The organism is Bacillus sp. NEAU-242-2, from assembly GCF_027853835.1.
Taxonomy (GTDB): domain Bacteria; phylum Bacillota; class Bacilli; order Bacillales; family Bacillaceae; genus Bacillus; species Bacillus velezensis.
The window spans coordinates 228,586-343,928 of the sequence record NZ_JAPNNY010000002.1 but is presented as its reverse complement, the minus strand read 5'-3'; the positions used below and the strand labels follow the sequence as shown (position 1 = coordinate 343,928).

The window sequence follows — 115,343 nt, the reverse complement described above, 5'->3', positions numbered from 1 at the left end:
GGATGCGAAAAAAGCGATGAAGCGGATGATTGCCGCGTTTGAAGAAGCGGAGTACGTCGTCAGCCCGTCAGGTTCCTGTACGACGATGTTCCGTGAATATCCGCATCTGTTTCAGGACGATCCGAAGTGGGCCGCAAAAGCGCAGCAGCTTGCGGACAAAACATATGAGTTAACGGATTTTATCGTCAACGTTCTCGGGGTGGAGGATGTCGGGGCGGTGCTGCATAAAAAAGCGACAGTCCATACATCATGCCACATGACGAGGCTGCTCGGCGTGTCGGCGGAGCCGATGAAGCTTTTGCGCCATGTCAAGGGGCTCGAGCTGACCGCGCTTCCCGGAAAGCACCAATGCTGCGGATTCGGAGGAACATTTTCTGTGAAAATGGCGCAAATCTCTGAACAAATGGTGGATGAGAAGGTCGCCTGCGTGGAAGACACGGAGGCCGAGGTGCTGATCGGGGCGGATTGCGGATGTCTGATGAATATCGGCGGGCGTCTTGACCGTAAGGATAAAAACGTCAGAGTCATGCACATCGCCGAAGTGCTGAACAGCAGATAAGACGAGAAACAACAAGGGGGTAAAATCATGGCGATGAAAATCGGTACCGCCGCTTTTAAAGAGCGGGTATCAGAAGGAATAGATAATGAGTTTATGAGAGGAGCCGTCTCCGGAGCGCAGGAACGGCTCAGGACAAGAAGGCTTCAGGCGGCCGAGGAATTGGGAAACTGGGAGGATTGGCGTTCCCATGCGGAAGAAATCAGACAGCATGTGCTGGACAATCTTGATTTCTATTTGGAACAGCTCGCCGAAAATGTCGCCAACAGAGGCGGACATGTCTTTTTCGCCGAAACGGCGGAAGAAGCGTCCTCCTATATCCGCGATGTCATCCGGCAGAAAAACGCCAAAAAAATCGTAAAATCCAAATCCATGGTGACAGAAGAAATCAATATGAACGAAGTGCTTGAGGAAGAGGGCTGTGAAGTCACAGAAACGGATCTCGGCGAATACATTCTCCAGATTGACGATCATGATCCGCCGTCACATATCGTTGCTCCCGCTCTTCACAAAAACAAAGAGCAGATCCGTGACGTGTTTAAAGAGAGACTCGAATACAAACAGACGGAAAAACCGGAAGAGCTCGTCATGCACGCGCGCAGCGTCCTCCGGAAAAAATTTCTCGAAGCGGATGTCGGCATCACGGGCTGCAACTTTGCAATCGCGGATACCGGATCGGTCAGTCTCGTAACAAACGAAGGAAACGGCCGCCTTGTGTCCGCGCTACCGAAGACGCAGATCACCGTGATGGGAATGGAGCGGATCGTTCCGTCATTTTCTGAGTTTGAAGTGCTTGTCAGCATGCTGACGAGAAGCGCGGTCGGCCAGCGGCTTACAAGTTACATTACGGCGCTGACGGGCCCCCGGCAGCAAGGAGAAGCTGACGGGCCTGAGGAATTCCACCTCGTGGTTGTGGATAACGGGCGTTCCCGCATACTCGGCACGGAATTCCAATCGGTGCTGCAATGTATCCGCTGCGCCGCCTGCATCAACGTCTGTCCCGTGTACCGGCATGTCGGCGGACACTCGTACGGGTCCATCTATTCGGGTCCGATCGGCGCCGTCTTATCGCCTCTTCTCGGCGGATATGACGAATACAAGGAGCTCCCGTACGCATCTTCCTTATGCGCGGCCTGTACGGAAGCGTGTCCGGTTAAAATTCCGCTGCACGAGCTGCTGCTCAAGCATCGGCAGAACATTGTGGAAAAAGAGGGCAAAGCGCCGATCAGCGAAAAACTGGCGATGAAAGCCTTCGGGCTCGGCTCGTCATCCCCGTCCCTTTATAAAATGGGATCGAAATGGGCGCCTGCCGCCATGACGCCGTTTACGGAGGATGACAAAATATCAAAAGGGCCGGGGCCGTTAAAAGAATGGACGGCAATACGGGACTTCCCTGCGCCGCATAAATCGAGATTCAGAGATTGGTTTAAAGACCGGGAAAAACAAAAGGGGGAAGAATGATGATGAAAGGGACGGTTACACATCAGGAATCCTTTCTAAACCGGATCGCCGGAAGTCTGGGCAGAGAGCGCAGGAAATCAGGCGTGTCCCTGCCTGAATGGAAGTATCAGCCTCAATATCAAACGCATGCGGACTGTACGGAAGACGATCTTGTCACGATGCTGAAAGACCACTGCGTCAACATTCATACCGAACTGATCGAAACGGATGCCGCCGGGCTTTACGACGCTTTGCGCGCGCAGGTGAACCGCTTTGAAGGAGGGCCTGTCATCATTCCGAAGGACAGCCGGTTTGAAATGTACGGCTTGCAGACCCTTATGACAGAAGAGTGGCCGGACGAAGGGATTTCCGTTTGGGAATGGGACGCGGAACAAGGAGCGAAAAATATTGAAAAAGCGGAACAAGCGAATGTGGGCATCACATTCAGCGAGATCACGCTTGCGGAATCAGCCACCGTCGTTTTGTATGCGTCAGAGCATGCCGGCCGTTCCGTCAGCCTGCTTCCGACCACCTATATCGCAATCATCCCGAAATCTTCCATTGTGCCGAGGATGACACAGGCCAGCGATATACTGAAACAGCAGATCAGAGACGGCGTCACCATTCCTTCCTGCATCAACTATATTACCGGACCGAGCAACTCGGCCGATATCGAAATGGATTTGGTTGTCGGCGTCCACGGACCCGTTAAAGCCGCTTATATCCTCGTGAATGACCGATAAAAAAACAAACCCCGGTTTACGGCCGGGGTTTGTTTTTATATAAACGCGTTAATGATCATGATAAAACAGATCGCACTGACAGAAATAATCGTTTCCATCGCCGTCCATGTCAGGAACGTTTCTTTTACCGTCATTCCGAAATACTCTTTAATGAGCCAGAAACCGGAGTCATTGACATGTGACAGAATCAAAGAGCCCGCTCCCGTTGCCAAAACGAGAAGCTCGCTGCTGACGCCCGGCATGACAGATGCAATCGGAGCAACAATGCCGGCCGCCGTCATCATGGCGACAGTCGCTGAACCCGTGGCAACACGGATGACCGCCGCGATCGTCCAGCTTAAAAGAACGGGAGAGAAGCTTGAGTGTTTCGCCATGTCAGCGATATACGTGCCGACGCCTGAATCAATCAGGACGTTGTTAAAAGCGCCGCCGGCTCCGATCACAAGCAGAATGGAAGCGATCGGTCCGAGACAGTCATTGCTGAATTTTAAAATGCTTTCTCTGTCAAATCCCTGATAAAAACCAAGGCTGAAAAAGGAGTAAACCGTGGCGATCAAAAGCGCCGTGACAGGGTCGCCGATAAATTTAAAAGTTTCATAGAGCGTGCTTTTTTCCGGAAGCGCAATTTCGGCAAGCGTTGCCATAAGCATCAGGATCACCGGTACCAATATCGTAAACAATGTATTTGCGAATCCCGGAAGCTTGCGTTTTTCATTCCGTTCAATAAATTGTTTTTTCAACAGTTCGGGAACGGGTTTATGAATGCGCTTACCAATCCATTTTCCGTAAAGCGGCCCCGCGATGATGGCAGTCGGGATGCCGACGATTAAAGAAAACAAAATCGTTTTTCCGACATTGGCGTGATAAATGCCGACAGCCGCCATCGCCGCCGGGTGGGGCGGAACCAATCCGTGCACGACGGAAAGTCCCGCAAGGAGCGGAATCCCGATCGTCACTAATGAAACCCCGGTTTCAATCGCAATCGTAAACAAAAGCGGCACGAGCAGGACGAAGCCGACCTGGAAAAAGACCGGGATGCCGACGATAAAAGCGACGGCCATCATCGCCCAATGCACTTTCTTTTTGCCGAAGCGGCCGATCAGGGTGTGGGCGATCCGCTCCGCACCGCCTGATTCAGCCATCATTTTGCCGAGCATCGTACCGAGGGCCAGCACGATCGCAAGCAGCGACAGCGTATTGCCGAGCCCGGTTTTCATCGAAGTGATAATGTCCGGCAGATTCATGCCCGTTGCGAAACCGACAAGGATGGATGTAATCAAAAGACTGATAAACGGATTTAATTTAGCGACCGTAATCAATAAGAGTAAAACGATAATAGCGGCAATGACAATAAACAGTAACATGACCTTTTCACCCTTTCAAAGAAGAATTACCGGCTTTGTTTGAGCTGAAATTCACTGATGACGTCAAATTCATCTTTGAGCTTGTCATACAGCCGCTCGTATAAGTAAAACAGCTCAATATATGTTTCGCTGTTTTTGACGTTCGGTTCATGGCGGTGCGAAATTCTGATCCAGTCCTGAACATCCTCGATCCGTTCCATTTCGCCAAGGCTGTGCAAAGCGAGAACGGCCGCTCCGAGCGCCGAGGCTTCGTAACTTTCCGGAACGAGGACTTCCCGTCCCATCGTATCGGACAAAATCTGCCTCCACAGCGGCGATCTCGCAAATCCTCCCGAAGCCCGCACGTCTTTTGCGGGGCCCGCCAAATCTCTCAGTGCGACACCGATTGAAAAGACGCTCATGATGACGCCTTCCAGCACCGCTCTGATAAAATGCTCCCGTTTATGGCGGAGGCTGATGCCGAAAAACGTTCCGCGGGCATTCGGGTTCCAAAACGGCGCGCGCTCCCCTGATAAAAACGGCAGAAACAGCAATCCCTCAGAGCCTGCGGGCACTTTATCAGCAATATCAATCATTAAATCGTACGGATCAATGCCGAGCCGCTTCGCCGTTTCAACTTCCGGAGAAGCGAATTCGTCTCGAAGCCAGCGCAGCATAATGCCTCCGTTATTCGTCGGGCCTCCGATGACCCAATGCTTGTCAGTCAGCGCGTAACAGAATGTCCGCGCTTTTTCATCCGTAATCGGCGCATCCGTCACCGAACGCACGGCTCCGCTTGTTCCGATCGTAACGGCCACTTCGCCTTTGCCGATCGCGCCGACTCCCAGGTTGGCGAGCACGCCGTCATTTGCGCCGATAATAAACGGTGTATCCGCATGAATGCCCATCCGTGCAGCGATTTCCGGCGCAAGGCCGCGCAGCTGATGAGTGGTCGGCACGATGTCCGACAGCTGATCTTCCCGGATTCCGGCAATCCGGAGCGCTTCTTCATCCCAGGAAAGCGTATCTAATCGGAACAGCCCCGTTGCCGAAGCGATCGAATAATCGACGACATAAGTTCCGAAAAACTCGTGCAGAATATATTCTTTAATACTGATGAATTTGGCGGTTTTCGCGAATGTCTCCTGATCCTGTTCTTTCATCCACACAATTTTGGAAAGCGGAGACATCGGGTGAATCGGCGTACCCGTTCTTTTATAAATATCAAAACCGTTCATCTCTTTTAAAATCCGTTTTGATTGCTCGGCGCTGCGGTTGTCCGCCCAAATGATGCTTTTGGTCAGCAGGCCGCCGTTTTGATCGACAGCTATCAATGAGTGCATGGCGGTGCTGATGCCGATTGCAAGCAGATTGTCAGGACTCAGTCCGGCCTTTGTGACGGCGCCCCTGATGCTTCCGATCACCGCTTCCAAAATGTGCTCAGGATCCTGCTCGGCCCATGCCGGCTTTGGCTGTATTAAATCATAGTGAACCGAATGCTTGGCTAACACTTTGCCTCTTGGTCCGAACAGAACGGCTTTCGTACTGGTCGTGCCGATATCCAGACCGATAACAGCTTGGGTTTCCTTCATAATATATCCCGCCTAATCTGATTGAATAATAAGATAGATTTATAATGTATGCCCTTACAAAGTCAATTATAGGAATAATTTTTTTATAAATCAACGATGAAGAAGAAAATTTTTTTCATAAAATTGCCTCAATTCCCGCTGTATCGGCATTCTCTCTTTTGAAAAATAAATATTACAAACGTTTGTGCGCGATCATTTTTCTGATTTGCTGCAAGTTGGCGAGCGTTTTCTCCTGCCGCAACCGGGCCGTGGCGAAATACAGTGTATCAATGACCGACAGCTGGGCAAGCCTTGCGGACATCGCCTCCGTTCTGAAAGCCGTCTCCCTTGTTGATGTATACAGCACAACGTCGGAAATCTGGGTGAGCGGCGACTTTTGGTAGCTTGTAATGCCGATCGTGCCGGCGCCGAGCGATTTGGCCGTTTTCACCGCGTCGAGCACGTCCTTGTTGCTCCCCGAATGAGAAATGCCGATGACTGCGCTTTCGGGACCGAGAAGACCCGCTGACATCGCCTGAAAGTGAGAATCCGTGTGCGCGATGCAATTTATACCCGTACGCATAAATTTATGATACGCGTCAGTGGCGATCAGCCCGGAACCGCCGTTTCCGTAAAATTCGATTCTGTCTGCGCGGTGGATCATTTCTGCCGCTTTTTCAACGTCGGCCGGATCTAATAATTGAAAGGTATCAGTCAGACCGGAAATGTTTGTGCGGAAAACTTTCCGGATGATGACTTCGATATCGTCGTCGGGGCTCATTTCTTCATGAATGTGCTGCACCGGCTCCTGAACGATCTCTTGAGCAAGCGCGATTTTTAAATCCTGATAGCCGGAAAAACCGAGCCGCTTGCACAGCCTGAAAATCGTCGCTTCAGAGCTTTTCGTTTTTTCGGCCAGCTGAATGATGGAAAGGTGAACCACGTCTTTCGGTTCCTTCACGATATGGTCTGCAATCGCTCTCAATTTTGGCGACAACCCTTTGCTGGCCGCCTGAATCTTTCCGATGCTGCTTGAATTCACAGGGGTCATACTATAACCTCCCTACTCGAATGTAAACGCATACTTTTATGATAAAGCAAGTTCTGTCATAAGGGAATCAGGTTTTGCTTTCTTTACCGCAAATGAAAGAAAAGAGAAAAGTATATCGGGGAAACCGCCTCAATGACACTTCAGACATCCGATTTTACAAAAAGTGATCGTTCTCTGAAAAGCGCCGGTGCCCAAGTCGCCGGCGCTTGAAGTTCCAGATGAATTTCTTCAAATTAGTGTTCGGCCATTAGCAGTCAGTTCATTATTAACTGGATTGATCGAAAGAGAAGGATTATTAAGCAGGAGAACACTTGAGAAGCACAGTCTGATCAGCTTCTCAGAAAAACTTCAAATTAATATAATAATCTAATTGCTCTGAAACGCGTACCATACATTATACTTTCAATGATTTTTAAACTCTGAGGAGGAAATTCACATGAAAGTAATTGCAATTGACTTAGATGGCACGCTGTTATCAGAGAACTTAACTATCCAAGAACAAGATGTAAGAGCTTTAAAGCTCGGACAAAAACAAGGTCATCTTGTAACAATCGCTACAGGGAGAGCTTTATTTGATGCAAAACACATCATCAATAAATATGATTTGGATTTTCCGATCATTGCTTCAAACGGCGCTCAAATTGATGTGGGAAATCAGTTAATATTCGAACATTTTATGGATTCAGATGTAATCCAACCTATCATCACATGGTTAAATAAAGAGGAAATCTATTATCAGCTTTACTTATCTGACAAAATTGCCGTATCAAATCAAGGAATTCAGCTGCTTGAAAAAGAACTTTACAATACAGTAATGGAAGAACCTCATTTTAATCAAGAAGTATTTTGGAATTCTATTAAAGCTCAGATACATCAATACGGGTTAGAGGAAATACCGGGTACAATTGACCCTATCGATTATCGGTATGTCATAAAATGTATGATCGTTTCGCCAAACCAAAGAAAATTAAAAAAAGCAAAAGAATATTTTGGACAACTGAAGGAGTGTGCCGTAACGAGTTCAGGAGCATTCAATCTTGAAATCACAAGTTCAGGAGTAGATAAAGGAGCGTCATTAAATAAACTTTGTGAACATTATGGAACGGATGCGCGGAATGCAATCGCAATAGGTGATAATCTAAATGATCTGCCTATGTTTCGTGCAGCAGGAATAGGGATAGCCATGGGAAATGCAGATAAGAAGCTTATTCAATTGGCTGCTTTTAAAACGTTAACGAATGATGAGTGTGGTGTATCTTATGCTTTTGATCACTACATTCTGACGAAAGAAGAAGACCCTAAACCGCGGAGTATACAGCCATGATCCATTTTGTGAAAAGATGTTTAATCTATATTGTCGGATTGTTTATTTTATCCGTAGGGGTTGTATGTATGATTAAATCTAATACCGGGATTGCCCCCTGGGATGCTCTGAACGTGGCTTTATCAGAACTCATTGGCCTTACAATCGGGTCATGGGTTTTCATCGTCGGAGGAATTCTTATCTTTATAAACAGCCTCATAAAAATGCGGTTTCCTAATTTAGCCGGTTTTATTCCGATTGTTATTATTGGAAGTTTTGTTGACCTTTTAAACTTAAAGGTTCTTTCGTTCTTAAAAACAGATGCTGTAATTCTTCAATGGAGTTTATTTTTGATAGGGTTGTGTATATTGGCTATGGGAATCGCTATTTATTTAAGAGCATCTTTTCCTTCGATACCGAATGATGAATTAATGTTGGCTATTACTGAACGTACAGGTTGGGGTATTCATATTACAAAGACGATAGGGGAAGCTTTAGCTTTTGTGCTTGCAATCATTCTTCAGGGGCCGATTGGGATAGGAACCATCATTGTGCTGCTGTGTCTGGGGATATTAGTAGGTTTATTTGACAAACTATTACACAAGATGGGGAAGCCCCGTTCTATCTATAGTGTGGGACAGGAAGGCGCACATATTCATGCAGGCCATGATAAAACAATGAATTAAATGCTTTTTTCCCTTGTGTTGTTCAGTGTGAAATCCTGATAACGCTGTCTAAAAAGGAGTAGCAGTAATGACAAACATTACAGAGATAGCAAAGAAAGCGAACGTTTCTCGGACAACAGTTTCTAGAGTTCTCAATAATCATCCTTATGTAAAACCTGAGAAGCGGGACGCTGTGTTAAAAGCTATGAAGGAATTAAATTATGTACCGAATTTCAACGCGATTAACCTATCCAGGGGGAAGACAAATGTTTTCGGAGTCATTGTTCCTAAAATCAACCATCCGTTTTTCAGTAAACTGATTGCCGGAATAGGCGAAGAGTGTAATAAACATAATTACAGTTTACTTGTGCACCAATCAAATAACGATCCTGAACAAGAAATGGAGTTTTTTAACAGATTGAAATACAAACTTATTGACGGTCTTATTTTGGGATCCTGTGTAAGCCCCCATCACGTACTCGACGAGATATCTGGGTTTGGTAATATTGTTTCCTGTGAAGCTTCTGCGAGCAAACAGGTTGCACATATATTTATTAATCATGAGTCAGGAATCAAAATGGCAATTGATCATCTGCGAAATCAAGGACATCAATCCATTGGTCTGTGTATAGGAAATCCTAAGAGCGGTGTTGGCATAAGCAGAAAAAAATCATTTTTTCACTTTCAAAATGAATACGGGTTGAAATGGAGTGATAATTGGTACTTTGAGGAACAGTACACTATTGAGAATGGTATAGAAATAGCAAAATTATTACTTAATAAGTCACCTCGTCCTGCGGCAATGGTTGTAGGAAGTGATTATGTTGCGGCGGGGATCATTTATGAAGCGAAAAGACAGGGAATACGAATACCCGAAGAACTGGCGGTTATAGGATTTGATAATCAGCCGATATCTAAGGTAATAGAACTTTCAACGATACATCAACCTATTAAAGAGTTGGGACAAACAGCAGCAAATTTATTATATAACTTAATGAATAACAAAGATGTCCCCAATATAAATAAGTTGGACCTAAAACTTATTAAAAGAAAGTCAACTTAAAAAGACCACTTTATGGTGGTCTTTTTTGCTTAGCGCAGAATCAGCTCTGGGGCAGGCGCTTTGAAATGAGCTCTTTTTTTCGTTTCATCTATAAAACTGAAGGGCTTCATGGATAGGTTTTCAAGTTCATTTAGGAAATGACAAGCTTTTAATGGTACAAATGATGTCATATTCCATACAACTTTCTCACTAAAACCTATAGCACGAATATTATGCATAAGCCGATCAATTGTGTAAGACCCTGCTGCTACATACCCTTTTCCTTGATACCACAGATTATTCCCTTCAATTTTTTCCAATGACTGGCCGCACATGGAATCTGTGTCAATGCGATCTGTCATTGCTATAATACCCTTAGAGCCAACAAGTTCTACAACCCGCCGTGCAACTTCTAAGTCTACATGTTCACTATCAAAATTCATACAAATGGTTAATAAACCTTCTTTCGCGGCTCTCATCAAAGTACCGGGAACTTCTCCGACAAGTGTGTTGATATTATCTATGTTCCATTTATCTAACCGAGCATCTTTTAACCCCTCTAATCTATGTACTCTTTCTTGGGGTGTTCTCCAGGTGTGTTTAAAATTGTTTGGCATATCATTAAACAAATGATCTGTTAAAACGGCATCTGATCCAGTGTATTTGCTGCGTTTTTGCGCTGTATCTATAACTTTCATTATAAGTTCAGAGGTTTCCTCCGGGTATGCTTTTTGGAAGTGACCCAGCGCCGGTTTTACTCCAGCCTCCACAAGTGTATCTACAATCCATTCTAAACTGGGATGTTTTTCGGTGATATATTTCTTTAGATAGGAGTTTTCAGTCATAGCATCTGGAGACAGTACAGTATAAATAAGACCGTATTCTCCACATGAAGCGATCTTTTCCCATTCTTCTTTTAAGGGTGCCCAATTCCCTTTTTCCGGTGTGCCTGCAAAGCTGGCCAATAATGGTCCTTCTAGTGAAATACCTAAAATATTACGGTAACGTCCCTTTCTCTTTTGTGTATGGAACTCTTTCATAAAGGCTGCAAATTGATCTAATTGATTATGAGGAAGAAAGATAGACGGTACACAGAAAATCCCTTCTATTTCAGCTAGTGTATTGATCTTTTCAATATCTAATTGGTCTAAATTGCTAAAATCATAGTCACCGATTCCATGACAATGAAATTCTACTGGAAGAGATGGAACTAAATAAGAACCTGATTTCTTAAAAATCCCTTCTCCTCCAATGTCGAAGTTCAGCCATTCATTATTACTATAGGTTATATCAGCGATTTTCATTACTCCATTTGTTTCAAGGTATGCCGGGCTGTTAAATGATGTGCTGGACTGCATAGGAAACGCCTCCTGGAAATGTTTATTTAGTATTCAGTGAAGACACATCATCATCTTAAAGTATGAAACCCGTACCATATCAACCCTTTATTATCATTCTTTGTAAAAAAATAGGTATTTTATTCAACTTTCTGCACCTGATTTTCTCGTTATTGTTATTTATATCCTGAAAATCTCCTTTAAAAACTCAAAAACACTAGCTGTAACGCCACTAATACATCTATACTGTTTCGTGTTACGCCAACTAGTGTTCTCCACGAGTTTAATTTGTGGAATTGGTTTCATGTCAATAGCTTTAATAAATGGAATATGACTTCCGGGTATAGAACTTTGTGGAGTCATTGGAGTTGAACTATTAGAAATGAAATGTGTACAGTTACTAAGCTGAGATACCGGAATAAGAGTAACCTTTCATATTTCTGCCAACTTTTTGCCGCTCAGTCCATATATGCCGATTACGCCATATTAGGAGCCGTCTCAATCCTCATATGAAGATAAACATGTTCAGTCAAAATGTCTTATATAGGTGATAAGAAAACCAGCGGAAAAAATTAGTATTGACTTTGAAAATAGAAGGCTGTATATTATGTTACTATATTCAGAAAATAAAAACTCAAGAGATTCATTTAACATAAAACACTGTGAACGGGAGCAGTAAAAGAATCCAGTCAGAAAAAGAGAGCCGCGGGTTGGTGAAACGCGGACTGATTGTTCTTTGAACTCGCCCGGAAGTGGCAGGGCGGAACGGAATTGTCGGAATATTCCCTATGTCCTAACGGCTGACCTTCGTTAAAAGGTTTTTAAGCTGGATTCCGGATATTCGGGATCAACAAGAGTGGTACCGCGGCTGCCTGAGGCACGCCGTCTCTTTTCCTAAAGAGGCGGCGTGCTTTTTTATGTGATGAACACTTTTTGCGAGAGGGCGTGTGATAAATGGAAAAGGACAAGCAAACGTTAAAACGGACGATGTCGTCCAGACACATTATGATGATGGCGCTTGGAGGCGCAATCGGGGCCGGGCTCTTTAAAGGCAGCAGCACGGCGATTGATGAAGCGGGGCCGTCCGTGTTACTGGCCTACCTCCTCGGCGGTATCATTCTGCTGTTTATTATGCAGGGGCTGGCCGAAATGGCCGTCAGAAACAAACATGCAAGGACGTTCCGTGATTTGGTTCAGCAGTCTCTCGGTTCGTACGCTGCATACTTTTTAGACTGGATCTATTGGAAAATGTGGGTGCTCAATATTGCCGCGGAGGCGGTCGTAGCCGCCATTTTCATTCAATATTGGCTGCCGGAATGTCCGATATGGATACTGGCTTTGATCATTTCCATCGTGGTGACGGTCGTAAACATGCTTTCTGTGAAACTGTTTGCCGAGACGGAGTACTGGCTCGCGCTCATTAAAATTACGGTGATTGTCATCTTTATATTATGCGGAATTCTGCTATTATTTTTCTCATTCGGCAATCACACGGCGCCGGGGCTGTCTCATTTAACGGATCACGGAGGGTTTTTCCCGCATGGAGCGGGGGGCGTCATTACGGCGATGCTCGTCGTGATCTACTCATACGGCGGAACGGAAATCATCGGCGTCACGCTGGCGGAGACAAAAAACCCCGAAAAGGTGATTCCGAAAGCTGTCCGAAGCACGTTAACGCGGATTGTCGCTTTTTACTTGCTGCCGTTTTTCATCATCGTCAGCCTGATTCCTTGGAATCAAGTCAACAGCGTTCCCGAAAGCCCGTTTGTCATAGTATTTAAGATGATCGGAATTCCGGGTGCCGACCATATTATGAATGCCGTCATTCTTCTTGCGATTATCTCGTCTATGAACTCGGGACTGTACGGATCATCCCGCGTCTTATTTACGCAGGCTTCTGACGGCCGGGTGCCGAAAATCTTTTCAAAACTATCGAAGAAAAAGGTTCCCGTCTATGCGATTCTGACTTGTACGTCATTTTTATATGTAGGCGTCCTGATTTCATTATTTGCGGGAAGCCAGACGTTTAATTATTTGATGGGTTCCCTCGGCTATACCGTGCTGTTCATCTGGCTGATTATTGGATTCGCCCATTTAAAATCAAGAAAACATTCAACAGAACAGCCGGCTTATTACGTCAAATGGTTCCCGTACACGACATGGTTCGCGGTGCTTGCGCTTTTGGCCATCCTGATCGGCGTAATTGCGACGACATCCATCGTCATCACATGCATCACTGCGGCCATCTACCTGCTTATTACGGCTGCGTATCTCGTGAAAGGGAGACGTCAATAAATAAAAAAACTCTTGCCCAGCGGCAAGAGTTTTTTTAATGAACGGCCTTTTTTTCTGCGGCCAGAGCAGGTGTTTTCAGTTTCTTCGGTGTTATATTCACAAAACAAATGCTTGTGACGATCAGAAGCAGTCCGGCTAAAAGGCTGACGGTCAGCGGCTCATGCAGAAATATCGAGCTGACGACAATGGATATGAGCGGGATCAGGAAGGTGTAAGAGGCAACCTTGCTTGCTTCCCCTGAACCGACAAGCGTAAAAAAGGCGAGCCAGCCGAGCGCGATGACAAATACCGAAATGAACAGAAGACTGAGAATGAACGGAGCTTTCCATTGAATCGCTGAAAAGCTTTCTGATAAATGGCCGGAGCTGACAAGCAGCACGCCGCCGATCAGAAGCTGAAGAGCGACCATCCAGATAGAGTCCGCGCGTCCGCCCGTTCTTTTCACATATACCGTGCCGAGCGCCCAGCTGACCGCGGAGCCTAAGGCCAAAAGAATGCCGGCGATGGAAATATGGCCTCCGAAACCGGCTGCGCTGATGACGGCGACACCGGCAAAGCCCAGAATAAGACCGGCTATTTTTAAAGGATACATCGCTTCCCCGAGCCACAGCCAAGAAAAAACGCCCATTAACACCGGCTGGAAAAACACGATAGCTGAAAATAAGCCGGCAGGCAGGTAATTCAAGCCGACCGTTTGCAGGCCGTAAAATAAAGTAATATTTAAAATGGCAGAAATCAGATAGATCGGCCACGTTTCTTTAAAACGCAGCTTTTTAAAACGGGGCAGCGCCACCATTAATAATAGAAGTCCGCCGATCAGCGTGCGGATTCCGGCAAACAGAAGAGGCGGCGAATAGGCAAGCGCGGCCTTTGTCAGCGGCCAGTTAATTCCCCATACCGTGACTAGAAACGCCAGCATAAGAGCCGTCTGTATTTTCGAAAGCTGTTTCACGTCGTTCACTCCTTGTAGAACAATTCCATCATATGATACGGTAATCAGTAAGATAAATAAAATGAATCTTTTTTATGAGGAGCATAAGTAAAACGTTATGACGATTACACAACTGCGGGTTTTTGTTCAAATCGCTGAAACGGGAAGTTTTACAAAAGCGGGGCAGGCGCTGAATATGACGCAGCCCGCCGTCAGCCATGCCATCTCGGCGCTTGAGTCAGAGCTCGGCATCAAGCTGATCATCCGCGAGCGCCGCAACGGCGTAAGGCTCACGGACACGGGCGGAAAAATTCTCGTTCATATCAGAGAGGTGCTCAAAGGCATAGAAAAAGCCGAGCAGCTGGCGGCCGCGGAAAGAGGGCTTGAACAGGGAACGATTCACATCGGCACATTTCCGGCCGCTTCCGCTTATTTCATTCCAAAACTGATCAGCGTGTTTAAAAAACGGTATCCGAAGCTTGAGTTGGTACTTCATGAAGGAACGGTTAACGAAGTAAAGGAATGGCTCCGCTCCCGGGTAATAGATGTGGGTATCACTCTTTTTCCTACGGAAGACATGGAATATCTGCCGCTGAAAAAAGATAAAATGGCCGTCGTGCTTAGAAATGATCATCCGCTTTGCAGCTGTGAGTCAATCACTCTGAAAGATCTTGACCGCCAGCCGATGATCATCTGTGACGGAGGATACGAATCATCGTTTATTGATATGTTTAAGGAGGCAGGATCTGTGCTGACTGCCGCATTCACTGTTTACAACGTCAATACGTCCATCAGCATGATCAAAGAGGGACTGGGAATTGCGATATTATCACAAATGTCTATGTCCGGAATATCGCTGCCGGAAAATGTCGTGACAAGGGAACTCAATCAGGCGGTGTACCGTGATGTTCTGCTTGCCGTTCCGTCTGTAAAAGAGGCTTCATTAGCTGCAAAACTTTTTATTCAAATCGCGCAGGAGCTCACAAAGAATGAATAAAAAGACCCTAAAAATCTTAGGGTCCTGAATCTTATCGGTTAATTTTAAAAGAGTTTGTCGTATTGACAAGTTTTGAACCGCTGAACGTAGCTTTGACACGATAATAACCTGTCTTGCATCCTTTTAAAGAGAATGACTTAGTCACCCTTACTGAGAAAGAAAAGGTTGTTTTTTTGCAAGTCGTCCATTTCTTTCCTGACTTTCGCTGTAAGTATAGGTTTCCTTTAAAAGTTCGATCTGACGGATACGCTGTACTGAGAGTAAAATCGACACTTTTCGCTTTTTTCGTGTAGTAGGAGGCATCGGTAAATCCGCTTACATTTAAATGCTGCTGAGTGCCGGAATAAAAGTCTGCGGCATATGCCTTATCGGTGTTTCCGGTAAAGAAGATTGCTGCCAGTAAAGCTGTGGTGAGTGCCATTAAGATTTTTTTACGCATATAGACTATGACTTCCTTCCTATTCAATATCATACATATCTTAACATTATTGGATATGTTTTTTCAACGAGAGATTTTCACTTTTATAGGATGAAAAGCTCTTCATATCTGAATGTAATAGATTCATTCATACAGAGTTCACTAGTGACGACCGCTGACTGATTGTTCGAAGATCATCGAATCAAATTGTTTAACTCACGGGAAAAGCTGTGGTAAGGTGTGTGGTAGAGACCTTGTTTAAGATCTGCTTACACTAAACCATAAAGGAGAAAACGATGGCTGAACATACATTGAAAGATACTGCGTTTTCCGTATTGAATTTATCGCCGGTCGTACAGGGGGGAACGGTTGCTGAATCGTTCCGCAACAGCATGGATTTAGCGCGCCGCGCCGAGGAGTGGGGCTATAACCGCTATTGGCTTGCGGAGCATCATAATATAGAAGGAGTCGCCAGCTCGGCAACGGCGGTGCTGATCGGCCACATCGCCGGCGGCACGAAAAAAATCCGCGTCGGTTCAGGGGGCATTATGCTGCCGAATCATTCGTCACTTATAATCGCGGAGCAATTCGGAACCCTTGAAACGTTATATCCGGGGAGGATTGACCTGGGGCTCGGACGCGCGCCGGGAACCGACCAATTAACGGCGAGAGCCTTAAGAAGAAACATAAACAGCGGGGAAGATTTTCCGGAGCAGCTTGAAGAATTGAGAAATTACTTCAAACCGACAGGCAATGTGCGCAATCAAGTCCGCGCCATTCCGGGCGAAGGGCTGGACGTGCCGATTTGGCTTTTGGGCTCGAGCGGCTTCAGCGCGCGTCTTGCGGGAGAGCTCGGCCTTCCGTTCGCCTTTGCGGCTCACTTCTCACCGAAAAACACCGTGCCCGCCCTTGAGCTGTACCGAAGCTCCTTCCGTCCGTCAGACGTACTGGATCAACCGTACGCGATGGTCGGCGTCACCGTCATTGCCGCCGATACGGATGAAAAGGCGGAGCATCTGGCGACATCGCATTATCAAAGATTTTTAGACCTCGTCCGCGGCACGCCGAACCAGCTGAAGCCTCCTGTTGAAGACATGGATCAAATCTGGTCGCCGTATGAAAAAGCGATGGTCAATGAACAGCTCAGTTCAACGATCGTCGGAGGACCGGAGCGTGTGAAGGAAAAGCTGGAAAGCTTCATCCGGACAACCCAGGCGGATGAAATCATGGTGAATTCAGAAAGCTTTGAGCATGCCGACAGAATGAGATCATTTGAAATCATTGCCGAATTAAAAAGATGAAAAACAGGCAGCACATATTATATAGTGTGCTGCCTGTTTTTATGTAATAATATGAAATTTCATACTATTATGATATTATTTATTAGAAAAATTTTCTTGAAATATAGGGAGGGAATAAAAATTTGGATGTTTCTTTGAAAGATGTTTTTGGTATATCGCGGAATGTTTTAAAAAGTTATGTTGATAGACAACAAATTGATGAGGATTACCAAGATAAAATTGAACTTACGGATCATCACATCGTAATATATGGCGAAACAAAAGTCGGAAAAACATTATTAAGAAAAAAATATGTAACCAAAGCTGAAAACACTATAGTGATAGACTGTACGAAGGGAGTTGATTTAGCTGATATTTACACACAGATTTTATACAAATCTGGTGTGGAGATATCTGATAACTTCTCCAAAAGTATTGAAAAGTGCTCAAAAATTGATAGTCAAGTAGAGGCAAATCTATTTCAATTTTTAAAAGCGAAAGTGACCGGAGATTCATCTGAAAAAGAGTTATTAAGTGAATCAGGGAAAATGGATCTTCCCAAAACCGTAAGTGTCAGAGTGGCTGAATCACTGAAGGAAAAAGGTATTCAGTTTATCGTACTGGATGACTTTCATTATTTAAATTTAGTCGATCAATATCTGTTGGCTTTTGACCTGAAAATGTTTTATCAAAGCGGCTTAAGATTCATTATAATCGGGACAAAAATTATAAATGGCTATTTTGAAAAATTCAATGGAGAATTATCTCAAAGGATTGATTATATTGATGCTACTAAATGGTCTACTAGAGATTTAATGAATATAAAGAGTAGAGGCTGTAAAGAGCTGAACATAGACATTAGTGAAAATGTAACAAATTATTTTATAGAGGCATCCAGCCAAATAGTTGCTGTATATCAACAACTTCTTTTTGACTTTTGTCGTGAAAGTGGAATAAGAAAGAGAAGTCGGAATTACATTGTTCTTGACAGTCTTGAATTAGCTAAGGAATGTAATGCTCTGTATTATAAAAGAGTAAGCGAGGAATATTTGACAAAAATACAAGACATTGCAGATGGAGAAAGAAAAGCGAAGCTGAAGTTATACTATTATATAATGAAAATTGTGTTAACATCTGATCCAGATATAGCGAGGAGAGGATTTTCTTTTCAGTACTTATATGAGAATATTCACCGAATCCATGAGAAAAAGTCAATAAATCATGGTGCGCTGACCTCTGTACTTAATCACTTCGATGAATTGCAATCCAAAAAGGATATCTTTCCAAAGGTCTTTACATACTATGATAAAAGACTATATATTTCAGATTCGTTATTTTATTATATTTTAAAGCATTTTAATAAAGAAAATATAGATGATGTTCTTCCGCCTCATGATTTTCAGCTTAGTTTTCAATTTAATGACTGATGGGCAGATACTATTGTATCTGCCCATTTTTATTCGCCGATCCGCCTGACGGAATTCCGGATGACGAGTTCCGGTTCATACACGACGTCATCCTTCTTCGGTTTTTTATGCTCTAAGCAGTCGATGACGTATTTTGCCGCCGCTTTCCCCATAATGGATTTCGGATGCTTGACAGAGGTGAGCTTCACCTCGGAAATCTGGGCGAAATGTGAATCATCATAGCCCATGATTGACACGTCATCAGGCACCTTTAATCCGAATTCTCTGAGAAGATTAATCGTCTTCAGCGCAATTTCATCATTATAACAAAGAATGGCCGTCGGGTATGATCCGCTGTTTTGCTCAAGGGTATGCTTAATTTTTTGAAGAAGCACGGTTTCTTTTTCTTCAGTCGTGTAAGTCACGATCATGTCCGGAGACGGGAAAATCCCGCGCTCCCGGTGCGCCTGAAGATAGCCGTTCATCCGTTTGACGCCCTGCGTGTCATCCGCTTTAAAGATACCCATAATGTGCGTGTGGCCGAGGGACATGACGTATTCGCAAGCCATCATGCCGCCTTTGACATCATTGACGGAAAAGCTCGGTGCGGCCAGCTCCGCATAAGAGGCGTTAATCATGGCAAACGGAATGCCGTTTTTCTCCAGGTTGAGATAGTAGCCGATGTTGGGCGTCTGCAGCGCGCTTTTCGTAGGCTCGACAATCAGCCCGTCTATATTTTTGGACAGCAGGTTTTCAAGGCCGCGCCGCTCACTTTCTGTATTGTTGTTGGTGCTCGTCAGCAGCATGGAATAGCCCTGTTCGCTTAAATAAGATTCAATTCCCCTGATGATGCTCGGGAAAATATAGTCTGATATGTACGTTGTAATGACACCGATCGTTTTGTTTGAATGCATGGCTGATTTCGCCGTGCGTGAAGCGACAAAGGTGCCTCCGCCCTGAACGCTGTACAGCAGCCCCTGCGAGACCAAATCTCCGATCGCCTTTCTGATGGTATGGCGGCTGACCCCGAACTGCTGCATCAGCTCATTTTCCGTAGGCAGCTTTTCGTCCGGCTGTATTTTTCCTTGATTCAGCCATGAACAAATTTCTTCTTTTACTTGAGCATATTTCGGTAGCATATCAATTCCTCCAAAATGTATACGGACAAATTCCAGTATAACATAGTAAGCCCTTTCATCAAGCTGTAAAAATAATTGACAGATTATGAAAAACTGCTTATTCTTTATTTGTACGTACTAATTTTCCTTATTTTTAGATAAAATTCTTTATAAGTACGTACAAATGTGGCGGTTCTGAAGAAAACAAAGCAACGTCAAGCGCCGCACTCTGTTTTGTAAGCGTTTTTATTCTATTATTCGCGGGAGGGTAAAATTCATGAAGAATCACCCGGCACCAATTGGCTCAAATGTACCTGTCACTCGGCAGCATTCCAAGTGGTTTGTCATTCTCATCTCATGCGCGGCCGGACTGGGAGGGCTTTTGTACGGTTATGACACGGCGGTGATTTCCGGCGCCATCGGTTTCCTGAAAGATTTGTACCGCTTAAGTCCTTTTATGGAAGGGCTCGTGATTTCAAGCATTATGATCGGCGGTGTTTTCGGCGTCGGAATTTCCGGATTTTTGAGTGACCGTTTCGGACGGAGAAAGATTTTGATGGCAGCGGCTCTGTTGTTTGCGGTGTCAGCGGTTGTCTCTGCGCTTTCTCAAAGTGTGTCTTCCTTAGTGATCGCCAGAGTCATCGGCGGTCTCGGAATCGGCATGGGCTCCTCGCTTTCTGTCACGTATATTACCGAAGCGGCTCCGCCGGCCATACGCGGCAGTCTGTCTTCGCTGTATCAGCTGTTTACGATATTAGGGATATCCGGCACTTATTTTATTAACCTCGCCGTCCAGCAGTCCGGCTCGTATGAATGGGGGGTGCACACCGGCTGGCGGTGGATGCTCGCTTACGGCATGATTCCGTCCGTCATCTTTTTTATCGTGCTGCTTATCGTGCCGGAAAGTCCGCGCTGGCTTGCGAAAGCGGGGCGCCGGAATGAAGCCCTCGCCGTGCTGACGCGAATTAACGGCGAGCAGACCGCGAAAGAAGAAATCAAACAAATCGAAACGTCTTTACAATTAGAAAAAATGGGTTCATTGTCTCAGCTGTTTAAACCGGGGCTGAGAAAAGCGCTTGTGATCGGGATTCTGCTGGCTTTATTCAATCAGGTCATCGGCATGAACGCAATTACGTATTACGGGCCGGAAATTTTCAAAATGATGGGCTTCGGACAGAATGCGGGGTTTATCACGACATGCATCGTCGGTGTCGTTGAAGTGATTTTCACCATTATCGCGGTTCTTTTAGTCGATAAGGTAGGCCGGAAAAAGCTGATGGGGGTCGGATCTGCCTTTATGGCGCTATTCATGATCTTAATCGGGGCATCCTTTTATTTTCAGCTGGCGAGCGGTCCGGCTTTAGTCGTCATCATATTGGGATTCGTCGCCGCTTTCTGCGTATCAGTCGGGCCGATTACGTGGATCATGATTTCGGAAATCTTTCCGAACCACCTCCGCGCACGCGCCGCCGGTATTGCGACGATATTCTTATGGGGGGCCAACTGGGCGATCGGCCAGTTCGTGCCGATGATGATCAGCGGGTTAGGGCTCGCGTACACCTTCTGGATATTCGCCGTCATTAATATTCTCTGTTTCTTGTTTGTCGTGACGATCTGCCCTGAGACGAAAAATAAATCATTAGAAGAAATAGAAAAACTCTGGATAAAATGAAAGCGTTTTACGACAAAAGTCCGCTCCGGCGGGCTTTTGTCTGTCACCTTCATTCCGTTTCTGTATATAATGACTGTATCAAGGAGATACTGGTAAATCCTGCGAAGAATGTCGAGGAATTGACCTTTAACAGTTGAATTAACAATGTCATCCTGTTAAAATAATTAAAGAAAGCAGACATAATTTTTTTTGGCTATGATGGGACGTTTTTTGTCATAGCGGGACATTTTCTGTCCAGTATGAATAGGAAGGAACGTTTGAGTCATGAACCAGTTAATACAAGCTCAAAAAAAATTATTGCCTGATCTTTTGCTTGTGATGCAGAAAAGATTTGAAATCTTGCAGTATATCAGGCTTACAGAACCGATCGGCCGCAGAAGTCTTGCAGCCAGTCTCGGATTGACCGAGCGCGTTCTCAGAAGCGAGGTTCAGTTCTTGAAAGAACAGAATCTCATCGATATTAAAACAAACGGCATGACAATGACGGAAGAGGGCTATTCACTGCTTTCGATTCTGGAAGATACGATGAAGGATGTTTTAGGATTGACGCTTTTGGAAAAGACATTAAAAGAGCGGCTTAATCTGAAAGACGCCATTATTGTTTCCGGAGACAGCGACCAATCTCCTTGGGTCAAAAAAGAATTAGGGAGAGCGGCCGTTGCATGTATGAAAAAGAGATTTTCAGGCAAAAATATCGTCGCTGTAACCGGCGGTACGACAATTGAAGCCGTCGCCGATATGATGACGCCGGATTCAAAAAACCGCGAGCTCCTGTTTGTGCCCGCAAGAGGCGGTTTAGGCGAAGACGTGAAAAACCAGGCGAACACCATATGCGCGCATATGGCGGAAAAGGCTTCAGGCACTTACCGGCTTTTGTTCGTTCCCGGACAGCTGTCACAAGGCGCCTACTCATCTATTATTGAAGAACCTTCCGTAAAAGAGGTGCTTCACACGATTAAATCAGCGAGTATGCTCGTTCACGGAATCGGCGAAGCTAGAACAATGGCGGAGCGAAGAAACACGCCTTTGGAAGATTTGAAGAAAATAGATGACAATCATGCGGTGACAGAGGCATTCGGCTACTACTTTAATGCGGACGGAGAAGTCGTTCACAAGGTGCATTCAGTCGGAATGCAGCTCGATGACCTCGATGCCATTCCCGACATTATTGCGGTAGCGGGCGGATCATCAAAAGCGGAAGCAATCGAAGCTTATTTTAAAAAGCAGCGAAACACGGTTCTCGTCACGGACGAAGGAGCCGCAAAGAAGTTATTAAGGGATAACAGTCCCTCAATATAAATATCTCTCACTTATTTAAAGGAGGAAATAATCATGGCAGTAAAAGTCGGTATTAACGGTTTTGGTCGTATTGGACGTAACGTATTCCGCGCAGCATTAAACAATCCTGAAGTTGAGGTAGTAGCAGTTAACGATTTAACAGACGCTAACATGCTTGCTCATCTTTTACAATATGATTCCGTACACGGAAAATTAGATGCAGAAGTTAAAGTTGACGGCAGCAACCTTGTTGTTAACGGCAAAACAATCGAAGTTTCTGCTGAGCGCGATCCTGCGAAACTCAGCTGGGGCAAACAAGGCGTTGAAATCGTAGTTGAATCTACTGGTTTCTTCACAAAACGCGCAGACGCTGCGAAACACTTAGAAGCAGGCGCGAAAAAAGTTATCATCTCTGCACCTGCTAACGAAGAAGATATCACAATCGTTATGGGTGTTAACGAAGACAAATACGATGCGGCTAACCACCATGTTATCTCTAACGCATCTTGCACAACAAACTGCCTTGCGCCGTTTGCAAAAGTACTTAACGACAAATTCGGCATCAAACGCGGTATGATGACAACTGTTCACTCTTACACAAACGATCAGCAAATTCTTGATCTTCCGCACAAAGACTACCGTCGTGCGCGTGCAGCAGCTGAAAACATCATTCCTACATCAACTGGTGCTGCTAAAGCAGTTTCCCTTGTTCTTCCTGAACTGAAAGGCAAACTGAACGGCGGAGCTATGCGTGTGCCGACTCCAAACGTTTCTCTTGTTGACCTAGTTGCTGAACTTAACAAAGACGTAACGGCTGAAGACGTAAACGCAGCTCTTAAAGAAGCGGCTGAAGGCGATCTTAAAGGAATCCTTGGATACAGCGAAGAGCCATTAGTATCCGGAGACTACAACGGCAATGCTAACTCTTCTACAATCGATGCTCTTTCTACAATGGTTATGGAAGGCAGCATGGTAAAAGTAATCTCTTGGTACGATAACGAAAGCGGCTACTCTAACCGCGTTGTTGACCTTGCAGCTTACATCGCAAAACAAGGTCTTTAATTCATAGCTCCCGGAAAGGGCCGGACTTGGTTCTTTCGGACAGAAACGCTATAATGAAAGCGGACAAGGGAAGGGGACGGACTCCCTTTCCCTTTTTCCATGAGAACCGGCTTTCAGAAAGCGCCGGATTGCTGCAGAACGTCCGCGTTTTGAAGTTTCCGCGGCACTTTCGTTTTCTGAGCCGCCTGCCCTGGCTCAGAAGACGATCTGCCCCGTGCCCGGAAGCTGCAATCTGCCCCGCGGCGGAAGCATCATGAGGCGGTTTCACGTTTCACGTTTTTCGTGCTATGCAAACCATTTTGAAGGAGGATCTCCTAAGGCATGAATAAAAAAACAGTAAAAGACATCGACGTAAAAGGCAAAGTCGTATTCTGCCGCGTTGACTTTAACGTTCCAATGAAAGACGGGGAAGTAACAGACGATACTCGTATCCGAGCTGCGCTTCCAACAATCAAACACCTTGCAGACCAAGGCGCGAAAGTCCTTCTTGCGAGCCACTTAGGCCGCCCGAAAGGCGAAGTGGTTGAGGAGCTTCGTTTAACTCCTGTCGCTGCACGCTTAGGCGAACTGCTCGGAAAAGAAGTGAAAAAAGCGGATGAAGCTTACGGCGATGCTGTAAAAGCACAAATTTCTGATATGAAGGACGGAGACGTTCTTGTATTGGAAAACGTACGTTTCTATCCTGGTGAAGAGAAAAACGATCCTGAGCTTGCTAAAGCATTTGCTGAGCTTGCGGATGTATATGTCAATGACGCATTCGGTGCTGCCCACCGTGCTCACGCATCTACAGCCGGAATTGCCGAGCATCTGCCGGCGGTTGCAGGATTCCTGATGGAAAAAGAGCTTGACGTTCTCGGCAAAGCCGTGACAAATCCTGAGCGCCCGTTTACGGCAATCATCGGCGGCGCGAAAGTAAAAGACAAAATCGGCGTAATCGAAAGTCTGCTTGATAAAGTGGACAACCTGATCATCGGCGGAGGTCTTGCTTACACATTCGTAAAAGCGCTTGGCTATGAAGTCGGTAAATCTCTTCTTGAAGAAGATAAAATCGAACTTGCAAAATCATTCATGGACCGCGCGAAAGAAAAAGGCGTTAAATTCTATATGCCGGAAGACGTTCTCGTTGCTGATGATTTCTCTAACGATGCAAACGTTCAAATCGTGCCGATCTCTGAGATCCCAAGTGATTTAGAAGCGATCGACATCGGAACGAAAACCCGCGAAACGTACGCTGAAGTTATCAAAAACAGCAAACTTGTCGTATGGAACGGACCGATGGGCGTATTCGAAATCGACTTGTTCGCTCAAGGCACAAAAGCAGTGGCTGAAGCATTGGCAGAGGCAAACGATACATACTCTGTCATCGGCGGAGGAGACTCTGCGGCAGCCGTTGAAAAATTCGGCCTTGCTGACAAAATGAGCCATATCTCAACAGGCGGCGGCGCATCCCTTGAATTCATGGAAGGCAAAGAGCTTCCGGGTGTAGCTGCGCTGAACGATAAATAAAAACTGCTATAAGGAAGTGGAACAGATGAGAAAACCAATTATAGCCGGTAACTGGAAAATGAACAAAACACTCGGCGAGGCTGTCAGCTTCGTTGAAGAAGTGAAATCTTCCATTCCAGCAGCAGACAAAGCGGAAGCCGTTGTTTGCGCACCAGCTCTTTTCTTAGAAAAGCTGACTTCTGCTGTTAAAGGAACTGACCTGAAAGTCGGCGCCCAAAACATGCATTTTGAAGAAAACGGTGCGTTCACAGGTGAAATCAGCCCGGTCGCTCTGAAAGACCTTGGCGTGGATTACTGCGTCATCGGCCACTCTGAGCGCCGTGAAATGTTCGCTGAAACTGATGAAACAGTTAACAAAAAAGCGCATGCCGCTTTCAAACACGGCATTGTGCCGATCATTTGCGTAGGTGAAACGCTTGAAGAGCGCGAAGCCGGAAAAACAAATGATCTTGTTGCCGATCAAGTGAAAAAAGGGCTTGCGGGTCTTTCTGAAGAGCAAGTTGCCGCTTCCGTTATTGCGTACGAGCCAATCTGGGCAATCGGAACAGGCAAATCTTCTACAGCGAAAGATGCAAACGACGTCTGCGCGCATATCCGTAAAGTCGTTGCTGAAAGCTTCAGCCAGGAAACTGCTGATAAGCTCCGCATTCAATACGGCGGCAGCGTAAAACCTGCAAATATTAAAGAATATATGGCAGAGTCCGATATTGACGGTGCTTTGGTCGGCGGCGCAAGCCTTGAACCGCAGTCATTCGTTCAATTATTGGAGGAAGGTCAATATGAGTAAAAAACCAGCTGCACTCATCATTCTTGATGGGTTCGGATTACGCAATGAAACAGTCGGAAACGCAGTCGCACAAGCGAAAAAACCGAATTTCGACCGTTATTGGAACCAATACCCTCATCAGACGCTGACGGCATCAGGCGAAGCAGTCGGACTGCCTGAAGGACAAATGGGGAACTCTGAAGTCGGTCATTTAAATATCGGCGCCGGACGTATTGTGTACCAAAGCTTAACACGCGTGAACGTTGCCATCCGCGAAGGCGAATTCGAACGCAATCAAACGTTCCTTGACGCCATCAAAAACGCGAAAGACAACGACAAAGCGCTGCACCTGTTCGGCCTTCTTTCTGACGGAGGCGTACACAGTCACATCAATCATTTATTCGCGCTGCTGAAGCTTGCGAAAAGTGAAGGACTGACGAAGGTGTATATTCACGGTTTCCTCGACGGCCGCGATGTAGGTCCGCAAACGGCGAAAACTTACATTCAGCAGCTGAATGAGCAGATCGAAGAAATCGGTGTCGGCGAAATCGCCAGCATTTCCGGACGCTACTACTCCATGGACCGCGACAAACGCTGGGACCGTGTGGAAAAAGCGTACCGCGCAATGGCTTACGGCGAAGGCCCGTCTTACCGCAGCGCGATGGATGTAGTCGACGATTCTTATGCGAACGGCATTCATGATGAATTCGTCATTCCGTCCGTCATCACAAAAGAAAACGGTGAACCCGTTGCGAAAATTCATGACGGCGATTCTGTGATTTTCTATAATTTCAGACCAGACCGCGCCATCCAGATTTCAAACACGTTTACCAACAAAGATTTCCGCGATTTCGACCGCGGTGAAAATCATCCGAAAAACCTGTATTTCGTCTGCCTGACTCACTTCAGTGAATCTGTTGACGGATATGTGGCTTTTAAACCGGTAAACCTTGACAATACGGTCGGTGAAGTATTAGCACAGCACGGGTTAAAACAGCTTCGCATTGCAGAAACTGAAAAGTATCCGCACGTTACGTTCTTTATGAGCGGCGGCCGCGAAGAAGAATTCCCGGGCGAAGAGCGCATCCTCATTAACTCGCCGAAGGTCGCGACATATGACCTGAAGCCTGAAATGAGCGCGTATGAAGTGAAGGATGCTCTTGTAAAAGAAATCGCGGCTGACAAGCACGACGCGATCATCCTGAACTTTGCAAACCCTGACATGGTCGGCCACTCCGGAATGGTCGAACCGACGATTAAAGCAATTGAAGCAGTGGACGAATGCTTAGGCGAAGTGGTTGACGCTATTATCGCTAAAGGCGGACATGCCATCATTACCGCTGATCACGGTAATGCGGACATTCTGATTACAGAAACAGGCGAACCGCACACTGCCCATACGACAAACCCAGTCCCTGTCATTGTGACGAAAGAAGGCGTGACGCTGCGCGAAGGCGGAATCCTAGGCGACCTCGCACCAACGTTATTAGACCTTCTCGGTGTTGAAAAACCGAAAGAAATGACCGGAACATCTTTAATTCAAAAATAAGCGTAAATCAAAAGGAGAGACAAACTCATGCCATACATTGTTGATGTTTATGCACGCGAAGTCCTTGACTCCCGCGGCAACCCGACAGTTGAAGTTGAAGTATATACAGAAACAGGAGCTTTCGGCCGCGCATTAGTGCCAAGCGGAGCTTCTACAGGTGAATACGAAGCGGTTGAGCTTCGTGACGGCGACAAAGACCGTTACCTTGGAAAAGGCGTGTTAACTGCTGTTAACAACGTAAACGAAATCATTTCTCCAGAGCTTCTCGGCTTTGACGTAACTGAACAAAACGCAATCGATCAGCTTTTAATCGAGCTTGACGGAACTGAAAACAAAGGCAAACTCGGTGCGAACGCAATCCTTGGCGTATCTATGGCTTGTGCGCGCGCAGCTGCTGATTTCTTACAGATTCCTCTTTACCAATACCTTGGAGGATTCAACTCAAAAACGCTTCCTGTACCGATGATGAACATCGTAAACGGCGGAGAGCATGCTGACAACAACGTAGACATTCAAGAATTCATGATTATGCCTGTAGGCGCGCCTAACTTCCGTGAAGCGCTTCGCATGGGCGCTCAAATCTTCCACAGCCTGAAATCAGTTCTTTCTGCTAAAGGAATGAACACAGCTGTAGGTGACGAAGGCGGATTCGCTCCGAACCTTGGTTCTAACGAAGAAGCGCTTCAAACAATCGTTGAAGCAATCGAAAAAGCCGGCTTCAAACCTGGCGAAGAAGTGAAGCTTGCTATGGATGCTGCATCTTCTGAGTTCTACAACAAAGAAGACGGCAAATACCATCTGTCTGGCGAAGGCGTTGTGAAAACATCTGCTGAAATGGTTGACTGGTACGAAGAAATGGTTTCTAAATACCCAATCATCTCTATCGAAGACGGACTTGACGAGAACGACTGGGAAGGCCACAAACTTCTTACAGAGCGTCTTGGCAAAAAAGTTCAGCTTGTCGGTGACGACCTTTTCGTTACAAACACGAAAAAGCTTGCTGAAGGTATCAAAAACGGCGTAGGCAACTCTATCCTGATCAAAGTAAACCAAATCGGTACATTGACTGAAACATTCGATGCGATCGAAATGGCGAAACGCGCAGGCTACACTGCCGTTATCTCTCACCGTTCCGGTGAAACTGAAGACAGCACAATCGCTGACATCGCTGTGGCAACTAATGCAGGACAAATCAAAACAGGTGCTCCGTCCCGTACGGACCGTGTTGCGAAATACAACCAGCTTCTTCGCATCGAAGATCAGTTGGCTGAAACTGCTCAATACCACGGTATCAACTCTTTCTATAACTTGAATAAGTAATGTAATGGACGCCGGGAGAATATCTCCCGGCGTTTTTTTATGGTCCCGGGCTTTTCCCTCCTTTTTCTCCATCTTCATTTGGTCAATAATATTCATTTTTCCCCTTTTTAAAGGAATCAGTGTTCTTCAATCGAAAGGGAAGAGGTGTTAATAAGAGGAGGGATTATGATGAAATTTTCATTTATGTCAGCCGCGGTGGCAGCAAGCGTCATATGGGGCGCATCTGCCGGACCGCTGTCCGAAACCCATGCTTATTCAGCCGTGACCGAGCCGGTTTTTGATGCCGATGAGGCATTGGACACTATGCATGATCTGAGTGAAACCATCGGGCCGCGGGAAACCGGAACCGCGAAAGAAAAGGAAGCGGCTGAATACATATCGAATCGTCTGCGGGCTCAGGGCGCCAGTGTCAAAGTACAGTCATTTCCATTGAAAAAGTACTTTTCAGGTTCAGTCACAGCGGGAGATCATGAATTCCCGCTCCGCTCCGCTGATCAATCCGCTGTTGAAAAAGAGCTCAAAATAGAAGGCGGGATTTTTGACGGCGGCTGCGGATCACGCAATGACGTAACAGGAGCCAAAGGAAAGATTGCAGTGATACGCGAAGGAAAGATCCCCGTTTCTCAAAAGATCAAACATGCCGAACAAGCGGGAGCCAAAGCAGTCATTATTTATAATCAGACAACAAAACCGCTCGCCGTCCGTCCGCAGACCGATAAAGGAATCACGATACCGGCGGCGGGTATGAAAAAAGAAGACGGTGAAGCATTGCTGCAGGAAAAGCAGGCAGTCATTCAATTTAAAAACTATAAAAACCGCACCTCACAAAATATCATAGGAACGCGCAAAGCGGCACAGGCCAACTCTTCTGATGCTGATATTATTTATGTCACAGCGCATTATGACAGCGTAAAAGGCGCGCCCGGAGCGGATGATAACGCCTCAGGCACATCTGCCGTTCTGGAAATCAGCAAGCAATTGACACACATACCGAAAGACAAAGAGATCCGCTTTATCCTGTTCGGTGCAGAAGAATTATGGTCTGCGGGTTCATCTTATTACGTCAGTACACTCACGAACAATGAAAGAAAGCACAGCCAGGCCAATTTTAATGCCGATATGATTGCGACTGACTGGGAAGAAGCGAGTCAAATGTGTGTCACGACTCCTGACGGCAGGGAAAACCCGAGTGTCCGGTACGCTGAAAAAGCCGCTGAAAAATCCCGGTTGGTCAAGCCAAACCTGATTCAGCTCGGTTACTCAGACCATGTCTCTTTTTATGAAGCGGGGATTCCGTCGGCTAACTGGATTTGGCTCAGCCCCGATACACAGGAGCCGGGGCCCTGGTACCACACCGAAAATGATAATATGAAACACATCAGCAAAGAACGGCTAGAGAAAGCTGGAGCACTCGTTTCCGCGGCAGTAACTGAGGCAATGAAAGAATAAAAAAACAGGCTTCGGCCTGTTTTTTTATATTATTTTCTGTATATTCTATCAATTAAGGGAGATTTTCTCACTCGTTACCAGATATATACCATTTAACAGGATTTTATTTTACAAATAAAAGAAAAATAAATAGATAATACCTAATTCACAAAAGGATGTAAAACTCATTTATCAAATTTTAACTTTTGTTATAATTGCGATATCGATCGATATTTGTTTTAAATTGTAAAAAACAATACTCTTTTCTATCTATTAGGGGGCGAAAAATGAATACTGTCACAAAAGAAGCCAGCAACCTTGGTCAAAAACGGCTGTTACATCTGATTGAAACGAAGCAGGCGATAGTAGGCGTGTTAGGCATGGGATATGTGGGATTTCCTCTTGCGCTGGAATGTGTCGATAAAGGATACAATGTGATCGGATTCGACAAAAACAGTGAAAAGGTTTCCTTGTTAGCCGCCGGAAGCAGCCATATTCAAGATATAGAGGACGGCAGACTGAACTCGGCTTTACAAACAAAACGCTTTCAAATCAGCGCCGACATGTCGCTCATCCAAAAATGCGACATCATTGTGATATGTGTGCCGACACCCCTGAACAAAAAAGACAAGATCCCCGATTTAACCTACATCGACAGTGCAGTTGACAGCATGATCGCTTATGGAAGGCAGCATCAGCTTTTAATTTTAGAAAGCACCACCTATCCCGGAACAACGAAAAAAAAGATTGCCGACAGAATGGCATCAAGCCGCGGCATGAAAATAGGAACAGACTTTTTTACGGCTTATTCTCCGGAAAGAATCGATCCGGGCAACAGGCAATATGAAGTTTCAGATATTCCTAAAGTAGTCGGCGGAACCACACAGACTTGCACAGAACTTGCCTCAGCGTTTTACAACACCATTGTTACAAGCATTCACCCGGTCACCTCACCCGAAGTAGCTGAAACAGCTAAACTCCTAGAGAATACTTATCGTTATGTCAATATAGCTCTTATCAATGAAATGGCGCTTAATTGCCGTGAACTCGATATTGATATATGGGAAGTCATCTGCGCGGCGGACACGAAGCCGTTCGGCTTTCAAAAATTTATCCCTGGCCCCGGAGTCGGAGGCCATTGTATCCCGATTGATCCTTTTTACTTCAAATGGATCGCGAATGAAAAAGGACTGCAGACAAAATTAATTGATCTGGCGGACGAAATCAATTCTAACATGCCGATTTCTGTCTCTGACTATGCTTTGAAACTGGCGGGCAAAGACAAATGCAGCATCTTAATAATAGGGGCCGCTTATAAAAAAAATACAAATGACCCGCGTGAATCCTCAGTGTTTACGATAATGGAAGAATTGATGGACAAGGGATGCGCGATTGATTATCATGATCCGTTTATCAGCGAGATCCGCTTGAATGACGGAAGCCGCAAACAATCTGTCCCTTTCACAAAAGAACAAATCAATCAGTACGACGTCATCATCATTCATACAGATCACGATGTAATCGACTACAGTATTTTGAAGGATGCCTCACCGATTATCTTTGACACAAGAAATGTATGCAGGGAAAAATCAGCCGACAATTGCAGAGTTGTCACTTTATAGGAGGGAACGGTCATTAGTAATCGATTTATCTCTTTTCACAGACCTGATATGACAAACGAAGAAATCGCAAGCGTAACCGAAACGATTCAGTCGGGCTGGATTTCGAAAGGCCCGAAGGTAATCGATTTTGAAAAAAAGCTGGGAGAATGTATTGGAGCCGAACACGTCATCAGCTGTAATTCAGGAACCGCTGCATTACACATGGCTTTATTGGCGCTCGGTGTGGGAGAAGGCGATGAAGTCATCGTGCCGAGCTTCACGTTCTGTTCCAGCGTCAATGTCATCCTGCACGCCGGAGCCGTTCCTGTGTTTGCGGATATATGCGAGAAAAGTCTATGTGCCGATCCTGAAGATGTCAGGAAGAAAATAACGCCGCGCACAAAAGCGGTAATTGCGGTTCATTTTGCCGGCTATCCGGCTGATCTGGAAAACTTGCAGTCCATTTGTAAAGAAAACGGATTGTATCTGATTGAAGACGCCGCTCATGCGCTCGGTACAAAATATAACGGAAGCATGATCGGCACTCACGGAGATGCCGTGTGCTTCAGCTTTTATGCCACCAAAAATATTACAACGGGGGAAGGCGGAGCCCTCGTCATGAAAGACGAACAGGCCGCAGAAAGAGCGAGGCTGTACGGCTGGCACGGCATCACAAAAAATGCCTGGAACCGGTACGGTGAAAAAGGCAGCTGGAGATACGACGTGTTACTGCCGGGCTTTAAATATAATATGACGGATATTCAGGCCGCGCTCGGTCTGGTTCAATTGAAGCGCGCAAACGAAATTCAAGAAAAACGGGCACAGATCGCTCAATTTTATGTGCGTGAACTGTCGGGCCAATCTGACAAAGCAGCGCTTCCGCTTTCTGACATTCCAAACGGCATAACGCACTCATGGCATTTATTCATTTTGCGGATCCGAGAGAACGGCGGCATGGACAGAGATCTGTTTATTGAGAAAATGAAAGAAAAACAGATCGGGCTCAGCGTGCACTTTATTCCCGTGCATATGCATCCTTACTATCAAAAACATTTTCCTGCCGAGCTTCCGGTTACTGAACGTGTTTTCCGGGAGATCGTGTCACTGCCTCTTTACAGCCAGTTATCAGATGAGGATTGCAGCTATATTGTCAAGTCTATAAAAGAAGTTTTGACTATCAGCCAGGAGGTAGGATCATGAAACATATTGCGATTATCGGAGGAGCCGGTTTTATCGGAAGCGAATTGGCGGCATTATTACAGGCTAAAGGTTATCACACCATTATTGCAGACCAAAAGGAGCCGGCTTTTGACACTGAATACCGCCAAACGGATATCCTTGACCGGACGTCCCTCCGCGAATCACTGCGGGGAGCGGATGCGGTTGTTCATTTGGCGGCAATGGTCGGTGTAGACAGCTGCCGAAGCAATGAAGAAGACGTCATACGGGTCAATTTTGAAGGAACGAAAAACGTCACCGAGGTATGCGGTGAATTGGGAATCAGAACACTTCTTTTCTCATCGAGCTCAGAAGTATTCGGCGATTCACCGGATTTTCCTTATACCGAGACAAGCCGAAAGCTTCCGAAATCGGCTTACGGAAAAGCCAAACTGCAATCAGAGGAATATTTGAGAGAACAGGCTTCCGACGAACTTCATATTCGGGTCGTCCGGTACTTTAATGTATACGGGCCGAAACAGCGCGAGGATTTTGTCATCAACAAGTTTTTCAGCCTGGCCGAGAATGGCTCTGAGCTGCCTCTTTACGGAGACGGCGGACAAATACGCTGCTTCAGCTACATCAGTGATATCGTCACCGGAACTTATCTCGCGCTCATTCATGAAGGGGCCGTCTTTGAAGACTTCAATATCGGAAACGACCAGCCGATCACGATAAAAGAACTGGCTGAAAAAGTCAATGTGCTCTCAGGCAGAGAGAAGGATAACTATTTGTTTAAAAAGCTGGGCGAAGACGGCGTGAGGGGAAAAGACATCGAGATTTTTAAACGGGCGCCGTCAATCGAGAAGGCGAAACGTTTACTCGGTTACGATCCGAAAGTAAGTCTGAATGAAGGCCTGGAGATCATAAAAGATGAAAGACAAAAGCACAAACTTTCACTTTCCTAAAAACCCGGAAGTAGTCAAATATCCCGTTTATCCCGGACAGCTTTCCGTCAGGGGCCGTCTGCGCGCGGTGAAGCACTTGCTTACTGCCGGACAAAGCGGACTGACTGAAAAGCTGGAAAAACGGTACGGAAAAGGGGTTGTACTGACCTCCAGCGGCAGTGCGGCACTGGTGCTCGCCTTAACTTATTCGGGAGCCGGGCCGGGGAAAGAAGTGATTTTCTCATCCTTCAGCTGCCCGAATGTCATTGATGCCGTAGTGCAATCCGGTGCAACGCCTGTTTTTGCGCAGCTGGATGAGCATCTTTCTTTATCGTTTGAGGATGTCAAAAAAAAAGCGACGCGGCAGACGTGTGCGGTTATCCTCACGCATGTATACGGCCGGAGAGAAAATACCGCCATCATTGACTGGGCGAAGGAACACGGTATTTTTGTCATTGATGATGCCGCTCAAGCTATGTTTACAAAACAAGCGGATACATATGCCGGCGGTCTGGGCGATTTCGGCATTTTAAGCTTTGGCCCGTCAAAACCGCTTGCGAGTATCGGAGGCGGCGCGTTAATCGCGCCGAAAGAATTGCTGAAGCAAAATGCAGCTCCCCCGATGGAACGGCGCGGCCGAGTAGCAAATGACTATCGATCCTATATCAGAAATCAAAGAATACAGGCTGTTATGAAACGGAAACGGCATCATCCCCTTTCATATATTTATAGAAAAGCGGGCGTCATGCCTTCCATGAAAGCCACAAAGCTAGAAGCTCTGCCGGATAAACCGGCTCTTGTACCGGTGCTTCGCATGCATCCGGCAAGGGAAGCCATTATTGAAGATCAGCTTTCACGTATGGGTCAGCTTGTAACAGCCTCACTCCGAAACTTACAAGCGGCGGGAGAAATCTTTATAAAGGCGGAAGAGACGTACGGCATAAAGATGATCCAGCCTCAGGAAGGAGAACATCTGAATTATTTAACGATTGTATTCCCCCGGGATGAAGAGCGGTACGGGTGTTCCGTTTATTTAGCCGAAAGAGGCATCCAAACATGCTGGAACTATCTTCCCCTCGAACGTATTCCGATTTATGAAACATATGCGGCGGAAGAAGGGGAAGATCCGCTTTGGAAAAGAGTTCTTTCTCTGCCGTTTAAACCTCCTCTTCAAAAGGAGCAAGTCAGATATGTAGCCGAATCCGTTTTATCATATTGTGAGCAACAGAATAAGACTGAATAGTGGTGATAACTATGCAAAAAACAGCAGTATGCACGACCCGTCAGGTATGGGATCGGGCCGCTGACATGTATCAGGCGGGATTGTTTCAAAGCTATGATTGGGGAATTCTCATGGAAGAGCTTCCCGGCACGTCATTTCACCCTGTCAGACTGACAACGGACGGAGGACAGGTCATCTATCTTCCGCTTTTTGAACAGAAGGGCGTATTATCCGGCAATATGATCGGATACGGCGGCGTTATTTCAGATCGCCCCATCTCATTTGAATGGCTTCAAAGTGAAATCGAGGCCATATTCGGCCGGAACATATCCCGGATGCTGCTGCCGTACGGTCAGACTTCTTTTACAGAAGAAATCGGGGAAGGGTGGACGGAAAAGGCGACACGGATTCTTACGCTTCCGGACACGTTTGACGAACTTTGGACGGGCATTTCCGGAAAAGCCCGGACGGCAGTCAGATACGCTGAAAAAGAGAATATTGTCACCCGGCTGATTGGGCGACAAGAACTTGGCGCGTTTTATGACCTCTACAAAGAGCATACGTCGGCAATCGGCGCGGCTTATGTGCTGAGCCAGGGATTTTTCCAAAAACTGCTTGACACGTTTGCTGACCGGATGTTTTGGGGCGGAGCATATCAGGATGAGACGCTGATCAGCAGCAGTATTTTTCTCTATGACCGCTCTCATTTCTATTATTGGCAGAATGTAAACAGCCTGGCGGGAAAAAAAGCGCAGGCCTCTTACTTGTTGATGCGTGACGCTTTGCAATTCGCCATCAGCCGCAAGCTTCAATGGGCTGATTTTGGCTATTCACACAGTAAAGAAATCGCAAGACCGAAACGATATTGGGGAGCTGAAGAAAAACAATGCCGACTTTTTACGAAACCGGAATGAAAACAATAAGCGGCCATCAATCCAGTTATCTGCCGTGGTACGGTTTTTTTGAAAAAATGTATAAGTCGGATCTGTTTGCCATTCATGACACGGCTCAATTTGAGAAAAAAGGGTTTCTGAACCGCAACAGAATCAAAACGCCGCAGGGCCCCAGATGGCTGACGGTGCCTTTGCAGATGAAACAATATAAAGACATAGAGCTTCGGCATATGAAAATCGACCAGACGCAGGATTGGCGGAAAAAACATTGGATGGCGATTAAGATGAACTATGCGAAAGCTCCCTATTTTGAGCGGTACCAGCATTTTTTTCAAGATGTCTATCAGCGGGAGTGGGAATATCTCCATGATTTGAATATGCACATCATTGAATTTTTCCGAAAAGAGCTCCGAATTGAAACGCCGCTCTGTTATGTCTCTGAGCTTGAATGCCGGAAGGAGAAAAAAAGCGATTTTGTTTTAGCGCTTTGTCGGGAGCTGGGGGCGGATCGTTATTATTCAGGCAGTCAGGGTTCCGACTATTTAATAGAAAGCGATTTTGAAAGAAACGGAATTGTCATTGAGTATCAGCATATCCGGCATTTTGACTATCCTCAATTATTCGGGGAGCATATCCCTCACCTCTCCATGCTTGATATGCTGATGAACTGCGGAGCGGATACAGCTGAAATGTTAGTTAAAGGAGGGCAATATGATGAAAGTAATGGTATTTGCAGCGCATCCCGACGATGAAATTATCGGCGTCGGCGGCACGCTCGCCAAACATGTCCGCCAAGGTGACAGCGTGTCGGCAGTCATTATGGCGGAAGGCAAGTCATCAAGAAAAACGGATTATGAGAAGCCTGAAGAGTCCGTTATGCAGCATTCTGCTCAAGAAACGGAACAAGCGCTCAGCACTTTGGGCATCCATGATTTTGTCAGGCTGAACCTTCCTGATAACAGAATGGATTCAATGGATTTGCTGGATGTCGTGAAGGAAGCGGAGAAACAAATCAATCGTTTTCAGCCTGACATTGTGTATACCCAGTACGGCGGTGACATTAATATTGACCACTCCGTCGTATTCAGAGCGGTCATGACCGCAACCCGTCCGCTTCCCGGCCATACGGTAAAACGGGTTTTTGCCTATGAAACATTGTCTTCGACGGAATGGAATTACTGTCAGAAGGATCAGTTTCATGCCAACTTCTTCGTTAATATTGAAGCTGAACTTAAAACGAAATTGAAATCGATGGCGTGTTACGGCTCCGAGCTCAGGGACTTCCCTCATCCCCGTTCTTTGCAGGCAATCGAACATAATGCCCGTGTATGGGGAGCAAAATCGGGTTTTTCCGCTGCGGAAGCGTTTATGCTTGTGAGAGGAACATGGTGACTGTCCTATGATTGCTCAAATTCCGTTTTTCGGACTTGATCCGAAGCAAATCGATGAGAAATGGGTGGAAGCGGGATACGGTCTGGAAGCGAATATTTTTGACGGCCGCTCCTTTAGTGAAGCGGATTATCTCAAAACATTCAATCAGACGCTGGAATATGCAAAACAGCTTGATCCTTCATTATTGACGCTGCATTTCCCGACAGATCATGCCGATTATGTGCATGAAGATCACATCAAAAAACAGCTTTATCACTTTGCGGAGCTCGCTGTGAAATACGGCGCCAAAGGCATAACCGTTCATGCGAATCAATTTATGACGGTTGAGGAATTTCAAGTCTATGATCTGGAAGGAAACCGTAAAAAAATCATTGAGTTTTTCGCAGAGTTTGATGAGCAGCTGAAAGGGACGGACATTTGGATCGGTGTGGAAAACCTTCCGATCATCGGGAATCTGGGAGAGGATTTTGATCCGATTTTCATTTATCCTGAGGATTTTACAGAGCTGGTTCAGCTGGATCTGAAACATGTCGGTATTACGTGGGATCTGTGCCATTGGGCGATTACCTATCAGACTCACTTGTCTTCCGCGCTTATGTTCAGAAATGACCAGCTGAGATACCCGGATTTCTTTCAGTTTCTCTCGATAAAAGAGAGCATTAAACATTATCACTTCAGCTCATTTCGCCAGCTTGCGTTCCCGCATGGCGGCGTCCGCTGTTTTGAGGGCCGCCATCCGAGTGAAGGGACGATCGCTGAGGAGCTGCTGAGACGGGCTGCAGATACTTTGCAGGAGCTTTATCGGAATCAAGATACCGGCATTGTATTTGAGGTGATGGAAGAGGATTATACGGAAAGACGGGAATCATGGAGAACGCTGGAATGGTTCGGCGGTGTTTCTGATGCCGAGGATCAAAAAAGGGCCTGATATGACATATCGAACACCGAACTATGCAAAGCTTTGGTGTGCGCAGGTGTTTTCTTCAGCGGCGGACGGGATCTGGCTTATTGCACTGCCGCTGTTAGTGCTGGAATTGACCGGCAGCAAAATTCTTGTCGGCGTTATTTCTTTTATCGAACTTGTGCCGTTGACATTTGGCGTGCTGGCGGGACCGCTGATTGATTTATTCCGAAAAAAGTCGATCTTGTATTTGTGCAATACGGGCCGGGCCGTCATCATGATCCTCTTGGCGGTGCTCAGCGCGAACGATTTATTAACCGTGTGGATAGCCGGGGTGTGCGCTTTTTGTCTATCTCTGCAATCGATGCTGTTTGCGCCGGCGAAAGTTGCGATCATTCCGCTGCTCGTCCGCAAACAGCATCTTGATCAGGCGACATCTCTGATCAATACGAGTGACTTGATCGGACTCATCGTCGGAAAATTGATCAGCGGGATCATGATTGCGGCTATTCCGTTCGGGCTGCTGTTTGCCATAAACGGAACTGCTTTTTTTATCTCCGCGGCATTTATCGCGTTCATTCGTATTTCAGAACAGCCCAATGAAAAAAGCAACGGGGCTGAAGATGTAAAAGCCGGTTACAGAATGCTGAAAGGAAATGCGGCATGGCTGACATCGGTCGGATACTTTTTCGTCGTAAATCTCGTCATTGCCGGTCTTATTTCAGTAATGGGGCCGATTCTTGCTGTGGAGCGTTTTCAGCAGAACTATTCTGTATGGTTTGCCGTCATGTATTCAATGTTTCAGGCGGGGATGCTTTTGGGCAATCTGGCCGTATTTTTCAAATGGAATACAAAACGCTTGAACCGGCTGTACCCGCGGACGTTAACGGCAGCGGGACTGCTCATTTTGGTGCTGTTTTTTCCGCTTCACGGGTTTGAGTGCATCATCTTCCTGGTGCTCGGCATCATCATCTCGTATATTGATGTGCAAACGGTGCTGTATTTCCAAAAGACGGTTCCGGCCGCATATTTCGGAAGGGTCTTTGCACTGATTTTTTCCATTGTCAAAATGGGTGAACCGCTGTCGGCCGCTGTCTACACAGGGCTTCTGCTGTTGATGAATGCGGATTATATTTTTGCGGCGGTCGGACTGACCCTTACGATCGTTTTTGCTGTTTTTTCAGTCAGAGCAGGGAGTCAAAGAAATACAGAGAAACAAGCGGATCAATCCGTCTGAATGTTAAACGAAGGGGCGCCGATGTCAGCCGGCGCCCTTTTATCATAAATCCAAATAAAGCCGTATCATATCCCGGCATTGAATGCCGTTTTCAAAAATGTCTTCATCATAATGTCTGATAAAAAAATCATGGTCGACAGCCTGAATGCGGAATCCGCATTTTTGATAGAGTGACAGCTGATGAATACTGGAATTTCCGGTGCCGATTTCAATCGTGTCAGCTCCCGTTTCTCTCGCTTTTTCAATGGCATCCCGCACCAGCTGTTTTCCGAATCCCCTGTTCTGCAGCGATTCTTTTACCGCGATGTTTACGATTTCTATCGTTTTCGGCCTTGTTTGCAATAAGACGTAAACCCCTGCAAGCTCGTCTGACGTCCAAGCCGTATAGCATTCTCCTCTTACAAGATAATCATCGACAATCTCTTTCGACGGATCGGCCAGCAGCAATAGTTCATACAGCGCTTCATCCCGCTCTGCCGCTTTTCGGATGCTCAGTTTTTGCATGTCCGTTTCTCCTCCTTCATTGTGATCGGCAGCTATTTTTTCAAAATAACTCCAAAATCATTCTACTTTATTATAAAATATGAAACATAGGAAAAGTTATACAAGTTTTGCAGATTGAATAGGAGGAAAGTCATGTTTTTTTGTAAATATTGCGGCCGACAGAATAATGAAGAGGCGCATTTCTGTAAAGAATGCGGAAAGCCGATCGGGAAAGGAAGCCGGCTGGAGCGGCAGGCGGCTGAATCCGCATCACAGCCGAGAAAGCCGATCCCTAAAAAAACGCTCTTCCTATGGGGAGGCATCGCCGCAGCGCTGATCTTATTGATTGCCGCATATAAAACCGGAGCCTGGCTGACATCTGAAAAAAGGCTCACGGATCAATTCGAACAGGCGGTTCATGACGGGGACACGAAAAAGCTCGCAGCCCTGCTCACTCCTTCAGACAAAAAACTGAAGCTGAATGAGACCAATGTCAAACCGCTCCTTGCATACGCAAAGAAACACGATGAACTGCTGGCAACGCTTCGCGGCAATTCATCAGAAAAAGATGCGGTATACGTCAAAAAAGAGGGTAAAACCCTTCTATTGTTTGACCATTACGAACTGAAAGTCGATCCGGTTTATTTCCGCGTCACCAGCAATTATAAAGGCGCCGATCTTTATATCAACAGCGAGAAAACAGGGACGGTCAAAAAAGCCGATGAAACCCAAATCTTCGGCCCGTATGCACCCGGTGTCTACACGGCGGAAGCCAAGCTTAAAAATGACACGGTTGACGTTGTCAAAAAGCAAGAGGCAGAGGCGGCCGGCAGCCGGAATGTTGATTTTGACCTGCCGTTAGACGCCGAGGATGTGACGTTCACTCCGGCAGACAGCTTCAAAAACGCGAAAGGCGATCTGCTGATAAACGGCAAGTCCGTCCATAAAGATCCGTTTAAATCCGTTACATACGGTCCGCTCTTAACTGACGGTTCCATGACAGCCGCCGTGGAGGCTGATTTTCCTTGGGGAAAAATGAAAACTGCCGATGTTCCGATCAACAGTACTGATGTGGACTTAACGCTTATCCCGGATCAAGATACACAACAAACAATCATGGACACGATTGTCAAAACAACGAAGCAGTATACAAAAGCGATGGCAGACGGAAATACCGATCAGATGACCGAGGCTGGTTCCGCCTGGAAAGAGCAGACGAAAGAAGTGGTATCCGGCATGAAGAGTTCCGGCACCTTTTTGAAAGATCAGTATAAAGAGACAAGCTTTGATCTGGATTCATTTGCGATTTCTCAAGAGAACGGCCGCTGGCAAGCAACTGTTACGGGTAAAGAGCTTCATGAGTCTGCTTATTTCGACGGGAATACGAAGCCTGATATGGAAGAGGCTGAGCCGAGCTTTCATTATGTACTCTCATATGATACAAAACATAAAAAATGGGTTTTCGAAAAAGCTGACCCTGCCTCAGATTCTTCTGGGACCAATGTAAAAAAAATAAAAAACGACCAGCCGAAAACCTATACATCCGCATGGGCATCTTCCAAAGGAAATACAGCTTCAGGCAGCGTGACAAACGAGCAAGTCACATCGTTTATGACTGATTACCTGACAAATCAATCAAGCGCCGTCAGCCTTAACAATTTTGCCATCATGGCGGGCAATTTAGAAGAGGGAAGCCCTTTGTATGCTGATCAGCAGAAACTGGTCAAAAAACTGCACAGCGAGGGCACGACCGAAGTATTTAATGAAGTGAATGTCAAAAGCTTTTCACAGAAAGGCTCTCATCTGACGATTCATACGTACGAGGAGTTTTATATTACGAAAGCCGGCGGCAGTCCGAAGCTCAGAACATACAATTGGACGTATGGCGGCGTTGTCAAAGACGGAAGAATTTATTTAACATCCATTCAATAAAAAAACCCCGCGCCAATCAGGCGGCGGGGTTTCCGTTTTTAAAAGAAGAAATAATTCATGAGTTCTTTCATATAATGCTTGATCGTGAATTGAAACGTTACGCAAATGATCAAATAGATGACGATAACAGAATAAATGATATCCGCTTTAGCCGTGAGCTGATGCTGATAGCTCGCCAGCATGAGCGGAGGCACGGCAAACGCCGCTCCTAAAAGACCGACAGCCAGAATGGTAAAGCAAACGGTTGTATGAAGCAGCATAAAAATGAGGGCAAGAAGCAAAATAGCTGTAAACGGAATCAAAAATGCTCCGAATCTGGACAGCGAATCTTTAAATGACACCTGCGCGCCGCCGGCCTTCAAAGCGATAAAAATCAAGAGATACAGGCAGAATACGCATAATGCAAAGGTAAGCGCCGGTTTGATCACAACCGCGGTAAAACTGACATCACGAAAGCCGTCCGATAAGAGAATATAAAACATAATCGGCGTCACCAGGCAGAAAAGCACCATGTTGATGATGCTGCTGACAAGCTGTTCGCCGCCTGTCGTTTTACATGTTTGATACGGTCTCTTTAACACATCAAGCACGAATAAGGCAAATTGCTTTGATGCCTGCTTAGCCGCGGCGCCGGCCTGAGCGGCCTGACCCTGTGTTTGGCCTGCGCCTCCCTGCCCGGGCTGGGGCGCACCGCACTTTTCACAAAATTTTCCGCCATCAGTATGATGGCCGCATTGAGAACAATACATTCTAAAACTCCTTTTACAAGTAATATAGGGATTTTGTTCAATATTTACATTATAAAAGAAAATAGGACGGATGTAACGGAGTTTTCTAAAGATATATAAATCACCTTCTCTATGAATTGATAATAGAGAAAAAGTACCCATTATGGTAGAATTTTATTGGAGCTGACAGATATCATGTCTCTCGGCGCATTGAACCAGAGTGAAAAAGGAAATTAACGCATGCTAAAAAAATTGAAAATGCTTTATCGGCTGTTGAAATTCGGAAAAGGCTTATGGAGATAGCAAACAGAAAAAACCATCCTTACAAGGACGGTTTTTTCTGTTTTCCGGATCGTCCGGCTGAGGTTATAAAAAGCAGACCCCGGGGTAAAAATCATGCATAAGAAACAGCGGAGAACAAAACATAACTCAATAATGGCAAGCCATAAGGAGGTACGCATGTTTTCATTTATCATTCATGTCTTCATTTCCCTGTTTGCAGTGTCCAACCCCATCGGAAACGTGCCGATTTTTCTTTCACTGACAGAGGGCTACCCGGAGAAAGAACGGACAGCGATCGCACGCAAGGCGTCCGTGCTGTCGTTTATCATCTTGGCGGCATTTTTAATCTTCGGCCATCTGATCTTTAAACTGTTCGACATTAATATTCATGCCTTGCGTATCGCAGGCGGTATTTTTATTTTCGGCATCGCTTATAATCTTTTGAACGCGAAACAATCACATGTACAGTCCCTTCATCATGAAGAGAAGGGGGAAAGCAAGGAGAAAGCGGATATTTCCGTGACGCCTTTGTCGATTCCGATTATCGCCGGTCCCGGTACGATCGCGACGGTGATGAGTCTGTCGGCCGGCCATGGCGGCATCATCCATTACATTAGCGTGCTTATCGGCATTGCGGCCGTCATCGCGATGACGTTCATCTTCTTTCACTATTCATCTTTCATCAGCAATAAGCTCGGGAAAACCGAAATGAACGTCATTACCCGACTGATGGGGCTGATCTTGGCGGTGGTGGCGATCGGCATGATCGGCGCCGGTCTGAAAGGCATGTTCCCGATATTGGTTTCCTGACTTAAAAAAGCAGCGCCCGGTTATCTTCGGGTGCTGCTTTTTTCTATTTTCGGCACATGCTGAAACACTTCTTCACTCTCAAAAAATTCTATCAAACGGCTCAGCCAGTCATAATAATGGAGCCAATCCGTCAGTTCATCCAAAAGCTGACGGGCTTTTTCTTCAATATCGGGACTGAGATTTTCCGATTCCAGAAGCTCAGTCAGCTCGCGGTTCAGCTTTTTATAGAGCATTTTGTTTTTGCTGACCGCCCTTGTCCAATTTGCCGTAAACAGGGAGATAAACGTCTGGTAATAATCACGCTCCACGTCGTAAAGGTCTTTGCGAACGCCTTTTTCAAACACTTTTTCCGCCAGATTGGCATCAGTCATTTCACGGACCACCTGGCTCATCCTCGTTTTGCTCATCCCGGTCGCCTCTGACAGCTCATTTAACGTCATCGGCTTGCGGTTCATATAAATAATACCGAGCACACGACCAAGTGTGGCCGGCATTCCGAATGTATGCATATTCTCGGCGATTCTCTCAATGAGATGCTCTTCAGCATGCCCGATGATATCAAGAGCGTTTTTTTCCACGGCTGATCATCCCTTCACTGGCTTTTCATGCTGACAATATATCATATTTTTTACAGTTGATGAAAAAGATGATGCGGCAGGATATGCGAGCTATCGGGAGCGATTGTAAGAACATCCGCATTGTCAGCGGGATAACATGAAAAAATACGTATATTGTATATAATTTCAACACATTGTAAACTTTTTATTTTACAAATTTCATCTTATAATAAAGATTATACTTTTCAGAAAAATAACGGAACCCTTCGGAGGTGCACGGATTGCTGAGATTAGAAAATGTATCGAAAGTCTATAAAGGCGGAAAAAAAGCTGTCAGCAGCATTGATTTAAACATCGAAAAAGGCGAGTTTATTTGTTTTATCGGGCCGAGCGGCTGCGGAAAAACGACGACGATGAAAATGATTAACAGACTGATTGAGCCGTCATCCGGAAAGATTTTTATCGATGGCGAAAACATTATGGAGCAGGACCCGGTGGAGCTGAGACGGAAAATCGGCTACGTCATTCAGCAGATCGGACTTTTCCCTCATATGACCATTCAGCAGAACATTTCCCTCGTGCCGAAACTGCTGAAATGGCCGGAACAAAAGCGGAAGGAACGGGCGCGGGAGCTTTTGAAGCTCGTCGATATGGGCCCGGAATATTTAGACCGCTATCCTCACGAGCTGAGCGGCGGACAGCAGCAGAGAATCGGCGTGCTGCGCGCCCTTGCAGCGGAACCGCCTCTTATTCTTATGGATGAACCGTTCGGAGCGCTTGACCCGATTACACGGGATTCCCTTCAGGAAGAATTCAAAAAACTGCAAAGAACATTGAATAAAACAATTGTGTTTGTAACCCACGATATGGATGAAGCAATAAAGCTGGCTGACCGGATCGTCATTTTAAAAGCGGGAGAGATCGTTCAGGCCGGCACTCCTGATGACATTCTCCGGAATCCGGCTAATGAGTTTGTCGAAGAATTTATCGGCAAAGAACGGTTATTGCAATCAAGACCGGACATTGAGCGCGTCGAGCAGATGATGAACAAAAAGCCTGTCACCGTTACGGCGGACAAAACGCTTTCGCAGGCGATCCAAGTGATGCGGGAGCACCGTGTCGATTCCCTGCTTGTCGTTGATGACCTGAATGTGCTGCAAGGGTATGTCGATGTCGAGATCATTGATCAGAACCGGAAAAAAGCGAGCCTCGTCGGCGACGTGCTCCGCTCTGATCTGTATACGGTCGAGCAGGGGACACTGCTGCGTGATACCGTACGCAAAATTTTAAAGCGCGGAATGAAATATGTACCCGTCGTTGATGAACAAAGGCATTTAGTCGGAATTGTCACGCGAGCGAGCCTTGTCGACATCGTTTACGATTCAATCTGGGGCGAGGAAGACCAGCTGGTGACAGGCTGACAAGGGGAGGAACGCTTACAATGAATGAAATGATCAAGTTTTTGCAGACGAACGGCGGAGAACTGTTATATAAAACGTGGGAGCATTTATACATTTCGATCATCGCCGTCATATTAGGCATTGTCGTCGCCGTTCCGCTCGGAGTGGCGCTGACGAGAATGAAAAAGGGCGCAGGCGCCGTCATCGGCGCCGTCAACATTGTGCAGACCTTGCCGAGTCTCGCGATACTGGCGTTTTTTATCCCGCTGTTAGGCGTGGGAAAGGTGCCCGCGATCGTCGCGCTGTTTTTCTATTCGGTGCTGCCGATTCTCCGAAACACGTATACCGGCATTCAAGGCGTAAACAAAAATCTGCTGGAATCGGGAAAAGGCATCGGGATGACGGTCTGGGAGCAGATCAGGCTTGTGGAACTGCCGCTTGCGGTTCCGGTGATCATGGCGGGCATCCGCACATCCACCATTTATCTGATCGGCTGGGCGACGCTTGCTTCCTTTATCGGGGGCGGCGGGCTCGGAGACTATATTTTTATCGGCCTGAATCTCTATCAGCCTGAATATATTATCGGCGGCGCCGTGCCCGTCACCATTTTAGCCATTATCATTGATTATCTGCTGGCGGCGACGGAACGGAAGGTGACGCCGAAAGGGCTGAAAGGACTGAAGGAAGTATCATAAGGAGTTGGCTGTTTTGAAAAGAAACCAAAAGAGATGGATGTGCGCACTGGCGCTGTCAGCTGCTCTGCTTCTGGGCGGCTGTTCCCTTCCCGGCCTGAGCGGGGCTTCCGATGATACGATTAAAATCGGGGCGCAAAGCATGACGGAATCAGAAATTATCGCCAATATGATTGCACAGATGATTGAGCACAATACAGACTTGAATACGGCATTAATTAAAAACCTCGGATCGAACTATGTCCAGCAGCAGGCGATGCTCGGCGGTGAAATCGATATTGCCGCGACGCGCTACTCGGGAACGGATTTAACGAGCACCCTCGGCATGGAAGCGGAAAAAGACCCGAAAAAAGCATTATCTATCGTCCAGAAGGAATTTGAGAAGCGCTTCCATTACAAATGGTTTGATTCTTACGGATTTGAGAACACATACGCTTTTACCGTCACGAAAGAGCTTGCGGAAAAAGACCATTTAGACAAAGTATCCGATATTAAGAAGTATGCGGATCAATTTAAGCTCGGTGTAGACAATGCGTGGCTGAAAAGAAAAGGCGACGGCTATAAGGGCTTCACCGACACGTACGGCTATGAATTCGGCACAACCTATCCGATGCAGATCGGACTTGTATACGATGCCGTGAAAAACGGGAAAATGGACGCCGTCCTCGCTTATTCAACGGACGGACGGATTAAAGCGTACGATCTGAAAATTTTAAAAGACGACAAGCAGTTTTTCCCGCCGTATGACTGTTCGCCGGTCATTCCCGACAGCGTGCTGAAGCAGCATCCTGAACTGAAGGGCATTGTGAATAAACTGATCGGCAAAATCGATACGGAAACGATGCAGGAATTGAATTACGAGGTGGACGGCAAGCTGAAAGAACCGTCCGTCGTCGCTAAAGAATTTCTGGAGAAACATCATTATTTTGAATAAGAAATGAGGTGGGGCAAATGGAAGTGCTGCAGCAGCTCGGCACTTATTATTCTCAAAACGGCGTCTATGTGCTTCAGGAGTTTTACCGCCATTTTCTCATGTCGGTATACGGCGTTTTATTTGCGGCGATCGTTGGGATTCCGCTCGGCATCTTCATTGCCAGATACAGAACATTAAGCGGCTGGATATTCGCGGTGACAAACGTGATTCAGACCGTGCCGGCGCTTGCGATGCTCGCGGTGCTGATGCTCGTCATGGGGCTCGGCGCCAATACGGTGATTTTGTCGCTGTTTTTATATTCGCTTCTTCCGATCATCCGGAATACGTACACCGGAATCGCCAGCATTGAACATGCTTATCTTGAATCGGGAAAAGCGATGGGCATGACCAAATTTCAGGTGCTCCGCATGGTGGAGCTGCCGCTTGCGCTTTCTGTCATCATGGCGGGGCTGCGGACGGCGCTCGTTATCGCGATCGGCATTACGGCAATCGGTACGTTTGTCGGCGCGGGCGGACTCGGTGACATCATTGTCAGGGGCTCAAACGCCACGAACGGAACCGCGATTATTTTAGCCGGCGCCATCCCGACAGCGCTGATGGCCGTTATTGCAGATCTTGTGATGGCATGGCTGGAGCGGGCGCTGAGTCCGGTGAGAAAGAAAAAACGAACCAAAGCGCCGAATGCGGCATGAAAAAAACGCCTTGCGGGTCAGGGCGTTTTTTTCTTATGGCTTCGGAACATGCTTGAATATTTCTTCGCTTTCAAAAAACTCGATCAGACGGCTGATCCAGTTGTAGTAATCAAGCCAATCCTTTAATTCTTTCAGCAGTTCGTTGATTTTTTCCTCAGCTTCTTCCGGCACGCCGTTTTCAAGGACGGCCGTCAGTTCGCGGTTCAGCTTTTTATGCATCATTTTATTTTTGCTGACGACCTTGCTCCATGTGGCCGTAAACAGCGTAATAAAGGTTTGATAATAATCCTGCTCGACGTCGTATAAATCTTTGCGGACGCCTTTTTCAAACACTTTTTCCGCCAGATTGACGTCAAGCATTTCACGGACCGCCTGGCTCATTCTCGTTTTGCTCATGCCGGTCGCTTCTGATAATTCAGTTAAGGTCATCGGCTTGCGGTTCATATAAATAATGCCTAAAATGCGCCCCACCGTCGCCGGCATTCCGAATGTATGCATATTTTCAGCGATTCGTTCTATCAAATGATCTTCAGCTTGTTCGATTACGTGTAACGGATCTTTCTCCAACAGTTTCAATCCTTTCAGTCAGCAATTCCGATGTCAATATACCACATTTTTAAACCGGCGGAAATGCTCTTCCGAGAGAATTTGGCAGTAATTCGGAGCAATAAGAAGAACTTTGCCGGTCAATACGGGTAAATCAGTGCTTACACAACCTTTATATATAATATGGACAAATTGTAAACTTTTTAATTTACAAAGTTTAATTTATAATGGGAAACGTTCAATTGTCTGAAAAGTTAAATTTGAATTTAACGATTTGAACAAATTTAATATCGGAGGTGTGAGTGTTTGCTGACATTAGAAAATGTCTCGAAAACGTATAAAGGCGGGAAAAAAGCCGTCAACAGCATCAACCTGAATATCGCCAAAGGCGAATTTATTTGTTTTATCGGACCGAGCGGCTGCGGCAAAACGACGACGATGAAAATGATCAACCGCTTAATTGAACCGACAGAAGGCAGAATCCTGATAGAGGGCCGAAACATTATGGAACAAGACCCGGTGGAACTCAGAAGAAGCATCGGCTATGTCATCCAGCAGATCGGGCTGTTTCCGCATATGACCATTCAGCAGAACATTACGCTCGTTCCGAAGCTTTTAAAGCATCCTGCCGAAAAACGGAAGGAACGGGCGCGAGAGCTTTTAAAGCTCGTTGATATGGGGCCTGAATATTTAGACCGTTACCCTCATGAACTGAGCGGAGGACAGCAGCAGCGAATAGGTGTATTACGGGCACTTGCCGCAGAGCCGCCGCTTATCTTAATGGATGAACCGTTCGGGGCGCTTGACCCGATTACGAGAGATTCCCTTCAGGAAGAATTTAAAAAACTGCAAAAAACCTTACATAAAACCATCGTATTTGTTACCCATGATATGGACGAAGCCATCAAGCTTGCGGACAGAATCGTCATTCTGAAAGCGGGAGAAATCGTCCAGGCCGGAACGCCTGATGAGATTCTCAGATTTCCGGCGAATGAATTTGTTGAGGAGTTTATCGGCAAGGAACGGCTGATTCAATCATCCAGCCCTGATATTGAACGGGTGGAGCAGATCATGAATCCCGATCCCGTGACGGTAACACCTGAGAAAACACTGTCAGCCGCCATTCAGCTGATGCGTGCCGAGCGGGTGGATTCGCTGCTCGTCATTGATGAAAAGAACGTTCTCCAAGGTTATGTCGATGTGGAGATGATTGACCGCAAACGAAGACAAGCGGTAACCGTCGCGGAAGTGCTTGAACGGGATCTGTACACGGTCAGAAGCGGCACTCTGCTTCGCGACGCCGTCCATAAGATTTTAAAAAGAGGCATGAAATTTGTGCCGGTCCTTGATGAGGACGGCCGGCTAACGGGAATCGTGACAAGGGCAAGCCTCGTTGACATCGTCTATGACTCCATCTGGGGAGAAGAGAATCAGCTCGCGGTGATGTCATGAGGAGGCTTCCATTGATATGAATCAGACCGTGCAATTTTTACAGGCAAATGGCGGAGAGATGCTTTATAAAACATGGGAGCATCTGTACATCTCATTAATCGCCGTCATGGCGGGCATTCTCGCCGCCGTTCCGCTCGGCGTCCTGCTGACGAGAATGAAAAGAGGAGCCGGCGCCGTCATCGGCATCGTCAACATCATTCAAACCTTGCCGAGTCTTGCCATTCTTGCGTTTTTTATTCCGCTTTTAGGCGTAGGAAAGGTCCCGGCCGTTGCGGCGCTGTTTTTCTATTCCATGCTGCCGATTCTCAGAAACACGTATACGGGGATTCTCGGCGTCAATCGGCATCTTCTGGAATCGGGAAAAGGAATCGGCATGACGGTATGGGAGCAGATCAGGCTTGTAGAGCTTCCGCTTGCCGCTCCGGTCATCATGGCGGGCATCAGAACGTCTTCGATTTATTTAATCGGCTGGGCGACACTCGCCTCCTTTATCGGCGGAGGCGGGCTGGGAGATTACATTTTTATCGGCTTGAACCTTTATCAGCCGGAGTATATTATCGCAGGCGCCGTTCCGGTCACGATGCTGGCGGCCGCCGTCGATTACATGTTGGGGATGACAGAACGGAAAGTCACGCCTGACGGGCTGAAAAGCATAAAGGACGCTTCATAAGGAGGAGGTCTCTCATGGGGAATAGATGCAAAAAACGGCTGCTCGCAATCGCCTGTCTCGGCATGCTGCTCCTTGGCGGATGCTCGCTCCCGGGATTGAGCGCCGCATCGGAGGACACCATTAAAATCGGCGCGCAAAGCATGACCGAATCGGAAATCATCGCAAGCATGCTCGGACAGATGATCGAACATCACAGCGGGTTGAAGACAACGGTTATTAAAAATCTCGGCTCCAATGCCGTACAGCAGCAATCCTTGATAAACGGTGACATTGATATCGCCGCGACGCGCTATACAGGAGACGCGCTGACCGGGACGCTTCGCATGGAGCCGGAAAAAGACCCGGACAAAGCGCTGCGGCTCGTTCAGCGTGAATTTCAAAACAGATATGACATGAAATGGTTTGATTCTTACGGCTTTGATAATACATACGTCTTTACCGTTTCCGGACAGCTTGCCCGCAAGTATCATTTAGAAACGGTATCCGATGTCAAAAAAGAAGCGTCTCATCTGAAATTCGGCGTAGATAACTATTGGATGAAGCTGAGAGGCAACGGGTATCAGGATTTTATGAAAACATACGGAATGTCATTTGAAGGCACGTATCCAATGCAGATCGGCCTCGTATACGACGCGCTGAAAAGCAGAAAGATGGATATCGCGCTCGCTTATTCCACCGACGGAAGAATCATCGCTTACGGACTGAAAACGCTGAAGGATGATAAGCGTTTCTTTCCTCCGTATGACTGTTCACCCGTCGTTCCGGATCATGTATTAAAAGAGCATCCCGAACTGGAGGGCGTGATCAATCAAATGATCGGCGCGATTGATACAAAGATGATGCAGAAAATGAATTACGAAGTTGACGGCCGATTAAAAGAGCCGTCCGTCGTGGCCAAGGAATATTTAGAAAAACATCATTACTTTGAATAACGGAAAGGAGATGTGCGGATGGACACGATGAAAGAGCTGTTTACGTATTACGCTCAAAACGGCAGCTATGTTCTGTATGAGTGCTGGCGGCACTTTCTCATGTCGGCGTACGGCGTCGTTTTCGCCGCCGCTTTCGCCATTCCGGCCGGAATTGTGACAGCCAGGCACGGGCGTCTCGCCGGCTGGGTGTTTGCTGTGGCGAACGTGATTCAAACCGTTCCGGCGCTTGCGATGCTCGCCGTCCTGATGCTTGTCATGGGACTCGGCGCCAATACGGTCATCACGGCTTTGTTTTTGTATTCACTGCTGCCGATTCTCAGAAATACGCACACAGGCATTATCAATATCGAGCACGCTTATTTCGAGTCGGGAAAAGCGATGGGCATGACGAAATACCAAATCCTTCGTATGGTGGAGCTGCCGCTTGCGCTTTCCGTCATTATGGCGGGTCTCCGAACGGCGCTCGTCATTGCCATCGGCATCACGGCGATCGGCACCTTCGTCGGGGCGGGCGGCCTCGGCGATATGATCGTCAGAGGATCGAACGCGACAAACGGAACCGCCATTATTCTGGCGGGCGCCATCCCGACCGCGCTGATGGCGGTGGCCGCAGACCTGCTGATGGCGTGGCTGGAGCGAGCCCTAAGCCCGGTGAAAAAACAAAAAAGAAAGCTGATCGTACGCTCAGCCTCATGAAAAAAAGCATTCTTCCGCGTGAAGGATGCTTTTTTTGATTTCTTGATTAAATTTTGATAACTGCGCTGTAAAGTCTTACATATCAAATAACAAAGCAGAGGGGTAATCATATGAGCAACATCTTAGAAACGAGACGGCTGCAAAAATCATTCGGCAGACAACAGGCAGTGGCTGATGTGTCTCTATCGGTTAAACGCAACAGTATATACGGCCTGCTCGGTCCGAACGGCGCGGGAAAATCGACGACTCTCAAAATATTGACCGGCATGCTGCAGCAAACATCCGGCGAGGTTCTGTTCGACGGACATACATGGAAGCGCGAAGATTTGAAAAGCATCGGTTCCCTGATTGAAGCGCCGCCGCTTTACAGCAACCTGACAGCCGCTGAAAATCTGAAAGTCCGCTGCGTGATGCTCGGACTGCCTGATTCAAGAATTGCGGAAGTGCTGGAAATCACGGGATTAACGGGAACCGGAAAAAAGCGCGCCGGACAATTTTCCATGGGAATGAAACAGCGTCTCGGCATTGCGTTAGCATTATTAAACCGTCCGTCGCTCTTAATTCTTGATGAGCCGACAAACGGATTGGACCCGATGGGGATTCAGGATTTGCGGGAATTTATCCGCTCCCTGCCCGGACAGGGAATGACGGTTATTTTATCAAGCCACCTGTTATCAGAAGTCGAGCAGATCGCAGACCATATCGGAATCATCAGTGACGGCGTTTTAGGATATCAGGGAGAAATCAGCCGGGAAGACGATCTGGAGCGGCTGTTTCTGGAGGTTGTCAAATCAACACGGGAGAAAGCGGGGACTGGGAAATGATTCAGTACATGCAGGCGGAACATCTTACATCTAAAAGAACATTTATCAGAAAGCTGATCATTCTGATCCCGCTTCTGAACACGGCTTTTTCTTTTCTGCTGAATACGGCTTATTTTATGACGGGCACGTTCAATTGGTGGGCGGTTATTTTCATGCCGCTCATGATTGCTCTAATGTGCGGTTTATCTGTTAAAAAAGAGAAAAAATCTGCGAATGACCGCGCGGTGTACTCATTGCCGGCAGATTTAAAAAGCATATGGCTCTCAAAAATAAGCTTGATCGCGCTGTATTCACTCCTGTCGCAAATCGTCTTTTTCATCATCATGTTTTTACTTGGCCTTGTATTTCCGGCAATTGCTGCGCTGCAGCTGAAAGGCGTTGAAGCAGGCTTCCTTTTATGGCTGACGACGCTTTGGGAAATTCCATTGTGCTTATGGATTGCCAGGCAGTTCGGATTTACGGCAGTCATTCTCGTGAATATGATCGCCGCTTTTGTTTTGGGTATTGTGCCGGCGTCCGGTTCATTGTGGTGGCTGAGCCCATGGAGCTGGTCAGTCCGGCTGATGTCACCGATTCTCGGGATCCATCCGAACGGAATTCCGCTTCCCGCAGACAGCGGCTTATTAAACGGAAACGTGATCTTTCCGGCTATTATTCTTTCTATCCTTTCTTTTATCGCAATAAGTTTGATTTCCGCAGTGTCTTTTTCAAAAGGGGGAAACCGGTCATGACCGTGCTTTTACGATATATGTGGGCCGATGTATTAAAAATGAAGCGCACGCCGCTCATATGGATGCATGCTGCGGCCCCGGTTTTATGCGCGGGATTTTTCCTGTTGTATATGTATGGAAGGGTTCAGGAGCCTTATATGCTGTACAGTGTGTTTTTCAGCGCGATTGCTGTTTTATACCCTCTAATCATCAGTATTGTCTGCGGCATGTCTGCCTCCGTCGAGGAACAGGCGGGCCATTTTCAGATGATGCTGGCGGTTCCGCATTCGAAAATCGTCAGTTTTGCGGGCAAGCTGCTTCTTCTGCTGCTCTTGAATGTGTTATCGATAGGTCTTGCCATCTGTCTTTATTTGGCGGGGATGAAATTTGTTCTTCACATCAATGACCTTCCGTATCTTCTCTTTTTAAAAGGAGGGGCGTGGCTGATTGCCGGCAGTATTCCGCTTTATATGATTTCTTTTTTTGTCGGCATACAGTACGGCATGGGACCGTCCGGGCTTTTAGGGGGTGCGGGATTATTAATGGCGGCGCTCATGAATACGGGACTTGGCGATATCATCTGGCGTTTTTTCCCGTGGGCATGGAGCGTGCGGCTTTCAGGCCTTGCAGGACTGCTGCATTTTGACAAAGTCAAAAAAGAGTTCCTCCCTTATGTAAGATACGATATGAGATTCGGAGAAATAATGTTATATTTTTCTATAGTGATATTATGTCTGGCCGGCCTCTATTGGTGCAGAAGATGGGAAGGGCGGCGTTCATATGAATAAAGGCAAGGAGCGATTCGGCCGGTGGCAAACATTTTAGCAATTGATGATGAAAAAGATATTCTCGTTCTGATCAGAAACATTTTACAGCGTGATCAGCATACAGTAACGATTCTGGAAAAAGCGGAAGATCAGTCATTGGATTTTTTTCAAGGCTACGATTTGATTCTTCTTGATGTCATGATGCCCGGAACGGACGGGATTGAACTCTGCCGGCGGATTCGGCCGCTGGTGGACAGCCCGATCCTGTTTTTAACGGCAAAGTCTGACGAAGAATCCATTGTGAAAGGCCTCATGACAGGCGCTGATGATTACATCACAAAGCCGTTCGGCGTACAGGAATTGATGGCAAGGGTAAACGCGCATGTCAGAAGGGAACGGCGGGAAAAGCATCAGACGAAACGGCTGATATCAGGCTTCATGTTTGATTTTGACAGTAAAGAAGTATGGATGGATGACCGGAAACTGCCTCTTACGAAAAACGAATATAAAATCGTTGAATTTCTGGCACAGCATAAAAACAGAACATTCTCACGGGAGCAGATTTACGAGGAAGTGTACGGCTTGGACGGCGATGCGCTCTATTCAACCATTACGGAGTTTATCAGAACCATCCGGAAAAAATGTAAAGAACACGGGGCTGATCCGATCAAAACGGTGTGGGGTGTCGGATACAAATGGGAATAGCAAAAGGAAAATCCAGCATCCGCAAAGAGCTTGTCAAATTTACCATCACTTTGTGTCTGAGCACGATGGGGGTGGCGGCATTATGCGTCGCCTTAAATGCCATTGCCATGAATGCCGGAGCGATCCTGCCCGCAAACTACAGCGAGCATGAGGCGGAACAGATCAAGCCCCGCCTGAAATCGGCGGAAAAGATAACAGAAGACATGATTCCCGACGGTATGACATACGCCGTTTTTGATAAAAAAACAAAGCGGATGACAAAAGGAACGATGACGGAACAAGATGCGGCCAACGCCAGAAAAAAGATTCAGCATCAGCCGTATTTTAATTATGCTCAAAAAGGATTCATGGTGATAAATCGGAAAGATGAATACGGCGTTCTCCAATATTCACTCAGGTCGGAATTTCAGTCGCCGCTGTTAAGGCGCTATCTGCCGAATTATGAATGGACGGGTCTTACGATTCTGATCACTTTGCTTCTTTTGACCGTTTTTATCGTGACGACGCGTTTCGCCAATCAGCTGAGACGGCATTTCAGCACACTCAGCTCCATTACGGCAAGCATTCAAAAACAGAATTTAAATATCAATCCAAAAAGGTCGCGTATAAAGGAATTTGACGATGTCATTGACTCTCTGCTGAAAATGAAAGACGCGCTTCAGGCATCTCTGGCGGCGCAGTGGGAGGCGGAGCGGATAAAGAAAGAACAAATCGGCGCGCTTGCGCATGATATTAAAATTCCGGCAACGATTATTAAAGGAAATGCCGAGCTGCTTCAGTTAACAGAACCTGATGAGGAGCAGGCGGAATATGCGCAGTATATCCTGGATGCCGGAAACAAAATCGAGCATTATGTCGGACAGCTGATCCAGCTTTCCAAAGCGGAGGAGGCAGTTGCCGTTCATGTTGAATATACCGACCTCAAAGAGTGGATTCAAAACATATATCGTGATGCGGCGGCGCTTGCGGGGCCGAAGCAGATTGATCTCGTCCTTAGCGAACGGGGAATTGACCGAATAGAAGCGCCGATCGATCATGAGCTGCTCCACAGGGCGGTCATGAATATCGCGGCAAATGCCGTCGACTATACGCCGGAAGGAGGGGAAATCCGTGTGGACGTCCTGTGCACCGATTCCGCCCTCCATCTTGCCGTATCCGACAGCGGAAGCGGGTTCTCGCCGGAAGCGCTGAAAAGAGCGACACAGCTTTTTTACACGGAGGATAAAAGCAGACATTCGGCGGGACATCACGGCATGGGGCTTACATTCGCCCATCACGTCGTACATCTTCATCACGGCGAATTAATACTTGAAAATCAGGAGTCTGGAGGAGCCCGGGCGGAGATTCGAATTCCGCTGGAAGGCGTCAGACAAAAACAAGCCCTGCACGCCTGAGGGCTTGTTTTTCTGTATAAGAAAAGCAAAAATAAAAACGGCTGTCCGTTTGAGAGATCAGCCGCTTATGCGGAAAAGAGTTTATCAGGAAGGATCAATCCATGTTGAAGACCACTTGGAAATTTCCTCTAAAATAGGGGCTAATGCGCAGCCTTTTTCCGTTAAAGAGTACTCAATGCGGACAGGCGTTTCGGGGATAACATCCCGTTTGATGACACCTTCTGTTTCAAGTTCTTTCAGACGTTCTGACAAGACTCTTCCGCTTAAATTCGGAAGCGCCGCTTCAATTTCGCTAAATCGCTGCTGTCCGTTCAATAACTGAAAGACGATTAGAGCCACCCAGCGTTTACTTAGGATGTCGACCGCTTTTTCGAATCTGGGGCACATTTCTGATTGGTTCATGCTTTTTCACCTCGTCTTCTGCTATTATACCGCAAAATCGGAGGGAACGTACGTCTGGCGCTTGTTAAGTTGAGGAGAGGGTCAAAAAGAGGATGAGGAATCCGGGGAGCGCTTTTTCGCTTCAGCCGCAATAAAATCAAAGTACTTGCTGACGCTTTCAATATCTTCTTTTGTGAAGTGCTGCCACTTTTTGCTGTCAAACAGCGGCAGATGCTCCGCGCCTCTGTCAACGGCGGTCTGATAGATGGCGCAGATGGATTGATAGCTTTCGGAGGTTTCACGGATTTCCTCCTGAAATGCCTTGATGTGTCCGGCCCGCGCCATTAACTCCTCGTACGGGATTTTTAATGTGTCCGCCAATTTTCTGATGGTCGCCGGTTTAGGAATGCCGCGGTGCCCGTTTTCAATTCTGGAAATGGTCGCCGAGCTGACGCCGGAATAGACGGCAAGCTGATTGACGGTAAGCTTCCGGGCGCGGCGCAGCTCTCTTAATTGTTTTCCGAATGTGTTCAATAAGATCGCCTCACATGTGCAAAGTCATGAGTCTTCATTTGTTCTTTTTTTGGCTTCCGCCGCTAAGAACGCAAAGTATTTATCAAGCAGAACCAAGTCTTCTTTCGACAGGTGCCGCCAGTTCTCCCGCTCCAAAAGGGATAAATCATGCAGCTCATACGTTTCGGCTTTTTCCAGCAAGGTGCAGCCCGTGTCGTACGGGGCTCTCGTTTCCTGGACGGTCTCTATATATCCCGCCGTCTGCATCAGTTCCTCATACGGGATTTTTAACGCATCTGCGAGCTTTTTAATGGTTGCTGGTTTCGGCACCCCGCGTTTGCCGTTTTCAATCCGCGAGATTCCCGCGGCGCTGACGCCTGAATACGTTGCCAGCTGATTCACTGTCAGATGCCTTTTTTCCCGTAATGTCCGCAATTGTTTCCCGAAGCTTTCCACAGTCTCTCCCCCTCCCGCGGTCTATTTATATTCTAGTATGTTTATTGACTAAAGGGAATAGCCAGGCTGGAAAAGTATTGACAAAAGTTAACAAAAGCCGTATCTTATGTATAAGAAAGAAAGTATTTGACAGAACGGAAGGTGAAGAAAGTGGTCGAAAAGATACAGATCAGAAGAGATTATGTGCTGCAGTATATGGTCAATAATGACTACTCGTTAAACCAGCTCGCCCTGGAGATCGGAATATCTCCCGCCACACTGAGCCGTGTACTGAATGGAGAGCGGAGGCCGGGCCAGCTGGTCATCGGAAAAATGCTCTATTACTTTGACATGAAATTTGAAGATCTTTTTTACTACGACTTTGTTGACAAAAGTCAATGATGATGGAAGATTCAAACGCATTTCCGTTTTTCTGACATGATGTGCACCGATACGGCGTGACATGCCTTTGTTTTTCATGTAAAATAGAAGCAATGTAGGCCAGTCAGTCTGGAGGTGTATGGGATGCACACATTATTGATTACCTTATTGGTTATCGTCAGTATTGCACTTATTATTGTCGTATTGCTTCAAACCAGCAAAAGCGCCGGTTTATCGGGTGCAATTTCAGGCGGGGCGGAGCAGCTTTTCGGAAAACAGAAAGCAAGGGGCCTTGATCTGATTCTTCACCGCACAACCGTTGTGCTGGCAGTCTTGTTTTTCGTGTTGACGATTTCGCTAGCGTATATCGTATAAGGCAATGTTTGTATAAGGTCTGATTTAATATCAGGCCTTTTTCTTGTTGAGAGACGGCGTTTGTTTCTCGCAAAACTGTGGAAAACTAAATTGAATGTGCAAAAAAGGGGTTATGAGCATGAAAATTGTGACACCAAAACCATTTACATTTAAAGGCGGAGACAAAGCGGTGCTTCTGCTGCACGGATTTACGGGAAATACGGCAGACGTCAGAATGCTCGGCCGCTACTTGAATGAGCGCGGCTACACTTGTCACGCGCCTCAATATAAAGGGCACGGTGTTCCGCCGGAAGAGCTGGTACATACGGGACCTGAAGATTGGTGGAAAGACGTCATGGACGGTTATGAGTATTTACGGTCTGAAGGCTATGAAAACATTGCGGCGTGCGGACTGTCGCTTGGCGGGGTTTTTTCATTGAAATTGGGTTACACTGTACCCATAAAGGGAATTGTTCCTATGTGTGCGCCGATGCACATTAAAAGTGAAGAGGTTATGTACGAAGGAGTTCTCTCCTACGCGCGCAATTATAAAAAATTCGAAGGAAAACAGCCGGAGCAGATTGAAAAGGAAATGAAGGAGTTTGAAAAAACGCCGATGAATACGCTCAAATCGCTCCAGGAGCTGATTGCCGATGTGCGCAAAAACGTCGACATGATCTATTCCCCGACATTTGTGGTTCAGGCACGGCATGACCATATGATTAATACAGAAAGTGCGAACATCATTTTCAACGAGGTGGAAACGGACGACAAACAGCTGAAATGGTATGAAGAATCAGGCCATGTCATTACGCTCGATAAAGAACGGGACCTCGTTCATCAGGATGTGTACGAATTTTTAGAGAAACTCGATTGGTAACAAACAGGAGGTCGAATAATGGAAAAAGAAGCGTTTATGGACCGTCTTCTCGCGTTTATGAAGGAAGAGGCGTACAAGCCCCTTACCATTCAGGAACTCGAGGAGATGCTGAACATCAAGGAAGCCGATGAATTTAAAGAGCTGGTAAAAGCGCTGGTGGCGCTTGAGGAGACGGGACAGATCGTCCGCACCAGAAGCAACCGCTACGGGCTTCCGGAAAAAATGAATTTAGTAAAAGGAAAAATTTCCGCGCATGCGAAGGGCTTCGCGTTTCTGCTGCCGGAGGATACCTCTTTAAGCGACGTGTTTATTCCGCCGAACGAGCTGAATACGGCCATGAACGGCGATATCGTCATGGTGCGGCTCAATTCCCAGTCAAGCGGATCGAGACAGGAAGGCACGGTCATCCGCATCCTGGAAAGAAGCATCGACCGCGTCGTGGGCACATACACAGAAACGAAAAGCTTCGGCTTTGTCATCCCGGATGATAAGAAAATCACGAGTGATATTTTTATTCCGAAACATGCCAATAACGGCGCTGCGGAAGGCCATAAAGTCGTCGTCAAACTGACAAGCTATCCTGAAGGCAGAATGAACGCCGAAGGGGAAATCGTTGAAATACTCGGCCATAAAAATGATCCGGGCATCGATATTTTATCCATCATCCATAAGCACGGCCTGCCGGGAGATTTTCCGGCTGAAGCGATGGAGCAGGCAACAAGCACGCCCGATACCATCGATGAAAAAGACATCAAAGACCGCCGTGATCTCCGCGATCAGGTCATTGTCACCATTGACGGCGCCGATGCGAAGGATCTGGATGACGCCGTCACCGTGACAAAGCTTGATAACGGCAGCTACAAGCTCGGCGTTCATATTGCCGACGTCAGCCATTACGTCACGGAGAATTCCCCGATTGACAAAGAAGCGCTGGAAAGAGGGACAAGCGTGTACTTGGTTGACCGGGTCATTCCGATGATCCCGCACAGACTGTCTAACGGAATCTGTTCTTTAAATCCGAAGGTCGACCGGCTGACGCTTTCCTGCGAAATGACAATCAACCAGCAGGGACAGGTGACGGAACACGAGATCTTCCAAAGCGTCATTAAAACGACGGAACGAATGACCTATTCAGATGTCAACCGGATCCTCACAGAAGACGACGCCGAGCTGAAAGAAAGATATGAGCCGCTCGTCCCGATGTTTAAAGACATGGAACGTCTGGCGGAAATTCTCCGGGCGAAACGGATGGACCGCGGCGCCGTGGATTTTGATTTTAAAGAGGCGAAGGTGCTCGTCGATGAGGAAGGCGCCGTAAGAGACGTCGTCATCAGAGAGCGCTCAGTAGCGGAAAAGCTGATCGAAGAATTCATGCTTGTGGCAAACGAAACGGTGGCCGAACACTTCCATTGGATGAACGTGCCGTTTATTTACCGGATTCACGAAGAGCCGAACGCCGAAAAACTGCAAAAGTTTCTGGAGTTCGTGACGACATTCGGTTATATCGTCAAAGGGAAAGCCGGAGACATTCATCCGCGCGCGCTGCAAAGCATTCTTGATGAAGTGCGGGACCGTCCGGAAGAAACGGTGATTTCAACCGTCATGCTCCGTTCCATGAAGCAGGCGAAATACGACCCGCAAAGCCTGGGCCATTTCGGGCTGGCGACTGAATTTTATACGCACTTCACATCGCCGATCCGCCGATATCCTGACTTAATCGTTCACAGGCTGATCAGAACGTATTTGATCAACGGACAATCGGACGAAGCAACTCAGGAAAAGTGGGCCGAACGCCTTCCGGAAATCGCTGATCATACGTCAACGATGGAACGGCGCGCCGTTGACGCCGAGCGGGAAACGGACGATCTGAAAAAAGCGGAATATATGCTTGATAAAATCGGCGAGGAATTTGACGGCATGATCAGTTCCGTCACGAATTTCGGAATGTTCGTCGAGTTGCCGAATACGATTGAAGGGCTTGTGCACGTCAGCTTTATGACGGATGATTATTACCGTTTTGACGAGCAGCATTTCGCCATGATCGGTGAACGCACGGGCAACGTTTACCGCATCGGAGACGAAATCACGGTCAAAGTCGTCGACGTCAATAAAGATGAGAGAAACATCGACTTTGAAATTGTCGGCATGAAAGGCACCCGCCGTCCGAGAGAAACAACAGGCGACCGCAGAAAACGAGGCAGACCGGCGCGGAAACGCGTGTTAAACAGCAATACCCCGGCTTCACCGCCGAAATCGGAGGAAAAAGGGGAATGGTTTACAAAACCGAAGAAGAAAAAGAAAAAACGCGGTTTCCAAAACGCGCCGAAACAAAAACGCAAAAAGAAGAAGTAAATGCGAAAAGCAAATGGGGCATAATGCTCTGTTTGCTTTCTTTCGCAAGCCGCATTTTCATTGTCGCGGAACGATCCATTTGCTAAAATAAAGCGTATCGCACACATGAACGGTTTTTGCGGAGAGAGGAGGATAAGGCATGCCAAAAGGATCAGGCAAAGTATTATCGCAAAACAAAAAAGCAAACCATGATTACTTTATAGAAGAAACCTATGAAACAGGCATCGTGCTGCAGGGAACGGAGATTAAGTCCATCCGCGCCGGCCGCGTAAACATGAAGGATTCCTTTGCGAAAATCGAGCGCGGCGAAGTGTTCCTCCACAACATGCACATCAGCCCGTACGAGCAGGGAAACCGCTATAACCACGACCCGCTCCGGACGAGAAAGCTTTTGATGCACCGGAAAGAAATCAATAAGCTGATCGGCCTGACGAAAGAGAAAGGCTATTCCCTCGTGCCGCTGAAGCTGTACTTGAAAAATGGCTTCGCCAAAGTGTTAATCGGCCTCGGAAAAGGGAAGAAAACATACGATAAACGTGATGATTTAAAACGAAAAGACGCCAAAAGAGAAATCGAAAGAGCGTTCAGAGACAGACAAAAAGGCTTCTGATGCCTGAGCCTTGATGTGATGACAGCCCTGTGCTATACTGTTCACACATCAGATTCACAGGCTGTTTATTGAAGATATTCCCAATTGAATTTGCCTGTGATCATGGTATAATAACAGTACAGCCAGTTGAGCAAGAGCTTGATAGATCTCCCGTATACCCTTAACAAGGGGACGTTACGGATTCGACAGGGATGGATCGAGCTTGAGCTGCGAGCCGAGAGGCGATCTCGTTAACACGCACCTAAATATAACTGGCAAAACTAAAAGTTTTAACCAAAACTTAGCACTAGCTGCCTAATAAACGCAGCGAGCTCTTCCTGACATTGCCTATGTGTCCGTGAAGAGCACATCCAAGTAGGCTACGCTTGCGTTCCCGTCTGAGAACGTAAGAAGAGACTGACAGACTAGCTCTCGGAAGGCCCGCCCGCAGGCATGAAGACGAGTGAAACACGAAATATGCAGGCTACGCTCGTAGACGCTTAAGTAATCGATGTTTCTGGACGTGGGTTCGACTCCCACCGTCTCCATACATAACGCCGAAACCGCAGTGTTATCAAGGCTTTCAAAGCTTTCGATGGCACTGCGGTAACATTTTGGCAACACTTTTTAAAATTCTTCGTTTTCTCCCTTTGTGCTGAAAGGAAGATGGCTTTCGTGTTAATGCCATACCTCCTCCTATCTAAATTCCTGCCTGTTCATTTTAATTTCTCTTACTACTCATTCAATACTTAAAAAGGATAATCTAAAAGATGTGCTGCTTTTGCTTTATCCTATTATTTTGTATTATCCGTTTGTATAATTTTGGCAAATAAGCTGTCCAGGAAATACAGTAAAGAATAGAGATAAAGCCAACAGAATTACTATGCTCTTTGTTTTAATTGTTTTCAGAATGAAATGAAAGATAGGGATCGAATTGCGGAGTATTTTCTTCAGTCTCGTACATGGACTTCTGTTTAGATTTTAAATGAAATTGTTTAAATTTTTCGGTTTATACTTGAAGTTAGTGAAGAGTATTAGCTATTTCGGGAATTACATACAATATAAACTAGAATTAATTCATGTTATCATTGTTTTATGGGAGGTGACGACATGAGTAAAATGAAGAAGGCTCAATGTACCAACCTAAACGAAAGATTAAGCACTTAACCACCAATAAGTATTTTTGATGAGCATTGAAAAATTTTATAGTAAGGATTGAAAAGATTCAAGAATAGGGAGGGCAGATCATTGTTTTTTAAAACTAGTAGAAATACGGATGAAAAGAGCACTAATATAGCTTTCTATTCTTTATTCATCTATTGGTCAGGTTTTTTATTGATAAATAGTATCCTTGATTTTTTTAACAAGGGTTTAAAGATAAATTCACTTTTGTTATTAATATCAGGCTTAATAGTTTTTTTTGTTAGTGAATTTATATCAAAATGTATCAGAAAAATAAAAAATAAAAAAGTGTGAGCGAAAGCTCACACTTTTTTATTGAGATCTACAACTATATGTATTCGTTGCTCCTGAACCCATTTTTGTAATAATAATGCCTTTACCTTTAGAATTGCAGGCATTTATAGTACCCATACCTAAAAGCGGTACCGCACCTAACATTAATGTAAGTGCAGTTGGGCTTTTAGCAAAAATTTTAGCTATAGCTGTAGCTGTACCCCAAAATCCACTATTAATTCCAACAGCAGCACTCAATTGTTTTATTTGTGAGTTGCTAATTTTATATTCTTTATAGTTTATAACTCCCATTGTTGTTACAATGTGTTCAACAGGTTTAATAACTTCACTTCTATTTAACTCGTCAATATACTCTTTGAATATGATCAACGCGTCAGTGCCTGTCAAAGAAGCAGATGTTTGATTTTCATAATTTACAATAGTATCATACAGCGTTTTTGCTGCTAAACTCAGTTGACTTATATCTTCTGGAGAATTAGATGATAGATTTTTCATATCCAATTTTTCATCTAATTCATTGATAGCATCAACTAATACTGCAGTGTTTTTTACATCTTTTCCAGGTACAGTTATCGTGTCATCTTCTGACGTTTTCACGGTGGCTAAAGTGCTAATAGGAAAAATGCTAAATAAAAGCACTAGCGATAATAGAAAAACAAAAGATTTTTTCATCTATAACCCTCCTCATAAGATTCAATTAAATTCTACCAATAATAAATAATACAGTAAATAACTAGAATATTAATTTCTCCTTAACAAGTGTGAGGTGAGTTATAATAACGGGTCGAAGGTAATGGATCAAGGTGTATCCTGCTAAATATAATTCGAAGAAAAAAGGAGTCCATGTGAATGATAGTCGTCATCATAGACGGAAAAGATGTTACAAGCATAGAAGCATTACACCGAATCTTAAAAGATCAATTAGATTTCCCGGACTTTTATGGTGAAAATCTGAACGCCTTATGGGATTGCCTGACAGGATGGATCGAATATCCGCTGACTTTGGTGTGGAAGAATTTTGAGGCCAGTCAAATGGCATTGGGTTCGGATGCTGATGATGTCTTGGAGCTGTTTCAAGAGGCTCAGGAAGAGTTAGAGAATCGGTTTGTCATTCAAATCGATCAGCCGTCAGCCGGGACAACGGACAGGCACTAAAAAGTGCGTACTTCCCCTCATCCATTTTTCTATCCGATAATAGGGACGGAAGGTTTCAGGCTTTCGATTTCTGTCCATATATAAGAAGAGACTTGCGATAGGGAGGAATGGATGATGGACTTGCAGTTGAAAGGGAAGACGGCGCTTGTGACGGGATCTACGTCAGGCATCGGGAAGGCGATTGCGGCTTCGCTGATTGCAGAAGGTGCGGCCGTGATCATTAACGGCCGCCGTGAAGAAAAGGTGAACGAAACGATCCGGGAACTAGAGAAACAGACGCCGGATGCCCGTCTCTATCCGGCCGCATTTGATTTAGGCACGGCGGAAGGATGCGGCGCGATTTTTCAGCAGTATCCGGATGTGGATATTCTCGTCAACAATTTAGGAATCTTTGAACCTGCGGAATACTTTGATATTCCTGACGAAGAGTGGCTCCGGTTTTTCGAGGTGAATATCATGAGCGGCGTGCGGCTGACACGCCGGTATGCAAAGCGGATGATTGAGCGGAAGGAAGGACGGGTGATCTTTATCGCGAGTGAAGCGGCCGTCATGCCTTCTCAGGAAATGGCTCATTACAGCGCTACGAAAACAACGCAGCTGTCGCTGTCACGCAGTCTGGCCGAGCTCACGGAAGGGACGAATGTGACGGTGAATACGGTCATGCCCGGCTCCACGAAAACAGAGGGCGTCGAAACAATGCTGGAGTCGCTTTATCCCGGTGAAAACCTGACAGTGGCTGAAGCGGAGAGACGATTTATGAAGGAAAATCGTCCGACGTCGATCATTCAGCGATTGATCCGTCCGGAAGAGATCGCTCATTTTGTCGCCTTTTTAAGCAGCCCGCTGTCGTCTGCCATTAACGGATCTGCATTGCGGATCGACGGCGGCTTGGTGCGGAGCATTATATAAGATGAACATACAAAAACCCCCGTAAAGCGGGGGTTTTTTTAATGCGGATCACGCTGAAACCGGCTGATGATCCTGCTGATTAAATCTTTTGTGGCACAGTCAAAATGCTCTTCTTTTTGGTTTGTCAACAGCCCGACCGGCGGTGAAATTGTTAAGTTATGGATCGGAATGACCTTCGTGCCCTCGATCGGCTCTGAATGCGCCGTCGCCGTAAAGATTGAGACGCCGATATTTTCCCTGACATAGTATTGGTGAGCCATGCTGCTGGTCAGCTCCATTTTTCGATAGCTGCTGCCGATGGCCCGCTGCAGGTGCTGTTCAATTTGAATCCGGATCGGGCAATTGGCGGGCGTAAAAATCAGGCATTCATTTTCTAAATCTTCGAGATTAACGCTTGCTTTGGCGGCAAGGGGATGTCTGTTGGACACGATGACATTGAGCGAGTCATGGAAAAACGGATCAAAGTAATTTTCCAGAATCAGCTCCGGCTCGCCGCATACCGCAAAATCAATGGCGCCCTCCAGCAGTTTGCGGCTGCATGTATTGGCATCATCCACGCTGACATTGACCGACATGTCCGGATAATCATTTAAGAAACCCCGCAGCACGGCAGGGAAGATCAGGCTTGCCGTCGGTTCGGATATGCCGATCTGAATAAGGCCGGCCTGGCCCTGTCTGATATCGGCCAGAGTATGGTCAAGCACCTCGTATTGCGCGAGAAGCTGCCCGGCCCGCTCATGAAACAGCCGCCCCGCCCTTGTCAGCTTCAGCTTCTTTCCCCGTTCAAACAGCTGCGCGCCTACATCCTGTTCCAGCTGTTTAATCCGCATTGAAATCGTCGGCTGTGAGTAGTTCAGAATTTCGGCGGCCTTATAAAAGCTGCCTGACTGTACGATGGTATGAAACGTTTTAATGGTGCGTAATTCCAACGAAATCCCCTCCCGGCTGTTCATTAATTTTCTTGAACCTTTCCTTTACTTTTTTTGATTAGTCAAACAAATCAGTTTGCTTTATAGTATAAACAATCAAAGCTTAGTAAACAAATTGGAATTATATATTTTTTTGCGGGGAGAGTGACCGGAATGAGTGAAGACATATTTCGATTGGCTGAGAAAAAGGATACGCCGGAGTTTTTAGAGCTGCTGTACAGCGCGTTTCAGCCGATCCGCAATTTGGAGATTGACTGGCCGTCGGCGCGGGCCGACATCGATATGGTAACGGAAAATATTGAAAATCATTCAGCCGTCGTGCTCGAACGGGACGGACGGCTTCTTTCAACAATTACGATCCGTTTTCCGTGGGAGAGTGACACGCCTCCGTCAAAATATCCGTTTGTCTGGTGGTTTGCGACGCTTCCTGAGCTGAAGGGGCAGGGCATCGGCAGCAAACTTTTGACTTATGTGGAGGAACATGTGCTGCGGGATACGCTGAAGGCCCCGGCCATCACGCTCGGCACTTCGGCGCGCAAGCATCCCTGGCTTGTAGATATGTACAGACGGAGGGGATATGAAGTGTATTTTGAGCAGGAGAAAGACGGAGACATCGGAGTCATGATGAGAAAGGTGCTCATACCGGAGCGGTTTGACGCGTCGCTGTTAGGCACACCGAGCTGGGCGCAATGATAAAAAAACGGATCAGAGCCGGCTGTCTGCTTCTGCTGCTCGGCGTGCTGGCCGGGTGCGGGCAAGGAGAAAGCACGAAAGCGGGGAGCGGCGTGCAGACCGTTATCGTCGGCACGGGAACTGATTTTCCGAACATTGCTTTTATGGATGAAAAAGGCGAGCTGACCGGCTATGACATTGAAGTGATGAAAGCCATTGATGAACAGCTGCCGCAATACAAATTTGTCTTTAAGACGATGGATTTTTCGAATCTGCTTACAAGTCTCGGAAACCGGAAAATTGACGTGATCGCGCACAATATGGCGAAAAACAAGGAACGGGAGAAACGCTTTTTGTATCACAAAATCCCGTATAACTACTCGCCGATGTACATTACGGTGAAGGCGGATAATGACGCGATACACACGCTCCGGGATTTAAAAGGGAAAACCGTCATCGTCGGCGCGACGTCAAATGCGGCGGATTATATGACGGCATACAACAAGTCCCACGGCAGCCCGATACACTTGAAATACGCTGGGCAGGGCGGCAATGATACAGCGAACCAAATGGAGACAGGACGTGCTGACGCCACCGTATCCACGCCGTTTGCCGTCGATTTTCAAAATAAGACGCACGCGTTCAAACAAAAGACGGTCGGTGATGTGCTGCTCGATACCGAGGTGTATTTTATGTTCAATAAAAACAGCCAAACCCTGGCGGACGATACGGATCGGGCGATTCAAAAGCTTGAGAAGGACGGCACATTGAAAAGGCTGAGTGAAAAATGGCTCGGCGCGGATTATTCAAAATCAAGTTTCACGAAATAATTGAAGCAGAAAACGGGGCGATCACATGAAAATAAGACTGGCGGTCATGTCATTAACAATTGCGGCAACGGCGGCGTTATCAGCCTGCGGCGCGGGCGGGGAGGCGGCATCAGGCAATCAGAAAAACGTGAAGAACATTACGGTCGGCACCGGCACTCAATTTCCGAATATTTGCTTTATTGATGATAAAGGCAAATTGACGGGCTATGACGTTGAGCTGGTGAAAGAGCTTGACAGGCGCCTGCCGGACTATCGATTCACCTTTAAAACGATGGATTTCTCCAACCTGCTTGTCAGCCTCGGCCAGCATAAAGTCGATATCGTGGCTCATCAAATGGAGAAAAGCGCCGAACGGGAGAAAAAATTTCTGTTCAATCAAGTCGCGTATAACAACTTCCCGCTGAAAATCACGGTGCTCCAAGATAACGGGGACATTCACGGCATTGATGACTTGAAAGGAAAGCGGGTCATTACAAGTCCGACGTCAAACGGCGCGCTTGTGCTGAAAAAATGGAATGAAAAACACGGCAGTCCGTTTGAAATCGCCTATGCCGGCCAAGGTTCAAACGATGCGGCCAATCAGCTGAAATCCGGCCGCGCCGATGCAACGATTTCAACGCCGTTTGCTGTCGATTTTCAAAACAAAACAAGCGCAATCAAAGAAAAAACGGTCGGCGGGGTGCTGTCAAATGCCAAAGTGTTCTTTATGTTTAACAAAAATGAACAAACGCTGAGCGATGACATTGATAAAGCGCTCAAGGAAATCATTGATGACGGCACGCTTAAAAAGCTGAGTGAAAAGTGGCTCGGCGCGGATTATTCAAAGGAGCAATATTAAGTGAAAAAGAGAGGGACCGGCAATGGAAAAAGCGTTTGATATCAGTATGATCGCGTCCTTTGTGCCGACATTGCTCGGGTATTTGCCCGTCACGCTGTATATATTGGCGGTGTCTTTGCTGTTCGGCTTTCTATTGGGGCTGCTTTTGGCGCTGCCCCGCATCTATCGCATTCCCGTTTTGAATCAGTTTGCGAAGCTGTATATCTCTTTTTTCAGAGGAACGCCCATCATGGTGCAGCTGTTCATTGTATTTTACGGCATTCCGGCGCTCACGGCGCTCGCCGGAATTGATACCTCTAAAATGGACCCTTTGTATGCGGCCATCGCCACGTACGCGCTGAGCAGCGCGGCAAGAGCGGCCGAAATCATCAGGGGAGGTGTGAACAGCGTCGACCGCGGGCAGGCGGAGGCGGCGTTCAGCATCGGGCTGAACGGGGGGCAGACATTCCGGCGCATCATTCTGCCGCAGGCGCTTGTGCAGGCCTTTCCCAACATCGGGAATATGGTGATCGGTTTCTTAAAAGATACATCACTCGCTTTTTCGATCGGGGTGATGGATATGTCGGGCAGAGGACAGACCTTGATTACATCGAGCAATCATTCTCTTGAAGTGTATATCTCGCTGTCTGTTCTGTATTACGCGGCCGCCCTTTTATTTGAATGTGTCTTCAGATGGGCCGAAAAACGAATCAAGAAAGATGAGACGCGCCTTGTGACGGTTTTTGACATGAGTGCGCACGGCTGAAAAGGAGGGAGAACAGTGGAGCTGGACATTCCATTTATCGGCACTGCGATAAAACAAATGTTGAAAACCGTTCCGCTTACATTGGCGATGACGGTCATTCCGATTATTGCCGGATTTTTCATAGCTCTCGGCAATATCACGGTGCGTATATTCCGCATCAAATGGCTGCTGGCCTGCTCAGCGTTTTACGTGTCTTTTTTCCGCAGCACCCCGGCGATTCTCCATATCATGCTGATTTATTTAGGGGTTCCGCTGATTGCCGAACAATTCAGCCGCGCGTTTCATCTCGGCTGGTCGGCCAATCAGATTCCGGTCGCCGTGTTTGTCATCATGGCACTGTCATTAACGGCAGGCGCTTATATGACGGAAATTCTCCGATCCGGGATCATGGCCGTCGATACGGGGCAGGCGGAGGCGGCATATTCAATCGGTCTGACGCGGGGCCAGATGATTCGGCGCGTAATTCTGCCGCAGGCGTTCATGATATCGCTGCCGAACTTCACCAATATAGGCATCGGCTTTTTGCATACCACTTCCATCGCGGCAATTGTTGCAGTGCCTGAAATTACAGGAACGGCGACGATTGCGGCATCCGATAACTATGCGTTTCTGGAAGCATTTATCGGGGCGGCCGTCATTTATTGGGGATTAACGCTGATTCTCGAAGCTGTAAACAGTCTGGCGGAAAAAAGAGCGGCCAGATATCAAGGAGGCGCATTATGATCGAAATCCGAAACATTCAGAAACATTTTGGCAGTCATCACGTGTTAAAGGGGATCAATTTAAGTGTCCGGAAAGGAGAAGTCGTGACCATCATCGGCCCGAGCGGTTCCGGGAAAACCACTTTTCTGCGCTGCCTTAATTTACTTGAGCGGCCGGATGAGGGCGCCATTTCGCTGCACGGTGAAGTCATTAACTGCAAAAAGCCTGCCAAAAAAGACATTCTCAGACTGAGGAAACAGACGGCGATGGTTTTTCAGCAATATCATTTGTTTTCGCATAAAACGGCAATTCAAAATGTCATGGAAGGCCTGACGGTCGCAAGGAAAATGAAAAAATCAGATGCGTACGCCATTGCCGAGCGGGAACTGGCCAAGGTGGGGCTTCAGGATAAATTGCATGCCTATCCGAATCAACTGTCGGGAGGACAAAAGCAGCGGGTCGGGATTGCCCGGGCGCTTGCCATTCATCCTGATGTGATGCTGTTTGATGAACCGACCGCAGCCCTTGATCCGGAGCTTGTCGGCGAGGTGCTTGAGGTGATGCTTAACATTGTGCGGACCGGCGCCACCATGATCATTGTCACACATGAGATGGAATTCGCCAGAAGAGTGTCCGACCAAATTGTGTTTATGGATGAAGGAGCAATCGTGGAACAAGGAACGCCTGAGGAAGTTTTTCACAAGACGAAAAAAGAAAGAACGAAGAAGTTCCTCCGCCGCGTGCTGCCTGATTACGGTTATGACATAAAAGAGCGCATAAAGGAGCCTGTCGTATGATTCGTTTAAGCATTTTAGACCAAAGTGTCACCGCGGAAAACCAAACCGCAGAAGAAGCCTTGCGGCAAACGGTGAGATTGGCTCAGGAGGCCGAACAATACGGATATGACCGTTTCTGGGCGGCGGAGCATCATAACAATGAAGAGATAGCGGGATCAGCGCCGGAAATTGTTCTGGGGTATCTTGCCGCAAGCACGAAAAAAATCCGTCTCGCATCCGGCGGGGTGATGCTGCAGCATTACAGTCCTTATAAAGTGGCGGAGCAGTTCCGGGTTCTGTCCGCCCTTGCTCCCGGCCGTGTGGCGCTCGGTGTCGGCAAAGCGCCCGGCGGATTTCAGCTGTCAACCGATGCGCTGCAGCGGGAGCTTATCCAGCCCGCCCGTTTGTTTGAAGAAAAGCTTGAGGAGCTGACTCATTTCATCCGAAATGATTTTCCGGACTCGCACCGCTACGCGTCATTGCGGCCGACGCCGCATACTGAGTATGCGCCTGACATCTTTTTACTCGGCGGCAGCGCGGAAAGCGCGATATCCGCGGCCAAACTCGGCATTTCCTTCGTTTTCGCCTATTTCATAAACGGTGAAGAGGCTGCGTTAGAAAAAGCGCGCCACGCCTTTGACGAGCATCTGCTGAAAGGATCGAAGGCGGAATTTCACCTTGCGCCGATGGTATTTACCGCACATACAAAAGCAGAAGCGGAAAAACACGTCGTATCGCGTGAGTCGGTCAAAATCATTCTCGAAGACGGCAAAAAGGTGAATGTCGGTTCCCGGGAACAAGCGGAAGCGTTTCTTGAACAAGTCACGCAGCCATATAAGCTGATCACACAAAAGACGGGTGTGATTGCCGGGACAAAAGAAGAGACCGCCGCCGAGCTGCGACGATTATCCGTTCAATACAGCATTACCGATTTTGTGATTTTGTCGCCTATCAAAAACGCTGAGGAAAAACGATTGTCTTACCGGCTGTTAAGCGAAGCGGTGCAGCCGGCCCCACAATTACAGGAGGGATGAACATGAGTCATGAAGTAAACGTAGTGGTCTGGAGCAAGCAGGGCTGCTCCTATTGTGATGAAGTGAAAGGATATTTGCGGGAAAAAGCCGTGGCATACGAAACAATTGATGTGACAGAGCGGGACGAATTGCGTGACGTGCTGCAGACGAAGTACGGCATCTGTCATGTTCCCGTCGTTGAAATCGGCAGCGGTGACAGCCGTGTGTATCAGGCCGTTACTCAAGTCGGCATTGAACATGTAGAACGGGCGCTTGCCGATTACGAGGGGAAAAAGGGGGTGAGAAAATGAGCCGGACGGATCTAATTCAATTCGGAGTCATGATTCACGGTGTCGGCGGCACAACGGACGGCTGGCGTCATCCCGACGCCGATCCGACAGCAAGCACGAATGCGGCGTTTTACAGGCAAAAAGCGCAGACTGCTGAAAGAGGGCTGTTCAGCTTTGCTTTTATTGCGGACGGCTTGTTCATTTCTGAAAAGTCCATCCCGCATTTCTTAAATCGGTTTGAGCCGATCACTATTTTATCGGCGCTTGCCGCCTCTACAACCCATCTTGGTTTAATCGGCACATTTTCCACCTCGTTCACTGAGCCGTTTACCATCGCAAGACAGCTGATGTCTCTTGACCATATCAGCGGCGGCAGGGCGGGCTGGAATCTCGTCACCTCTCCGCAGGCGGGAGCCGCGCGCAATCACAGCAAAGAAAGCCTTCCCGACCACAGCCGGCGCTACGACATCGCCCAGGAACATGTGGACGTGGTGCGCGGTCTGTGGAATTCCTGGGAAGAAGATGCCTTCGTCCGCAACAAAGAAACCGGGCAGTTTTTTGACCCTGACAAACTGCATCGCCTGTATCACAAAGGTGAGTATTTTCAAGTGGAGGGCCCGCTGAATATCGGCCGGTCCAAACAGGGAGAGCCGGTCGTTTTCCAAGCGGGGTCTTCAGAAACCGGCCGGTCGTTTGCCGCGAGGAATGCAGATGCAGTCTTTACGCACTCCAATTCACTTGAGGAAACGAAAGCTTTTTATGATGATGTGAAGAAGCGGGCGGCGGATTACGGCCGGGACGCTTCCAAGCTGCGGATCTTTCCGGGAATCAGTCCGATTATAGCCGGCTCACAAGAAGAAGCGGAAGCGAAATATCAGGAATTCGCCGAGCTGATTCCGATAGAGAACGCCGTTAAATATGTGGCCAGATTTTTTGACGATTATGATCTGAGCCGTTTTCCGCTGGATGAGCCGTTTCCTGATTTGGGCGACGTCGGGAAAAACGCGTTTCAAAGCACGACAGACCGTATCAAAAGAGAGGCGAAAGCCAGGAATCTTACGCTGCGTCAAGTGGCGCGCGAAGCCGCGTTTCCGCGAACCAACTTTATCGGGACACCGGAACGTGTGGCATCATTAATTGAAACATGGTTTCAGCGGGAAGCGGCGGACGGGTTTATCATTCACTCTGACATCCCGGGCATGCTTGAAGCCTTTGTAGATCAAGTCATACCGATCCTTCAGGAAAAGGGGCTGTACCGAAAAAGCTATCCGGCGGATACACTGCGGGGGAATCTCGGGTTGGATATTCCGGTCTGCAAACCAAATCCGATTTTGAGCAGAAACTAAATGTTTCTGCTTTTTCTGCTGCTTGCCATTCCCGTCATTACAGCCTTTTTTAAAAAATATACTGATTTCGAGATATTATTGTTGCGAAAAGAATTTTTTGTAACTATAATTATTACAGAACTGATCAGTATAAAAAAACATTCATATTTCATAATAAATGTGTGTGTAATTTGAAAACGAAAGGGCTGTTTACAATGGCAAAAGTACTTTATATCACTGCTCATCCTCATGATGAAAAGACATCTTACAGCATGGCGACAGGAAAAGCGTTTATCGATTCTTATAAAGAATCAAACCCGAATGATGAGGTTGTACATATCGACCTTTACAAAGAGAACATTCCTCATATCGACGCGGATGTATTCAGCGGCTGGGGAAAACTTCAATCCGGCACAGGATTTGAAGAGCTTTCTGAAAACGAAAAAGCGAAAGTCGGCCGTCTGAACGAGCTGAGCGATCAATTCGCGTCAGCTGACAAATACGTATTCGTCACACCGCTTTGGAACTTCTCATTCCCGCCTGTTATGAAAGCGTACCTTGATTCTGTGGCTGTAGCCGGAAAATCATTCAAATATACAGAGCAAGGCCCGATCGGTCTGTTGACTGACAAAAAAGCGCTCCACATTCAGGCGCGCGGAGGCTATTACTCTGAAGGCCCGGCGGCTGACATGGAAATGGGCCACCGTTACATCGGCATCATGATGAACTTCTTCGGCGTTCCTTCTTTTGACGGTTTAATCGTTGAAGGCCATAATGCTGAACCGAATAAAGCACAGCAAATTAAAGAAGATGCGATTGCCCGCGCGAAAGAAGCCGGAAAATCATTCTGATCTTAAAAAAACCTCCCCGCCGTACGGCTGGGAGGTTTTTCATATTAAAGGGCAATCGTCCGTTTTTGCTCGCTGCTTTTCATCGCCGCTTCAATGACACGGATGACATCGATGCCTTCTTTTGCCGTAACGGGAAGCGGTTTTCCGTTTAAGATGCTGTCCGCCAGCAGTTTGTAGTACGTAAGGTAAGAGCCGTTCTCAGAGGGGATTGTTTCTGTATGCCGTTTTTCATCCGCTGCGATTGTCAGCTCTCCGAAGTTGTCAGGGTCATCGGCGCCCCAGCTCTCGTCAATCGGCTTTTGTCCGGCTGAAAGCGCCTCTTCCTGTCCGTCCTTTCCGTATTTGATAAAGCTTGCATTCCGTCCGTGAATCTGGTAGCGCGGGCCGCTTGCCGCATTCATGGAGCCGGATTGAAGAATGACCTGAAGTTTGCCGTAATGGAGCGCGGCCAGAAAATAATCGACGGTTTCACTGTTGTCCCGCTGTTTCATCACATGTGCCGTGATGGATTCCGGCATTCCGAAAAGCAGGAGCGTCTGGTCAATAATATGTGAACCGAGATCATACAGCGTTCCCGTGGCGGGTCCGCTTTTTTCGCGCCATCTTTCTTGGACAACCGGATTGTACAGATCGTAGTTGACTTGATATGTATGAATGTCTTGAAGCGCCCCGTCCCGAATCAGCTTTTGTATCGTTAAAAAGTCATTGTCCCACCGCCGGTTGTGGTACACGCTCAGTAAGACGCCTTTATTTTCAGCCGTTCTTCTCAGCTCCTCCGCTTCTGCTGAAGTCGCCGTCATCGGTTTTTCCACGACGGTGTGTTTTCCCGCCAGGAGACATTTCATCGCTGATTCATAATGCATTCCGCTCGGTGTCGTAACGATGACGAGATCAATGTCAGGATCACCGGTAATGTCTTCAATCGCGCGCACGGCTTCAGCCCCCGGCAGATCACGTCTGACCTCCTCCGTTCTGGAGGTCATGACTTTTTTGATCTGATAATCATCAAGGACGTCCAAAAGCGGCGCATGAAAGACTTTCCCGGACAAACCATATCCCAATATGCCAACCTGTATCGTTTTCAATGAACTTCCCCCTCATGATATGTGATAACAATATATACCCCGCGGGTGTACTGGTAAAACTTGTGTGTTGAAAATTTTTTACACCGGATTTTCAAGTCTGTATAATGAAGGTAACGAAGAACAAAACCGAGGTGGAAAATGGACAAACATACCGAGCATCAATCGTTAAATCATAAAAGCGCCAAGGAAAAAGACCAGATTCTGAACCGGCTGAAACGGATTGAAGGCCAAGTCAGGGGCATTCAGAATATGGTGGAAAACGAACGATACTGCGTGGATATTCTCGTGCAGATTTCAGCCGTACAGGCGGCCATGCAGAAAGTCGCGTTTCATCTGCTGGAAGATCACGCCCATCACTGCGTAGCCGGCGCCATTGAGAGCGGAAACGGGGAGCAGGCGATTGCCGAGCTGCTTGATGTTGTGAAAAAAATCGCAAAATCGTAAAATAAAATGTTTTGAAATACCCTACAGGGGTATGGTAACATAAAAAAGAAAAAACAAGACGTGGAGGGAATCATCATGGAACAAAAAACACTGCAAGTCGAAGGCATGTCCTGTCAGCACTGCGTAAAAGCAGTAGAGACCGGAGTGGGAGAACTGAACGGAGTGACGGCGGTTCAGGTGAAATTGGAAGCCGGACAGGTGGATGTGACGTTTGATGAGAACAAAGTCTCCGTATCAGATATAAAGGACGCGATTGAAGATCAAGGGTATGACGTCGTATAAGGTTTATCGCGCTTCGGGAACGGGCGCGGTTTTCTTTTATCATAATTATACCCCCATGGGGTTTATGAAGAGAGATGAGGACATTGAGTGAACCGAAAGAGATAACCATTCAAGTGGGGGGCATGACATGCGCCGCCTGCGCTTCAAGAATTGAAAAAGGGCTGAAACGGATGGACGGCGTCATTGACGCTTCCGTCAATCTTGCGCTTGAGACCTCAAATATTTCTTATCAGCCTGACAAAATCGAAGCTGGCGCCATAAAGGATAAAATTGAAAAACTCGGCTATCACGTCGTGACGGAAAAAGCCGATTTTCAGATTGAAGGCATGACGTGCGCCGCTTGCGCCAACCGGATTGAAAAGCGCCTGAACAAAACAGAGGGCGTTGTGAGCGCACCGGTGAATTTCGCCCTGGAAACAGTCACCGTTGAATACAATCCGAAAGAGGTGACACCGAAAGAGCTGAAAGAGACCGTGGCAAAACTCGGCTACAGATTAGACGAGAAGAAAGCGGTTGATGGAGACGGCGGATTATCCCAAAAGGAGAAAGAGCAGCGAAAGCAGCTGATCAGGCTCATATTTTCTGCCGTTCTCTCCTTCCCGCTTTTATGGTCGATGGTCAGCCATTTTTCTTTTACTTCTTTTATCTGGATGCCGGATATCCTGATGAATCCGTGGCTGCAATTCGCGCTTGCCACCCCGGTGCAGCTCGTCATCGGCTGGCCTTTTTATACGGGAGCGTACAAGGCGCTGAGAAACAAAAGCGCCAATATGGATGTTCTCGTTGCGCTCGGAACGACGGCCGCTTACGCATACAGCCTGTACATGACGATTGCGTCTCTCGGACGAGACGGACATGCTGAGGGGCTTTATTATGAAACGAGCGCCATTTTGCTGACTTTGATTTTGCTTGGAAAGCTTTTAGAGATGAAAGCAAAAGGCCGCTCATCAGAAGCGATTAAAAAGTTAATGAAGCTTCAGGCGAAGACGGCGGCGGTTGAGCGGGACGGCAAAGTACAGGTGATTCCGATTGACGAGGTCCGGACGGGGGATATCGTATACGTGAAACCTGGAGAACGCGTTCCTGTCGATGGCGAAGTGATTGAAGGCCATTCCGCGATTGATGAATCGATGATTACGGGAGAGAGCATGCCTGTCGATAAGTCTCCCGGAAGCACCGTCACCGGGGCGACGATCAATGCAAACGGCTTTCTCAAAATCAGAGCGGTGAATGTCGGCAAAGATACCGCGCTTGCACACATTATTAAAATCGTGGAAGAAGCCCAAGGATCAAAAGCCCCCATTCAGCGGCTCGCGGATCACATTTCAGGCATTTTCGTCCCGATTGTGCTGGGGCTGGCCGTGCTGACTTTTCTCATTTGGTATGTATGGGCGGCGCCGGGACAGTTTTCTGAAGCGATCGGCAAATTCATCGCCGTGCTTGTCATTGCCTGTCCGTGCGCACTGGGGCTCGCCACTCCGACGAGCATTATGGCGGGCTCCGGCCGCGCAGCTGAATTCGGCATTCTCTTTAAAGGCGGGGAGCATCTAGAAAAGACCCAGCGTCTGACGACCATCGTACTGGATAAAACCGGAACGGTGACAAACGGCAGACCGGTGCTGACAGACGCCGTACCGGCAGCGGGAATGAACGAAGAGGAGCTCCTGCGGCTGGCGGCGGCCGCCGAAACGGGATCGGAGCACCCGCTTGGAGAAGCCATCGTGTCAGGAGCCGAAAAACGGGGGATTTCCATCCCGAAACTCGCCCGGTTCCAAGCCCGGATCGGTTCCGGAATCTATGCAGAGGCTGACGGCAGAACGATTCTTGCCGGATCAAGACGGCTGATGGAATCAGAGCACATTGAACATGAAGCACTGCTTCCGCACATGGCCCGCTTGGAGGCGGAAGGAAAAACGGTGATGCTTATTGCGGCAGACGGCAAAGCGGCGGGGCTTATCGCAGTCGCCGATACCATCAAAGAAACATCTCCGGCCGCGGTGAAACGCCTGAATGATATGGGGCTTGACGTCATCATGATGACCGGTGACAACAAAAAGACCGCGGAAGCCATTGCAAAAGCCGCGGGCATCGGCAGCGTGATCGCCGAAGTGCTTCCCGAACAAAAGGCGGCGGAAATTTCCCGGCTGCAAAAAGAAGGCCGGCGCGTGGCGATGGTCGGTGACGGCATCAATGATGCTCCGGCGCTGGCTGTGGCCGATATCGGGATGGCCATCGGCACCGGCACCGATATCGCAATGGAAGCAGCGGACATTACGCTGATCCGCGGAGACCTGAACGGCATTGCCGACGCCATCGGCATGAGCAGGCTGACCATGAGAAACATCAAGCAGAATTTAGGATGGGCATTGGGCTACAACAGCATCGGCATTCCGATTGCGGCAGCCGGCTTTCTGGCTCCGTGGGTGGCAGGCGCCGCCATGGCATTCAGCTCGGTATCGGTCGTGCTTAATGCCTTGCGTTTACAGAAGGTGAAAAAAGACAAAATCGGCTGATGCCGGTTTTGTCTTTTTTATTGACACTTTATTCAAAGCCTGCATATAATAGAGAAAACACATATATGAGTATATGTTCATATATATAAATTCGTTTAGCTGTATTGATGTTATGGGAATCCTATTACGGAAAGTAGGGTGAGTCGAAAATGAAAGCAGCCAAAGGTGAATTTGTATTAGACGGACTTGATTGCAGCAACTGTGCAAAAAAAATAGAAAACGGCGTAAAAGCCATTGACGGCATAGACGGCTGTGCTGTCAATTTTGCGGCAAGCACCATCACGGTCTCAGCCGGCGGGAAAAACGAGCAATGGATGAAAGACGAAGTCGCGAAAAAAGTAAAGTCCATTGATCCTCATGTGACCGTTCGTTCGAAGCACGAAGACAAACCCGGCGGGGATGAATACCGCAAAAAGCTGCAGCTGATGTTAGTGAGATTGGCGGCGGGCGCCGTTTTGGCCGTCATCGCTTACTTCGCGCACACGGGCGCCGTCCTTGAGTTTCTGCTCTTTTTTGCTTCATATTTGATCATCGGCGGCGATATCGTAGCCAGAGCGGGAAAAAATATTGTCCGCGGCCAGGTATTTGATGAGCATTTTCTGATGGCGCTTGCCACAATCGGCGCATTTATCATTCATCAATATCCGGAAGGCGTCGCGGTCATGCTGTTCTACCAGATCGGTGAATTGTTTCAGGGAGCGGCCGTCAGCCGATCCAGAAAATCGATCAGCGCGTTATTGGACATCCGTCCTGAGTACGCCAATGTGAAAACGGAAAACGGCATGGCTGCCGTTCCCCCGCAGGACGTCAAAGTCGGACAGGTCATCATCGTGAATCCCGGAGAACGGATTCCGCTGGACGGAAAGGTGCTGAGCGGTTCCTCGATGGTTGATACATCCGCTTTAACGGGCGAATCCGTGCCGAGAAAAGCGGAGCCGGGGCAAGAGGTGATGGCCGGATTTATGAATCAGAACGGCGTGCTTCATATTGAAACCTCTAAAGGATATGAAGACTCTGCCGTGTCAAAAATATTGGATCTGGTCGAAAATGCGGCCGGACGCAAAGCGAAAACGGAAAACTTTATTACGAAGTTTGCCAAGTACTATACACCGGCTGTTGTCATTGTTGCGGTGCTTCTCGCCTTTTTACCGCCGCTTCTCGTGCCTTCAGCCGCGCTATCCGACTGGGTGTACCGCGCGCTGATTTTCCTTGTGATTTCTTGTCCGTGCGCACTCGTCGTCTCCATTCCGCTCGGGTTTTTCGGCGGTATCGGGGCTGCGTCTAAAGCAGGGGTGCTCGTGAAAGGCAGCAACTATTTAGAAGCGCTCAATCAGGTGGCATACGCCGTGTTTGATAAAACGGGAACCTTAACGAAAGGCAATTTCGCCGTTACTGATATCAAACCGGCGGCAGGATTTACGAAAGACAGCCTGCTTCATGCTGCTGCGCTTGCAGAAGTCCATTCCAATCATCCGATTGCTTCTTCCATCCGTGAGGCTTACAATCAACCGCTCGCGGCTGAGGAGATTGAAGAATATGAAGAAATACCCGGACACGGCATTCGGGTGAAAACCGGCGGATCAACGATTTTGGCCGGAAATCAAAAACTGATGGCAAAAGAACAAATCGCTTCCGGCACAGCTGAAAATAACGGAACCGTCGTTTATGTCGCCGTTGATCAGCAGTATGCGGGGGCGATCGTGATCGCAGATGAAATCAAAGAGGACGCCAAACAGGCCATTGCCAAGTTAAAAGCGCTCGGCGTGAAGCGGACAGTGATGCTGACGGGTGATTCAAAGCAGACCGGAGAAGCTGTCGGCCGAGAGCTCGGTATTGATGACGTGTACACAGAGCTTTTGCCTGGTGACAAGGTAGACCGCGTCGAAGAACTTGAAGCCGCGCTTTCACCGAATGAAAAACTGATGTTTGTCGGCGACGGGATTAATGATACGCCTGTGCTTGCCAGAGCTGACATCGGAGCTGCCATGGGGGCTCTCGGTTCTGATGCCGCCGTCGAAGCGGCCGATGTCGTCCTGATGACAGACCAGCCGTCAAAAGCAGCCGAAGCCATCCGGATTGCACGCCGCACACGCCGGATCGTCTGGCAGAACATCGGATTTGCTTTAGGCGTAAAAATCATTTTTCTCTTGCTTGGCGCATTCGGATTCGCCACCATGTGGGAAGCGGTCTTTTCAGATGTAGGCGTCACGCTGATTGCCGTTGCCAATGCGATGCGCGTCATGAGAGTGAAAGCGGAATAATTGTCAAAGATAATTCGTTTTTCAGGGTTTTCTTAAACAAGGTTGTCTTGGTAAAATAGAGAAGCGGGCCATCCGGCATCCGCTTCTTTTTTATTTTAAAAACAATGAGGTGTCTGAGTGAAAAAGAAACAATCGTCTGCGAAATTTGCGGTGATTCTGACGTTAATCGTTGTCGTTTTATTTGCGGCCATCGTAATTATTAACAACCAAACGGAAAAAGCGGGCGAAACAGCCGCCGAACAGCCTTCCATTAAAGGACAGCCCGTGCTCGGCAAAGACAGCGCGCCTGTTACGGTAGTTGAATTCGGAGATTACAAATGTCCGTCATGCAAAGTATTTAACAGCGATATCTTTCCGAAAATCAAAAAAGATTTTATCGATAAAGGCGACGTGAAATTTTCATTTGTGAACGTCATGTACCACGGAAGCGGCTCGCGTCTGGCGGCACTTGCTTCAGAAGAGGTGTGGAAGGAAGACCCGGCATCATTCTGGACTTTCCATGAAAAGCTGTTTGAAGAGCAGCCGTCAAGCGAACAGGAATGGGTCACGCCTGCATTGCTTGAAAAAACGGTCAAAAGCACCGCGAAAAAGGTTGATCCTGACAAGCTGAAGGAAAACCTTGATAAAGAGACATTTGCAAAAGAGCTGAAAGCTGACACTGACCTGAATGATAAATTAAACATTACGGCGACACCGACGATTTACGTAAATGACAAAGTGATTAAAGAATTCTCTAATTATGAGGAAATTTCAAAAACGATTAAGAAAGAGCTGAAAAATGAAAAATAGAATCGTATTTTTATATGCTTCTTGGGTGATAGCTCTTGCTGCCATGCTCGGCAGCCTTTATTTCAGCGAGATCAGAAAATTCATACCGTGCGAGCTGTGCTGGTATCAAAGAATTCTCATGTATCCGCTTGTCCTGATTTTAGGAATCGCCACCTTCCAGGGTGACACGCGCGTGAAAAAATATGTGCTGCCGATGGCCGTCATCGGCGCGTTTATATCGATCATGCATTACCTTGAGCAGAAGGTGCCCGGTTTCAGCGGCATCAAGCCGTGTGTCTACGGCGTGCCTTGCTCATCTGAATATATTAACTGGTTCGGTTTCATTACCATTCCTTTCTTGGCATTGACGGCATTTATTCTCATTATGATCTGCATGTGTTTTGTCAAAACGGAACGCACGGCAAAATAAAGAGCCTGCTCCATGGGGAGCGGCTCTTTTTCTATTATTTGTACCAAGCTTTGTTTGTCGCAATCTGTCTGTTATGGGAGCTGTCCCAGATATCCACGGAATAGGCATAATCATAATTCATGACGCAGCGGATGCCGCTGCCTTGGGCGTCATGCTGAAGTCCGAAGTTATGGGAAAACTCGTGCTGTGCCGCTTTCGCCGTGTTGGCCGTTCCTTGATCAAGGTTCACGCTGAAAGCCGGGCCGCTCGGTTTGCCGTTATATACATACGCGATACCGCCGGCGTCAAAACTTGATTTTGCGGTAAAACCGACGACAAAATGATAATTTTGATTTCTGAAGCTGCTTTGGAGATTCGATAAAATCTGAGAACTGTTTGAGCCGGAGGAATTCCAAGCCTGCACGGCCTGTACGACGAAATCAATGTTGTGATCACGGTTAAAAGCGACATCCGCCTGCTCCACGATCTGGACGATTCGCGTTTGCCAGTCGCTGTATTTGGCGCGGTATTCAGCGTCCGCCACCGCCAGCACTCTGACCTTCTGAGCGCCCGTGCTGGCTTTAGTTGAGGCTTTATCCTGACTGACATTGGCATTGAATCGTTTTGTGCCGACCTGCTTGCCGTTCTCATCCAGAATTTTTGTGTCAACCGTCTGTTCAACTTGGACCGGGCCCTTCAGATCTTTAAAATGATCGGCTTTCGGAAGCGGGTCCGTATACACCGTTTTCGCCGGCTCCGCATGAGTGTGCGAATGCGTATGGCTTTCGGCTGACGGCAGGCCGGGAATTAATCCGGCGGCCAATAAAACAGGAAAAACAAGTGAACTGATTTTCATCTCATACCCCCCCTTTTTGTTAGAGAAAGTATTCAATGAAACTTCCAATAAACCTCCCATTAAAGTATAAAATAGGAAAATATTCTCGCTCTCAGCCGTTGCGGGTGAGGTTGTCCCGGATCAGGAATCAGAATCTTTCAAAAATAAGGTTGATTTTAAGAGAAAGCGATTATAAAATCTAATGGTCGTCAGAAAATTTAACAAATAAAAAGGAGCATATGGAATGGCCTGGGAGCTGCTTAGTGTAATCGGCATCATTGCGTTTGCGGTCAGCGGAGCGATTGTTGCGATGGAAGAGGAGTATGATATTTTAGGCGTGTATATCTTGGGGATTGTAACGGCGTTCGGCGGAGGAGCCATCCGAAATCTGCTGATCGGTGTTCCGGTCTCCGCCTTGTGGGAGCAAGGCGCGTTTTTTCAAATCGCTCTCGCATCAGTTACGATTGTCTTTTTGTTTCCGAAGCTGCTGTTAAGGCATTGGAGTAAATGGGGCAACCTATCCGATGCCATCGGGCTATCGGCGTTTGCCATCCAAGGCGCTTTATATGCCGTGAAAATGGGCCATCCGCTCAGTGCGGTGATTGCGGCAGCGGTCCTGACCGGCAGCGGGGGCGGCATCATACGGGATCTGCTCGCGGGCAGAAAGCCGCTTGTGCTCAAGGCGGAAATATATGCAGTCTGGGCCGCGCTCGGAGGGTTAATCGTGGGCCTCGGCTGGGCCGGGGATGCCGCCGGTTTGTATGTGCTGTTTCTTGTGCTTGTGGCATGCCGCATCTGCAGTTATGTGTTCAGGTGGCGCCTGCCGATTCGTTCCTATCATATAGATCAGTAAAAAAACCGATTTCACAAACGAAATCGGTTTTTTTGCATAACGGCTTCTGATAAAAAAAGACGCCCGATATGATAAGAAAAAGGGTATTTGACCATAATGCTGAATAACATGTTGCATATATGTTTGTATGAGGAAAGCCGGATTTGTCAGCTTGATCTCGGAGGTGCCGCTGATGGCAAAACGTGATAAAGAGTGGAAAGAAGAGCAGGAAAGAATCAATTTTGTCATGAAGGAACTGGAACAGAAACAAACTCATCTTGAAGCCTCATCGGGCGGTTTGAAGCAGGATATTGTCGGCCTGAGAAAAACGTTTTGGGATGATGTCACCGTGAATATGGATGACGCCCATGAAGCGGCTGAGACATTTTCAAGCATTAAACAGCAGGCGGAAATGCTTTCAGAACGTGAACGGACGCATCGGCTTCAATACCGGCAGCTTCAAAAAATCCAAAAGCTGAAAACCTCTCCTTACTTCGGCCGTGTCGATTTTACGGAAAAAGGGGAGTCCTCTTCCGAGCGGATTTATATCGGGCTGACTTCTTTGATGGATGAAAACAACGAGCAATTTCTCATTTATGATTGGCGCGCGCCCATCTCATCTCTTTACTATCAATATTCCCCGGGAAAAGCCCGCTATGAAGTTCCGGAAGAAACGATAGAGGGAGACATCACACTGAAGCGGCAGTTTATCATTAAAAACGGGACGCTTAAAGCGATGTTTAACACGGATATGACGATTGGTGACGAAATGCTGCAAGAGGTGCTGAGCGGCCATTCCGGACAGCATATGAAAAACATCGTGTCGACCATCCAAAAAGAACAGAACGAAATCATCCGGGATGAAAAAAGCAAATATCTCATCGTTCAGGGAGCCGCCGGGAGCGGGAAAACATCCGCGGCGCTTCAGCGGGCCGCTTACTTGCTGTACCGCGGGCGCGGGGTGCTTGATGCCCGTCAGATTGTATTGTTTTCCCCGAACATTTTGTTTAACAGTTATGTTTCCGCCGTATTGCCGGAATTGGGAGAAGAGAATATGGAGCAGGCCACCTTTCAGGAATATATCATCCGCCGGCTCGGACGAAAGTTTGATTGTGAAAGCCCGTACGAGCAGCTTGAATATTGCCTGACTGAACAAAATCAGGACGCACTTTCCGTAAGGCTCGCAGCCATTGCTTACAAAGCGTCGTCAGCTTTCCAGGCCCTGATTGACCGCTATGCCGGGTCGCTTTCGGTCTCCGGCCTGATATGTAAACAGATCAGCTTTCGGGGAGACATCCTGATTTCAAAAGAGCGGATTGAAGCCTATTTTTATTCGCTTGATCAGCAGCTGCCGATTCCGAACAGAGCGGAGCTGACGGCGGAATGGCTTCTCGCGGAAATCAGCGCTCTCGAAAAAAAGGAGCGTAAGAAGGAATGGGTCTTGCAGGAGAGCGATCTGCTTGATAAGGAAGACTATGCTGAGGTTTATCAAACACTCAAGAAGCAGGCGGCAGATGATGAACCTGCATTTGACGACCATCAGCGCGAACAGCGCCTGCTTGGCGCCATTATTGTCGGCAAAGCCTTTAAACCGATTAAGCAGGCCGTCAGACGGCTCGGCTTTCTCGATATAAAACGGATGTATCTCCGGCTGTTTTCAGACTGGGGAGCTGATGAAAAGCCCGATCATTGGGAGAGCATCGGCGCTTTGACCAGAAACGCATTTGCAGAACGGTCGCTTCCGTATGAAGATGCCGCTCCGTATCTTTATTTGCAGGATCTGTTAGAAGGAAAAAGAAAAAACACACAAATGAAGCACGTCTTCATTGATGAAGCGCAGGATTATTCCTCATTTCAGCTCACGTATATTCAAAGCATCTTCCCGGCGGCAAAGATGACGGTGCTCGGTGATGTCAGCCAGTCGATTTATGCTCACACCATTACGGGCCCTTCTTCCCTCGCCGGCTGCTTTCGCAATGGTGCAGAAAAGTATGTCAGCCTGAAGCGGACTTACAGATCGACGCGGCAGATTGTTGAATTTACGAAAGCGCTGCTGGCTGACGGCGATGACATTGAGCCTTTTAACCGGAACGGGGAAAAACCGCGTGTTTTGCGGACGGATACAGAAAATGCGCGGCAGGAACAATTGGCGGATACAATCCGGGAGCTCAGACAAAAAGGCTGGGAGACGGTCGCCGTCATCTGCAAAACGGCCGCGGAAGCCAAAAAAGTGTTTCAGGCAGTCAGCGCCGAGAGCGGTGTCCGCTTGATCAATAAAGAAAACCAGCCTTTTCAAAAAGGGGTATGCGTCATTCCCGTTTATTTGGCAAAAGGCATTGAGTTTGACGCCGTCATTGCCGCTGACGCCTCTGCTGCCCAGTACAATAGCGAACATGACCGTAAGCTGTTATATACGGCCTGTACGCGGGCGATGCATCATCTGACCGTATTGTCCTCGGGAGAACCCTCTCCTTTTATAAAAGAAGTGCCCGCCGGCTTATTCGTATAAGCCCTTTGCCGAGTGCAAAGGGCTTTTTATCATTAGTAATCTTAATCGTTGTCATCATGATTATATATTTTACTTACATACAAACTTTCGGTAAAGTTTCAATTAGAATATTATTTTGACAATTCCTATAGAAATAACGTACGTTACGTTTAATTCCTTGTGAGGTGGATATCGTTGCAACTTCAGGTCATGAACAGTCCGTTTAATCAGGAGCAGGCAGAGCTCCTTAACCGCCTTCTGCCGACCTTGACAGAATCACAGAAAATCTGGCTGAGCGGCTATTTGGCTGCTGCCCGGTCCGAATCCGGTGAAACAGCCGCGCCCGCTGCTCCGTCTCCTGCTGAAAGCCCGGCAGTCTCGAAAGAAGTGACCGTATTATACGGATCGCAAACGGGAAATGCGGAAGGTCTTGCGAAACAGACGGTAAAGACGCTTGAGGAACGGGGATTCCAGGTCACCGTCGCGTCGATGAACGATTTTAAGCCGAATAATCTGAAAAAAGTAAACAATTTACTGATCGTGGTGAGCACGCACGGAGAAGGCGATCCGCCGGATAACGCGCTGGCCTTTCATGAATTTCTTCACGGCAGACGCGCGCCGAAGCTTGAAGCGCTCCGTTACTCCGTTTTGGCGCTCGGGGACAGCTCGTATGAATTTTTCTGCCAGACCGGCAAAGAGTTTGACGAGCGTCTTCAAGAGCTCGGCGGCACCCAGCTTGCGCCGCGGGTTGATTGCGATCTTGATTATGATGAGCCGTTTTCGGAATGGCTTGACGCGGTCATCGGCGGTTTGAACGAAGGAGCGGGAAATCAAACAGCCGAAGCGCCTGCCGAGACGCCCGCTCTCGGTGAATCCGTATATTCCAGAACGAACCCGTTTCGGGCGGAGGTTCTTGAGAACATCAATCTGAACGGACGCGGTTCGAATAAAGAAACACGTCATCTCGAGCTATCGCTTGAAGGATCGGGCCTCGCGTATCAGCCCGGAGACAGCCTCGGCATCTATCCGGAAAATGATCCGGCGCTCGTTGATGAGCTGATCAATGAGCTGAAATGGGACCCAAAACAGGAAGTGGCGGTGAATAAACAAGGAGAGCGCCGTCCGCTGGAAGACGCGCTTACTTCTCATTTTGAAATTACCGTCTTAACAAAGCCGCTTTTGCAAAAGGCCGCACAGTTTACGGCTGATCAAAAGCTGAGTGAACTTCTGGCCGAAGGAAACGAAGAGCAGCTGAAAGCATACACCAACGGCCGTGATCTGCTCGATCTCGTCCGGGATTTCGGTCCGTGGGAAGCTTCCGCGGAAGACTTTCTTTCCATCCTGCGTAAAATGCCGGCCCGGCTCTATTCGATCGCAAGCAGTTTAGAAGCGAATCCGGAAGAGGTGCATCTGACAATCGGAGCGGTCAGATATGACGCGCACGGCAGAGAACGCAAAGGCGTCTGCAGCATTCTTTGTGCGGAAAGACTCCAGCCGGGAGATACGCTTCCGATTTACATTCAGCACAACCAAAACTTCAAGCTGCCGGAAAATCCGGATACACCGATCATTATGGTCGGGCCGGGGACAGGCATCGCACCGTTCCGTTCCTTTATGCAGGAGCGTGAAGAAACCGGAGCTGAAGGGAAAACATGGCTGTTTTTCGGGGATCAGCACTTTGTCACTGATTTTCTGTACCAGACGGAATGGCAAAAATGGCTGCAAAACGGTGTTCTCACAAAAATGGACGTCGCTTTTTCCCGGGATTCGGAGGAAAAAGTATATGTGCAGCACCGCATGAAAGAACAAAGCAAAGAGCTGTATGAATGGCTGCAGCAGGGAGCCGCCGTATACATCTGCGGTGATGAACAGCATATGGCGCATGACGTGCACCAGGCGCTTCTCGATATCATTCAGGAAGAAGGCGGCATGAGCCGTGAAAAAGCGGAAAGCTTCCTGGCAGACATGCAGCAGAAAAAACGCTATCAGCGTGATGTATATTGATTTTGGTTTGAAAGGAGCTTATTCAGCATGGTGAACAACATTTTAAAAGCGCCGGAAGGCCCTCCAAGTGATGTTGAGGAAATTAAAGAAAAAAGCGATTATTTGCGCGGCACATTGAAAGAAGTCATGCTCGACCGGATTTCAGCCGGCATCCCGGACGATGACAACCGGCTGATGAAGCATCACGGAAGCTACTTGCAGGATGACCGCGATCTCCGTAATGAACGTCAAAAACAAAAGCTTGAACCGGCTTATCAGTTCATGCTGCGCGTCCGGATGCCAGGCGGCGTGTCAACTCCGGAACAATGGCTTGTCATGGATGAACTGGCGCAAAAATACGGAAACAATACATTGAAGCTGACAACGCGTGAAACGTTCCAAATGCACGGAATTTTAAAATGGAACATGAAAAAAACGATTCAGAAAATCAATGCGGCGCTGCTTGATACCATTGCGGCCTGCGGAGATGTCAACCGAAACGTCATGTGCGCTTCAAATCCGCACCAGTCTGAAATTCATGCGGAAGTATACGAATGGTCGAAGAAATTGAGCGATGACCTTCTTCCGCGCACGAGAGCCTATCATGAAATCTGGCTTGATGAGGAACGTGTGGCGGGCACTCCTGACACGGAAACGGAACCGATGTACGGGCCGCTGTACCTGCCGCGGAAATTCAAAATCGGAATCGCCGTGCCTCCGTCCAATGATATCGATGTCTTTTCTCAAGATCTCGGCTTCATTGCTATCGTGGAGGAAGGCCGTCTTATCGGGTTCAACGTGGCAATCGGCGGCGGTATGGGAATGACGCACGGCGATACGGCCACTTATCCGCAGCTTTCAAAAGTCATCGGCTTCTGCAAACCGGAGCAGCTGTATGATGTAGCGGAAAAAACCATTACAATTCAGCGCGATTACGGAAACCGTTCCGTCAGAAAGAATGCCAGATTCAAATACACCGTTGACCGTCTCGGGCTGGAAAACGTAAAAGCCGAGCTGGAAAACCGCCTCGGCTGGCAGCTGGATGAAGCGAAACCTTATCATTTTGACCATAACGGCGACCGTTACGGATGGGTGAAGGGCGTAAAAGGGAAATGGCACTTTACGATGTTTATCGAAGGCGGCCGCGTCACGGACTATGAGAATTATAAGCTGATGACGGGATTGCGTGAAATCGCCAAAGTCCATACAGGGGATTTCCGTCTCACTTCTAATCAAAACCTGATTATCGGCAATGTCTCGAGCCAGAAAAAGAAACAAATCAGCGCATTAATCGAACAATACGGTCTGACAGACGGCCGGCAGTATTCCGCCCTCCGCCGCAGTTCAATGGCTTGCGTCGCGCTTCCGACATGCGGGCTCGCCATGGCCGAAGCCGAGCGGTATCTGCCGAAATTGATTGATAAGATTGAAGACATTGTTGACGAAAACGGGCTGCGGGATGAAGAAATCACCATCCGTATGACCGGGTGCCCGAATGGCTGCGCCCGCCATGCACTCGGCGAAATCGGATTTATCGGAAAGGCGCCCGGAAAATATAATATGTATTTAGGAGCGGCGTTTGACGGCAGCCGTTTGAGCAAAATGTACCGGGAAAATATCGGTGAAGAGGAAATTTTGAGTGAGCTTCGCACTATTCTCCCGCGCTACGCGAAAGAGCGTGAGGAAGGCGAACACTTCGGCGATTTCGTCATCCGCGCCGGCATCATTAAAGCGACGACAGACGGCACGAATTTTCACGAATAAGATGAGCTCTTAAAACCAAGGATAGAGACACACTGGCGGTGCGTTCTCTATCCTTTGCTAAGCAGCATAAACGCTGCACCGCGTCATGAAACAGATGACGCAGCTTGCGAAAAAGCCTGTTTTCAGAGAAAACAGGCTTTTTCTTTTTCCGGAAAAAATGTAGCCGAAGGCAAAAAAAGTTCGCCGTGAGCGCGTTATGAGAAATTTTAAATAAAAACGGGTAAAATAAAAGAAGAATGGTTGCGTGCGGAAAATATATTGAATCTGCCCGATCATCGGCTCCGGCCTTTGACAAGGGCAGAGAACAGACAATAATGATATGATGCAGCAGATGAAGGAGGTCAGCTTTGGACATATTTTTAGTCGTACTCGTACTTTTAACCATTATCGCGATCTCAAATATCGTAAATCGGTTTGTCCCCTTTATCCCGGTGCCTTTGATTCAGGTGGCGCTCGGTATCATTGCGGCGTCATTTCCGCAGGGGCTTCATTTTGAACTGAATACTGAATTGTTTTTTGTTTTGTTTATCGCGCCGCTGCTTTTTAACGATGGAAAACGGACGCCGCGTGCGGAACTTTGGAATTTAAGAGCGCCGATTCTGCTGCTTGCGCTCGGGCTCGTGTTTGCCACGGTGATTGTCGGCGGTTACACGATTCATTGGATGATTCCGAGCATTCCGCTGGCCGCCGCGTTCGGGCTGGCGGCGATCCTGTCACCGACTGACGTCGTCGCGGTCAGCGCGCTGTCAGGGCGTGTGAAGATGCCAAAAGGCATTCTGCGTCTCCTTGAAGGAGAAGGACTGATGAATGACGCATCCGGCCTGGTCGCTTTTAAATTTGCGATTGCGGCGGCCGTGACGGGCGCATTTTCGCTGGCGCAGGCCGCCTTCAGTTTCGTTCTGATTTCAGCCGGCGGTTTACTCAGCGGTGTCGTCATTTCTTTTTTGATTATCCGTTTCCGGCTGTTTATGCGGCGCCTCGGCATGCAGGATGTCACGATGCATATGCTGATTCAAATTCTGACGCCGTTCGTCATCTATCTCGCGGCTGAAGAAATCGGCGTTTCCGGCATTTTAGCGGTTGTGGCCGGCGGCATCACGCATGCGGTGGAGCAGGACCGTCTTGAATCAACGATGGTCAAACTGCAAATCGTCTCTTCAAGTACGTGGAATATTATTTTGTTCATTCTGAACGGTCTTGTTTTCGTTATTTTAGGTGCGCAAATACCGGACGTGGTTTCCGTCATCTTTAATGATACCGCGTTTAACAATATGATGGTCATCGGGTATATTATCGTCATTACGCTGACGTTAATGATTCTCAGGTTTTTGTGGGTGCTGTTTTTTTGGAACGGCAAGTGGTTTTTTAACAAGGATCAGAGCATTTATAAACCCGGCCTGCGCTCGACCCTGCTGATTTCGGTTTCAGGCGTCAGGGGAGCGGTCACGCTTGCGGGTTCCTTTTCCATTCCTTACGTGCTCTCTGACGGCTCACCGTTTCCTGAACGGAATTTGATTCTCTTTTTAGCCGCGGGCGTTATTTTGTGCACATTGGTGCTGGCGACAATCGTACTGCCGATTTTGACAGATAAGCCGGAAGACAATGTGAAAGAGAAGAAAGTCAAATTGCTGACAGCGAGACGGAAGCTGATAAAAGCTGCCTTAACCGCCATTAAAGAAAATATGAATGAGACAAACAAAACGGCTTCTTTTGCGGTCATTGCCGAATACAATGAGAAAATGAAAAATCTCAGGTTTCAGCAGTTCACCGTCAAAAACCGCACGAAAAAAGATGAGCGGAAAGTCCGCGCCCAAGGGATACAGGCAGAACAGGAAGAATTGCTGCGGCTGATTGAGCGGGGCGACATACCGGAAGAAACGGCTGACAGCCTTCAGGAACGGTTTGATGAACTGGAAGTGCTGTATACGAACCCGTTTAAAGTCGGCTTATCTAAGAAAAAGCTGAAACGCCTGATGTACTGGATCTTTTTCGGCGAACATAAAAAGCCGGAAATGTCGATTTTAAATGAAGAAGGCCTCATTCGCTCCACAAGGGTTAAAACGGCAAAAGCGGCCATTGAAAGCCTGAAAAAACACATGACTGAAGAAAATAAAGATGTGACGCTTGCCGTCATTTCTTTTTACAATCACTTGATTTTCAGGCTGGGGCACTCGTATCACGAACAGAGTCCGAGCCGCCGTTTTGAAAATCAAAAACTCGAAATCAAACTGCGGGCCGTACAGGCCATCCGCAACGAAATCCAAACATTATTCGAAGAGCGGGAAATTTCCCGCGACATGTCGCATGAGCTTCGCCAATACATCAATGATGTGGAAGCGGCCATGCTTGACGGAGATGAATAAAAAAAGTCCGGCATCTGTTCGCCGGACTTTTTTAGATTACGGACGATGGAATTCGACGTGATCGCCGTCGCGGTCAAACCAGCCTCTGAAGGCCCAGTTGATCCAGCCGCCATCTCCTTTGTTGGTGAAGCTTCCGTCTTCAAACACCCAAATGCCGTACGTGATGCCGTCATAAACGGCGGAACCGTAAAACTGAACGCCGTTAAAATGATCTTCATATTCCTGGCTTAAATTAAACACCATGACATTATATTTTTGTCCGGAAGCGTAGAATGAAGATTCCATTAAGTTTTTGACGAAGCCGTCACGGTTTTGCGCCGACTTAATCGCGTCAGCAATCGAATTGCCGATGCCGAGCAGGTCAACGTCAATGTTTAATCCGACATCTTTTGCTGAGACATCTGATGTTTGCTGAGCCATGTTTTGAGGAGCCGGGTTTTCTTTTGCGGATACAAAGGACAGAGGAGTCAGAGACAAAGCGGCGCCAAGGGCAACGGACATCGGGATACGCATACGTTTCATATGATTTCCTCCTTCAATTGTGTGGTGGCTACAGTAGCGATTTACCCGGACAGTTACCCAATTAACCGGAATTTTTGAAAAAATAGGAAAATAATAACGTTGGTGGTACTTGGGCACTAAAGATGGTTTTTGTGATAATGATGAGCGTATAATTGGTTTCTTACGGCGGAAATGTGAGATAATAATAACCGTTTACATAATGACTAGAAAGGATGGTTCAACGTGGCAAAAAGCTTAAAAGATACTGTAAAGCTTCATAATGGCGTTGAAATGCCGTGGTTCGGCCTTGGCGTCTTCAAGGTGGAAAACGGAAGCGTAGCGGCGGACTCCGTCGAAGCGGCAATCAGAAACGGCTACCGCAGCATTGATACGGCGGCTATTTATAAAAATGAAGAGGGTGTCGGCGAAGGCATCAGAGCTGCGGGCGTTGCCAGAGAAGAGCTGTTCATCACGTCAAAAGTGTGGAATGAAGATCAAGGATACGAAACGACACTTGACGCGTTTGAGAAAAGCCTTGAGCGCCTCGGCCTCGATTACCTCGACCTTTACCTGATTCACTGGCCGGGCAAGGATAAATATAAAGACACATGGCGCGCTCTTGAAAAGCTGTACAAAGACGGAAAAATCCGCGCCATCGGCGTCAGCAACTTCCAAGTGCATCATTTAGAAGAACTGCTGAAAGATGCTGAAATCAAGCCGATGGTCAACCAGATTGAATTCCACCCGCGCCTGACTCAAAAAGAAGTAAGAGATTTCTGCAAAGCGCAGGGCATTCAAGTGGAAGCGTGGTCTCCATTGATGCAGGGACAGCTCCTCGATAACGAAGTGCTGTCACAAATTGCGGAAAAACATAACAAATCGGTTGCTCAAGTGATTTTGCGCTGGGATCTTCAGAACGAAGTCATTACCATTCCGAAATCGATTAAAGAGCACCGCATCATAGAAAATGCCGATATTTTTGATTTCGAACTGTCACAGGAAGAAATGGAAAAGATCAGCGCATTAAACAAAGACGAGCGTGTCGGACCGAATCCGGACGAGCTTCTGTTCTAAGAAAAAACAGCCCTTTACGGGGCTGTTTTTCTTTACATAAATGTCTGTGTCTGACGTTTTACGCTGAACCTGTATGCGGCTATTAATAACAGGGCGGCGGCGAAGGCTCCCAAAATGATGATGTTCAGCGTCAGGCTTTGGAGCGTGCGGCCGTGCTGCAATTGATCGACCGTATCAAGCACCCAGCGCTGAGGCAGAAATTCGGCGATTGTCTGCACTGTTTTCGGCATAATATTGCCCGGAAAAAAGCAGCCGGCGAGCAAGCATGTCGGTACGACGATCAAGTTCAAAAGCGCCGATGCCGAAGAGCTGCTGTTGGAAAAACCGACGGCAATAAAGGCGATCCCGATTGCGCTTAATGCAAACAGCATCATCAGGACGAACAGCTGCCACAGCGGGAATGACGGATGAATATGAAAAGCGGCGCCCATAAAGAGAACGGCGAATATAATTTGGACGGCCATGATGATCATATTCACCGCCGCGTTCGCCAATACATACTGCTTTGACGTGATCGGCGTTGACAGAAGCCTGTAGTACGTCCTGTTTTCTCTCTCTTTAATCATCAGTTCCGTCAGGTTGCCGGCGGAATAGAGCATAATGATAATGAGATACCCGATGACTGAGTATGTCATTTCTTTATGGTTCGAAGTATCTTGTAAAACAGCGGACTCCGTTTGAATCGGAGAATGCTTGAAATCGGCGTACATCGCCTGAAAGGCCTTCGCGTCTCCGCCGGAAGATTTGCCGAGTGAGGCGGCGCTGTTCATATAATTGTACAAATAAGAGCTGACATATCCGGTGACCTGGGCGCCTTTCAGCGAGGTCATGCCGATGTGAGACGGTTTCCCGTCTTTTACGCTTTGGGAGAAGCCTTTTTCAAACGTAATGAGCGCCTCCATTTTTCCTGAAGCGATCTTTGATGAGGCGGACGCAGCCGTTTCCTCCGAAATCTTCACATGATCCAGTCCTTTTAAAAACGTGACCGTATCCTGTGCCATTTCTCCGCCGTCTTGATTGAGAATGCCGATATTGAGTGTTTCGGCTCCGCCGTTGGCATTGGTCATGAAGGAGAGGAAGACGCCGATCAGCGGAGCCCCGATATAAAGAATGAGCTGTTTTTTGCTTTTTGTAATTCCTTTGAGAGTGTGTGCAAACAGCCACCAGAAGTTTTTCATATTACAGTCCCTCCCGTCTTTGAAACGTAAATGCGGCGATCAGCAAAAAGAGTGCCGCCAATGCTGTATTTAAACCGAGTGCAGGCCATGCCGCTGATACATCATTTGCGTAAATGATGTTGTTAATCGCCTTATTGATCCAGGATAAGGGCGACAGGGCGGAAATTCCTCCGCCTTCATATTTGTAATAGGCGCCGCCGATAATGGACATTACCTGAACGATGATGACGGTGATTAATCTGGCGCTTTCGGGTTTTCTGGTCAAATAGCTCAGGCTGAGCCCGAAGCTGACGGCCAAAAGAATTTCAGAAACGAGAATCAACAGCACAAGTCCTATGTGGCTGCCCCAGTTCGCTTTCAAGATAAATTTGCTGAAGGCGACAAGGGCAAGAATCGTCAGAACATTCACAGCCAAAATGCCGAGCATCTTTCCGAGAAAGATATCGCTTTTCCGGAGCGGGGCGGCGATCAGGCGATCCGCGGTGTGCCGTACTCTTTCCCCGCGGAATAAGGAGCTGGCAAAAATCGAGGCGTACAGCCCGATCATCGTCGTCATGGATATCGCGTAAAAATCTTTCGCCTTCGGTTCTTTCGCTTTGTGTAAAGACGTCTGCTTTATATAATCGCTTTTGATTTGTCCGGCGGAAGGTGCCTTATGCGCCTTGTAAGCGGCGGCGCCTGCTTTGTATTGATTGGTAAAAGCGGTCAGCATGCCTTGGACGATCGTGCCGTTGATGCCGCTCCGGTCATTTGTACAGACTTGGAACCCGGTGTTTTTTACAGTGACGAAAGCATCCGCCTGATTTTCTCGAACCTCGTTTTTGCCTTTTGCCTCCGTGTCCGCTTTTTGAAAATAGACATGCTCTTTTTTGGCGGCTTTCATAAACTCAGTAAAATCATGAGAAAGAGGGCCGTTTGACTGGTCCGTATATACCACCTTGATGTTTCCGACCGTCACCTCTGAATCAAAGGCGTTAGATAATGCCGCGGTGAAAATCAGCATGAAGACAATCGGAAAAGCAAGCATGAAAATAAAAGTCCGTCTGTCGCGGAAACTGATTTTGATTTCTTTCCCGGCGATGTGCAGAATATTCATTTGCAATCCTCCTTTCAGTTAGGTCAGTCGCGCAGGCTTCTGCCTGTCAGCGTGAGAAATACCGTTTCTAAGTCAGGGGCCTGTTCCTGCAAGGAGCGGATTTCAATGCCTTTGTCCATGAAGTACCGGATCAGGCGGTTTAAATTGTTGACCCCTGTGTCAGAGCTGATTTTCACGCTGTTTTCTTCCAGTGCGGCGGCTCTGACGCCGGGCAGCTCCTGAATATCGCCGAGGCTGATGCCGTTTCCGGACGACAGCTCAATCACGACGTCCTTCGTGTCGGTAATGATGGAGGTCAGCTGTTCTTTTGTGCCTTCGGCGATGACTTTTCCGTGGTCGATGATGGCGATGCGCGTGCATATTTCTTCCACTTCCTCCATGTAGTGGCTCGTGTAGATGATCGTGCATCCCATTTCATTGAGCTTTTTCACTGATTGCAGAATATAATTTCTTGATTGCGGGTCAATGCCGACCGTCGGTTCATCCATGATGATCAGTTTCGGCCGGTGGGCAAGGGCGCAGGCGATATTAAGCCTGCGCTTCATTCCGCCGGAAAAATGCTTCGGCAGATATTTGTGTTTATCGCTCAAGCCGACGAATGTCAGGGCTTCCTCGACCCGTTCTTTCAGAGCCGCCCCTCTCAGGCCGTACAGACCTGCGAAGAACTTCACATTTTCATAGGCGTTTAATTCTTCGTAAATCGCGAGGTCCTGAGGGACGATGCCGATATTCATTTTCGTTGCTTTGCTATATTTGAAAATATCTTTTCCGAGAAACAGAATGTCTCCGCCTGAAGGTTTTAAAAGACCTGAGATCATATTGATCGTCGTGCTTTTTCCGGCTCCGTTTGCGCCGAGAAACCCGAAAATCTCACCTTCTTTTACGGCAAGCGACATCTGGTCAACGGCGGCATAATCACCGAATTTCTTACTCAGCTGTTTGAGCTCCAAAATGTTCATGTTTCCACCTCTATGTCTTATGATGCTCTTATTATAAAAAAAAGAATGAACGGCCGTTAGTGCAGCTGTTCATTCCTTTGACATGAGAATCTTCATATTTTTCACATGAAAACATTCACTTATTCAACCGGAAGCAATGTCGTAACGGAAAAACCGGCCGTGCCGTCAAAAATAACGGTTCCGTGCAGGACGGCCGCCCGTTCTTCCATACCGAGCATGCCGAGGCCTTTTTTAAAGCGGACAGCGCCGTTTCCGTTATCTTTCACTTCCGCTTTCACGGCTTTATTCAGCACATGGATATCAATGAAAATCTGCGTGGCATCGGCGTATTTCATCGCATTGGTCAAGGCTTCGGTTACGTTTTCCTGAATGACTCTCCAATGCATTTGCGTCAGCCTGTCCAAATCGCCTTGATGCGTAAACGGAACCGGCATCCCGTTTTTGGCCGAAAATTCATCAATAAACGTTCTTAATCTGTGAATGCCCATTTGTTCAGCGGGCGGTTTCATATTTTTCAGCGTTATGCGGATATCCTCTATGCCCTCTTTGGAAATGGTAATGGCGTTTTGGAGCAGTTCAGCCGCTTTGTCCGGATGGGAGCCGAGCATCCGCTTCGCCGCTTCCATCTGAATGAGCGCGCCGGTCATGGAATGGCCGATTTTATCATGGATGGCTTGGGATAATCTGTTTCTTTCCTCGAGTTTGCCGGTGTACTCCGATTGTTTGATATATTCTGTGCTGCTGTGCAGCTGTTTTGTCAGTTTTTCAATGCTTGAGCGCATGATGTCCGACTGTTCTTCATATTTCTTCAGCCGATTGCCGGATCGGGCGGCCAAAACGAAAATCGCCAGACAGAACAAGGTCATGACGATATAAGTCGGAAGGTCGCCGTACGGGATAAATAAAAACGGCAAAAACACGAGCAGGCAGAACACATAGCGGTGAACCGGATATTCGGCAAGAACGGCAAAAATGGCGGGCGGCAAAAGAAACAGAAACGCCGGATGGCCTAAGGCGGAAAGCCAAGCGGTCAATGCCAGCGCCATGAGGGTGATCCCGCGCCTCCAAACGGGCGGCCTGATCATGCAGACCGCGATGCCCAAAGACAGATAAAGCAGCAGAAACAAGACGGCGTACGGCGTGTAAGGGCGGTCTGCCGATACGAACAAAAAAGCCGTATAAAAAATGGCGATCAGTCTGCTCATCAGCATCCAAAAATCCATACCGTTCAACGCCCGTTATCCACCTTCCCGGTGATATAAAAAATGGCGATCTGCGTTCTGTGCTCAAGCCCCGTTTTCCCTAAAATAGATGAAATATAATTGGCCGTCGTCCCTTCAGAAATGAAAAGCTGTTTTGAAATTTCCCTGTTCGACAGTCCTTTCGCAATAAGCGACATGATGCTGAGCTCTCTTTCAGTAAACTGGCTTTCATTAATCTGATGCGCGGCTTCCGCCGGCCGGAAAAGGCTGTCTTTTATTTTGTCCAGCACGGTGTCCTGAAGAATGCTGTGCCCGTTGAAAACGCTTTTGATCGCATCGCGGATCCGTTCCGGTTCGGTGTTTTTTAATAAATATCCTTTCGCGCCGTTTTTAATTGCTTCTAAAATATACTCATCGTCGTCAAATGTCGTCAGGATCATCGGCTTCGTATCCGTTTCCTCAGCGATCCGTTTTGCGGCTTCGACGCCGTTCATCACCGGCATGCGGACGTCCAGCAAGGCGATATCGACGGGGTTGTGTTTACAATACTCTGCCGCCTCGAGTCCGTTTTCCAACGTTGCCGATACAGTAAATTCCTCATATGTATGCAAAATGATTTTCATTCCTTCTCTGATGAAAGAATTATCATCCGCGATAATGACATTAATCTTCATAGCCGCACCCTTTGTGTGTTTTTGTTTCATTATATACCATCCGATTTTAAATCAAAAAGCCTCCCGGCGAAAGGTGCGCGGAAGGCGGAACGGTCAAGCGGGTTTTTTCAATTGGATGAAAAACAGCATCAGAAAAGAAATGATCACAATACAGATCACCCACACCCAGGCGAGTGTTTCATTGCCGGAGTCCATCGCGACGTAAATTGCTGTCGGCAGCGTTTGGGTGACGCCGGGAATATTTCCCGCAAACATTAAAGTCGCCCCGAATTCACCTAGCGCCCTTGCAATACTGAGAATGCTTCCGGTCAAGAGGGAGGGAAAGGCAAGCGGGACGGAAATACGGGTGAACACCTGCCACCTGCCGGCTCCGTCTACTTTCGCCGCTCCCTCGATGTCAGCATCAATCGCGGCGAAGCCGGTTTTAGCGGACTGATACATAAGCGGGAAGGCGACAATGGCCGAAGCGATCACCGCGGCCGACCACGTGAAAATGACGGGCTGGTGAAAAATCCGCTCAATCGCCCGGCCGATAAAGCTGTGTTTCCCGAAAATGATAATGAGAATGAAGCCGACAACGGTAGGCGGGAGAACGAGCGGGAGCATAAACAGAGTCTCCACAGCCGTTTTTCCGGGAAATCGCGCTTTCGCCATCCAGGCGCCGGCAAGCGTCCCGAGAATGATGACGGCGATGCCCGATGCCAAAGCCACCTCAAATGACAGTACGACGGGAGTGAAAAACTCCGAAGCCGTAATGTTACTTGGCAGTAAATCCATATTTCTTAAACACTTTCATCGCTTCATCTGACTGCAGATACTGATAAAACGCTTCTGCTTCTTTACGGTGCTTTGTATCCTTGACGATGCCGACAGGATACACGATCGGATCGTGCGTTTTCGCCGGTGCTTCATCGGTGATTTTCACCTTTTTCGAAATCAGTGCGTCTGTTTTATAGACAAGCCCGGCATCGACATTTCCGGTTTCAACATAAGAAAGCACCTGGCGGACGTCTTTTGCATAGACGACTTTATCTTTTACCTTGTCCCACAGGGATAATGCCGTCAGTGACTGTTTGGCGTATTGTCCGGCCGGAACGGATTCAGGCGTGCCGAGCGCGATTTTTTCCGTGCTGTCTTTTTTCAGGTCATTCAGATGTGTCAGGTGTGCGCTGTTTTTCTCAGGCACGATCATGACGAGATCATTTTTCAAAAGATCCGTGCTGTCCTTTTTGTCGATATCTCCGTCATGAACGAGCTTTTCGAATTTATCTTCGGCTGCCGAGAAGAATAAATCAGCTCCCGCGCCTTGTGAAATTTGTTTTTGCAATGTGCCTGATGATCCGAAGTTGTCTTGAATGGTTACGTTTGAATGTGATTTTTCGTAGTTGGTCTGGATTTCTTCAAGTGCATCCTGAGCGCTGGCTGCTGCAGAAACGGTCAGCGTGACTTTTTCGTTTTGTCCGCCTTTGGACGATTGTCCGGATGAGCAGCCCGCAGTTGCGAGGAAAACGGCCATAGCCGCAGTTGTGAGTAGTGTCGCTTTCTTTTTCAACATTGTGCACCCCTTATAGCTAAATATCATTAGATCAAACTAATTATAACGCAATTGTACGTGATGGTGCGGTTTTTTTTCAATATCTGAACAGTTATAATAAAAACGGAGCGTGATAATATGACAGAAGCCACTTCCTATACAATAGAAGAAGTTGCGGGCCTTTTGAAGGTCTCCAAACTGACAGTATATGATTTGATAAAAAAAGGACTCATTCCGGCGTACAGGGTCGGAAGACAGATGAGGGTCGATGAAGAGGACTTAAAACAATATAAAGCAAACATGAGAATGTCAAAAAAGCCATCCGCAGCAGAAGCGCCTGGCCCGTCACGCGGGCGGGAGCCGGAAAAAAGGCAGTCCGTTATCATCAGCGGGCAGGATGTGTCGATGGACCTCCTCAGCAAACAGCTGGAACAAACAATACAGGCGGCTCCGCTCCGCAAGTACAGCGGCAGTTTGAACAGCCTGATCGAGATGTACCGCGGGGCCTGTGACATCGTCAGTCTGCATTTATACGATGGGGAGACGGGGCAGTATAACATCCCGTATGTGAAGCGCATTCTTTCAGGTGAGCCGTTTGCGCTTTTTCATGTCGTGCTTCGTCAGGCCGGATTATATGTGAAAAAGGGCAATCCGCTGAACATTCAGGGCTTTCAGGACATGAGCAAAAAGGATGTCCGCATCGTCAATCGTGAAAAAGGATCAGGCGCGAGGGTGCTGCTGGATGAACAGCTCAGATCATTCGGCATCACGCCGTCTGATGTCGCCGGATATCATGACATTGTCACGGATCATCTGTCAGCGGCTTCACAAGTATCAAGCGGAAAGGCGGATATCGGAGTCGGGTCGCAGCATGCGGCGCATATGGCAGGCACGGACTTTATCCCGGTGATCAGTGAGCAGTACGATGTGGTTGTGTTAAAACAAAACCGGGAGCTTGTTCAAAGCGTGCGGGACATTCTTAATTCTGAGGAATTCAAGTCTCAGCTTTCTCAATTATCCGGATATGATACGAAAATGACAGGACGGCTCATATATGAAACATGAAAAATCCCTCCATATAACGGAGGGATTTTTTTATTGCTTATAAAACCGCAGCAGGTCGCCGTTTAATATTTTATCGGAAAGCATCAGCTCTTGTTCCGCTTTTTCTTTCTCATCGCTGCACGCGCTCATGTCAGAAAGCGGTTCACCGGTTTTGCGGCTGTAACACGTATTTTTCGTATAAATATGGTCATCCGTGATAAAGCTGCCGTTTCTCAGCACCGCAAACGGTGTCCGCTCTCCGGAAAACAGATCATTGCCGAACTGAATGCTGCCTTTCGTTTCAATGCCGAGCAGGTGAAGCAGCGTCGGCCTTACATCAACCTGTCCCGCGGCCGAAGCAATCGTTTCCGGCGCACGGTCGGTCACCCCGGGAATATGAATGATAAACGGCACGCGCTGAAGCTGAACCGTATCAAACGGAGTGATTTCCTCTTTCCCTAAGAATTCGGCAAGTCCTTGATTATGGGCTTCGGATATACCGTAATGATCTCCCATCAGGACGATCATCGCGTTGTCATACAGCCCTTCTTTTTTCAGCTTCTTGAAAAAGTGTTTCAGAGCCTCATCTTCATAGCGGACCGTCGTCACATAGCGGTTTAATAACTCGCTGCTTGTGTCCGGTTCCTCAATGAGCTGATCCTGTTGATCAATTTCAAAAGGAAAATGGTTGGTCAAAGTCAGCAGGCTTGCGTAAAACGGCTGCGGAAGCTTCTTTAATTTTTCCGCTGACTGTTCGAGAAACTCCTTATCTTTCAGGCCCCAGCCTGTTGAATTTTCCTGTGTCACCTTAAATTCATCCGCGTCGAAAAAACGGTCGATTCCGAATGCCCCGTACATCTCATCCCGGTTCCAAAAGGCTTTATGATTGGCATGCAGAACGGCTGAATAGTATTGATGATCTTTTAACATATGGTACATCGTATTGAACCGGTGGCCGCTTTTTGTAAAAAAAACGGCGCCGCTTGAAGACGGATACAGCGAATTCGCAGTAATGAATTCTGAATCTGAGGTTTTTCCCTGTTCAGTCTGCTGATAAAAATGAGTGAAGTCATAACTTTTTTTTCGCAGTTTGTTTAAAAACGGGGTAATCTCCCGTCCGTTGACCCGCTCATCCATTACAAAACGCTGTGTTGATTCGAGCGTAACAAAAATCACATTGCGCCCCTTTGCAAGCCCGAATTTTGAATCGGACGGCCTGCTGTAGCCGGCTTGAGTGTAATTCGCGACCGCCGCAAGGCTGTCTTCATCGGCAAACGCTTTAGCCCCTGCATTCAGTGTCTGCGAAATGGTGTCATACAAATGAAAGTGGAACAGGCCGATTCCTTTTACGAGCGCTTCACGATCAAAAGGGTGCTTGAACAGCTTCGGCTGCTCGGCCTCAGACAGCGCAAGGTTGCACAGCATGAGGCCGGCTGATGCCCACGCATACGCTTTAACGGTACGGGCGCCCGCTTTTCCTTGATCGGCTTTATGCCTTTTACCAAGATAAAACAAAACCGCAATATCCAAAAATAAAGCGATGTAAAGCGGGTGAAACAGCTCTTGGACGCTGCTTCCCATATCACCCATATTGCTTGCCTGAAACAAAACCGGTATGGTGATAAAATCAATATAAAACCCGTAAAACACCGTATTCGCGATTAAAATTCCCGTCAGCATCACATTTGCCGAAAGCAGAAAGATCCGCTGTTTTTTTTCCGTTAGCAAGAGGGCGATGCCGAACAGCGGCACAATGAAGCTCAGCGGATTAATGAGAAGCAGACATTCCTCAAGAACCGAATTGTTCTGCAGACCGAAACCGAGCTTATACACGGCATAGGTTTTCATCCACATGAACAGGATGGACAGGCATAAAAACCGATGATTGCTGAAAAAGGTTTTCTTCATATGTATGACTCCTCACCCTAAAAGCGAAAAGACGCTTTTTGTTTAAGAGATGCGGCCGTGAACCAGTTCGTATAAATAATAGCAGGATACAATCGTTAAGCCGGCCAGCACAAGCTGCTCCGAAAAGCTCCCCGTTCTCATATAAAGGGGAAGACGGAAGCGGATGGCGGACGGAAACAGCAGTTTAATGCCGTTGACGGTCCATGCGTCAAGTACAAGGTGGCTCGCCATTCCGATCATCAGTCCGGCGGAAATGCTCGGATTCGGAATATAGGTTGCCGTAATGAAAAACATAATAAGCATAAACAGCAGGCTGTGTGTAAACGTTCTGTGGCCGAACACCGTGCTTACGATTTTGGACAGAACGGGCAGCGTCCTGCCGATTTTACTTTTCGTATGGCATATGTCGGGAATCAGCGCCCCGAGGGCACCCGCTGAGGTCATAAGGACCGGATCATACCCGTAATAATACGCAATTGCGGAACAAGAAGCGATGCCTCCCATGATGTGTGTTTTTCCTGTCATTTTTCGCTTCTCCTTTTTATTTTTGCCAAAATCCCCTGAATTACAAATATATCAAGAGAATGCATGTTTGATCAACAAACTTTACCTGTTCCGCCAAAAGGAAGGAGACGCGGATTCCGCATATTCTGCCGCGGAAAAAGACACATTATAGGTGTACCTATATTTGATAAAGAGGTGATACAGATGGCTTTCTTTAACAAAGAAAAAGGAAAAAACAGCGATAAAAACAAAAACGTCATTCAAGGCGCGCTTGACGACGCCAGTGCAGCTCTGAAAGACGATCCGCTTCAAGAAGCTGTTCAAAAGAAAAAAAACAACCGCTGACCATATAAGACGGGTAGGGCGAACGCTCTATCCGTTTTCCGTCTAATATTTCCCTTTGACAGATCTTTTTATCTCTGATAACCTCTGAGTAGAATTGAATGATAAAAATCCTCACTCTTTCTCGGTGAGGTAGAGGTTGCGCTTGATGATGAGTCGCACATGCCAGGCTGATAAGGGGCCGCAAAACATGTGTTAAAGGCATCAGCGCCGAAGTGTAAAGAAAGCCGATCCTTCTTTATGCTGGGACTGTATCTGAATAAGTGCAGGACTGCCGCGTGCTTTTTCGCGGAGGGCTATCCGGAGATCAAGGGTGTGTGTGTTTCTTTAAGCATGGACTTTTGTTCAGGCTTTTTTTTGCGTGTAAATATGGTCTCGGGGTCTGGTCCGTACGAATGAACAACCAGGAGGTACAGGAATGGAACAGACGAAAAAATGGGGTTTTTGGTTATTAACGGCGTTTGTCGTAGGAAATATGGTAGGCTCGGGCATCTTTTCGCTTCCGAGTACGCTCGCAAAAATCGCGAGCCCGTTCGGCGCCACATCGGCATGGCTTTTAACGGGAGCCGGTGTGTTAATGATCGCGCTGGTCTTCGGCCACTTATCCATCCGCAAGCCTGAGCTGACGGCGGGGCCGCAAAGCTATGCGCGTGCGCTGTTCAGCGATCGGAAAAAAGGGAATGCAGCGGGCTTCACGATGGTGTGGGGCTACTGGGTGGCGAGCTGGATCAGCAACGTGGCGATCATCACGAGCCTTGCCGGATATTTAACATCATTTTTCCCGATTTTAACGGATAAGCGTGAAATGTTTTCGATCGGCGGTCAGGCGGTTACGCTCGGCCAGCTGCTGACGTTTGCCGTATGTACGGTTTTATTATGGGGCACTCACACGATCCTCGTCACCAGCATTAACGGTGCGAGTAAATTAAATTTCGTCACGACGTTTTCAAAAGTATTAGGATTTATCTTCTTTATCATTGCAGGTTTGTTTGTATTTCAAACGTCGTTTTTCGATCATTTTTATTTTCCTGTTCAAACAGGTCCTCACACGGTTGAGGGAATCGGCGGACAGATCCACAATGCGGCGATTTCAACATTATGGGCGTTCGTCGGAATTGAATCGGCAGTCATTTTATCCGGGCGCGCCCGTTCGCAGCGCGACGTGAAACGCGCCACCATTACCGGATTATTGATCGCGCTCAGCATCTATATCATCGTGACATTGATTACGATGGGCGTGCTTCCGCATGGTAAGCTTGTCGGCTCGGAAAAACCGTTTGTTGACGTATTGTACGCGATCGTCGGCAGCGCGGGAAGCGTCATTATGGCGATTCTGGCGATTTTGTGTCTGTTCGGAACGATGCTCGGCTGGATTCTTCTCGGTTCTGAAGTTCCGTATCAAGCGGCGAAATCAGGAGACTTTCCCGCTGCTTTTGCAAAAACGAATAAACAGGGAAGCCCGGTTGTGTCGTTAATCGTAACGAACGTGATGTCACAGATCTTTATCTTTTCGGTTATTTCCCGGACGATCAGTGACGCGTTTACGTTTTTAACAACGGCGGCGACGCTTGCTTATCTGATTCCGTATCTCGTGTCAGCGTTTTACAGCCTGAAGCTCATTTTTACGGGTGAAACGTATGACGAGATAAAGGGCTCAAGAGTAAGAGACGGTATCATCGCCATCCTTGCCTGCATTTATTCTTTTTACGTCATTATTACCGGAACGGCCGATTTAACGACCTTTATTCTCGGTATCGGGCTGTTTTTCGTCGGTTTGCTGTTATATCCTTTCGTCTCAAAGAAATTTGCAAACAACAGACAATCGGTATGACAAAAAGACATCTCACGTCAGTGAGATGTCTTTTTTTGTTTGCGGCAGCGGATTACTTTTTGACGGCGTGTATATAATGAATGGTCTCGAATGCGGTTAAATGGTCAGTGCGTCCGCTGAAAAAACGGTCATTGACGTCCGCCGGAGATAAATGTTCATAAATAAGCAGACCTGATGATTCTAATATCTTTTCGATTTCTTTATAACTGAAACACGATAACATCGGTTCCCCGCTTGCTGCAGCCATTTTCACCATGTTTTCCACTCTGTTTGACAGTCCTCTTTCTTCAAAGAGCGACTCATCTGCATAATCAAACACGATAGAGCTTCCTGGCGGGACTTCGGCAAATAATTGTGTGAGCAGGCGGGCGAGATGCTCTTTCGTAAGGTAGTATGACACACCGAGCAGGCTGAAAAAGGTTTTTTGGCGTGAAAAACCTTCCTGATACAGACGGCTGAAAGAAAGCGAAGCGGCGAAGTCCATCGGTACAAAATGAAGATGATGGGAAATGTCGAGATTCAGATGTTTCAATCTGTTTATTTTGTCTTCCTGTGAAGCGGGATGATCGATTTCAAATATGTCTAAGGCGTTTGTCACCTCAGGATGTCTGAAACAGAAAGTATCCAGTCCCGCGCCAAGGATGACATACTGTTTGGCCCCGAGCTTCACTTCATTCAAAAGCACTTCTTCACAATATGCGGCACGGGCTAACGGTGTAGGAGACAGCTGTACTTGAGTCACCCATTTTAAGATGTCATCCGGTTGGCCTTGAAGCCTCTGTGCCATGTCTTTACTGAAAAATGATATACCTTGAATGAGATGATCGCGGATGTCCGAATGCTCTTTTTCAGAAATCAGATCTTGTGCCAAAAAATCATCAAATATCACCGGGGTGTCGTATTTACTATGGTACGCCCTTCCGAAAGCGGACAGCAGGGAAGTCATACTCGCCTTGTTTTCTTTCATATAAAGATCCTCCGTTATTTACATCAATCTCCGGCCGGGAGAATCTTATTATACATGTTAATCCAAAAATGTAAATTATAGCATAAATAAATTTTTTGTCAAGTTTTAAGCGTAATAAAAAGCCGCTGTGACAGCGGCTTCGGGGTTACTTCGTTAAGCTTTTTGTGATGTAGTCGAGCTGGCCTTCAAGTGAGATCGGGTCTGAGAAATAGAAGCCGATCGGATCAATGCGGTAGACATGGTTTTGTTTGACGGCATCGAGGTTCTTCCAGATTGAGCTGTCAAGCACGCCTTTCTCGTCACCGCCGGCCTGCCATGGCCCCATAAAGATGTAGTCTCCCGCAAAGTCAGGCAGTTTCTCGAGTGAAATGCTGGCGTAGCCCGGCCCTTGATTAATGGCTTTTTCCTGCGTCAGTTTTGTGGCCTTCAGCCCGAGTTTGTCATAAATAATGCTTCCGCCGCGGCCGAAGTCTTTACCGAATACATAGATGTCTTTTCCGTTTGTCTGCATGATGGAGATGGTTTTTGAGCCGACCGCTTTTTGAACCTTTGTTTTAGCGGCAGTGGTTTTTTTATCCCATTCAGCCAGCCATTTGTCTGCTTTATCTTCAGTGCCTGTCATTTTCGCAAACTCTTTGAATTGATCAATGTTGCTGAGCTTGTCATATTTAATGGCGATGGTCGGCGCGATTTTTTCCAGTTTTTCAATGTCGGCGCCTTGTGTCGTCCAGACAACGATTAAATCCGGCTTTAAGTCAATGATTTTTTCAACGGACGTGCCGTCGCCGATGTTTGTGACACCTTTTGTTTTCCCTTTGTAATAAGGGTTTTTAAATACGTTTTGCGGCGCGCCGACAACATTGATGCCGAGCTGTTTGAAGTCGCCGTAGTAGCCGTCAGCCATGACGACGACCCGTTTCGGGTGCTTCGGAATTTTAATATGGCCGTTTTCGGCTTTATACGTGATGGTTTCTTCTTTTTCAGAAGAACCTTTCGTGTCTGAAGAATTGCCGCATGCGGCCAAAGCGGTGATGAGCAGCATGGCAATCAGCGCTGCGCCGATTTTCTTGTATGTATGGAACATCTGACATTCCTTCTTTCATAAAAATTAGTGATAAAGAGAATCATTATCAGTGTGATTATATCACTGCTTTCATAGAGAAGCACGCTCTTTTTTAAGAAAAACTTTCTTTTTTTATATGAAATTAGGTCTATTAAAAGAGAAGATAAAAGTGCTATACTGAAACAAGTCATTGATAATCATTATCATTACCATTCTTGTTTTGAGAAAGGAAGAACGAGTGTTGGGTCTATTGAAAAAGAAACAGACAATGACGGCTCAAGGGGCATCAGGGAGTGAAATCCAGTGGACGGCGCGTTCATTCAGAGCGGCTGTGCTGCTGTGTGCCGGTATTGCGGTTTTATTGATCGGCGCCGCTCTGTCTGTTTCCATCGGAGCTGCCGATATTCATCTGCGGACGGTGTGGGATGCTCTCTTTCACTTTCAGCCGCAAAATACATCTCATCAAATCATACGCGATCTGAGGCTGCCGAGAACCGCCGCCGCCGCGCTCGTCGGGGCTTTTTTAGCTGTGTCCGGGGCGATTATGCAGGGGCTGACGCGGAACCCGCTTGCTGAGCCTTCCATTATGGGCGTGACGTCGGGGTCAGGATTTGCGATCGCATTGGCATTTGCTTTTTTTCCGGGTCTGTCTGCGGCGGGACTTGTTTTGTGGTCCTTTGCGGGAGCGGGAATCGGAGCGCTTATTGTGTTTGGCATCGGCCTGTTTTCAAAAGGCGGGCTGACACCGGTGAAGCTCGCGCTGGCCGGTACGGCAGTCGGCTATTTCTTAACGGGGCTTTCAAGCGCGATTGCGATCCGTTTTGATGTCGCCCAGGATGTGAAGTTCTGGTATGCCGGAGGAGTTGCTTCCGTGAAATGGGAAGGCGTGCAGCTGCTGTTGGCGGCCGGTGTTATCGGACTATTGCTGGCATTTCTGATTGCGCGCTCAGTGACGGTGCTGAGCTTGGGTGAGGAACTGGCCAAAGGGCTCGGGCAGTACACATCGCTTGTGAAAGTAATCGGAATGTTTGTCGTTGTCCTCTTGACGGGGGCTTCAGTCTCAGTCGCCGGAGCCATTTCTTTTATCGGCTTGGTGATTCCGCATATCACCCGATTTTTAGTCGGGGTAGATTACAGGTGGATCATTCCTTGTTCGGCGGTATTCGGCGCCGTTCTGTTAGTCTTCAGTGATATTGCCGCAAGACTCGTCAATGCGCCGTTTGAAACACCGGTCGGCGCTTTAACCGCCCTTATCGGCGTTCCCTTTTTCTTTTATTTGGCGCGCAGGGAAAGGAGAGGGCTGTAATGAATGTAAAATCGAAAAAACCGCTGGCGGTCATGGCCGTTACGTTTGTGCTCATATGCATCGTCTTTTTTATCAGCTTAAACATGGGTGTGATCCGGATTGCGCCACTTGATACGATGCGTGTCTTTTTCGGACAGGGGGATGCCCGGGATCAGCTCGTTTTATTTGAATTCAGACTGCCGCGTATGGTGCTGTCATTGCTTGTCGGCGCAGGAATCGCGGTTTCAGGCGCGATTTTTCAAAGCGTGTCTCAAAATGACTTGGCGGAGCCGGGCATTCTCGGCATTAACGCCGGGGCGTCTTTGGCGGTCGTTCTGTTTATCTTCTTTTTCCAAGGGTCAGCTGTTGATCTAAGCATGGCCAGTACATGGCTGCTTCCAGTGAGCGCTTTGGCGGGAGCTTTTCTGGCTGCGCTGCTCATCTATGTGCTGGCTTGGAAAAAAGGCGTTTCACCTGTCCGGCTCGTTTTGGTCGGAATCGGCGTCAATGCGGGGTTTAATGCGCTTCTCTTGATTTTTCAGCTGAAAATGGACCCGCGGGATTTCATGCAGGCGCTTGTATGGATTTCCGGTTCGATTTGGAACGCCAATTGGAAAATGGTGCTGTCCATTTTGCCGTGGCTGCTGGTTCTTTTACCGTTCAGCCTCTATAAAGCCAGGTATTTAAATGTGCTCCAGCTCGGTGATCAGCTGGCGGCGGGGCTTGGCACCCGGGTTGAAAAGGAGCGGCGCGTTCTGCTGATGTCCGCCGTTGCCCTGACCGCGTCATGTGTTGCGGCAGCCGGCGGAATCGCTTTTCTCGGACTCATTGCGCCGCATTTGGCCAGAAGGCTTACCGGGCCGCGCCACCAGACGCTTATCCCGGTTTCAGCTTTGATCGGAGCATTTTTATTTCTGCTTGCCGATACGCTGGCGAGAAATGTGCTTGCACCGTCCGAAGTTCCCGTCGGCCTGGTGATTTCCGTGCTCGGAGCGCCGTATTTTGTATATTTGCTGATGAAAACGAAATAGAGGAAGGAGACTGCCGCGATGAACTCATTATCGGCGGAACAGCTTACTGTCGGTTATGGCGACCGTTTGATAGCGAAAGAATTGGATATCGCCATCCCGAAAGGAAAAATTACAACGCTGATCGGTCCGAACGGCTGCGGAAAATCGACGGTTCTCAAAACGATGTCAAGAATCATGAAACCGAAATCCGGCGCCGTCTATTTAAACGGACAGGCGATCATGCAAAAATCCACGAAGGACATCGCCAAGGAAATGGCAATTCTTCCGCAGACGCCTGAAGCGCCGAGCGGGCTGACGGTGTACGAACTTGTTTCTTACGGCAGGTTTCCGCATCAGTCCGGAATGGGCCGCTTGAGTGATAAAGACCGTGACATGATCAAATGGGCGCTTGAAGAGACGGGGATGGCCGAATTTTACGACCGGCCGATCGAAGCGCTTTCCGGGGGCCAGCGGCAGCGTGTGTGGATCGCCATGGCGCTCGCTCAAGAAACGGAGCTGCTGCTTCTTGATGAACCGACCACTTATTTAGATCTCGCCCATCAGCTTGAAATTTTGCAGCTGCTGGACAAATTAAACAAGGAGCAGGGCCGCACCATTTTAATGGTCATTCACGATCTGAACCATGCCGCCCGTTTTTCCCATTACATGATCGCCTTGAAAAAAGGGCGCATCATCAAGGAAGGAACGGCGGAGGAAGTCATGACTCCCGGCATATTGGAAGACGTGTTTCAAATTGACGCGCAGATTGTAAAAGATCCGCGCACGAACAAACCGGTCTGCTTAACCTACGATTTAATCCGGCATGAAAACGCAACGGTAAGATGAAAAAAAACGCAGAGCCATTCCGGCCTGCGTTTTTTTATTGCGCCCGGGTCTGCTTTTGTCCGGAGACGCATTTATCCAAAACGAAAAAAACCCCCGCCACAATCAGCTCCTCCGTCGTTGACAGCCAAATCTTTTCAATCAGTTTATCCGTCGTATACGCGGTCATCCAGAGGAACAGCAGCTGAACGGTGCTGGCTAAAAGGAGAAAAGGCAGCCTGCCCGTCCCAAAAAAGGTAAAGCTATGTATCATCAGCCGTTCAAGCGGTTCAAAACATAAACCGAGAAGAATAAAAAGCACGGAAAAAAGCAGGACGTACGCCATCGATCCGTAGCTCGTCCCGGCTAATGAAAATACGGCCATCATCACGATGAAATACCCGAATAATACGGCAGCGGCTGCCAGGGCATACCGGAGCACCTGAAGAAATAACATTTTCGTCCCGTTTTGATTGATCATCTGTTCAGCTCCTTTTCACACAGAGGAGACTTGCAGAGACGGAACTCTGCAAGTCGGTGTGTGTCTTCAGCATTTCTTTTTGACGACAGGGTGTTTCTCTTTCGAAAGAATATCCGTAAAGTCTTTGCCCAGATCCAGATGCTGCTGGACGAATTTCTCAGGAAGCATGGCAAGCCATTGGTTCAGGGACACATCGGCATAGTGGTCATCCTTGAAGATTTCCAGGAAGACGAGCGGCTCATCCCCCAAATTCTCCACATAGTGGCCCATTGCGAACGGAACGTAACCGACATCCCCGGCCTGATAGTTAAATGTTCTTGCATGGCCGTCCGATGCAAAAACCGTCATCCGCCCTTTACCGGAAATATAATACTGCCATTCATGCGTATTCGGATGCCAGTGCAGCTCTCTCATTGCGCCCGGTTCGACCACGACAAGCGCTGAAGCGATCGTTTTGGACACTTTGAAGTTTGTGGAATCCGCGATATATACTTTGCCGCCGTCCGTCTCAGCAGTCGGACCTTCATCCAGCAGGCGGTAAGTGAACGGATAAGGCACTTCGCCGTTCGGGCCTTCCACAATGTCATCTTTCAGCTTCCCGGGAACCGGCTCTTCAAAGATATATTTTTCTTTCCCGGGCAGGCCGGCGAGGTCTTTTTCTGAAACCCCGAAGTTGTTGGCGATGACATCAAGCGGCGTGTGGGCAAGCCAGTCAGTCACTTGGAATGTGCTGTTTTCTGAGAAGGAACCGTCATCAAACACCAAGAGGAATTCACAGCCTTCTTTCAGCGCCTGAATGGAGTGCGGCAGGCCTGACGGGAAGTACCACAGATCTCCTTCCTTCACGTCATCGATAAAACTGCGTCCCTGTTCATCAACGATCGTGACCCGCGCTTTGCCCGTCAGCATATATGCCCATTCGGCTTCTTTATGCCAGTGCAGTTCACGGATGGCGCCCGGTTTTAAACGCATGTTGACAGATGCCAGATTTTCAGAAATCGGCAGCTCGCGAACGGTCACCTCACGCGCGTACCCGCCCTTTTCCAGCCGATTATGCACATCTGAGAAAGAGAATTTCATATTATCCACTGTGCCGTGATCCGTTTCCGGCGGCGTCAGCATATCCGGATTTTGGCGGTCTCTTTCAAGATTGCGCGGAATCGTGACGGTCGCCCCTTTGTCTCCTCTGATCGGCTGCGGGATATTGCAGTTGTTTTCTTTTAACATGTAAATCGTCTCCTCTCAAGCTTTGTTTTTTCAGAAAGAGAATGTGAAAGGCCTTTCGTTTTCCCTTCTGCTTTGTTAAGTGATGCGTTCCGATGAAAAGTCAACTTCGTGTGAAAATTAATTTTTCATTTTCTGCTCTTTCAGTTCCGTCATCAGTTCGATCAGGGCGTCAAACTTCTTCTCAAACCGTGTGAGAAGATACATGGCAATCAGAGCCGGAAAGCCGAGATTGCCGATCTGTCTGACCGCTTCTTCTATAAAAACCTGATCCATCACCAGCCACCTCCTGACTTGACCTGCAGTCATGTATATAAGTGAAAGAAAGAACGGCTCCTGTAAACCTGATATCCCGGTTGAGGGTCTTTTTTTTGTTCCGGCAAATCCGGGACATAAGGAATGCGGAATCTTAGTCGGAAAGGAGTAGTTTACTTTTTTTTGCTTTCTTTCATTTAATTTAAATAGGGGGCGGTTTTATGGACTATCAAGTTCTTTTACGGTCAAAATGCAAGGAAATTATGAAACATCCGATCGTTAAACATTTTTTAAGTGACCCAAAGCATTACGAGAAATTTAAAAATGTGCTGGAACATTCAGACGAGAAGGATGCAAAATCACTGGACGATCATTTTAAACAGTTTTATAAGGAAATCCGGATCATCAAATATATGAACTCTATGATCCGGATTTTCTCCATCGATTTTGACAAGCGCATCCGTAAAAATCAGAAGCGCTATCCGCTGACGGTGGATCAGCCGGAGGGAGGTGAAGCGCTTCCCTATGAAATGGGAAAAGACGCGTATGAAGAGTTTCTGCGGAAGCAGGGAGATTTGAGCCAGCATGTCCAAAACCGTGATTTATACGAAGCGCTTCAGACGTTAACCGATAAACAAAAAAGCGTGCTGACGAATATTTATCTTCACGGAGCGACGATGAAAGAGATTGCCGAGTCGCTGGGTGAATCACGGCAGAACATTTCCAATATTCATAAAAAAGGGCTCGACAATCTCAGAAAGCAGCTGGACAAGCAAAAAAAGGGGGAAAATAAGCAGTGAACGGGCCATTTGACTTCAACAAAGAGAACACAGATACCGACGAAATGGAACTTTTGATTTCGCGTTTTTCGCCAATGATAAAAAAAAAACTGAGCAATACATCATACCAGGAAAGAGAAGACCTTGAACAAGAATTGAAGATTAAAATAGTTGAAAAAGCGGACATGCTGTTATGCCAGGAAGTGCCGGGTTTTTGGGAATTTATTCTTCATCTTATAAATGAAAGCTCCTGACAAAAGCGGCGGAATGATGGATATTCTGCTCTGACAACGTGAGAAAAACGAGAAGAGATGTCCGGTCTCGTTTTTCTTTTCTGTTTCCCCGCAAGACCTCCGCACTAAAAAAGTACCAAATCTTATCCATATAATGATATGATGAAAAAAACAAAGAGAAAGGAACGTCCAAGGTGGAAAATGCGTCAATTTTAATTGTAGACGATGAGAAGGCGATCGTTGATATGGTCAAACGCGTTCTCGTCAAAGAAGGCTATCACAACATTAAGACAGCCGGAAGCGCTGAGGAAGCGATTGAG

113 protein-coding genes, 1 other RNA gene, 1 riboswitch and 1 other annotated feature (2 of these 116 only partly in view) are annotated in these 115,343 nt (G+C 47.5%); of the genes, 81 read left to right on the top strand and 33 right to left on the bottom strand.

The features are described 5' to 3' along the window. The 3 genes in view from OWN49_RS06685 to OWN49_RS06675 are tightly spaced (at most 27 nt apart) and all read left to right on the top strand, a layout consistent with a single transcriptional unit that may run on beyond the window. Positions 1–559, top strand: the 3' portion of a protein-coding gene (locus OWN49_RS06685) for a (Fe-S)-binding protein (protein ID WP_077722873.1). 158 nt of this gene lie to the left of the window's left edge; 559 of the gene's 717 nt are visible here — the last part of the coding sequence; its start codon lies beyond the left edge, outside the window; its stop codon occupies positions 557–559. 27 nt (positions 560–586) lie between these two features. Next, positions 587–2,017 carry a LutB/LldF family L-lactate oxidation iron-sulfur protein gene (locus tag OWN49_RS06680; RefSeq protein WP_007407375.1) on the top strand — a complete coding sequence of 477 codons (1,431 nt, stop codon included), beginning with the start codon at positions 587–589 and terminating at the stop codon, positions 2,015–2,017. After that, positions 2,017–2,739 carry a LutC/YkgG family protein gene (locus OWN49_RS06675; RefSeq protein ID WP_077722871.1) on the top strand — a complete coding sequence of 241 codons (723 nt, stop codon included), beginning with the start codon at positions 2,017–2,019 and terminating at the stop codon, positions 2,737–2,739. The genes OWN49_RS06680 and OWN49_RS06675 overlap by 1 nt, the downstream gene beginning before the upstream one ends. Before the next feature lie 35 nt (positions 2,740–2,774). Here the strand turns inward: OWN49_RS06675 and OWN49_RS06670 are convergent, their stop codons facing one another. The 3 genes from OWN49_RS06670 to OWN49_RS06660 all read right to left on the bottom strand — a co-directional run bounded on the left by OWN49_RS06670 (position 2,775) and on the right by OWN49_RS06660 (position 6,704). Next, positions 2,775–4,103: a GntP family permease gene (locus OWN49_RS06670; RefSeq protein ID WP_015418256.1), complete on the bottom strand. Its 1,329-nt coding sequence runs from the start codon at positions 4,101–4,103 to the stop codon at positions 2,775–2,777. A 26-nt stretch (positions 4,104–4,129) separates the two neighbouring features. Continuing rightward, entirely contained in the window at positions 4,130–5,674 is a 1,545-nt protein-coding gene (gntK, locus tag OWN49_RS06665) for a gluconokinase (protein ID WP_071392310.1), read from the bottom strand. A 172-nt stretch (positions 5,675–5,846) separates the two neighbouring features. Beyond that, complete coding sequence (locus OWN49_RS06660; RefSeq protein ID WP_032858358.1) at positions 5,847–6,704, bottom strand: MurR/RpiR family transcriptional regulator; 858 nt, start codon at positions 6,702–6,704, stop codon at positions 5,847–5,849. A gap of 436 nt (positions 6,705–7,140) precedes the next feature. On the opposite strand from OWN49_RS06660, the gene OWN49_RS06655 reads away from it, so the two are divergent. The 3 genes from OWN49_RS06655 (at position 7,141) to OWN49_RS06645 (ending at position 9,735) form a co-directional block, all read left to right on the top strand. After that, entirely contained in the window at positions 7,141–8,028 is an 888-nt protein-coding gene (locus OWN49_RS06655; protein WP_176283540.1) for a Cof-type HAD-IIB family hydrolase, read from the top strand. Beyond that, positions 8,025–8,693 carry a YczE/YyaS/YitT family protein gene (locus OWN49_RS06650; protein WP_071392307.1) on the top strand — a complete coding sequence of 223 codons (669 nt, stop codon included), beginning with the start codon at positions 8,025–8,027 and terminating at the stop codon, positions 8,691–8,693. The genes OWN49_RS06655 and OWN49_RS06650 overlap by 4 nt, the downstream gene beginning before the upstream one ends. A 67-nt stretch (positions 8,694–8,760) precedes the next feature. Then, entirely contained in the window at positions 8,761–9,735 is a 975-nt protein-coding gene (locus OWN49_RS06645) for a LacI family DNA-binding transcriptional regulator (protein WP_071392306.1), read from the top strand. 29 nt (positions 9,736–9,764) lie between these two features. On the opposite strand, the gene OWN49_RS06640 is transcribed toward OWN49_RS06645, so the two are convergent. Further along, positions 9,765–11,072, bottom strand: coding sequence for an N-acetylglucosamine-6-phosphate deacetylase (locus OWN49_RS06640; RefSeq protein WP_071392305.1), 1,308 nt, complete (start codon positions 11,070–11,072; stop codon positions 9,765–9,767). A gap of 632 nt (positions 11,073–11,704) precedes the next feature. Then, positions 11,705–11,944, top strand: a binding site (T-box leader). Between the two features lie 61 nt (positions 11,945–12,005). Between OWN49_RS06640 and OWN49_RS06635 the strand changes: the two genes are divergently transcribed. After that, on the top strand, positions 12,006–13,346 hold the full coding sequence (locus OWN49_RS06635) for an amino acid permease (RefSeq protein WP_022553812.1): 1,341 nt from the start codon (positions 12,006–12,008) through the stop codon (positions 13,344–13,346). 34 nt (positions 13,347–13,380) lie between these two features. On the opposite strand, the gene OWN49_RS06630 is transcribed toward OWN49_RS06635, so the two are convergent. After that, positions 13,381–14,298, bottom strand: a complete 918-nt coding sequence (locus OWN49_RS06630; RefSeq protein ID WP_077722868.1) for a DMT family transporter — start codon at positions 14,296–14,298, stop codon at positions 13,381–13,383. A 97-nt stretch (positions 14,299–14,395) separates the two neighbouring features. Here OWN49_RS06630 and OWN49_RS06625 point away from each other — a divergent pair, with 97 nt between their 5' ends. Next, the gene (locus OWN49_RS06625; RefSeq protein ID WP_176283539.1) at positions 14,396–15,274 is read left to right on the top strand and encodes a LysR family transcriptional regulator; all 879 of its coding nucleotides are present in this window, start codon (positions 14,396–14,398) and stop codon (positions 15,272–15,274) included. Positions 15,275–15,305: 31 nt separating this feature from the next. On the opposite strand, the gene OWN49_RS06620 is transcribed toward OWN49_RS06625, so the two are convergent. Continuing rightward, entirely contained in the window at positions 15,306–15,713 is a 408-nt protein-coding gene (locus tag OWN49_RS06620; protein ID WP_003151600.1) for a hypothetical protein, read from the bottom strand. A 275-nt stretch (positions 15,714–15,988) separates the two neighbouring features. Here OWN49_RS06620 and OWN49_RS06615 point away from each other — a divergent pair, with 275 nt between their 5' ends. Further along, positions 15,989–16,993: an LLM class flavin-dependent oxidoreductase gene (locus tag OWN49_RS06615; protein ID WP_071392303.1), complete on the top strand. Its 1,005-nt coding sequence runs from the start codon at positions 15,989–15,991 to the stop codon at positions 16,991–16,993. A gap of 122 nt (positions 16,994–17,115) precedes the next feature. Beyond that, positions 17,116–18,399: an ATP-binding protein gene (locus OWN49_RS06610; RefSeq protein WP_077722866.1), complete on the top strand. Its 1,284-nt coding sequence runs from the start codon at positions 17,116–17,118 to the stop codon at positions 18,397–18,399. Positions 18,400–18,428: 29 nt separating this feature from the next. Here OWN49_RS06610 and OWN49_RS06605 read toward each other — a convergent pair whose 3' ends face one another. After that, entirely contained in the window at positions 18,429–19,517 is a 1,089-nt protein-coding gene (locus tag OWN49_RS06605) for a GntR family transcriptional regulator (protein ID WP_003151603.1), read from the bottom strand. A gap of 256 nt (positions 19,518–19,773) precedes the next feature. Between OWN49_RS06605 and OWN49_RS06600 the strand changes: the two genes are divergently transcribed. The 17 genes from OWN49_RS06600 (at position 19,774) to OWN49_RS06520 (ending at position 39,428) form a co-directional block, all read left to right on the top strand. Then, positions 19,774–21,168 (top strand): sugar porter family MFS transporter, encoded by a 1,395-nt coding sequence (locus tag OWN49_RS06600; RefSeq protein WP_003151605.1) that lies wholly within the window; start codon positions 19,774–19,776, stop codon positions 21,166–21,168. Between the two features lie 264 nt (positions 21,169–21,432). Next, positions 21,433–22,467, top strand: coding sequence for a gapA transcriptional regulator CggR (cggR, locus tag OWN49_RS06595; RefSeq protein ID WP_003151607.1), 1,035 nt, complete (start codon positions 21,433–21,435; stop codon positions 22,465–22,467). 33 nt (positions 22,468–22,500) lie between these two features. After that, on the top strand, positions 22,501–23,508 hold the full coding sequence (gap, locus tag OWN49_RS06590; protein WP_003151611.1) for a type I glyceraldehyde-3-phosphate dehydrogenase: 1,008 nt from the start codon (positions 22,501–22,503) through the stop codon (positions 23,506–23,508). 321 nt (positions 23,509–23,829) lie between these two features. Next, entirely contained in the window at positions 23,830–25,014 is a 1,185-nt protein-coding gene (locus tag OWN49_RS06585) for a phosphoglycerate kinase (protein ID WP_003151616.1), read from the top strand. A gap of 25 nt (positions 25,015–25,039) precedes the next feature. Next, positions 25,040–25,801 carry a triose-phosphate isomerase gene (gene tpiA / locus OWN49_RS06580; RefSeq protein ID WP_003151618.1) on the top strand — a complete coding sequence of 254 codons (762 nt, stop codon included), beginning with the start codon at positions 25,040–25,042 and terminating at the stop codon, positions 25,799–25,801. Then, complete coding sequence (gpmI, locus tag OWN49_RS06575; RefSeq protein ID WP_003151620.1) at positions 25,794–27,329, top strand: 2,3-bisphosphoglycerate-independent phosphoglycerate mutase; 1,536 nt, start codon at positions 25,794–25,796, stop codon at positions 27,327–27,329. The genes tpiA and gpmI overlap by 8 nt, the downstream gene beginning before the upstream one ends. 27 nt (positions 27,330–27,356) lie before the next feature. Then, positions 27,357–28,649, top strand: a complete 1,293-nt coding sequence (gene eno, locus OWN49_RS06570; protein ID WP_007409956.1) for a phosphopyruvate hydratase — start codon at positions 27,357–27,359, stop codon at positions 28,647–28,649. A gap of 168 nt (positions 28,650–28,817) precedes the next feature. Further along, positions 28,818–30,098, top strand: a complete 1,281-nt coding sequence (locus tag OWN49_RS06565; protein WP_077722864.1) for a M28 family peptidase — start codon at positions 28,818–28,820, stop codon at positions 30,096–30,098. A 266-nt stretch (positions 30,099–30,364) separates the two neighbouring features. Beyond that, the gene (locus tag OWN49_RS06560) at positions 30,365–31,699 is read left to right on the top strand and encodes a nucleotide sugar dehydrogenase (protein ID WP_003151628.1); all 1,335 of its coding nucleotides are present in this window, start codon (positions 30,365–30,367) and stop codon (positions 31,697–31,699) included. A gap of 48 nt (positions 31,700–31,747) precedes the next feature. Then, entirely contained in the window at positions 31,748–32,878 is a 1,131-nt protein-coding gene (locus tag OWN49_RS06555; protein ID WP_014305849.1) for a DegT/DnrJ/EryC1/StrS family aminotransferase, read from the top strand. Then, positions 32,875–33,804 carry an NAD-dependent epimerase/dehydratase family protein gene (locus tag OWN49_RS06550; protein WP_077722863.1) on the top strand — a complete coding sequence of 310 codons (930 nt, stop codon included), beginning with the start codon at positions 32,875–32,877 and terminating at the stop codon, positions 33,802–33,804. The genes OWN49_RS06555 and OWN49_RS06550 overlap by 4 nt, the downstream gene beginning before the upstream one ends. Continuing rightward, complete coding sequence (locus OWN49_RS06545) at positions 33,770–35,026, top strand: aminotransferase class V-fold PLP-dependent enzyme (RefSeq protein WP_077722862.1); 1,257 nt, start codon at positions 33,770–33,772, stop codon at positions 35,024–35,026. The genes OWN49_RS06550 and OWN49_RS06545 overlap by 35 nt, the downstream gene beginning before the upstream one ends. 11 nt (positions 35,027–35,037) lie before the next feature. Next, positions 35,038–35,919, top strand: coding sequence for a GNAT family N-acetyltransferase (locus OWN49_RS06540; protein ID WP_176283538.1), 882 nt, complete (start codon positions 35,038–35,040; stop codon positions 35,917–35,919). Next, entirely contained in the window at positions 35,892–36,650 is a 759-nt protein-coding gene (locus tag OWN49_RS06535; protein ID WP_176283537.1) for a WbqC family protein, read from the top strand. The genes OWN49_RS06540 and OWN49_RS06535 overlap by 28 nt, the downstream gene beginning before the upstream one ends. Next, on the top strand, positions 36,613–37,290 hold the full coding sequence (locus tag OWN49_RS06530) for a PIG-L deacetylase family protein (RefSeq protein ID WP_176283536.1): 678 nt from the start codon (positions 36,613–36,615) through the stop codon (positions 37,288–37,290). The genes OWN49_RS06535 and OWN49_RS06530 overlap by 38 nt, the downstream gene beginning before the upstream one ends. A gap of 7 nt (positions 37,291–37,297) precedes the next feature. Further along, positions 37,298–38,218: a TIM barrel protein gene (locus tag OWN49_RS06525; RefSeq protein WP_015387694.1), complete on the top strand. Its 921-nt coding sequence runs from the start codon at positions 37,298–37,300 to the stop codon at positions 38,216–38,218. Beyond that, complete coding sequence (locus OWN49_RS06520; protein ID WP_176283535.1) at positions 38,193–39,428, top strand: MFS transporter; 1,236 nt, start codon at positions 38,193–38,195, stop codon at positions 39,426–39,428. Before OWN49_RS06525 ends, OWN49_RS06520 begins: the two co-directional genes overlap by 26 nt. Before the next feature lie 42 nt (positions 39,429–39,470). On the opposite strand, the gene OWN49_RS06515 is transcribed toward OWN49_RS06520, so the two are convergent. Then, positions 39,471–39,932 (bottom strand): GNAT family N-acetyltransferase, encoded by a 462-nt coding sequence (locus OWN49_RS06515; RefSeq protein WP_176283534.1) that lies wholly within the window; start codon positions 39,930–39,932, stop codon positions 39,471–39,473. Between the two features lie 132 nt (positions 39,933–40,064). Here OWN49_RS06515 and OWN49_RS06510 point away from each other — a divergent pair, with 132 nt between their 5' ends. Then, positions 40,065–41,843, top strand: coding sequence for a zinc ribbon domain-containing protein (locus tag OWN49_RS06510; RefSeq protein WP_176283533.1), 1,779 nt, complete (start codon positions 40,065–40,067; stop codon positions 41,841–41,843). A 38-nt stretch (positions 41,844–41,881) separates the two neighbouring features. On the opposite strand, the gene OWN49_RS06505 is transcribed toward OWN49_RS06510, so the two are convergent. After that, on the bottom strand, positions 41,882–42,592 hold the full coding sequence (locus OWN49_RS06505; protein ID WP_015387695.1) for a hypothetical protein: 711 nt from the start codon (positions 42,590–42,592) through the stop codon (positions 41,882–41,884). A 438-nt stretch (positions 42,593–43,030) separates the two neighbouring features. On the opposite strand from OWN49_RS06505, the gene OWN49_RS06500 reads away from it, so the two are divergent. Beyond that, positions 43,031–43,663 (top strand): NAAT family transporter, encoded by a 633-nt coding sequence (locus OWN49_RS06500; protein WP_071392294.1) that lies wholly within the window; start codon positions 43,031–43,033, stop codon positions 43,661–43,663. Between the two features lie 20 nt (positions 43,664–43,683). Here OWN49_RS06500 and OWN49_RS06495 read toward each other — a convergent pair whose 3' ends face one another. Beyond that, a complete protein-coding gene (locus OWN49_RS06495; protein WP_176283532.1) occupies positions 43,684–44,241 on the bottom strand; it encodes a GbsR/MarR family transcriptional regulator in 558 nt (185 codons plus the stop codon). A gap of 260 nt (positions 44,242–44,501) precedes the next feature. Between OWN49_RS06495 and opuCA the strand changes: the two genes are divergently transcribed. The 4 genes from opuCA to opuCD are packed head-to-tail and all read left to right on the top strand — an operon-like array spanning position 44,502 to position 47,938. Then, on the top strand, positions 44,502–45,641 hold the full coding sequence (gene opuCA / locus OWN49_RS06490; protein ID WP_062623563.1) for an osmoprotectant ABC transporter ATP-binding protein OpuCA: 1,140 nt from the start codon (positions 44,502–44,504) through the stop codon (positions 45,639–45,641). Between the two features lie 20 nt (positions 45,642–45,661). Continuing rightward, a complete protein-coding gene (locus OWN49_RS06485) occupies positions 45,662–46,315 on the top strand; it encodes an ABC transporter permease (protein WP_003151654.1) in 654 nt (217 codons plus the stop codon). Positions 46,316–46,352: 37 nt separating this feature from the next. Beyond that, positions 46,353–47,246 carry an osmoprotectant ABC transporter substrate-binding lipoprotein OpuCC gene (opuCC, locus tag OWN49_RS06480; RefSeq protein WP_102422576.1) on the top strand — a complete coding sequence of 298 codons (894 nt, stop codon included), beginning with the start codon at positions 46,353–46,355 and terminating at the stop codon, positions 47,244–47,246. A gap of 17 nt (positions 47,247–47,263) precedes the next feature. After that, complete coding sequence (opuCD, locus tag OWN49_RS06475) at positions 47,264–47,938, top strand: glycine betaine/carnitine/choline/choline sulfate ABC transporter permease OpuCD (RefSeq protein ID WP_017418896.1); 675 nt, start codon at positions 47,264–47,266, stop codon at positions 47,936–47,938. Between the two features lie 33 nt (positions 47,939–47,971). On the opposite strand, the gene OWN49_RS06470 is transcribed toward opuCD, so the two are convergent. After that, positions 47,972–48,505 (bottom strand): GbsR/MarR family transcriptional regulator, encoded by a 534-nt coding sequence (locus OWN49_RS06470; protein WP_003151660.1) that lies wholly within the window; start codon positions 48,503–48,505, stop codon positions 47,972–47,974. 285 nt (positions 48,506–48,790) lie between these two features. Between OWN49_RS06470 and OWN49_RS06465 the strand changes: the two genes are divergently transcribed. The 9 genes from OWN49_RS06465 to OWN49_RS06425 all read left to right on the top strand — a co-directional run bounded on the left by OWN49_RS06465 (position 48,791) and on the right by OWN49_RS06425 (position 56,634). Continuing rightward, positions 48,791–49,936 (top strand): betaine/proline/choline family ABC transporter ATP-binding protein, encoded by a 1,146-nt coding sequence (locus tag OWN49_RS06465; protein WP_077722856.1) that lies wholly within the window; start codon positions 48,791–48,793, stop codon positions 49,934–49,936. Between the two features lie 16 nt (positions 49,937–49,952). Then, positions 49,953–50,606, top strand: a complete 654-nt coding sequence (locus tag OWN49_RS06460; RefSeq protein WP_077722855.1) for an ABC transporter permease — start codon at positions 49,953–49,955, stop codon at positions 50,604–50,606. Positions 50,607–50,620: 14 nt separating this feature from the next. Further along, positions 50,621–51,538 (top strand): osmoprotectant ABC transporter substrate-binding protein, encoded by a 918-nt coding sequence (locus tag OWN49_RS06455; RefSeq protein ID WP_146284063.1) that lies wholly within the window; start codon positions 50,621–50,623, stop codon positions 51,536–51,538. An 18-nt stretch (positions 51,539–51,556) separates the two neighbouring features. Then, positions 51,557–52,234 carry an ABC transporter permease gene (locus tag OWN49_RS06450; protein ID WP_154303066.1) on the top strand — a complete coding sequence of 226 codons (678 nt, stop codon included), beginning with the start codon at positions 51,557–51,559 and terminating at the stop codon, positions 52,232–52,234. A 110-nt stretch (positions 52,235–52,344) separates the two neighbouring features. After that, positions 52,345–53,058, top strand: a complete 714-nt coding sequence (locus tag OWN49_RS06445) for a lantibiotic protection ABC transporter ATP-binding protein (protein WP_071392291.1) — start codon at positions 52,345–52,347, stop codon at positions 53,056–53,058. Continuing rightward, positions 53,055–53,789, top strand: a complete 735-nt coding sequence (locus OWN49_RS06440) for a lantibiotic immunity ABC transporter MutE/EpiE family permease subunit (RefSeq protein WP_176283531.1) — start codon at positions 53,055–53,057, stop codon at positions 53,787–53,789. The genes OWN49_RS06445 and OWN49_RS06440 overlap by 4 nt, the downstream gene beginning before the upstream one ends. After that, positions 53,786–54,556: a lantibiotic immunity ABC transporter MutG family permease subunit gene (locus OWN49_RS06435; protein WP_102422553.1), complete on the top strand. Its 771-nt coding sequence runs from the start codon at positions 53,786–53,788 to the stop codon at positions 54,554–54,556. Before OWN49_RS06440 ends, OWN49_RS06435 begins: the two co-directional genes overlap by 4 nt. 21 nt (positions 54,557–54,577) lie before the next feature. Beyond that, positions 54,578–55,240, top strand: coding sequence for a response regulator transcription factor (locus tag OWN49_RS06430; protein WP_102422552.1), 663 nt, complete (start codon positions 54,578–54,580; stop codon positions 55,238–55,240). Continuing rightward, entirely contained in the window at positions 55,231–56,634 is a 1,404-nt protein-coding gene (locus OWN49_RS06425; RefSeq protein ID WP_077722852.1) for a sensor histidine kinase, read from the top strand. The genes OWN49_RS06430 and OWN49_RS06425 overlap by 10 nt, the downstream gene beginning before the upstream one ends. Before the next feature lie 84 nt (positions 56,635–56,718). Here the strand turns inward: OWN49_RS06425 and OWN49_RS06420 are convergent, their stop codons facing one another. The 3 genes from OWN49_RS06420 to OWN49_RS06410 all read right to left on the bottom strand — a co-directional run bounded on the left by OWN49_RS06420 (position 56,719) and on the right by OWN49_RS06410 (position 57,984). After that, on the bottom strand, positions 56,719–57,036 hold the full coding sequence (locus OWN49_RS06420) for a winged helix-turn-helix transcriptional regulator (RefSeq protein WP_003151672.1): 318 nt from the start codon (positions 57,034–57,036) through the stop codon (positions 56,719–56,721). 81 nt (positions 57,037–57,117) lie between these two features. Further along, positions 57,118–57,549 carry a helix-turn-helix domain-containing protein gene (locus OWN49_RS06415; protein WP_003151674.1) on the bottom strand — a complete coding sequence of 144 codons (432 nt, stop codon included), beginning with the start codon at positions 57,547–57,549 and terminating at the stop codon, positions 57,118–57,120. A 24-nt stretch (positions 57,550–57,573) separates the two neighbouring features. Further along, entirely contained in the window at positions 57,574–57,984 is a 411-nt protein-coding gene (locus tag OWN49_RS06410; RefSeq protein ID WP_014418895.1) for a helix-turn-helix domain-containing protein, read from the bottom strand. A gap of 195 nt (positions 57,985–58,179) precedes the next feature. On the opposite strand from OWN49_RS06410, the gene OWN49_RS06405 reads away from it, so the two are divergent. The 6 genes from OWN49_RS06405 to ssrA all read left to right on the top strand — a co-directional run bounded on the left by OWN49_RS06405 (position 58,180) and on the right by ssrA (position 63,070). Continuing rightward, on the top strand, positions 58,180–58,365 hold the full coding sequence (locus OWN49_RS06405; RefSeq protein ID WP_087920807.1) for a helix-turn-helix domain-containing protein: 186 nt from the start codon (positions 58,180–58,182) through the stop codon (positions 58,363–58,365). A 123-nt stretch (positions 58,366–58,488) separates the two neighbouring features. Continuing rightward, entirely contained in the window at positions 58,489–58,719 is a 231-nt protein-coding gene (secG, locus tag OWN49_RS06400) for a preprotein translocase subunit SecG (protein ID WP_003151681.1), read from the top strand. A gap of 118 nt (positions 58,720–58,837) precedes the next feature. Continuing rightward, positions 58,838–59,578: an alpha/beta hydrolase gene (locus OWN49_RS06395; protein WP_014305833.1), complete on the top strand. Its 741-nt coding sequence runs from the start codon at positions 58,838–58,840 to the stop codon at positions 59,576–59,578. Positions 59,579–59,596: 18 nt separating this feature from the next. After that, positions 59,597–61,930, top strand: coding sequence for a ribonuclease R (rnr, locus tag OWN49_RS06390; RefSeq protein WP_077722851.1), 2,334 nt, complete (start codon positions 59,597–59,599; stop codon positions 61,928–61,930). Between the two features lie 139 nt (positions 61,931–62,069). Next, the gene (smpB, locus tag OWN49_RS06385; protein WP_029973572.1) at positions 62,070–62,540 is read left to right on the top strand and encodes an SsrA-binding protein; all 471 of its coding nucleotides are present in this window, start codon (positions 62,070–62,072) and stop codon (positions 62,538–62,540) included. Between the two features lie 167 nt (positions 62,541–62,707). Then, positions 62,708–63,070, top strand: a transfer-messenger RNA (tmRNA) gene (gene ssrA / locus OWN49_RS06380). A gap of 943 nt (positions 63,071–64,013) precedes the next feature. On the opposite strand, the gene OWN49_RS06375 is transcribed toward ssrA, so the two are convergent. After that, complete coding sequence (locus OWN49_RS06375; RefSeq protein ID WP_101562435.1) at positions 64,014–64,667, bottom strand: hypothetical protein; 654 nt, start codon at positions 64,665–64,667, stop codon at positions 64,014–64,016. Between the two features lie 177 nt (positions 64,668–64,844). On the opposite strand from OWN49_RS06375, the gene OWN49_RS06370 reads away from it, so the two are divergent. Beyond that, positions 64,845–65,150 (top strand): barstar family protein, encoded by a 306-nt coding sequence (locus tag OWN49_RS06370; RefSeq protein WP_176283530.1) that lies wholly within the window; start codon positions 64,845–64,847, stop codon positions 65,148–65,150. A gap of 114 nt (positions 65,151–65,264) precedes the next feature. Next, positions 65,265–66,059, top strand: coding sequence for an SDR family NAD(P)-dependent oxidoreductase (locus OWN49_RS06365; protein ID WP_003151697.1), 795 nt, complete (start codon positions 65,265–65,267; stop codon positions 66,057–66,059). Between the two features lie 38 nt (positions 66,060–66,097). On the opposite strand, the gene OWN49_RS06360 is transcribed toward OWN49_RS06365, so the two are convergent. Next, positions 66,098–66,988 carry a LysR family transcriptional regulator gene (locus OWN49_RS06360; RefSeq protein ID WP_025853843.1) on the bottom strand — a complete coding sequence of 297 codons (891 nt, stop codon included), beginning with the start codon at positions 66,986–66,988 and terminating at the stop codon, positions 66,098–66,100. A 153-nt stretch (positions 66,989–67,141) separates the two neighbouring features. Here OWN49_RS06360 and OWN49_RS06355 point away from each other — a divergent pair, with 153 nt between their 5' ends. From OWN49_RS06355 to azoRB, 10 genes are all read left to right on the top strand, one after another. Continuing rightward, positions 67,142–67,681, top strand: a complete 540-nt coding sequence (locus tag OWN49_RS06355; RefSeq protein WP_176283529.1) for a GNAT family N-acetyltransferase — start codon at positions 67,142–67,144, stop codon at positions 67,679–67,681. After that, positions 67,678–68,490 carry an amino acid ABC transporter substrate-binding protein gene (locus OWN49_RS06350; protein ID WP_070082375.1) on the top strand — a complete coding sequence of 271 codons (813 nt, stop codon included), beginning with the start codon at positions 67,678–67,680 and terminating at the stop codon, positions 68,488–68,490. The genes OWN49_RS06355 and OWN49_RS06350 overlap by 4 nt, the downstream gene beginning before the upstream one ends. A gap of 25 nt (positions 68,491–68,515) precedes the next feature. Then, positions 68,516–69,328, top strand: a complete 813-nt coding sequence (locus OWN49_RS06345) for an amino acid ABC transporter substrate-binding protein (RefSeq protein WP_015387707.1) — start codon at positions 68,516–68,518, stop codon at positions 69,326–69,328. Positions 69,329–69,350: 22 nt separating this feature from the next. Beyond that, positions 69,351–70,073: an amino acid ABC transporter permease gene (locus OWN49_RS06340; RefSeq protein WP_007409997.1), complete on the top strand. Its 723-nt coding sequence runs from the start codon at positions 69,351–69,353 to the stop codon at positions 70,071–70,073. 15 nt (positions 70,074–70,088) lie between these two features. Further along, complete coding sequence (locus tag OWN49_RS06335; RefSeq protein ID WP_070082373.1) at positions 70,089–70,796, top strand: amino acid ABC transporter permease; 708 nt, start codon at positions 70,089–70,091, stop codon at positions 70,794–70,796. Continuing rightward, on the top strand, positions 70,793–71,572 hold the full coding sequence (locus OWN49_RS06330) for an amino acid ABC transporter ATP-binding protein (RefSeq protein WP_025853847.1): 780 nt from the start codon (positions 70,793–70,795) through the stop codon (positions 71,570–71,572). Before OWN49_RS06335 ends, OWN49_RS06330 begins: the two co-directional genes overlap by 4 nt. Continuing rightward, the gene (locus OWN49_RS06325; RefSeq protein ID WP_146284070.1) at positions 71,569–72,585 is read left to right on the top strand and encodes an LLM class flavin-dependent oxidoreductase; all 1,017 of its coding nucleotides are present in this window, start codon (positions 71,569–71,571) and stop codon (positions 72,583–72,585) included. The genes OWN49_RS06330 and OWN49_RS06325 overlap by 4 nt, the downstream gene beginning before the upstream one ends. Positions 72,586–72,587: 2 nt before the next feature. Next, a complete protein-coding gene (locus OWN49_RS06320) occupies positions 72,588–72,875 on the top strand; it encodes a glutaredoxin family protein (RefSeq protein ID WP_077722843.1) in 288 nt (95 codons plus the stop codon). After that, positions 72,872–74,200: an LLM class flavin-dependent oxidoreductase gene (locus tag OWN49_RS06315; protein ID WP_077722842.1), complete on the top strand. Its 1,329-nt coding sequence runs from the start codon at positions 72,872–72,874 to the stop codon at positions 74,198–74,200. Before OWN49_RS06320 ends, OWN49_RS06315 begins: the two co-directional genes overlap by 4 nt. A 194-nt stretch (positions 74,201–74,394) precedes the next feature. Next, positions 74,395–75,030, top strand: a complete 636-nt coding sequence (gene azoRB, locus OWN49_RS06310; RefSeq protein ID WP_003151719.1) for an FMN-dependent NADH-azoreductase AzoRB — start codon at positions 74,395–74,397, stop codon at positions 75,028–75,030. A gap of 44 nt (positions 75,031–75,074) precedes the next feature. On the opposite strand, the gene OWN49_RS06305 is transcribed toward azoRB, so the two are convergent. After that, positions 75,075–76,115: an oxidoreductase gene (locus OWN49_RS06305; RefSeq protein WP_176283528.1), complete on the bottom strand. Its 1,041-nt coding sequence runs from the start codon at positions 76,113–76,115 to the stop codon at positions 75,075–75,077. A 138-nt stretch (positions 76,116–76,253) separates the two neighbouring features. Between OWN49_RS06305 and csoR the strand changes: the two genes are divergently transcribed. From csoR to OWN49_RS06275, 6 genes are all read left to right on the top strand, one after another. After that, positions 76,254–76,559, top strand: a complete 306-nt coding sequence (gene csoR / locus OWN49_RS06300) for a copper-sensing transcriptional repressor CsoR (protein WP_013353610.1) — start codon at positions 76,254–76,256, stop codon at positions 76,557–76,559. A 75-nt stretch (positions 76,560–76,634) separates the two neighbouring features. After that, positions 76,635–76,841, top strand: a complete 207-nt coding sequence (gene copZ, locus OWN49_RS06295; protein ID WP_015240581.1) for a copper chaperone CopZ — start codon at positions 76,635–76,637, stop codon at positions 76,839–76,841. Positions 76,842–76,924: 83 nt separating this feature from the next. Then, entirely contained in the window at positions 76,925–79,354 is a 2,430-nt protein-coding gene (locus OWN49_RS06290) for a heavy metal translocating P-type ATPase (protein WP_176283527.1), read from the top strand. Positions 79,355–79,503: 149 nt separating this feature from the next. Next, positions 79,504–81,615, top strand: a complete 2,112-nt coding sequence (locus tag OWN49_RS06285; protein WP_077722839.1) for a heavy metal translocating P-type ATPase — start codon at positions 79,504–79,506, stop codon at positions 81,613–81,615. Between the two features lie 117 nt (positions 81,616–81,732). After that, positions 81,733–82,404 (top strand): DsbA family protein, encoded by a 672-nt coding sequence (locus OWN49_RS06280; protein ID WP_077722838.1) that lies wholly within the window; start codon positions 81,733–81,735, stop codon positions 82,402–82,404. Beyond that, positions 82,394–82,813: a disulfide oxidoreductase gene (locus OWN49_RS06275; protein ID WP_014305812.1), complete on the top strand. Its 420-nt coding sequence runs from the start codon at positions 82,394–82,396 to the stop codon at positions 82,811–82,813. The genes OWN49_RS06280 and OWN49_RS06275 overlap by 11 nt, the downstream gene beginning before the upstream one ends. A gap of 34 nt (positions 82,814–82,847) precedes the next feature. On the opposite strand, the gene OWN49_RS06270 is transcribed toward OWN49_RS06275, so the two are convergent. Beyond that, the gene (locus OWN49_RS06270) at positions 82,848–83,648 is read right to left on the bottom strand and encodes a zinc-dependent metalloprotease (RefSeq protein WP_077722837.1); all 801 of its coding nucleotides are present in this window, start codon (positions 83,646–83,648) and stop codon (positions 82,848–82,850) included. A gap of 223 nt (positions 83,649–83,871) precedes the next feature. Here OWN49_RS06270 and OWN49_RS06265 point away from each other — a divergent pair, with 223 nt between their 5' ends. From OWN49_RS06265 to OWN49_RS06245, 5 genes are all read left to right on the top strand, one after another. Then, positions 83,872–84,480 (top strand): trimeric intracellular cation channel family protein, encoded by a 609-nt coding sequence (locus OWN49_RS06265; protein ID WP_146284074.1) that lies wholly within the window; start codon positions 83,872–83,874, stop codon positions 84,478–84,480. Positions 84,481–84,652: 172 nt separating this feature from the next. Further along, on the top strand, positions 84,653–86,968 hold the full coding sequence (gene helD / locus OWN49_RS06260) for an RNA polymerase recycling motor HelD (RefSeq protein WP_176283526.1): 2,316 nt from the start codon (positions 84,653–84,655) through the stop codon (positions 86,966–86,968). A gap of 174 nt (positions 86,969–87,142) precedes the next feature. Continuing rightward, positions 87,143–88,951, top strand: coding sequence for an assimilatory sulfite reductase (NADPH) flavoprotein subunit (locus tag OWN49_RS06255; RefSeq protein WP_176283525.1), 1,809 nt, complete (start codon positions 87,143–87,145; stop codon positions 88,949–88,951). Between the two features lie 27 nt (positions 88,952–88,978). Continuing rightward, positions 88,979–90,694, top strand: a complete 1,716-nt coding sequence (cysI, locus tag OWN49_RS06250; RefSeq protein WP_176283524.1) for an assimilatory sulfite reductase (NADPH) hemoprotein subunit — start codon at positions 88,979–88,981, stop codon at positions 90,692–90,694. Positions 90,695–91,041: 347 nt separating this feature from the next. Continuing rightward, entirely contained in the window at positions 91,042–93,057 is a 2,016-nt protein-coding gene (locus OWN49_RS06245; protein WP_077722834.1) for a Na+/H+ antiporter, read from the top strand. A 36-nt stretch (positions 93,058–93,093) separates the two neighbouring features. On the opposite strand, the gene OWN49_RS06240 is transcribed toward OWN49_RS06245, so the two are convergent. Next, entirely contained in the window at positions 93,094–93,579 is a 486-nt protein-coding gene (locus tag OWN49_RS06240; RefSeq protein ID WP_003151740.1) for a hypothetical protein, read from the bottom strand. Positions 93,580–93,801: 222 nt separating this feature from the next. Between OWN49_RS06240 and OWN49_RS06235 the strand changes: the two genes are divergently transcribed. After that, positions 93,802–94,632 carry an aldo/keto reductase gene (locus OWN49_RS06235; RefSeq protein ID WP_154066738.1) on the top strand — a complete coding sequence of 277 codons (831 nt, stop codon included), beginning with the start codon at positions 93,802–93,804 and terminating at the stop codon, positions 94,630–94,632. A 32-nt stretch (positions 94,633–94,664) separates the two neighbouring features. Here OWN49_RS06235 and OWN49_RS06230 read toward each other — a convergent pair whose 3' ends face one another. From OWN49_RS06230 to modA, 7 genes are all read right to left on the bottom strand, one after another. Further along, positions 94,665–95,810, bottom strand: coding sequence for an ABC transporter permease (locus OWN49_RS06230; protein ID WP_176283523.1), 1,146 nt, complete (start codon positions 95,808–95,810; stop codon positions 94,665–94,667). Position 95,811: 1 nt separating this feature from the next. Further along, on the bottom strand, positions 95,812–96,906 hold the full coding sequence (locus OWN49_RS06225; protein WP_176283522.1) for an ABC transporter permease: 1,095 nt from the start codon (positions 96,904–96,906) through the stop codon (positions 95,812–95,814). Between the two features lie 23 nt (positions 96,907–96,929). Then, positions 96,930–97,865, bottom strand: a complete 936-nt coding sequence (locus OWN49_RS06220) for an ABC transporter ATP-binding protein (RefSeq protein WP_015240573.1) — start codon at positions 97,863–97,865, stop codon at positions 96,930–96,932. A 119-nt stretch (positions 97,866–97,984) separates the two neighbouring features. Then, complete coding sequence (locus OWN49_RS06215) at positions 97,985–99,088, bottom strand: sensor histidine kinase (protein WP_025649276.1); 1,104 nt, start codon at positions 99,086–99,088, stop codon at positions 97,985–97,987. A 5-nt stretch (positions 99,089–99,093) separates the two neighbouring features. Further along, a complete protein-coding gene (locus OWN49_RS06210; protein WP_070082734.1) occupies positions 99,094–99,741 on the bottom strand; it encodes a response regulator transcription factor in 648 nt (215 codons plus the stop codon). Between the two features lie 93 nt (positions 99,742–99,834). After that, positions 99,835–100,518 (bottom strand): molybdate ABC transporter permease subunit, encoded by a 684-nt coding sequence (modB, locus tag OWN49_RS06205; RefSeq protein ID WP_003151755.1) that lies wholly within the window; start codon positions 100,516–100,518, stop codon positions 99,835–99,837. Then, positions 100,499–101,296, bottom strand: a complete 798-nt coding sequence (modA, locus tag OWN49_RS06200) for a molybdate ABC transporter substrate-binding protein (RefSeq protein ID WP_102422517.1) — start codon at positions 101,294–101,296, stop codon at positions 100,499–100,501. Before modA ends, modB begins: the two co-directional genes overlap by 20 nt. Positions 101,297–101,413: 117 nt before the next feature. Between modA and OWN49_RS06195 the strand changes: the two genes are divergently transcribed. Further along, on the top strand, positions 101,414–102,340 hold the full coding sequence (locus tag OWN49_RS06195) for a substrate-binding domain-containing protein (RefSeq protein WP_146275489.1): 927 nt from the start codon (positions 101,414–101,416) through the stop codon (positions 102,338–102,340). A gap of 30 nt (positions 102,341–102,370) precedes the next feature. On the opposite strand, the gene OWN49_RS06190 is transcribed toward OWN49_RS06195, so the two are convergent. Together OWN49_RS06190 and OWN49_RS06185 are read right to left on the bottom strand one after the other, a co-directional pair. Continuing rightward, positions 102,371–104,227 carry an LTA synthase family protein gene (locus OWN49_RS06190; protein WP_070082357.1) on the bottom strand — a complete coding sequence of 619 codons (1,857 nt, stop codon included), beginning with the start codon at positions 104,225–104,227 and terminating at the stop codon, positions 102,371–102,373. A 42-nt stretch (positions 104,228–104,269) separates the two neighbouring features. Next, complete coding sequence (locus OWN49_RS06185; RefSeq protein WP_003151759.1) at positions 104,270–104,752, bottom strand: metal-dependent hydrolase; 483 nt, start codon at positions 104,750–104,752, stop codon at positions 104,270–104,272. 183 nt (positions 104,753–104,935) lie between these two features. On the opposite strand from OWN49_RS06185, the gene sspJ reads away from it, so the two are divergent. Together sspJ and OWN49_RS06175 are read left to right on the top strand one after the other, a co-directional pair. After that, positions 104,936–105,076, top strand: coding sequence for a small acid-soluble spore protein SspJ (sspJ, locus tag OWN49_RS06180; RefSeq protein ID WP_003151760.1), 141 nt, complete (start codon positions 104,936–104,938; stop codon positions 105,074–105,076). A gap of 122 nt (positions 105,077–105,198) precedes the next feature. Next, a riboswitch (Lysine riboswitch) is annotated at positions 105,199–105,380 on the top strand. Positions 105,381–105,491: 111 nt separating this feature from the next. Then, on the top strand, positions 105,492–106,904 hold the full coding sequence (locus OWN49_RS06175; protein WP_071392268.1) for an amino acid permease: 1,413 nt from the start codon (positions 105,492–105,494) through the stop codon (positions 106,902–106,904). A 52-nt stretch (positions 106,905–106,956) separates the two neighbouring features. On the opposite strand, the gene OWN49_RS06170 is transcribed toward OWN49_RS06175, so the two are convergent. Beyond that, positions 106,957–107,871: a class I SAM-dependent methyltransferase gene (locus OWN49_RS06170; RefSeq protein WP_146284079.1), complete on the bottom strand. Its 915-nt coding sequence runs from the start codon at positions 107,869–107,871 to the stop codon at positions 106,957–106,959. 145 nt (positions 107,872–108,016) lie between these two features. After that, on the bottom strand, positions 108,017–108,955 hold the full coding sequence (locus OWN49_RS06165; protein ID WP_176283521.1) for an iron-hydroxamate ABC transporter substrate-binding protein: 939 nt from the start codon (positions 108,953–108,955) through the stop codon (positions 108,017–108,019). A gap of 247 nt (positions 108,956–109,202) precedes the next feature. On the opposite strand from OWN49_RS06165, the gene OWN49_RS06160 reads away from it, so the two are divergent. From OWN49_RS06160 to OWN49_RS06150, 3 genes are read left to right on the top strand one after another with little or no spacing between them, the layout of a single operon-like run. Continuing rightward, positions 109,203–110,240 (top strand): FecCD family ABC transporter permease, encoded by a 1,038-nt coding sequence (locus OWN49_RS06160; RefSeq protein WP_172401312.1) that lies wholly within the window; start codon positions 109,203–109,205, stop codon positions 110,238–110,240. Beyond that, positions 110,240–111,250 (top strand): FecCD family ABC transporter permease, encoded by a 1,011-nt coding sequence (locus OWN49_RS06155; RefSeq protein ID WP_025853867.1) that lies wholly within the window; start codon positions 110,240–110,242, stop codon positions 111,248–111,250. The genes OWN49_RS06160 and OWN49_RS06155 overlap by 1 nt, the downstream gene beginning before the upstream one ends. An 18-nt stretch (positions 111,251–111,268) precedes the next feature. Beyond that, positions 111,269–112,075, top strand: coding sequence for an ABC transporter ATP-binding protein (locus tag OWN49_RS06150; protein ID WP_060674102.1), 807 nt, complete (start codon positions 111,269–111,271; stop codon positions 112,073–112,075). A gap of 34 nt (positions 112,076–112,109) precedes the next feature. On the opposite strand, the gene OWN49_RS06145 is transcribed toward OWN49_RS06150, so the two are convergent. The 3 genes from OWN49_RS06145 to OWN49_RS06135 form a co-directional block, all read right to left on the bottom strand. Next, the gene (locus OWN49_RS06145; protein WP_077722825.1) at positions 112,110–112,532 is read right to left on the bottom strand and encodes a YrvL family regulatory protein; all 423 of its coding nucleotides are present in this window, start codon (positions 112,530–112,532) and stop codon (positions 112,110–112,112) included. Between the two features lie 66 nt (positions 112,533–112,598). Further along, positions 112,599–113,759, bottom strand: a complete 1,161-nt coding sequence (locus OWN49_RS06140; RefSeq protein WP_077722824.1) for an oxalate decarboxylase family bicupin — start codon at positions 113,757–113,759, stop codon at positions 112,599–112,601. Positions 113,760–113,876: 117 nt separating this feature from the next. Further along, a complete protein-coding gene (locus OWN49_RS06135) occupies positions 113,877–114,032 on the bottom strand; it encodes a YvrJ family protein (protein WP_003151774.1) in 156 nt (51 codons plus the stop codon). Positions 114,033–114,274: 242 nt separating this feature from the next. On the opposite strand from OWN49_RS06135, the gene OWN49_RS06130 reads away from it, so the two are divergent. The 3 genes from OWN49_RS06130 to OWN49_RS06120 form a co-directional block, all read left to right on the top strand. Then, complete coding sequence (locus tag OWN49_RS06130) at positions 114,275–114,811, top strand: sigma-70 family RNA polymerase sigma factor (RefSeq protein ID WP_087920805.1); 537 nt, start codon at positions 114,275–114,277, stop codon at positions 114,809–114,811. Next, a complete protein-coding gene (rsoA, locus tag OWN49_RS06125) occupies positions 114,808–115,044 on the top strand; it encodes a sigma-O factor regulator RsoA (protein WP_003151778.1) in 237 nt (78 codons plus the stop codon). The genes OWN49_RS06130 and rsoA overlap by 4 nt, the downstream gene beginning before the upstream one ends. Positions 115,045–115,217: 173 nt before the next feature. After that, positions 115,218–115,343: the beginning of a response regulator transcription factor gene (locus tag OWN49_RS06120; protein WP_071392261.1), read on the top strand. 594 nt of this gene lie beyond the right edge of the window; the window shows 126 of its 720 coding nt (coding positions 1–126); it begins with the start codon at positions 115,218–115,220; its stop codon lies beyond the right edge, outside the window.

Bases quoted from the DNA above. Each gene is read 5' to 3' on its own strand.
- opuCC (WP_102422576.1), top strand. From the start codon at position 46,353: ATGTGCGCACTGGCGCTGTCAGCTGCTCTGCTTCTGGGCGGCTGTTCC.
- OWN49_RS06185 (WP_003151759.1), bottom strand. From the start codon at position 104,752: ATGACAGGAAAAACACACATCATGGGAGGCATCGCTTCTTGTTCCGCA.
- OWN49_RS06150 (WP_060674102.1), top strand. From the start codon at position 111,269: ATGAACTCATTATCGGCGGAACAGCTTACTGTCGGTTATGGCGACCGT.
- azoRB (WP_003151719.1), top strand. From the start codon at position 74,395: ATGGCAAAAGTACTTTATATCACTGCTCATCCTCATGATGAAAAGACA.
- OWN49_RS06160 (WP_172401312.1), top strand. From the start codon at position 109,203: ATGACGGCTCAAGGGGCATCAGGGAGTGAAATCCAGTGGACGGCGCGT.
- OWN49_RS06240 (WP_003151740.1), bottom strand. From the start codon at position 93,579: ATGAAACGTATGCGTATCCCGATGTCCGTTGCCCTTGGCGCCGCTTTG.
- OWN49_RS06375 (WP_101562435.1), bottom strand. From the start codon at position 64,667: ATGAAAAAATCTTTTGTTTTTCTATTATCGCTAGTGCTTTTATTTAGC.
- OWN49_RS06350 (WP_070082375.1), top strand. From the start codon at position 67,678: ATGATAAAAAAACGGATCAGAGCCGGCTGTCTGCTTCTGCTGCTCGGC.
- OWN49_RS06440 (WP_176283531.1), top strand. From the start codon at position 53,055: ATGATTCAGTACATGCAGGCGGAACATCTTACATCTAAAAGAACATTT.
- OWN49_RS06230 (WP_176283523.1), bottom strand. From the start codon at position 95,810: ATGAAAAACTTCTGGTGGCTGTTTGCACACACTCTCAAAGGAATTACA.
- OWN49_RS06560 (WP_003151628.1), top strand. From the start codon at position 30,365: ATGAATACTGTCACAAAAGAAGCCAGCAACCTTGGTCAAAAACGGCTG.
- OWN49_RS06365 (WP_003151697.1), top strand. From the start codon at position 65,265: ATGGACTTGCAGTTGAAAGGGAAGACGGCGCTTGTGACGGGATCTACG.
- OWN49_RS06130 (WP_087920805.1), top strand. From the start codon at position 114,275: ATGAAACATCCGATCGTTAAACATTTTTTAAGTGACCCAAAGCATTAC.
- OWN49_RS06435 (WP_102422553.1), top strand. From the start codon at position 53,786: ATGACCGTGCTTTTACGATATATGTGGGCCGATGTATTAAAAATGAAG.
- OWN49_RS06535 (WP_176283537.1), top strand. From the start codon at position 35,892: ATGCCGACTTTTTACGAAACCGGAATGAAAACAATAAGCGGCCATCAA.
- OWN49_RS06555 (WP_014305849.1), top strand. From the start codon at position 31,748: ATGACAAACGAAGAAATCGCAAGCGTAACCGAAACGATTCAGTCGGGC.
- OWN49_RS06420 (WP_003151672.1), bottom strand. From the start codon at position 57,036: ATGAACCAATCAGAAATGTGCCCCAGATTCGAAAAAGCGGTCGACATC.
- OWN49_RS06640 (WP_071392305.1), bottom strand. From the start codon at position 11,072: ATGCAGTCCAGCACATCATTTAACAGCCCGGCATACCTTGAAACAAAT.
- OWN49_RS06405 (WP_087920807.1), top strand. From the start codon at position 58,180: ATGGTCAATAATGACTACTCGTTAAACCAGCTCGCCCTGGAGATCGGA.
- OWN49_RS06660 (WP_032858358.1), bottom strand. From the start codon at position 6,704: ATGACCCCTGTGAATTCAAGCAGCATCGGAAAGATTCAGGCGGCCAGC.
- OWN49_RS06170 (WP_146284079.1), bottom strand. From the start codon at position 107,871: ATGAAAGAAAACAAGGCGAGTATGACTTCCCTGCTGTCCGCTTTCGGA.
- OWN49_RS06340 (WP_007409997.1), top strand. From the start codon at position 69,351: ATGGAAAAAGCGTTTGATATCAGTATGATCGCGTCCTTTGTGCCGACA.
- OWN49_RS06155 (WP_025853867.1), top strand. From the start codon at position 110,240: ATGAATGTAAAATCGAAAAAACCGCTGGCGGTCATGGCCGTTACGTTT.
- gntK (WP_071392310.1), bottom strand. From the start codon at position 5,674: ATGAAGGAAACCCAAGCTGTTATCGGTCTGGATATCGGCACGACCAGT.
- eno (WP_007409956.1), top strand. From the start codon at position 27,357: ATGCCATACATTGTTGATGTTTATGCACGCGAAGTCCTTGACTCCCGC.
- OWN49_RS06510 (WP_176283533.1), top strand. From the start codon at position 40,065: ATGTTTTTTTGTAAATATTGCGGCCGACAGAATAATGAAGAGGCGCAT.
- OWN49_RS06220 (WP_015240573.1), bottom strand. From the start codon at position 97,865: ATGAACATTTTGGAGCTCAAACAGCTGAGTAAGAAATTCGGTGATTAT.
- OWN49_RS06520 (WP_176283535.1), top strand. From the start codon at position 38,193: ATGCCGAGGATCAAAAAAGGGCCTGATATGACATATCGAACACCGAAC.
- OWN49_RS06275 (WP_014305812.1), top strand. From the start codon at position 82,394: ATGAAAAATAGAATCGTATTTTTATATGCTTCTTGGGTGATAGCTCTT.
- OWN49_RS06550 (WP_077722863.1), top strand. From the start codon at position 32,875: ATGAAACATATTGCGATTATCGGAGGAGCCGGTTTTATCGGAAGCGAA.
- OWN49_RS06330 (WP_025853847.1), top strand. From the start codon at position 70,793: ATGATCGAAATCCGAAACATTCAGAAACATTTTGGCAGTCATCACGTG.
- OWN49_RS06625 (WP_176283539.1), top strand. From the start codon at position 14,396: ATGACGATTACACAACTGCGGGTTTTTGTTCAAATCGCTGAAACGGGA.
- gap (WP_003151611.1), top strand. From the start codon at position 22,501: ATGGCAGTAAAAGTCGGTATTAACGGTTTTGGTCGTATTGGACGTAAC.
- OWN49_RS06425 (WP_077722852.1), top strand. From the start codon at position 55,231: ATGGGAATAGCAAAAGGAAAATCCAGCATCCGCAAAGAGCTTGTCAAA.
- OWN49_RS06600 (WP_003151605.1), top strand. From the start codon at position 19,774: ATGAAGAATCACCCGGCACCAATTGGCTCAAATGTACCTGTCACTCGG.
- rnr (WP_077722851.1), top strand. From the start codon at position 59,597: ATGGAAAAAGAAGCGTTTATGGACCGTCTTCTCGCGTTTATGAAGGAA.
- copZ (WP_015240581.1), top strand. From the start codon at position 76,635: ATGGAACAAAAAACACTGCAAGTCGAAGGCATGTCCTGTCAGCACTGC.
- OWN49_RS06680 (WP_007407375.1), top strand. From the start codon at position 587: ATGGCGATGAAAATCGGTACCGCCGCTTTTAAAGAGCGGGTATCAGAA.
- OWN49_RS06145 (WP_077722825.1), bottom strand. From the start codon at position 112,532: ATGATCAATCAAAACGGGACGAAAATGTTATTTCTTCAGGTGCTCCGG.
- OWN49_RS06455 (WP_146284063.1), top strand. From the start codon at position 50,621: ATGGGGAATAGATGCAAAAAACGGCTGCTCGCAATCGCCTGTCTCGGC.
- OWN49_RS06485 (WP_003151654.1), top strand. From the start codon at position 45,662: ATGAATGAAATGATCAAGTTTTTGCAGACGAACGGCGGAGAACTGTTA.
- tpiA (WP_003151618.1), top strand. From the start codon at position 25,040: ATGAGAAAACCAATTATAGCCGGTAACTGGAAAATGAACAAAACACTC.
- cggR (WP_003151607.1), top strand. From the start codon at position 21,433: ATGAACCAGTTAATACAAGCTCAAAAAAAATTATTGCCTGATCTTTTG.
- csoR (WP_013353610.1), top strand. From the start codon at position 76,254: ATGGACAAACATACCGAGCATCAATCGTTAAATCATAAAAGCGCCAAG.
- OWN49_RS06530 (WP_176283536.1), top strand. From the start codon at position 36,613: ATGAAAGTAATGGTATTTGCAGCGCATCCCGACGATGAAATTATCGGC.
- OWN49_RS06190 (WP_070082357.1), bottom strand. From the start codon at position 104,227: ATGAAGAAAACCTTTTTCAGCAATCATCGGTTTTTATGCCTGTCCATC.
- OWN49_RS06175 (WP_071392268.1), top strand. From the start codon at position 105,492: ATGGAACAGACGAAAAAATGGGGTTTTTGGTTATTAACGGCGTTTGTC.
- OWN49_RS06140 (WP_077722824.1), bottom strand. From the start codon at position 113,759: ATGTTAAAAGAAAACAACTGCAATATCCCGCAGCCGATCAGAGGAGAC.
- OWN49_RS06355 (WP_176283529.1), top strand. From the start codon at position 67,142: ATGAGTGAAGACATATTTCGATTGGCTGAGAAAAAGGATACGCCGGAG.
- OWN49_RS06165 (WP_176283521.1), bottom strand. From the start codon at position 108,955: ATGTTCCATACATACAAGAAAATCGGCGCAGCGCTGATTGCCATGCTG.
- OWN49_RS06215 (WP_025649276.1), bottom strand. From the start codon at position 99,088: ATGGATTTTTGGATGCTGATGAGCAGACTGATCGCCATTTTTTATACG.
- OWN49_RS06635 (WP_022553812.1), top strand. From the start codon at position 12,006: ATGGAAAAGGACAAGCAAACGTTAAAACGGACGATGTCGTCCAGACAC.
- OWN49_RS06370 (WP_176283530.1), top strand. From the start codon at position 64,845: ATGATAGTCGTCATCATAGACGGAAAAGATGTTACAAGCATAGAAGCA.
- OWN49_RS06285 (WP_077722839.1), top strand. From the start codon at position 79,504: ATGAAAGCAGCCAAAGGTGAATTTGTATTAGACGGACTTGATTGCAGC.
- OWN49_RS06135 (WP_003151774.1), bottom strand. From the start codon at position 114,032: ATGGATCAGGTTTTTATAGAAGAAGCGGTCAGACAGATCGGCAATCTC.
- OWN49_RS06540 (WP_176283538.1), top strand. From the start codon at position 35,038: ATGCAAAAAACAGCAGTATGCACGACCCGTCAGGTATGGGATCGGGCC.
- smpB (WP_029973572.1), top strand. From the start codon at position 62,070: ATGCCAAAAGGATCAGGCAAAGTATTATCGCAAAACAAAAAAGCAAAC.
- OWN49_RS06460 (WP_077722855.1), top strand. From the start codon at position 49,953: ATGAATCAGACCGTGCAATTTTTACAGGCAAATGGCGGAGAGATGCTT.
- cysI (WP_176283524.1), top strand. From the start codon at position 88,979: ATGGTGAACAACATTTTAAAAGCGCCGGAAGGCCCTCCAAGTGATGTT.
- gpmI (WP_003151620.1), top strand. From the start codon at position 25,794: ATGAGTAAAAAACCAGCTGCACTCATCATTCTTGATGGGTTCGGATTA.
- OWN49_RS06500 (WP_071392294.1), top strand. From the start codon at position 43,031: ATGTTTTCATTTATCATTCATGTCTTCATTTCCCTGTTTGCAGTGTCC.
- OWN49_RS06325 (WP_146284070.1), top strand. From the start codon at position 71,569: ATGATTCGTTTAAGCATTTTAGACCAAAGTGTCACCGCGGAAAACCAA.
- OWN49_RS06195 (WP_146275489.1), top strand. From the start codon at position 101,414: ATGACAGAAGCCACTTCCTATACAATAGAAGAAGTTGCGGGCCTTTTG.
- OWN49_RS06675 (WP_077722871.1), top strand. From the start codon at position 2,017: ATGATGAAAGGGACGGTTACACATCAGGAATCCTTTCTAAACCGGATC.
- OWN49_RS06515 (WP_176283534.1), bottom strand. From the start codon at position 39,932: ATGCAAAAACTGAGCATCCGAAAAGCGGCAGAGCGGGATGAAGCGCTG.
- OWN49_RS06545 (WP_077722862.1), top strand. From the start codon at position 33,770: ATGAAAGACAAAAGCACAAACTTTCACTTTCCTAAAAACCCGGAAGTA.
- OWN49_RS06565 (WP_077722864.1), top strand. From the start codon at position 28,818: ATGAAATTTTCATTTATGTCAGCCGCGGTGGCAGCAAGCGTCATATGG.
- OWN49_RS06605 (WP_003151603.1), bottom strand. From the start codon at position 19,517: ATGCTACCGAAATATGCTCAAGTAAAAGAAGAAATTTGTTCATGGCTG.
- OWN49_RS06620 (WP_003151600.1), bottom strand. From the start codon at position 15,713: ATGCGTAAAAAAATCTTAATGGCACTCACCACAGCTTTACTGGCAGCA.
- OWN49_RS06670 (WP_015418256.1), bottom strand. From the start codon at position 4,103: ATGTTACTGTTTATTGTCATTGCCGCTATTATCGTTTTACTCTTATTG.
- modB (WP_003151755.1), bottom strand. From the start codon at position 100,518: ATGGATTTACTGCCAAGTAACATTACGGCTTCGGAGTTTTTCACTCCC.
- OWN49_RS06445 (WP_071392291.1), top strand. From the start codon at position 52,345: ATGAGCAACATCTTAGAAACGAGACGGCTGCAAAAATCATTCGGCAGA.
- OWN49_RS06270 (WP_077722837.1), bottom strand. From the start codon at position 83,648: ATGAAAATCAGTTCACTTGTTTTTCCTGTTTTATTGGCCGCCGGATTA.
- OWN49_RS06645 (WP_071392306.1), top strand. From the start codon at position 8,761: ATGACAAACATTACAGAGATAGCAAAGAAAGCGAACGTTTCTCGGACA.
- OWN49_RS06585 (WP_003151616.1), top strand. From the start codon at position 23,830: ATGAATAAAAAAACAGTAAAAGACATCGACGTAAAAGGCAAAGTCGTA.
- helD (WP_176283526.1), top strand. From the start codon at position 84,653: ATGGCAAAACGTGATAAAGAGTGGAAAGAAGAGCAGGAAAGAATCAAT.
- OWN49_RS06525 (WP_015387694.1), top strand. From the start codon at position 37,298: ATGATTGCTCAAATTCCGTTTTTCGGACTTGATCCGAAGCAAATCGAT.
- OWN49_RS06505 (WP_015387695.1), bottom strand. From the start codon at position 42,592: ATGTATTGTTCTCAATGCGGCCATCATACTGATGGCGGAAAATTTTGT.
- OWN49_RS06650 (WP_071392307.1), top strand. From the start codon at position 8,025: ATGATCCATTTTGTGAAAAGATGTTTAATCTATATTGTCGGATTGTTT.
- OWN49_RS06345 (WP_015387707.1), top strand. From the start codon at position 68,516: ATGAAAATAAGACTGGCGGTCATGTCATTAACAATTGCGGCAACGGCG.
- OWN49_RS06615 (WP_071392303.1), top strand. From the start codon at position 15,989: ATGGCTGAACATACATTGAAAGATACTGCGTTTTCCGTATTGAATTTA.
- sspJ (WP_003151760.1), top strand. From the start codon at position 104,936: ATGGCTTTCTTTAACAAAGAAAAAGGAAAAAACAGCGATAAAAACAAA.
- OWN49_RS06450 (WP_154303066.1), top strand. From the start codon at position 51,557: ATGGACACGATGAAAGAGCTGTTTACGTATTACGCTCAAAACGGCAGC.
- modA (WP_102422517.1), bottom strand. From the start codon at position 101,296: ATGTTGAAAAAGAAAGCGACACTACTCACAACTGCGGCTATGGCCGTT.
- OWN49_RS06225 (WP_176283522.1), bottom strand. From the start codon at position 96,906: ATGAATATTCTGCACATCGCCGGGAAAGAAATCAAAATCAGTTTCCGC.
- OWN49_RS06395 (WP_014305833.1), top strand. From the start codon at position 58,838: ATGAAAATTGTGACACCAAAACCATTTACATTTAAAGGCGGAGACAAA.
- secG (WP_003151681.1), top strand. From the start codon at position 58,489: ATGCACACATTATTGATTACCTTATTGGTTATCGTCAGTATTGCACTT.
- OWN49_RS06315 (WP_077722842.1), top strand. From the start codon at position 72,872: ATGAGCCGGACGGATCTAATTCAATTCGGAGTCATGATTCACGGTGTC.
- OWN49_RS06210 (WP_070082734.1), bottom strand. From the start codon at position 99,741: ATGAAGATTAATGTCATTATCGCGGATGATAATTCTTTCATCAGAGAA.
- OWN49_RS06320 (WP_077722843.1), top strand. From the start codon at position 72,588: ATGAGTCATGAAGTAAACGTAGTGGTCTGGAGCAAGCAGGGCTGCTCC.
- OWN49_RS06265 (WP_146284074.1), top strand. From the start codon at position 83,872: ATGGCCTGGGAGCTGCTTAGTGTAATCGGCATCATTGCGTTTGCGGTC.
- OWN49_RS06655 (WP_176283540.1), top strand. From the start codon at position 7,141: ATGAAAGTAATTGCAATTGACTTAGATGGCACGCTGTTATCAGAGAAC.
- opuCD (WP_017418896.1), top strand. From the start codon at position 47,264: ATGGAAGTGCTGCAGCAGCTCGGCACTTATTATTCTCAAAACGGCGTC.